Raw genomic sequence first — 115,343 nt, forward strand, 5'->3', positions numbered from 1 at the left:
AACGCCCGGTTACATTCCGAACCCGGAAGCTAAGCCTTACAGCGCCGATGGTACTGCAGGGGGGACCCTGTGGGAGAGTAGGACGCCGCCGAACTATTTGTGAGAGAACCCCCGTACCGGGGATACCGGTACGGGGGTTTTCTGCGTTTCAGGGGCGAAGGGTCGGGGCGGTTTCCGCAAGGAAGACCGCCCCCTTTTTTTATGCGTTCCGAAGCGTCGGGTTCTACAGTCGGCCGGCCGCCTTCAGGCCGAGGTAGGCGTCCGCCAGAGCAGGGGCCAGATCGTCCGGGGTGGCGTCCACGACCGTCACGCCACGGCGCCGCAGCTGCTCGGCGGTGCGTTGGCGCTCCGCCAGGGCCCGTGCCGCTGCCGCCGCCGCGTAGACCGCCTCGGCGCCTCCGCGGCCCTCCGCCATGCCGGCGACGTACGGGTCGGCGACCGAGGCCACCAGGACCGTGTGGCGCTGGGTGAGGCCGGAGAGGACGGGGATGAGGCCCTCCTCCACCGGTGCCGCGTCGAGGCTCGTCAGGAGCACGATCAGCGAACGGCGCGGGGCGGTGCGCAGGACCGTGGCGGTCAGGCCGCGGGCGTCGAGTTCGACGAGGGCGGGTTCCAGGCCGGCCATCGCGTCCACCACGGACGGGAGGACATCGCCGGCGGCGCGGCCCTGTACGAGGGCGCGGACCCGGCGGTCGTAGGCGAGGAGGTCCACCCGGTCGCCGGCCCGGGAGGCCAGGGCGGCGAGGAGGAGCGCGGCGTCCATCGAGGCGTCCAGCCGCGGGGCGTCCCCGACCCGGCCCGCCGAGGTGCGGCCGGTGTCGAGGACCAGGAGGACATGGCGGTCCCGCTCCGGGCGCCAGGTCCGTACCGCAACCGTCGTCCGGCGGGCCGTCGCACGCCAGTCGATGGAACGGGTGTCGTCTCCCGGAACGTACTCGCGCAGGCTGTCGAACTCCGTGCCCTCCCCGCGGGTCAGCACGCTGGTACGGCCGTCCAGTTCGCGGAGCCGGGCCATCTTGGAGGGCAGGTGCTTGCGGCTGGTGAACGGCGGCAGGACCCGCACGGACCAGGGGACCCGGTGGCTGCCCTGGCGGGCGAAGAGACCGAGGGGACCGTACGAGCGGATCGTGACGCGGTCCGCGTGCCGGTCGCCGCGCCGCGTGGGGCGCAGACGGGTCGTCACCCGGCGGAGCTCGCCCGGAGGCACGGTCAGGTGGTGGCGCGAGGCGGCCACCTCGGTGCCCGCCTCCCAGCTGCTCGGCGGCCACGCGTCGCGCAGCCGTGCCCGCAGCGGCCGACCCGAGGGGTTGGTGACGGTGAGGGTGACGTCCGCCGGCTCGCCGAGGCGTACCGAGGAGTCACCGGAGCGGGTCAGGCCGAGGCGTCGCACAGGGGCCGCGAGCGCCGCGTCGCAGGCACAGGCCAGGGCGAGCGGGACGTCCACCGCGAGGATGCCCGCCCAGCTGGGCCCCCAGATGCCGACGGGGACCGCGCCGAGGGCCGCCAGCAGGGCCGCGCGTCCGGTGAAGGCCATCAGCGCGGCACGGGGACGTGGGCGAGGACCGCGGAGATGACGGAGTCGGCCGTCACGCCCTCCATCTCGGCCTCGGGGCGGAGCTGGACGCGGTGACGGAGCGTCGGGAGGGCCAGCGCCTTCACGTCGTCGGGGATGACGTAGTCCCGGCCCGTCAGCCAGGCCCAGGCGCGGGCGGTGGAGAGGAGCGCGGTCGCGCCGCGCGGGGAGACGCCGAGGGAGAGGGAGGGGGACTCGCGGGTGGCGCGGCAGATGTCCACCACGTAGCCGGCGATCTCCGGGGAGACGGCCGTCTTGGCGACCGCGGCGCGGGCCGCTTCGAGGTCGGCCGCGCCGGCGACGGGGCGCAGTCCGGCGGCGCGCAGGTCGCGGGGGCTGAAGCCGTCGGCGTGCCGGGTGAGGACGGCGATCTCGTCCTGACGTGTGGGCAGCGGGATCGTCAGCTTCAGCAGGAACCGGTCCAACTGGGCCTCGGGGAGCGGGTAGGTGCCCTCGTACTCGACGGGGTTCTGCGTCGCGGCGACCAGGAAGGGCTCGGGCAGCGGCCGTGCGGTGCCGTCGACGGTGACCTGACGCTCCTCCATGGCTTCCAGCAGGGATGACTGGGTCTTCGGGGGCGTCCGGTTGATCTCGTCGGCCAGCAGCAGGTTGGTGAACACCGGGCCGGGCTGGAAGGAGAACTCGGCGGTGCGGGCGTCGTAGACGAGGGAGCCGGTGATGTCGCCCGGCATCAGGTCGGGGGTGAACTGCACGCGCTTGGTGTCGAGTTCCAGTGCCGAGGCCAGGGCGCGCACGAGCAGCGTCTTGGCGACGCCGGGGACCCCTTCGAGCAGGACGTGGCCGCGGCACAGCAGCGCCACGACGAGTCCGGTCACGGCGGGGTCCTGGCCGACCACGGCTTTGGCGATCTCGGTGCGCAGGGCCTCCAGGGAGGCGCGGGCACCGCTCGCGGCACCGGAATGTCCGGTGTATCCGGCATTGTCAGTGGTCGGGTCCATCATGAATGGCGTACCTCTCGTGCGAGGGCGTCGAGTTGGTCGGCGAGACGGATGAGGGCCGCGTCGTCGTGGGGCGGTGGCCCGAAGAGGAGGGTGTGCAGGGCCTGGCCGTCACCGTCGAGGTGGGCGGACAGGGCGGGGAGCAGGGCCTCGGGCAGGTGTGCCCGGGCCGGGGGGACGCCGACGAGGGGGGCGAGGCGGGTACGGGTGGCGGAACGCAGGGCGTCGGCCGCGCGGTCGCGGGCGGCGGCCTTGCGGTAGAGGCGGGCGCGGCCTTCGACGGCCTCCGAGGCCCGGATGGCCACCGGGAGCCGTTCTGGCACCAGGGGGCCGAGCCTGCGGGCCCGCCACAGGGCGGCGAGGGCCGCCGCGACGAAGAGTTGCAGCGCGCCCCAGAGCCAGCCGGAGGGGAGCAGGTCGAAGAAGGACCGGTCGCCCGCGTCGGTGGCCGAGTCGTCGGAGAGGGAGGGGAGGTACCAGACCAGGTGGCTGCGGGAGCCGAGGAGTTGGAGGGCGAGCGAGGCGTTGCCCTGCTCGTCGAGACGGTCGTTGTAGAGGATGTCGGGGGCGCCCAGGACGACGGTGTCGCCGCCCGCCGAGGGGGCGGGCAGGCGCAGCAGGGTGGCCCGGCCGTCGCTGGGGTAGCAGGCGTCGGCGTCCGCGGCGGCGGTGGTGTAGCGGACGCCGCCCGTGTCGGCGGCGCCCGCTCGCCGGGCGGCGGGCAGTGCGCAGTGGGGGGAGAGCGTGGAGTCGAAGCTGACCGCCGGATCGGCGGACACGCCGGGCGCGAGGGTGCCCACGGAGGGCCGGCCGGGCGCGATCAGCACGGTGCGGCCCCCGGAGGCGGCCGTCGCCGTGTGCAGGAGGTGCTGCTGACGCCCGGTCAGCAGGTCGGGCACGGCGATCAGCAGCGTGGTGTCCGGGCCGGCGGCGGCGCGGGCCCGGCCGAGCGTGCCGACGACGCGGGTGTCGACGCCCTGGTCGGCGAGGAGTTCGGCGACGGCCCGGCTGCCGAGGGGGTCGGCGGAGCGCGGGTCGAGCCGGCCGTGCCGGGCGTCGGAGCGGACCAGGGCGATCACGACGGCGGCCGCCACCAGGACGACGACGGCGAGGAGGACGCCCCGCCCGCGGGTCCACACCTGGCGGGCGGTGGGCGAGGCCGAGGTGGAGGTGAGGACGGCCTCGGTCATGAGGCGGCTCCGGGGTGGTCGCCGGTGGATGTGCTCGGGGCGCCGTGGGACGCGGTGAGGACCGGCCGGGTGCGTTCCAGGTCCCGGTCGAGGTCGGCGAGGTGGTGGTACGTGGCGCGGTCGCCGGTCCGGCCGCCGTACGTGACGTCGTCGAAGTGCCGGGCCGCGGTCCGCAGCCGGCCGGTGTGGTCCGGCAGGGTGCGGCTCGCCTCGGCCGCCGCCTCGTCGGCGGTGCGTCCGGGGCGCGGGTCGAGCAGGGCGCGCTCCTCCAGGGAGCGGACGATCGCCCGCATCCGTTCCTGCACGGCCCGGCTCCAGTGGCCCTCGGCCGCATGGGCCTCGGCTGCGGCGCGGTGCTCCGCGGCGCTCCTGGGGCGGTCCTGGAACAGCGGCGCCGACGAGGCGGGGGTCCGGCGGGGCGTGCCGAGGCGCCACCACAGGGCGGCGGCCACCGCGACGACGGCGAGAACGATGACGGCGAGGCCGAGCGTCCCGCCGGGTGTGGCGGAGGAGGCGGCGCCGAAGAGTTCGCCGACCCAGTTCCAGAACGCGTTCAGGGCGCGATGGACGAGGCCCGGGTCGTTCTCGTGGTACATCCGGCGGGACAGTTCGCGCCTGGCGGCCTCCCGGGCGGGATCGCGTGGCGTCGTCACCGGTGGCGCGTCGCCGGCGGCCCGCGCGAGCACGGTCGCGGCACGCGTGTGCGGTCCCGCGAGCACGGCTGTGAAGGCTCCCCCCGCCCCGATCACCCCGTCAGCTCCCCGGTGTGGTGCCGGAGGGCTCCGAGCCGTAGCCCCGCACACCGGCGGCGCGGGCCAGGTCGAGGTCGAGGGCCTCGCGGCGGATGCGCTGGTCGATGTACAGCAGGACGGTGACGCCGGCGCTGATCGGCAGGGTGAGCATGGAGCCGATCACCGAGCCGATGCCGCTGATGACGAGGAACGTCCAGCCGATGTGGCCGCCACCGCTGTCGAGGAGGCCGGAGAGGCCGTCGCCGCTCAGGGCCGCGGCGAGGAGGGCGAACGGGATCACCACGATCGACGCCACGATGTTGGCGATGACCGTGGCCAGCAGCTGGATGCCGAACACGCGCCACCAGGAGCCGCCGACGAGCTTCGTCGAGCGCCGCATCGACCGCACGATGCCCTGCTTCTCCAGCATCAGCGCGGGCGAGGCGAGCGAGAGGCGGACCATCAGCCAGACGGCGACCACGGCCCCGGCCAGGCCGCCGAGGGCGGCGAGCGCCGCTCCGGCGTCGGCGGGGCCGGCCACCGCGACGAGGATGCCGGGCAGGGTGCCGGCGCCGACGATCAGGACCGCGATGAGGGGCAGCAGGAGGGTCAGCCCGAACAGCCCCGGGAGCTGGGGGCGGGCGTCGCGCCAGGCCTCGCCGGTGGTGACCGGCTTGCCGAGCACGGCGCGGCTGGTGACCGAGGTGAGCAGTGCCGTCGCGACGATGGTGCCGAGCAGCGTGATGAGCAGGACGACGCCGGAGCTGAGCATGGTCTCGCCCAGGGCCCGGGTGACCTCGCCGACGGTGGCGCTCGGGTCGCCGAAGGTGTCGGAGCTCCGCGTGTCGTCCAGGAGGAAGCCCTGGAGCAGGATGACCGCGATCTGCGTGATCACGGCGACGGTCAGGGAGATGCCGAGGACGGTCCGCCAGTAGGCGCGCATCGTCGAGACGGCGCCGTCGAGGATCTCGCCGACGCCGAGGGGGCGCAGCGGGATCACTCCGGGCTTGGCGGCGGGCGGCGGGCCGCCCCAGTTGCCGCCCCAGCCGGCCGGGCCGCCGGGACCGCCGTATCCCGGCCCCGGGGCTCCCCAGCCGCCGGGAGCGCCGGGACCCTGCCCGCCGGGCGGTGGGCCTCCCCAGCCCGCCCCGGGCGCGCGCGGTGGCGGGGTCCGGCCGGGCGCCTGCCCGCCCGGAGCGGACCAGCTGCCCGGCGGGGGCTGCTCCTTCGACCAGTTCGGAGGCTGGTGCGGCTGGTGCGCCCCTGCCTGGTCCGCGGGCTGCTCCGTGGGGTGGGGGGTTCCGGTCGACTCCGGCTCCCGGGGGTCGGAGGGGGCGGATCCGGGCGACGCCCAGCCCGGAGTGTCGTTCATCGTCGCTCCTTCACGGTGCCCGTTCCGCGGTCGCGGCGGCAGGTTGGCAGCCATCGTGCCACGGCCCGCCCGGCAGGTGACCGGCCCCTGTATGGGCTGGACACCTTCAATTGTCCGCCGGGTACGGGGCAGACTGGGCGGATGGCTGATCAGTACGCGCAATCCCGTGAGGACAGCGGGCCCACGGACATACCCACGATCCGCTGGAACGAGCCGCCCGAGGGGCCGGTCGTGGTCCTGCTCGACCAGACCCGGCTGCCGGCCGAGGAGGTCGAACTGGTCTGCACCGACGCCCCCGCGCTGGTGGAGGCGATCCGGACCCTCGCCGTACGCGGGGCGCCCGTGCTGGGCATCGCCGGCGCCTACGGCGTCGCGCTCGCCGCCGCCCGCGGCTTCGACGTGGAGGACGCCGCGCGGGACCTGGCCGGGGCCCGGCCCACCGCGGTGAACCTGTCCGCCGGTGTCCGCAGGGCGCAGACGGCGTACCAGGCCGCGCTGGCGGCGGGGGGCGACCAGAAGACGGCGGCCGCCGCGGCGCTCACCGCGGCGCGCGCGCTGCACCGGGAGGACGCCGAGGCCAGCGCCCGTATGGCGGCGCACGGCGTGGCGCTGCTCGACGAACTGCTGCCGGGCGGCGGGCACCGGGTGCTCACGCACTGCAACACGGGGGCACTGGTCTCCGGCGGCGAGGGCACCGCCTTCGCGGTGGCCCTCGCGACGCACCGGGCCGGCCGGCTGCGGCGGCTGTGGGTGGACGAGACGCGGCCGCTGCTCCAGGGCGCCCGGCTGACGGCGTACGAGGCGGCGCGCAACGGCATGGCGTACACGCTGCTGACGGACAGCGCGGCCGGTTCGCTGTTCGCGGCCGGGGAGGTGGACGCGGTGCTGGTCGGGGCCGACCGGATCGCGGCCGACGGTTCGGTGGCCAACAAGGTGGGGAGCTATCCGCTCGCGGTGCTGGCCAAATACCACCACGTACCGTTCGTGGTGGTGGCGCCGGTGACCTCGGTCGACCCGGCGACGCCGGACGGGGCGTCGATCGAGGTCGAGCAGCGTCCCGGTCACGAGGTGACGGAGGTCACCGCCCCGCAGGTGCCGGTGGCGGGAGCGGAGTCGGGAGGCGGTATACCTGTGGCACCCCTGGGGACCCAGGCGTACAACCCGGCGTTCGACGTGACGCCGCCGGAGTTGATCACGGCGATCGTCACCGAACAGGGCGTTGTCTCGCCCGTGACGGCTGAGGCGCTCGCCGAGCTGTGTGACTTGTCACGCCAGGTAACGATTTAGTTAATGGGATGATGTCGTTTATGAAGGGACGAGTCCTTGTCGTCGATGACGACACCGCACTGGCCGAGATGCTCGGCATCGTGTTGCGTGGCGAAGGTTTTGAGCCGTCTTTCGTAGCCGACGGCGACAAGGCGCTGGCCGCTTTCCGCGAGACCAAACCCGACCTGGTGCTCCTGGACCTGATGCTGCCCGGACGGGACGGCATCGAGGTGTGCCGCCTGATCAGGGCGGAGTCCGGGGTGCCGATCGTGATGCTCACGGCCAAGAGCGACACCGTCGACGTCGTGGTCGGCCTCGAATCGGGCGCCGACGACTACATCGTGAAGCCGTTCAAGCCGAAGGAGCTGGTCGCGCGGATCAGGGCGCGGCTGCGCCGTTCGGAGGAGCCGGCGCCCGAGCAGCTCTCCATCGGCGACCTCGTCATCGACGTGGCCGGTCACTCCGTGAAGCGGGAGGGCCAGTCGATCGCGCTGACGCCGCTGGAGTTCGACCTGCTGGTCGCGCTGGCCCGCAAGCCGTGGCAGGTGTTCACCCGCGAGGTGCTGCTGGAGCAGGTGTGGGGGTACCGGCACGCGGCGGACACCCGGCTGGTCAACGTGCACGTCCAGCGCCTGCGCTCGAAGGTCGAGAAGGACCCGGAGCGGCCCGAGATCGTGGTGACCGTCCGCGGCGTCGGCTACAAGGCGGGACCGAGCTGACATGACCCGTGACAGTGCCGCTTCGGCGCCCGCTGAGCAGGGGGAACGTACGGGGCGGCCTGTCGGCCGGACGATGACGGGCTCCCGCTGGGCCCGCTTCTGGGAGGGCGGGCTGCTCCAGGGCGGAGTCCAGGGCAGCCCGGTGCTGCGGCTGCTCGTGCGCTGGGTGCGCCGTCCGCTGCTGCCCGTGATGCGGCTGTGGCGGCGCAACATCCAGCTCAAGATCGTCGTGACGACGCTGCTGATGTCGCTCGGCGTCGTGCTGCTGCTCGGCTTCGTGGTGATCGGGCAGGTCCGCAACGGCCTGCTCGACGCCAAGGTCAAGGCGTCACAGAGCCAGGCGACCGGCGGGTTCGCGGTGGCCAAGCAGAAGGCCGACGGGGCGGTGACGGCCACCTCGAACGGCGACGACGCCACCGGCACGGACCGCCAGTCGAGGAACGTCAGCGGCTGGATGACCGAGGTCGTGGTGTCCCTGTCCAGCGGCGGTCAGGGCGCCTTCGACATCGTCACCCGCAACTCCACCGCCTCGGGCGGCAGCAGCGCGGGCCGGGCGCCGCGCGGCTCGGGACGGGTCGACCCCAGCGCGAGCGTGCCCGAGAACCTGCGCGCCCGGGTCGACGGCAGCACCGCCGCCCAGCAGAGCTACACGCGGGTCGTCTACGAGGACGGCCGGGAGTCGCAGCCCGCGCTGGTGATCGGCAAGCAGCTCAACGACCCCAACGGCGACGCCTACCAGCTGTACTACCTCTTCCCGCTGACGCAGGAGGAGAAGTCGCTGAGCCTGGTCAAGGGGACCCTCGCGACGGCCGGACTCTTCGTCGTCGTCCTTCTCGGGGCCATCGCCTGGCTCGTCGTGCGCCAGGTCGTCACCCCGGTGCGGATGGCGGCCGGGATCGCCGAGCGGCTGTCCGCCGGACGCCTCCAGGAACGGATGAAGGTCACCGGCGAGGACGACATCGCCCGGCTCGGCGAGGCCTTCAACAAGATGGCGCAGAACCTCCAGCTGAAGATCCAGCAGCTGGAGGACCTCTCGCGGATGCAGCGGCGGTTCGTCTCGGACGTCTCGCACGAGCTGCGGACACCGCTGACCACCGTCCGGATGGCGGCCGACGTCATCCACGACGCGCGCGCCGACTTCGACCCGATGACCGCCCGGTCGGCCGAACTCCTCGCCGACCAGCTGGACCGGTTCGAGACGCTCCTCGCCGACCTGCTGGAGATCAGCCGGTTCGACGCGGGCGCGGCGGCGCTGGAGGCCGACGCGATCGACCTCCGGGACGTCGTGCGGCGGGTGGTCGGCGGAGCCGAGCCGCTCGCCGAGCGCAAGGGCACCCGCATACGGGTCGTCGGCGACCAGCAGCCGCTGGTCGCCGAGGCGGACGCACGGCGGGTCGAGCGGGTGCTGCGCAACCTCGTCGTCAACGCCGTGGAGCACGGCGACGGCAAGGACGTCGTGGTCAAGCTCGCCGCGGCGGGCGGGGCGGTCGCCATCGCCGTCCGCGACTACGGCGTCGGACTCAAGCCCGGCGAGGCGACCCGGGTGTTCAGCCGCTTCTGGCGGGCCGACCCGGCCCGCGCGCGGACCACGGGCGGCACCGGCCTCGGGCTGTCGATCGCCCTGGAGGACGCCCGGCTGCACGGCGGCTGGCTCCAGGCGTGGGGCGAGCCGGGCGGCGGTTCCCAGTTCCGGCTGACCCTGCCGCGGACCGCCGACGAGCCGCTGCGCGGCTCCCCCATACCGCTGGAGCCCAAGGACTCGCGGCGCAACCGCGGGCTCGACGACGCCGGTCTGCCGCACGGCGGCGGAGCCAAGCTCGCCACGGTGCCCGTGCAGCAGCCGGCCGCCGGGGACGCGCCGCGGCGGGGGTCCATAACGCCCCGCCCGTCCGAAGCGCCCGCGGCCGACCCGACGGCGCTGCCCGGCAACGGCGCGCGGGTGGTGCCCCGGCCCACCGGGCCGGTGCGCCGTCCCGAGGAGGCGTCCGCCGAAGGACGCCTCCGGGACGACGGGGACGAGGGCGCACGGCGGGGCGGACAGCACGGCGAGAGGGCGGAGGAGCTCGGGCATGGGGAGGTACACCGTGGGCGCTGAGCGCACGGGGAGCGGCGTGCGCGGGCGTGCGGTGCGCGTCCTGGCGTACGCGGGCTGCGGGGCGCTGCTGCTCGCGGGGTGCGCCTCGATGCCGGACAGCGGCGACCTGCGGCAGGTGGAGTCCACGCCGCGGCAGGACTCGCAGGTCCGGGTCTACGCCATCCCGCCGCGCCCCGGCGCCTCGGCGACGGAGATCGTGCAGGGCTTCCTGGAAGCGCTGACGAGCGACGACGCGAACTACGAGACCGCCGCCAAGTACCTCACGGACGGCGCCCGCAAGGCGTGGCAGCCGCTGAGTTCCACGACCGTCCTCGACGGTGCGCCCGACCCGGTCGGGCTGCCCACGGACCCCAAGGACGGCACGCGGGACATGCAGTTCCGGCTCACCGGCAGCAAGGTGGCCCGGGTGGACGAGCGGCACGCCTACGAGCCGCAGTCCGGCGCCTACGACGGATCGGTGCACCTGACCCGGCTGAAGAACAAGCAGTGGCGCATCGACGGACTGCCGCAGGGCGTGGTGATGGGCGCCTCCGACTTCCAGCGCAACTTCGTCTCGGTCAACAAGTACTACTACGCGTCCAACAGCGCCTCCGGGACCGGCCGTCCGGTGGCGACCGTCGCCGACCCCGTCTACGTGCGCGCGCAGGTGGACCCGATGACCCAGATCGTGCGGGCGCTGCTGCACGGGCCGACGAAGTGGCTGGACCCCGAGGTCACGTCGAGCTTCCCCACCGGCACGGACCTGAAGAACGCCGACGTCTCGCTGTCCCCCGACGACCGCAACAGGGTGACGGTGCCGCTGAACACCAAGGCCGACCGGGTCGGGTCCGCGCAGTGCGAACGCATGGCCGCCCAGCTCCTGCTCACCCTGCAGAACTTCACGCCGACCGGCGTGGGCGAGGTGGCGCTGCAGCGGGCGGACGGGGCGCAGCTGTGCGTGCAGACCACCGACCAGGTCCAGGGAGTCGCCTCGCACGGAACCGGCCGGCAGCAGGAGGACCAGTACTTCATCGACCACGACCAGCGGCTCGTGCGGTTGTCCGGCGGCGACCGGGACAAGAAGCCCGAGCCGGTGCCGGGGGCGCTGGGCGCGGGCGAGCGCAAACTGCGGGCCGCCGCGGTGTCCCGGGACGAGACCAGCGCCGCCGGTGTGTCGGCCGACGGCCGGAACCTCTACGTCGGTGCGCTGGCCTCGGGCGCCTCGCTCGGCGAGCCGGTGCTGAGCAGCCGGGGTGCCACCCCCGAGGACCGGCTGACGGCGCCCAGCTGGGACGCGCGGGGCGATCTGTGGGTGGCCGACCGTGATCCGCGCAAGCCTCGCCTGCTGGTGCTGCGCAAGGGCGCGGGCGAGCCCCTGGTCGTCGACGCGCCGTCGGTCGAGGGGCGCATCGAGGCGGTGCGGGTCGCCGCCGACGGGGTGCGGATCGCACTGATCGTCGAGAAGGACGGCAGGAGCTCGTTGCAGATCGGGCGGATCGACCGGTCCACGGGGGACGAGCCGGCCGGTGCCGACGTCGTCCTGACGCGTTCCGTGGCGCCTCAGCTGGAGGAGGTCACGGCCATGTCCTGGGCCGGGGACAGCCGTCTCGTGGTCGTCGGCAGCGAGAAGGGCGGCGTGCAGCAGATGCGCTACGTCCAGGTCGACGGCTCCACCCCGCCGGCCACCACGCCGTCCGCGCTCGCCAACGTCAAGGAGATCGCGGCGTCCGAGGACGAGCAGATGCCGCTGCTGGCGCATTCGGAGACGGACGGGATCGTGCGGCTCTCGGCGGGCGATCAGTGGCAGAAGATCGTGCAGGACGGCACCGCGCCGGTCTATCCCGGCTGAGACGCCGCCGGGAGGTCCGCGCGCCGCGCGGGGACGGCAGCGGTCGTGCCGCCGGGCCCGCGGGGGAGCGGCGTCGGCTCAGGCGGGTCTGCGGGGAACGGCGCCCGCCCGGGCGGGCCCGCGGTGCGGGGGCCGACGCGGGCCCGCCCGGCACGGCGGCGGGTCGCCATCCGTCCGGGGGGCGTCCTCGCCGGGGCCGTCCGCGACCGGGCCCGACCATTGCGTGCCGATCCCGTCCACCATGTCGCCCGCACGCACGGTGTGCGGGCGACATGGCGCAGTCGTCCGCGGGCCGGTGTCCACAGGCCGGTATCGGACGGGCCGGTGTCGTACGGGACGTTGTCCACAGGGGTGGCCGACCGGTCGGGGCCTTGGCACAGTGGTCGCCATGCGGGGGTGGTGGCGGGACCTCACGGATCTGGTGATGCCGGCCGAGTGCGGAGGCTGCGGGCGGCCTCGCGCGGTGCTCTGCGACGGGTGCCGTGCCGCCTTGGTCGGGGCCGCGCCGTGCCGGGTGCGGCCGGAGCCGGAGCCGGCGGGGCTCCCGGCCGTGCACGCCGCCGCTCCCTACACGGACGAGGTGCGGGCCGTGCTGCTCGCCCACAAGGAGCGCGGCGCCCTGCCCTTGGCGGCTCCGCTGGGCGAGGCGCTGGCCGGGGCCGTGCGGGCCGCTCTGGAGGCGGCCTTGCCGCCCTGCCCGGCCGAGCGGTACGCGGCGCCGCAGGGGCGGTCAGGGCGCGGGAGGGGGGTGGGGGCGGGGGAGCGGGAGGGGTGGAAAGCCGGTGGCCCGTCCGGCCGCCGTGCGGGGCCGGCGGACGGGCCCGTCCTGCTGGTGCCGGTGCCGTCCGCGCGGCGGGTGGTGCGGGCGCGCGGCCACGATCCCGCGCGCCGGATCGCCCTGGCGGCCGCCGGTGAGCTGCGGCGGTCCGGGACGCCGGCGCGGGTGCTCGGGGTGCTGCGCCAGCGGCGTGCGGTCGCCGACCAGGCGGGGCTGAACTCCCGGCAGCGGCTGGCGAATCTGTCGGGTGCCTTGGAGGTCTCCGCGGGCGGCGCGCGCCTGCTGGCGCGCGGCGGCCCGGTGGTGCTGGTCGACGACCTGATGACGACCGGCGCTTCGCTGACGGAGGCGGCGCGTGCGGTGCGCGTCGGGAGGGCAGCGGCTCAGCGGGCGGGGGTCGCCCGCGCCGGGAGTGAGGGGCGCGGCCCGAGGGGACGGCGAGGGCGGTGGCACGGGCCGGAAGTGCCGGAGGTGGACCGGCGAATCGCGGGTAGAGGGCAGGCCAGAGGGACGGAGGGGGACGTGGTCGGCTCGGCCGTCGTCGCCGCACCGTCCGATGCTTTCGAAATAAACCGGAACTGACTGAGAACTTGCATCGTTGCAGGTAATAACCAGGTCAATTCACCTGAACGGAGGTACGCGTCAGTAGAGGGTGACGTCATCCGTCCGGGCGAGATATGTTCGGTTGTGAGGCAATGGCGCAGGCCGGGTCTCGCGTATCCGAAGGCCGTGCAGCGGTTTTCCGCAATCACCCGTATCGGTGGGGTGGAGATCTTGTCCTCGGGGGAGGAGGAGGTGAACGTCACCGAGTCCGAGGTTCCGGTGCTCGCCGGAGCCTGGTGCAAAAGGGAGACGCTCCACCAGTGGAGTGGAGCTATCCGGGAACGGAGTTCTGCGTGGACATCGTCGTCAAGGGCCGCAAGACCGAGGTGCCCGAGCGGTTCCGCAAGCACGTGGCCGAGAAGCTGAAGCTGGAGAAGATCCAGAAGCTCGATGGCAAGGTGATCAGCCTCGACGTCGAGGTGTCCAAGGAGCCCAACCCCCGGCAGGCCGACCGCTGTGACCGGGTGGAGATCACGCTCCACTCCCGCGGACCGGTGATCCGGGCGGAGGCGGCGGCGAGCGACGCGTATGCAGCACTCGACCTGGCCGCGGACAAGCTGGAGGCCCGGCTGCGCAAGCAGCACGACAAGCGCTACACCCGACGTGGCAGCGGCAGGATCCCGGCGGCCGAGGTCGCCGACCACGTCCCGGGTGCCGCGACCCTGAACGGCAACGGCAGCGTCGTCCACGAGGGGGACCAGGACGCCGTGCCGACCAAGAAGATCGGGTCCCTGGAGATCATGGGCGAGGGCCCCTGCGTCGTCCGCGAGAAGACCCATGTGGCCGCCCCGATGTCCCTCGACCAGGCGCTCTACGAGATGGAGCTGGTCGGGCACGACTTCTACCTCTTCGTCGACTCCGAGACGAAGGAGCCCAGCGTCGTCTACCGGCGGCACGCCTACGACTACGGCGTCATCCACCTCAGCACGGACCCGATGGTCACCGGAGGCGGAGCGGACGCGCCGAGCGCCGCGCTCGGCGGCTGACCCTCCCGACGACGGCACGACGGCACGACGGCACGACGGCACGACGGCACGACGGCACGACGGCACGACGGCACGACGGCCGATCGGCCGGCCCGGTGCCCCCGGAAGCGCGTGTGCGCCCCCGGGGGCACCGGTGTGCGACCCCCTGGACGCCCCGCTCTGACACCGCGCTGCCGTCCCGGCATGGAATCATGGCCGACACCGGCCCAACCGGTGGGCTGTTGCCGTGGGTTGGCGACGGCACGGAAACACAGGCCACGGCCTTCAGGGGGAGGAACGATGGCGGACAGCTTCGGACCGATGCGTGACCGGGACGCCGACCACGGCGTGGCCGCGCCGGCCCCGGACGGGGGTTCTCCACGCAAGGAGCCCATCCGGGTCCTCGTCGTGGACGACCACGCCCTGTTCCGCCGGGGCCTGGAGATCGTGCTCGCGGCCGAGGAGGACATCCAGGTCGTCGGCGAGGCCGGCGACGGGGCGGAGGCGGTCGACAAGGCCGCCGACCTGCTGCCGGACATCGTGCTGATGGACGTGCGGATGCCCAGGCGCGGCGGGATCGAGGCGTGCACCTCCATCAAGGAGGTGGCCCCCAGCGCGAAGATCATCATGCTGACGATCAGCGACGAGGAGGCCGACCTCTACGACGCGATCAAGGCGGGCGCGACCGGATACCTCCTCAAGGAGATCTCCACGGACGAGGTGGCCACGGCCATTCGCGCCGTGGCCGACGGCCAGTCGCAGATCAGCCCCTCGATGGCGTCGAAGCTGCTCACCGAGTTCAAGTCGATGATCCAGCGCACCGACGAGCGCCGGCTGGTGCCCGCGCCCCGGCTCACCGACCGGGAACTGGAAGTCCTCAAGCTCGTGGCCACCGGGATGAACAACCGGGACATCGCCAAGCAGTTGTTCATCTCCGAGAACACCGTGAAGAACCACGTCCGCAACATCCTGGAGAAGCTCCAACTCCACTCCAGGATGGAGGCCGTGGTCTACGCGATGCGCGAGAAGATCCTCGAGATCCGCTGAGGGCGGCCCCGCCCCCGGCGGCGGACCGGCCCCGGGCGGCGGACCGGCCCCGGGCGGCTGCCGGGACCGCCCGCCGTACACCGGGCCCCGCGCGCCCGGGTCAGCCCAGGACGCGGGAGACCTCCGAGACGAGCGCGTCCCGCAGCGCCGGGGCGTCGACCCGCTCCACCCGTACGTCCTCGCAGCCCACCCAGCTCGCCGCCTCGGCCAGCGCCCGGGCCACCGCGGGCACCTCCCGGACCCCGTCGACCGTGACCTGCCGGGCGACCAGGGTGCCGCCCTCGCGCGCCGGGTCCACCCGCCCGACCAGCCGGCCGCCGGCGAGGACGGGCATCGCGAAGTAGCCGTGGACCCGCTTCGGTTTGGGCGTGTACGCCTCCAGCCGGTGCGTGAAGCCGAAGATCCGCTCGGTGCGCGCCCGCTCCCAGATCAGGGAGTCGAAGGGCGACAGCAGCGTCGTGCGGTGCCGGCCGCGCGGCACCGTCGCCAGCGCCGCCGGGTCCGCCCAGGCGTCCGCCGCGGGACGCGGCCCGGCCCCCCTGCCGCCGCGACCCGCCGCGGGCCGGCCCCAGCCCTGCACCGTCACCGGGACGAGCCCCGAGTCCGCGATCACCGCGTCCACCTGATCGCCGCGGAGCCGGTGGTAGTCGGCGATGTCCGCGCGCGTGCCGACACCGAGGGCCTGGCCCGCCAGCCGGACCAGCCGCCGCAGGCACTCCGTGTCGTCCAGTTCGTCGTGCAGCAGGGACGCCGGGACGGCGCGCTCGGCGAGGTCGTACACCCGCTTCCAGCCGCGCCGCTCCACGCACACCACCTCGCCGTACATCAGCGCCCGCTCCACGGCGACCTTCGTGCCCGACCAGTCCCACCACTCGCTGGTGCGCTTCGCACCCCCCAAGTCCGTGGCCGTGAGGGGGCCTTCGGCGCGCAGCTGCTTGACCACCTGGTCGTAGGTGCCGTCCGGCAGGTCGTGGTTCCAGTGCGGGCGGGCGCGGTAGGCGCGGCGCCGGAAGGCGAAGTGCGGCCATTCCTCGACCGGGAGGATGCAGGCCGCGTGCGACCAGTACTCGAAGGCGTGCGGCGCGGGGGCCGCGTCGGCGGTGGGCGAGGACGACCAGTACGCCTGCTCGACCGTCCGGCGGCCGACGGCGCCGAGCCGGGCGTAGGGCACGAGTTCGTGCGAGCGGGCGAGGACGGAGATGGTGTCGAGCTGCACCGCGCCGAGGTGCCGCAGGACGCCGCGGACGCCCGCCCGGCGGTCCGGGGCGCCCAGGAAGCCCTGGGCCCGCAGCACGATGCGGCGGGCTTCGTCCGCGGACAGTTCGGTGAGGGGACGCGGGAGACTCGTCATGACCACACGGTAGGCCGTGCCACCGACAATCGGCCGCCGCCGGCGGTCGGTCCACCGCGGTCCGGGGCCGTGTGCGGGGAGGGGGCGGCCCTGAGCGGGTCAGCGGGCCGGCAGGTACGGGGCCGTCGACGGCAGGCCGAGGTCGGAGGGCAGCAGCGAGCCCACCCAGCAGTCCCTGCGGACCCCCTTGTTGTTGATCCCGGACCGCAGGGTGCCCTCGATGGTGAAGCCGGACTTCTCCGCCACCGCGCGGGAGCCGGTGTTGCCGACCTCGGCGCGCCACTCGACGCGGTCCACGGACAGGTCGGTGAAGGCCCAGCGGGACACCGCGACGGCGGCCTCGGCGACGTAGCCGTTGCCCCGGTGCGGCCTGGCCGACCAGAAGCCGATCTCGCCGACGCCGAGGGACCGCATGGTGACGGCGACCATGGCCGCCAGCCGGCCGTCGGGCAGGAAGACCCCGAAGGTGAAGGCGGAGCCGTCGGCCCAGCCGTCGGGCACCATCTGGCCGGTGAATCCCGTCGCGTGCTCCCGCAGGTAGGGGGAGGGGATGGTGGTCCACCGCTGGATGTCGGGGTCCTGGACGGCGTCGAAGACGGCGTCGGTGTCCTGCGGTCCCACGGCGCGCAGGACGAGACGGTCGGTGGTCAGGGTGACGGGGTCCATCGGCCGATTCTGCTCGGGGAGCCGTGGGGGCGCCATTCCTTTGCGGTGGGTGACCGGTTCGCTACTTTTCGCTGCGTGGATGCGGCACCTTACCGATCGCCCGTCCGTTGTCCTGGTGGCTGTCGCAGGCAGACCTCCCGACGCGGTGCGGTCCTCGCTTACGATGGCCGTTGCTCAAGCTGTGATTCGAATCCGTCATTGAAACCGACCGTCCCAGGCCCGACCGGCAAGGAGACAAACCCCCGTGTCCGTCCTCTCGAAGATCATGCGTGCAGGCGAAGGCAAGATCCTGCGCAAGCTGCACCGCATCGCGGACCAGGTCAACTCCATCGAAGAGGACTTCGTCGCCCTCTCCGACGCCGAGCTGAGGGCCCTCACCGATGAGTACAAGCAGCGGTACGCCGACGGCGAGAGCCTCGACGACCTGCTGCCCGAGGCGTTCGCCACCGTCCGCGAGGCGGCCAAGCGCGTGCTGGGCCAGCGCCACTACGACGTGCAGATGATGGGCGGCGCCGCGCTGCACCTCGGCTACGTCGCGGAGATGAAGACCGGCGAGGGCAAGACGCTCGTCGGCACCCTGCCCGCGTACCTGAACGCGCTGTCCGGCAAGGGCGTCCACCTCATCACGGTCAACGACTACCTGGCCGAGCGCGACTCCGAGATGATGGGCCGCGTCCACAAGTTCCTCGGGCTGGAGGTCGGCTGCATCCTCGCCAACATGACCCCGGCCCAGCGCCGTGAGCAGTACGCGTGCGACATCACCTACGGCACGAACAACGAGTTCGGCTTCGACTACCTGCGCGACAACATGGCGTGGGCGCAGGACGAACTGGTCCAGCGCGGCCACAACTTCGCGATCGTCGACGAGGTCGACTCCATCCTCGTCGACGAGGCCCGTACGCCGCTGATCATCTCCGGCCCGGCCGACCAGGCGACCAAGTGGTACGGCGACTTCGCCAAGCTGGTCACCCGTCTGAAGAAGGGCGAGCCCGGCAACCCCCTCAAGGGCATCGAGGAGACCGGCGACTACGAGGTCGACGAGAAGAAGCGCACCGTCGCCATCCACGAGCCCGGCGTCTCCAAGGTCGAGGACTGGCTGGGCATCGACAACCTGTACGAGTCGGTGAACACCCCCCTCGTCGGTTACCTGAACAACGCCATCAAGGCCAAGGAACTGTTCAAGAAGGACAAGGACTACGTCGTCATGGACGGCGAAGTCATGATCGTCGACGAGCACACCGGCCGTATCCTCGCCGGCCGCCGCTACAACGAGGGCATGCACCAGGCGATCGAGGCGAAGGAAGGGGTGGACATCAAGGACGAGAACCAGACGCTCGCCACGATCACCCTGCAGAACTTCTTCCGCCTCTACAAGCGCCACGACCACCAGGGCAAGGAGATGCCGGGCCTGTCCGGCATGACCGGTACGGCGATGACCGAGGCCGCCGAGTTCCACCAGATCTACAAGCTCGGCGTCGTCCCGATCCCGACCAACCGCCCGATGGTCCGCATGGACCAGTCCGACCTGATCTACCGCACCGAGATCGCGAAGTTCGAGGCGGTCGTCGACGACATCGTCGAGAAGCACGAGAAGGGCCAGCCGATCCTCGTCGGCACGACGTCGGTCGAGAAGTCCGAGTACCTCTCGCAGCAGCTCTCCAAGCGCGGTGTCCAGCACGAGGTGCTGAACGCCAAGCAGCACGACCGGGAGGCGACGATCGTCGCCCAGGCCGGCCGCAAGGGCGCCGTCACCGTCGCCACCAACATGGCCGGCCGCGGTACGGACATCAAGCTCGGCGGCAACCCGGACGACCTCGCCGAGGCCGAGCTGCGGCAGCGCGGCCTCGACCCCGAGGAGCACCTCGACGAGTGGACCGCGGCGCTGCCCGCCGCTCTGGAGAAGGCCGAGCGGGCGGTCAAGGCCGAGTTCGAAGAGGTCAAGGACCTCGGCGGCCTCTACGTGCTCGGCACCGAGCGCCACGAGTCGCGCCGCATCGACAACCAGCTGCGCGGTCGTTCCGGCCGTCAGGGCGACCCGGGCGAGTCCCGGTTCTACCTCTCCCTGGGCGACGACCTGATGCGTCTGTTCAAGGCGCAGATGGTCGAGCGCGTCATGTCGATGGCGAACGTCCCCGACGACGTGCCGATCGAGAACAAGATGGTCACGCGTGCCATCGCGTCGGCCCAGTCGCAGGTCGAGCAGCAGAACTTCGAGACGCGCAAGAACGTCCTGAAGTACGACGAGGTGCTCAACCGGCAGCGCGAGGTCATCTACGGCGAGCGCCGCCGCGTCCTGGAGGGCGAGGACCTCCAGGAGCAGATCCAGCACTTCATGGACGACACCATCGACGCCTACATCGCGGCCGAGACGGCCGAGGGCTTCTCCGAGGAGTGGGACCTGGACCGGCTGTGGGGCGCCTTCCGGCAGCTCTACCCGGTCAAGGTCACCGTCGAGGAGCTGGAGGACACCGCCGGTGACCGCTCGGGCCTGACCGCCGAGTTCATCTCGGAGTCCATCAAGGACGACATCCACGACCAGTACGCGGCCCGTGAGGAGCAGCTCGGCTCCGAGATCATGCGGGAGCTGGAGCGCCGGGTCGTGCTGTCGGTCCTGGACCGCAAGTGGCGCGAGCACCTCTACGAGATGGACTACCTCCAGGAGGGCATCGGCCTGCGCGCGATGGCGCAGAAGGACCCGCTGGTCGAGTACCAGCGCGAGGGCTTCGACATGTTCAGCGCCATGATGGACGGCATCAAGGAGGAGTCCGTCGGCTACCTGTTCAACCTGGAGGTCCAGGTCGAGCAGCAGGTCGAGGAGGTCGAGGTCGCGGACTCCGCGCCGTCGCCGGCCAAGCAGGACGCCGTTCCCGCGGGTGCCGCGCGGCCGGAGATCCGCGCCAAGGGGCTGGACGCCCCGCAGCGGCCGGACCGCCTGCACTTCTCGGCGCCGACCGTCGACGGCGAGGGCGGTGTCATCGAGGGCGACTTCGCCCACGACGACGAGCCGGTGCGGTCCGCTGCGGACGGTCTGACCCGCGCGGAGCGCCGCAAGCAGCAGAAGAGCGGGGCGCGTCGCCGCAAGAAGTGACCTCCCGCCCGCGCGTCCGGTGACCGTCGGAGCGCGCGGCCGCCGGGCCCGTCGTCGCGACGGGAGCCACCCGGCCCACCGGAAGGGCCGGGCATCCCAGCAGGGTGCCCGGCCCTTCCGGCGTCCCCGGGTGCGTCAGCCGCCGTCGGCGCGGGGCTGGTGCGGTGACCGGAAGGGTGCGCCGGACGGCTCGTGGTGTCCGCTGCGGTGCGGCGCAGGGCGGGGCGTCGCCCGCGTACGGGGACGTACTCGGGTGAGGGCAACGAGGCGAGGTGCCGTGCCGGGCGTCGCGAGCCGGTGAACCTGTCCGGTCAGGGCGCTAGCGGGGACCGCCCATCTCGACGGCCGTGCAGCGCCAGCGCAGGTCGGGGCCCTGCTCCAGCCGGAAGGCGAGGGCGCGGAGCTGGTCGCCGGCGCCGATGCGGGCGAACGCCTCGACGGCACCGGGCCGGGCGACGTAGTAGCCGATGTCCCGGACGACGGGCCGGGTGCCGCGAGCCCGCAGCGGGCCTCGCTCGGCGAGCCGCACGAGGTCGTCGTAGGCGCGGCCCGCGGTGTGCCGCAGCATGCAGTGGACGGGGCGCGCGCCGCTCAGTACGGCCAGCAGCCGCTCGGCGAACACGTCGGTCGGCCGGGGCCGCGCCGCGGGCCGCTCGCCGCTGCGCGCCGCCTCCTCGGTCGCCGGGCCGGGACCGGCGGCCGGGGCGCCGCGCCCGGCCCGCACCGCCGCGAGGTCCCGCGCGGGCGGCGCCGCCACCGGGCCGGCCGGGCGGGTCGGCGGGCTGCCGGCCGGCGGCCTCGCGGGTGTTCCCGCGCCCGGCGTGCGGGGCGGGGCGCCGCCGGGGCGACGCGAGTCCTGCCGGCCCGGCGGGCGTCCGCCCGGACGCCTCGTCGACCTGGTCATCACCTTGTTCATGTGCCGTCCCCGTTCGTCCGGACCGGTACATACCGGTCGGTAACCTGCTGTTGGGGATCTTGTACGAGGCGGGGGAGGGCCGTCGCAAGGACTCCGGCCGCGCGCCGCGGGGTCCGGGGAGTTCACCTATCAGAGTGGCCGGACGGCCGGGGCCCGGGCGGGCCACGGGGCGCACCGGGTGAATCGCGGGACCGGGGTGGACGTCCCGGCCCCGGTGGCCGGGGACTCGAAAGGGGACGCCCGCACGTATCCTGAAGCCCCTCCCCGGGAGGCGCGGGACGGCCTTCGCGGCGCTCGCGGACCCCGGTGCCCCCGATCACGAAAGCGGCCACCATGCGCGTCTACGTCCCCCTGACCCTTCCCGGTCTCGCCGAGGCGTACACGACGGGAGAGCTGGCGGCGGGACCGTTCGTCGCGTACGCCGTCACCCCCGCGCTGCGCGAGTGGTGCCGCTCCGACGACACGGAGGAGCTGGAGTACGCGGCGCTGAACCGGGCCGCGGTCGCCTCCCTGCGCCTGCTCGCGGCGGACCCCGGGGCGTCGCGCCGCCGGGTCGTCGTCGCCGTGGACGTTCCCGACCGGGCCGTCGGCGCCGACCCGGACCCCGGCGCCGGCCCGGGGGCGCTCGGTGAGGTGCGGGTCGCGCAGGGCGTGCCGCTGGCGAAGGCCGCCGCCGTCCACGTCGACGCCCCGGAGGCGGAGAAGGACGTCACCCGGGCCGCGCAGGCGCTGGAGGCCGCGGACGGCGGTGACGACGACGCGGCGTCCGTCGTCGACGGGGCCGAGGACCACGATCTGCTGTGGTTCGCCACCCAGGAGATCCCCGGCCTGGTGGGCCGGGGGGAGTAGCCCGCGCGGGGGACCCGGCGGGCGCCGTCGCGCGGGAATGCGCGCGGGCCACCGGGGACCGGGCCCGCCGCCGTGGGCGTGCGCCCCCGCGGTGCCCCGGGAGCCGGGCCTCGGGGTGGGGCTCCGCCGGTGCGGGCGGGTACGTTCTAGTGCATGGGGAAGCAAGGAGACGCGCACATCGTCTGGGACTGGAACGGCACGCTGTTCCACGACAACGAGGCGATCATCGGGGCGACGAACGCGGCGTTCGCCGAGCTGGGCCTGGAGCCGATCACGCTGGAGCGGTACCGGGCGATGTACTGCGTGCCCGTGCCGCGGTTCTACGAGCGGCTGATGGGACGGTTGCCCACGGACGCCGAGTGGCAGATCATGGACGACACCTTCCACCGCTACTACGCGGAGCACCGCACGGCCTGCGGACTGACCGACGGGGTGCCGGCGCTGCTCGCCGGCTGGGGGGACGCGGTCCGCAGCCAGTCGCTGCTGAGCATGTACGTGCACGAGGAGCTGGTTCCGCTCGTGCGCGGCTTCGGGATCGAGCCGCACTTCGTCCGGGTGGACGGGCGCACGGGGCCCTCCGGGGGCAGCAAGGCCGAGCACATGGCGCGGCACCTGACGGCCCTGACGGGGGTCGACCCGTCCCGCGTGGTGGTGATCGGGGACGCCGCCGACGACGCGGTGGCCGCCCGGCACGTGGGAGCCGGAGCCGTTCTCTATACCGGCGGGTCGCACAGCCGCGCCAGCCTGGAGCCGGCGGGTGTGCCGGTGGTGGACAGCCTGGAGGAGGCCGTCGAGGAGGCGCGGCGGCTCGCGGCCTGAGGCCCCGGCCCCGGCACGCCGGCCCGTCCCGGCCCGGGCGCGCCGACGGCCCGCCCCGGCCCGGGCACGGCGGAGGAAAGCCCCGGCCCCGGGGCGGCGGCCGCGCGCGCGGGCGGGCGTCCGGCACGGCGTCGCCCCGGGCAGCCGGGCCCGGCGCCGTGGGCGCGGCCGGAGGCCCGGCTCAGGTCACCGGTGCCTTGGCGCGCAGCACGGTCAGGAACTCGCGCATCCAGGCCGGGTGGTCCGGCCAGGCGCGGGAGGAGACGAGCGTGCCGTCCACGACGGCCTCCGCGTCCCGGAACACGGCCCCGGCCGCCTGCATGTCGGGTTCCAGCGCGGGATAGGCCGTGACACGGCGACCGCGCAGGCCGTCGACGGCCGCCGTCAGCAGCGGCCCGTGGCAGATCTGGGCCACCGGCTTGTCCGCGTCGAAGAACGACCGCAGGATCTTCCGCAGCTCGGGGTCGTTGCGCAGGTACTCCGGGGCCCGCCCGCCGGGGATGACGAGGGCGACGTAGGCTCCCGGGTCGACGTCGGCGAACGCCAGGTCGGCGGGCCAGGTGTAGCCGGGCTTCTCCGTGTAGGTGTCGAAGCCGGGCTCGAAGTCGTGGACCACGAAGCGGAGCGTCTTCCGCTCGGGGGCGGCGATGTGGACCTCGTAGCCCTCCTCGCGCAGCCGCTGGTAGGGGTAGAGGACCTCCAGCGACTCCGCCGCGTCGCCGGTGACCATGAGGATCTTCGCTGCCATGGTGCTGCACTCCCGTCGGCCGTGCTCGCGCGTTCGGTCCGGTCGTCCCGCCAGCCTGCCGCCGCGAGCGGGCCGTGCCAAGGGGGCGCGCCCGTCGGCGCACGGCCCGGACCCGCCGGCTGGGGCGGAACACCGTCCGTGGGACGACGGTAGCCCGCCGTCGGCCCGTACTGCACGTCCTCGCCCCCTTCGTCCCTGTGCAGACTGTCAAAGTTCCACCCCCGGTTTTGTACACATACGGCTCATGACGGCCCCGGGGTGGAGGGGGATAGCCTGGTGGCGTGATCAGCGCGATATCTCGCGGGGGCATCGTCGCCCCTGCCCCGCGCCCGGAGCGCACGGACGACATCCGTGACCGGGCGTCAGTCGCCGATCTTCGTGAGCGGAACGGGATGGCGGCCAGGGCCGTGTGCGCGAGCGGGGCAGCCGCGAGCGCCGAGGGCACCGCACCCCGTACGGCGAGGGCACCCAGGGGACGGACGTCGCCGAGAGCGGCGTCACACTCCCCGAAGGCGCCGGGAATGGCCGATAACCCCCCGCTCATCTCACCCCGCGGCATAGCGTCGACGCAGACCGGACACCCCGCGTCGCGACGTTGCGCCGCAAGCGACGGGACCGTACTTCCTTCAACGTCACGCAACGGCGCGCGACAGGAGCCAGAGGACAATGCAGACCAAGCTGGACGAAGCCAAGGCCGAGCTGCTCGAACGGGCCGCCCGGGTAGCTGAGAACAGCCCGGTCGGGGGGCACCTACCGACCGGGACGACGGACGAGAGCACCCCCGACCGGGACACCGTGCTCGCGTTCCTCCAGCGCTACTACCTGCACACGGCCCCGGAGGACCTCACCGACCGCGACCCGGTCGACGTCTTCGGAGCGGCCTTCTCCCACTACAGACTGGCCGAGAACCGCCCTCAGGGCACGGCCAACGTGCGCGTGCACACCCCCACCGTCGAGGAGAACGGCTGGACCTGCAGCCACTCCGTCGTCGAGGTCGTGACGGACGACATGCCGTTCCTCGTCGACTCGGTGACCAACGAGCTGTCCCGGCAGGGGCGCGGCATCCACGTCGTGATCCACCCGCAGTTCGTCGTACGGCGCGACCTGACCGGCAAGCTCATCGACGTGCTGCCCAAGCGGCCCTCCGCCGAGGACCTGCCGCACGACGCGCACGTCGAGTCCTGGATCCACGTCGAGATCGACCGTGAGACCGACCGGGCCGACCTGAAGCAGATCACCGCCGACCTGCTCCGTGTCCTGTCCGACGTCCGCGAGGCCGTCGAGGACTGGGAGAAGATGCGGGACGCGGCGCTGCGGATCGCCGACGAGCTGCCCTCCGAGCCCGCCGCCGACGACCTGCGCGACCAGGAGGTCGAGGAGGCCCGCGAGCTGCTGCGCTGGCTCTCCGGCGACCACTTCACCTTCCTCGGGTACCGCGAGTACCAGCTGCGCGACGACGACTCGCTGACCGCCGTCCCCGGCACCGGGCTCGGCATCCTGCGCTCCGACCCGCAGCACGGCGACGACGACCGCCACCCGGTCAGCCCGTCCTTCGAGCGGCTGCCCGCCGACGCCCGCGCCAAGGCCCGCGAGCACAAGCTGCTCGTCCTGACCAAGGCCAACAGCCGCGCCACCGTGCACCGGCCCTCCTACCTGGACTACGTCGGGGTCAAGAAGTTCGACGAGAACGGCGAGGTCGTCGGCGAGCGCCGCTTCCTCGGCCTCTTCTCGTCGGCGGCGTACACCGAGTCGGTGCGCCGGGTGCCCGTCGTCCGCCGCAAGGTCGAGGAGGTCCTGCGCGGGGCCGGGTTCTCGCCCAACAGCCACGACGGACGCGACCTGCTCCAGATCCTGGAGACCTACCCGCGCGACGAGCTGTTCCAGACGCCGCCCGACGAGCTGCGGGCGATCGTCACCTCCGTCCTGTACCTCCAGGAGCGCCGCCGGCTGCGGCTGTACCTGCGCCAGGACGAGTACGGGCGCTACTACTCGGCGCTCGTGTACCTGCCCCGCGACCGCTACACCACCGGTGTGCGGCTGCGGATCATCGACATCCTCAAGGAGGAACTGGGCGGCACCAGCGTCGACTTCACGGCCTGGAACACCGAGTCGATCCTGTCCCGGCTGCACTTCGTGGTGCGCGTCGAGCCGGGCACCGAGCTGGCGCAGCTCTCCGACAGCGACAAGGACCGGATCGAGGCGCGCCTGGTCGAGGCCGCCCGCTCCTGGGCCGACGGGTTCGGCGAGGCGCTGACCGCCGAGTGCGGTGAGGAGCGCGCCGCCGAACTGCTGCGCCGCTACGGCAACGCGTTCCCCGAGGGCTACAAGGCCGACCACTCGCCGCGTTCCGCGGTCGCCGACCTGGTGCACCTCCAGGCTCTCGACGCGGACGAGGGCAAGGACTTCGCGCTCAGCCTGTACGAGCCGGTCGGCGCCGCCCCCGGCGAGCGCCGGTTCAAGATCTACCGGACCGGCGAGCAGGTCTCGCTCTCCGCGGTGCTGCCGGCCCTGAACCGGATGGGCGTCGAGGTCACCGACGAGCGCCCCTACGAACTGCGCTGCTCGGACCGGACGACGGCGTGGATCTACGACTTCGGGCTCCGGCTGCCCCAGTCCGCGAACGGCACCGGCGACCACCTCGGCGACGACGGCCGCGAGCGGTTCCAGGAGGCGTTCGCCGCCACCTGGACCGGCCGGGCCGAGAACGACGGCTTCAACGCCCTGGTGCTGAGCGCCGGCCTGGACTGGCGCCAGTCGATGGTGCTGCGCGCGTACGCGAAGTACCTGCGCCAGGCCGGTTCCACGTTCAGCCAGGACTACATGGAGGACACCCTCCGCAACAACGTCCACACCACCCGGCTGCTCGTCTCGCTCTTCGAGGCGCGGATGTCGCCGGAGCGCCAGCGCGCCGGCGTCGAGCTGACGGACGCGCTGCTGGAGGAGCTGGACGCCGCGCTCGACCAGGTCGCCTCGCTGGACGAGGACCGGATTCTGCGGTCCTTCCTGCACCTGATCAAGGCGACGCTGCGCACCAACTTCTTCCAGAGCACCGCGGACGGCACGCCCCACGGGTACGTGTCCATGAAGTTCGACCCGACGGCCATCCCGGACCTCCCCGCGCCGCGCCCGGCGTTCGAGATCTGGGTGTACTCGCCGCGGGTCGAGGGCGTGCACCTGCGCTTCGGCAAGGTCGCGCGTGGCGGCCTGCGCTGGTCCGACCGGCGCGAGGACTTCCGTACGGAGATCCTCGGCCTGGTCAAGGCGCAGATGGTGAAGAACACCGTCATCGTGCCGGTCGGGGCCAAGGGCGGCTTCGTCGCCAAGCAGCTGCCCGATCCGTCCGCGGACCGCGACGCGTGGCTGGCCGAGGGCATCCGCAGCTACCGGACCTTCATCTCGGCGCTGCTCGACATCACCGACAACATGGTCGCCGGCGAGATCGTGCCGCCCGCCGACGTGGTCCGGCACGACGAGGACGACACCTACCTCGTGGTCGCCGCCGACAAGGGCACGGCGACGTTCTCCGACATCGCCAACGAGGTCGCCGAGAGCTACGACTTCTGGCTCGGCGACGCCTTCGCCTCCGGCGGCTCGGCCGGCTACGACCACAAGAAGATGGGCATCACCGCACGCGGTGCCTGGGAGTCGGTGAAGCGGCACTTCCGGGAGCTGGGCGTCGACACCCAGTCGCAGGACTTCACGGTGGTCGGCGTCGGCGACATGTCCGGTGACGTGTTCGGCAACGGCATGCTGCTCTCCGAGCACATCCGCCTGGTCGCCGCGTTCGACCACCGGCACATCTTCATCGACCCGAACCCCGACGCGGCGGCCTCGTACGCCGAGCGGCGCCGGCTGTTCGAGCTGCCGCGCTCGTCGTGGGCGGACTACGACACCGAGCTGATCTCCGCGGGCGGCGGCGTGTTCCCGCGCAGCGCCAAGGCGATCCAGGTCAACGCCCACATCCGCGAGGCCCTCGGCATCGAGTCGAAGGTCGCCAAGATGACGCCGGCCGACCTGATGCGGGCGATCCTCCAGGCCCCCGTCGACCTGCTGTGGAACGGCGGCATCGGCACGTACGTGAAGTCCTCCGCCGAGTCCGACGCGGAGGTCGGCGACAAGGCGAACGACGCCATCCGCGTCGACGGCTCCGACCTGCGCGTCAAGGTCGTCGGCGAGGGCGGCAACCTGGGCCTGACCCAGCTCGGCCGGATCGAGTTCGCCCAGCACGGCGGCAAGATCAACACCGATGCCATCGACAACAGCGCGGGCGTGGACACCTCCGACCACGAGGTGAACATCAAGATCCTGCTCAACGCGGTGGTGGCCAACGGCGACCTGACCGTCAAGCAGCGCAACAAGCTGCTCGCCGAGATGACCGACGAGGTCGGCGCCCTGGTGCTGCGCAACAACTACGCGCAGAACACGGCGATCGCCAACGCGCTGGCGCAGTCCCCGAGCATGATCCACGCCCAGCAGCGGTTCATGCGCCACCTGGTCCGCGAGGGGCACCTCGACCGGGCCCTGGAGTTCCTGCCCAGCGAGCGGCAGATCCGCGAGCGGCTCACCGCCGGGCAGGGGCTGACCGGTCCGGAGACGGCCGTGCTCCTCGCGTACACGAAGATCACCGTGTCCACGGACCTGCTGGCGACCTCGCTGCCCGACGACCCGTACCTGCAGAGCCTGCTGCACGCGTACTTCCCGACGGCCCTGCGCGACAGGTTCCGCGAGCAGATCGAGGGCCACGCGCTGCGCCGCGAGATCGTGACGACCGTCCTGGTCAACGACACGGTCAACACCGGTGGCACGAGCTTCCTGCACCGGCTGCGCGAGGAGACGGGGGCCTCGCTGGAGGAGATCGTCCGGGCGCAGACCGCGGCCCGCGCGATCTTCAACTCCAGCGCGGTGTGGGACGCGGTGGAGGCGCTGGACAATGTCGTCGCCGCCGACGTCCAGACCCGTATCCGGCTGCACTCGCGGCGGCTCGTGGAGCGCGGCACCCGCTGGCTGCTCAACAACCGGCCGCAGCCGCTCCAGCTCGCCGAGACGATCTCGTTCTTCAGCGCGGGTGTCGAGCAGGTGTGGTCGGAGCTGCCCAAGCTGCTGCGCGGCGCGGACCTGGAGTGGTACCAGCAGATCTACGACGAGCTGACGAACGCGGGTGTGCCGGACGAACTGGCCACGCGGGTCGCCGGGTTCTCCTCCGCCTTCCCGGCGCTCGACATCGTCTCGGTGTCCGACCGCACGGGCAAGGACCCGATGGCCGTCGCCGAGGTCTACTACGACCTGGGCGACCGGCTCGGCATCACGCAGCTCATGGACCGCATCATCGAGCTGCCGCGCACCGACCGCTGGCAGTCCATGGCCCGCGCCTCGATCCGCGAGGACCTGTACGCGGCGCACGCGGCGCTCACCTCGGACGTGCTCGCGGTGGGCAACGGCACCTCCACGCCCGAGCAGCGCTTCGCCTCCTGGCAGGAGAAGAACGCGCCGATCCTCGGACGCGCCCGCGCGACGCTGGAGGAGATCCGGAGCTCGGACTCGTTCGACCTCGCCAACCTGTCGGTGGCGATGCGGACCATGCGGACGCTGCTGCGCACGCACGCGTAGGGGCGCGCCCCACCGGGGGCGCGCACGTCCGCCCGGCAGTACGACGGGGGCGTCCCGGACCGCACACGGTCCGGGACGCCCCCGTCCGCCGTCGCGGCGCGGCCCGCCCGCCCGGCGATCAGGTGATCCTCCGGTCGGGTAAGCGGCGGCTCGACCCGTAGCCATACCTGATAAATCGGACATGTGACTTAAGGTGGGCTGGATCGACCGCAGCAGCGACGCATGGAGGACCCCGACCCGTGACCGTGCACCTCACCGAGGGGCGGGCCCCCGTTGCCGCCGCGCCCGTGATCCGCCCCCGGGGCCCCCGGATCGCCGACCGTGCCCCGCGGGTCCGCCGGCTCGCGATGGAGCTGGCCCGCTTCTCGGCCGTCGGCGGCAGCGGGGTCGCCGTCAACGTCCTGTTCTTCAACCTGGCGCTGCGCGGGCTCGGCTGGGCCCCCATGGCCGCCACCGTGGCGGCCAGCTGCGTCGCCATGGCCTCGAACTACCTGGGCTTCCGCTTCTTCGCCTACCGCGACCGCGCCTCGCGCACCCGCGGTCAGATCGTGCTCTTCTTCGCCTTCAGCGGGCTCGGTGTCCTGATGGAGAGCGCGCTGTTCTACGGCGGTTACCACGGTCTGGGCCTGAGCGGCTCGCTCGGCTCGAACGTCGCGAAGGTGCTGTCGATCCTGCTGGCCTCCGCCTTCCGCTTCGTCGCCTACCGCACCTGGGTCTTCCAACACGCGAAGAACGGTCGATAGCGGTTCATATCGGGCGAAGCTCTCTACCATAAATAGGATGAACGTGGATCAGCAGCGTGCGTCCGCCGCGTCCCGCGCCGAGCCCGCCGGGCACGGGACCCCGTCCACCGCCTCCCGGCCCGCGCCCGGCCGGGAGGCGGCCCCGGTCCGGCCGGCCGTCTCCGTGGTGGTCATCGTCTACAACGACGCGGACCGGCTGCCCACAGCCGTCCGCTCCGCCCTGGAGCAGACGCTCCACTCCGTCGAGGTCGTGATCGTCGACGACCGCAGCACCGACGACTCCTACGCGGTCGCCCGCGCCCTGGCCGCCGCGCATCCGGGCCGGGTGCGCGCCTGCCGGCTGCCCGAGAACAGCGGCGGCTGCGGCGCCCCCCGCAACCGCGGCATCGCCGAGGCCCGCGGCGACTTCGTGGTCTTCCTCGACAGCGACGACGTGCTGGAGCGCAACGCCTGCCGCAACCTGCTGGAGGCCGCTGAGGCCACCGGCGCCGACCTCGTCTCGGGCCTGTGCGTACGGGTGCACGTCGACTCGCGCACGGGCAAGGAGGTCAAGTGGTACCCCTGGCTGTACGAACGCACCCGCACCCTGGAGTCGATCTCCGAACTGCCCGACCTGATGGTCTTCGACACGCTGTCGACCAACAAGTGCTACCGCAGGCGGTTCCTGCTCGACGGGGGGCTGCGCTTCCCCGTCGGCATCCACTACGAGGACCTGCTGTTCTCCGCGCAGGCCTACGCCTCGGCCCGCCGCATCACCCTCATCCCGAACCGGGTCTACGACTGGCGGGTCACGGACGGGGCGGCGGTCAGGTCCATCAGCAACCGGCGTGACGAGATCGCCAACTTCGCGCACCGCATGGAGATCCACCGGCGGGTCGACCGCATGCTCGCCGACAAGGGCCTGCCGGACCTGAAGTTCGCCAAGGACGTCAAGTTCCTCAAGCACGACCTCGTGCTGCACCTGCGCGAACTGCCCTTCCGCGACGCGGCCTACCGCGAGGAGTTCGCCGCGATCGCCCGCGAGTACCTGGAGTCCGTCGACCGCGCCGCCTTCGACGAGGCCGAACGCATCCACGCCGTCTGCGCCTACCTCCTCCAGGCCGGCGACTGGGACAACCTGCTGCCCGCCGTCGACACCCTCACCAACCGCGACAAGATCTCCTCGCCGCTCGTCGAGCGCGACGGCCGGGTGTACTGGTGCGCCGAGCACCTCGACGACCCCTTCGGCCGGCACGTCCTCGACGTCACCGGCCTCGGCTACCACACCCGGCCCGTCGAGAAGATGTTCCTGCGCGACGAACTGACCTCCTACGCGTCCGGCCCCGGCGGGACCGTCCGGCTCGCCGGACGCGTCACCAACCCGCTCGGGGTGATCCCGCCGGACGCCCGGCTCGGCGCCGAGCTGGAGTTCTACGCCCGGCGGCGCGGGGTGCGCCTCCAGACCTTCCGCTTCCCGGTGGCCCGGGTGCGGCACGCCGGGGCCACCGTCGACTGGGAGGGTTCGGCGGACCTGGCGGCCGTCCGCCCGCTGGGCGTCGTGGACGCCGTGTGGGACGTCCGGCTGCACCTCGACGTGGACGGGGTCCGCACCACCACCCGGCTCACCGCGGCCGAACCCGGCCTGATCGCCGGGCGGTCGCCGGTGCGGCCCCGGCTCACCCGGCTCGTCGCCGACCGGTTCGAGCCCGTCGTGTCCACCCGGGGACACCTGTCCTACCGGCTGGTCCCGGACCGGAGGGCCGACGCCCTCATCCGGCGCGGTCTGCGGGGACGGCCCGTCGCCCTCGCCAAGTCCGGTGTCCGCTCGGCGCGTTCCCTGCGCAAGGGCCTCACCTCGGGACCGGCCAAGATCCGCCTCTACCACGAGGTGTTCAGCCGGCTCCCGGTCCGCCGCCGGCTCGTCGTCTTCGAGAGCCACCTGGGCCGCCAGTACAGCGACAGCCCCCGCGCCCTCTACGAGGAGATGCGCCGGCAGGGCCTGGACTTCGAGGCGGTCTGGTCCTACGCGGGCCGGCCCGAGGGGTTCCCGGACGACGCCACCCTGGTGCGCCGCTGGTCGCTGCCCTATCTGCGGGCGCTCGCGCAGGCCGCCTTCTGGGTCGACAACCAGAGCTACCCGCTCAAGCTGACCAAGCGGCCCGGCACCACGTATCTGCAGACCTGGCACGGCTCCGCCCTCAAGCGCATGGGCTTCGACGAGCCGGAGTGGAAGCTCAGGTCCCGGCCGGCGCAGGAGGAGCAGCAGCGCACCCTGGACCGCTTCGACCGGTTCCTGATCCGCTCCGAGCACGACGTGCGCACCCTCGCACGGGCCTTCCGGCTCCAGGAGCGGACCCTGTTGCGGGTCGGCTACCCGCGCAACGACGAGCTGGTCCGGGCGCGAGCGCGCGAGCGGGCCGGGGAACCCCGCGTACGCGGTCCGCTGGCCAAGGAGCTGGGCATCCCCGCCGACCGGCAGATCCTGCTGTACGCGCCGACCTTCCGGCACCGCGGCAGCGGCCGGAAGCGGTTCGAGCTGCCCTTCGACGCGGAACGCTTCGCCGACGCCTTCGGCGACCGCTACGTCCTGCTGGTGCGCTCCCACTACCTCAACCACGTGGTGCTGCCGCCGTCCGTGCGCGGCCGGGTCGTCGACGTCTCCGCGCACCACGACATGACCCCGCTGCTCGCGCTGGCCGACGGGCTGATCACCGACTACTCGTCCGTGATGTTCGACTACGCCCTCCTGGACCGCCCCATGTTCTTCCTCGTCCACGACTACGACGAGTACGTCCACGAGGGCCGTGGCACCTACTTCGACCTGCTGGAGCGGGCCCCCGGACCCGTCGTGCGCACCGAGGGCGAACTGCACGCCGCCCTCGGCTCTCTGGAGGAGCAGGCCGTCAAGTACGCCCCGAAAAGGGAGCAGTTCACCGCCGAGTTCGGCGAGTACGACCAGGGGAACGCGTCCGGCGCTCTCGTGGAGCAGTTCTTCGCGCAGTGGAGGCGTGGATGACCGACTTCCCGCAGCGGGACATCTTCTTCGTCTCCAACAGCGTCGACGAACTCGGCGGGGTGACCAGCTGGTCGCACCAGATGGCCCGGCTGTTCACCGAGCGCGGCCACCGGGTGCACGTCGTCGGGATCACCGACGCCGACACGGCCCAGGAGCTGGGCGACCTCCCGTACCCCACCACGACCCTGTACGACGTCCGGCCGCCGCGGGTGCGTCCGGCGCGCGGGCTGCGCGGGCGGATCGACGTCGTCGAGCACCGGCGGCGCGCCGAGCGGGCGGCCGGGATGCGGGAACGGGCCGCCCGGCTGAGCGCGCTGCTGCGCGCGGCGCGGCCCGGCGCCGTCGTGATCGTGACGCAGGTGTGGGCCATGGAGTGGGTGGAACTCGCCGACACCGAGGGGCTGACCGTCATCGGGATGAGCCACGAGTCCTTCGCCTACTGCCGCACGACCTCCCGCTTCCGGCGGGTCCTGAAGCACTACGCGGACGTCGACCGGATGCTCGCGCTCACCCGCGAGGACGCCGACCTGTGGATCAGGCAGGGCATGAACAACGCGTCCTTCATGCCGAACCCGATCCCGTTCGTGCCCGAGGTGCCGTCGCCGCGCACCGAGAACGTCGTCGTCAGCATCGGCCGGCTGCACGACCAGAAGGGCATCGACATGCTGCTCGACGCCTGGGCGGAGACGGCGCCGGCGCACCCCGACTGGCGGCTGCGGATCTACGGCTCGGGGGAGGACGAGGAGATCCTCAGGAAGCAGTGCACGGCTCTGGGGCTCGACGGCTCCGTCGAGTGGATGGGCCGGACGAGCGACGTGCCCGGCGCCCTGCGCGGCGGCTCGGTGTTCGTGCTCTCCTCGCGCGGCGAGGGCTTCCCGCTCGCCGTCATGGAGGCGATGGCCGCCGGTGTGCCGTGCGCCGCGTTCGACTGCGCGCCGGGTGTCCACGAGATCATCCGGGACGGCGAGGACGGTCTGCTGGCCACGCTCGGCAACACCGGCGAACTGGCCCGCCGGCTCGACACGCTGATGTCCGACAAGGCGCTGCGCGACACCATGGGCGAGGCCGCGCGGGTGAACGTCCAGCGCTTCACGACCGAGGAGGTCGTGCGCCGGTGGGAGGAGCTGTTCGCGTTCCTGGAGCGGTGACGTGCGGCGGGCCGCGGCGGTCCCCGTCCGGTCCGTCCCGTCCGTCCTGGCCACTCCGCCCTCCCGGCGCCCGCGGCTACCGGCCCGTGAACTTCTCGTACTCCTTCAGGACCTCCCCGGTGGGGCCGTCCATGCGCAGTTCGCCGCGCTCCAGCCACAGCACCCGGTCGCAGGTGTCGCGGATCGACTTGTTGTTGTGGCTGACCAGGAACACCGTGCCCGCGCTCTTGCGCAGCTCCCGGATGCGGGCCTCGGAGCGCTTCTGGAAGGAGCGGTCGCCGGTGGCCAGCGCCTCGTCGATCATCAGCACGTCGTGGTCCTTGGCCGCCGCGATCGAGAAGCGCAGCCGGGCGGCCATGCCGGAGGAGTAGGTCCGCATCGGCAGCGTGATGAAGTCGCCCTTCTCGTTGATCCCCGAGAAGTCGACGATCTCCTGGTAGCGCGCCTTGACCTGCTCGCGGGACATGCCCATGGCGAGGCCGCCGAGGTGGACGTTGCGCTCGCCGGTCAGGTCGTTCATCAGGGCCGCGTTCACGCCGAGCAGCGAGGGCTGCCCGTCGGTGTAGATCCGGCCGTTCTCGACGGGCAGCAGGCCCGCGACCGCCTTGAGCAGGGTGGACTTGCCGGAGCCGTTGGTGCCGATCAGCCCGATGGCCTCACCCCGGTAGGCGGTGAACGACACCGACCTGACGGCGTGCACCCGGCGCACCCCGGCGGCCTGCTCGGTCCGCCGGCGGCGCAGGATGCGGTTCAGGGCGGCGGTGGCGCTGCCGCGGCCTGCACCGGTGCCGTTGACGCGGTAGACGATGTCGACGCCTTCGGCGATGACGGTGGGGACGCGCCCGGCCCCGGCGGCTGCTCCGGCCATCCCGGGCCCCGCGTCCCGCTCCGACCGCGCGCCCGGTGCGCCCTCCGGGCCGCGCGCGTTCGCCGCGTGGGGTGCTCCCGGCGCCGCGTCCTTCTCCTGCGTGATGCTGTCAGCCACGGCCGTAGGTCTCCTCAGCCTTCCAGAAGTAGATGAAGCCGCCGGTGCCGGCGGCCAGCGCCCAGCCCACCGCGAGGGCCCACACGTGGTGGGGCAGCTGGTGCGCGTGGAAGCTGTCGATCAGCGCGAAGCGCATCAGGTCGATGTACACGGCCGCCGGGTTGCTCTCCAGCAGGACCATCGCCCAGTGCGGCAGCTTGTTGTGGCTGAGCACCTTGTCGATGCTCCACATGACGCCGGAGACGTACATCCAGGTGCGCAGCAGGAACGGCATCAGCTGGGCGATGTCGGGGGTGCGGGCGCCCATCCGGGCCATGACCAGGGCGACGCCCGCGTTGAAGGTGAACTGCAGCGCGAGGACCGGCACCGCGAGCAGCCAGGAGGCGGCGACGGGCACCCCGAAGAACAGGAGGATCACCACGAGCGCGGCCATCGAGAACAGCAGTTGCTGGAGCTGCTGGAGGGCGTACGACACCGGGAGCGCGGCGCGCGGGAAGTGCAGGGCGCGGACCAGTCCGAGGCTGCCGGAGATCGCCCGGGTGCCCGCCATGATCGAACTCTGCGTGAAGGTCCACACGAAGACGCCCGTGACCAGGAACGGGACGTAGTCCGGGATGCCGTGCTTGGTGCCGAGCAGGATGCCGAAGATGAAGTAGTAGACCGCCGCGTTCAGCAGCGGGGTCATCACCTGCCACACCTGGCCCAGCTTGGCCTGGCTGTACTGCGCGGTGAGCTTGGCGGTGGCGAACGCGGTGATGAAGTGGCGCCGCGCCCACAGCTGCCGGACGTACGCGGGCAGGCTCGGCCGGGCGCCGCTGACGGTGAGGCCGTGCCGGGCGGCGAGGGCCGCGGCGTCGTCGGCGGGGGAGGCCGGCGCCGTGATCGCGGTCGGGGGGTGGAGGACCTGGCTCACATCCGTTGCCTTCGCTCGGGGGGTGGAGTGCGGGGGCGGCCCGACGGTCTCCGAGGACCGTTCCGCCGGTCTGATACGTCGGGACGCAACCGTATCGTCGCAACGCGAGCGTAGGGCCGTCGACGTCGGAACGCAACCGTTTCGTCGTCGCGGCCTATGCTGGTCGGCATGACCACGAACGCCGACAGCGCCGCGAGTGCCGCCACGCCCGCGCCTGCCGACGGGAAGGCCCCGCGTCGCCGGGCCCCCGCCGGTGCGGCCGTCCTGCGGGAGGAGGTGACCGAAGCCATCCGCGCCGCCGTCTTCGAGGAACTCGCGGCGGTCGGGTACGCCCGGATGTCCATCGAGGGAATCGCCCGCCGGGCCGGGGTCGGCAAGACGGCCGTGTACCGCCGCTGGCGCTCCAAGCGCCATCTGGTGCTCGACCTGGTCTCGGCGGTCGCCGTCCAGGGCCTGCCCGCTCCGGACACCGGCTCCCTGGAGGGCGACCTGCGGCTGCTCTACGAGGTCACCTCGCGCGCCCTGCGCCACCCGGTCGCCGGCCAGATCATCCCCGACCTCCAGGCCGAGGCGGCCCGCAACCCCGAGATCGCCGAGGCCCTGCAGAAGGCGCTCCAGGACGGTCAGCAGAGCGTCGCGAGCGGCATCGTCGCGGCGGCCACCGCCCGCGGCGAGGTCCGTGCCGGCGCCGATCCGGAACTGGCCCTGGACCTGGTGTCCGGGCCGTTGTACTGGCGGGCCGTCGTGGTCCGCGGACCGAGACTCCCGAAGGACTACCTGGCCGCCTTGGCCCGCACCACGACGGCGGCGCTCAAGGCGCTGTGACCGGGCCGGGCGGCCGGGTCCCGTGGCGCGGCGCCCGAGCGGGCCACCGCCCGCCGGGCCCCGCCGGGCCGAGCCGGGGCACGGGCCGGCGGCCGGGGGCCGCCCGTCTTGCGCCCGCCGGCCCGGCGCACGGCGGGAACAGCCGCGCGCGGGGCCGGCGGGCTGGGCGGGCGGAGCGGCCGGCCGGGTGGCGGGCCGCCGGCCGCGGTGTCAGCCGCGGCGCGCGTCCGGGTGCCGGCGGGTCCAGCCGGCCCAGGCCGAGGTGATCATGTCCGTCACGTCGTGCCGGGCCTTCCAGCCCAGCTCCGCGGCGGCGCGGTCCGCGGAGGCGACCACGCGGGCCGGATCGCCGGGGCGGCGCGCGGTGGTGACCGGGGGGCGGTCGTACCCGGTGATCGCGGTGATGCGGTCGATCATCTCCCGCACCGACACGCCCTCGCCGCGGCCGATGTTGAGGGTCAGGTCGGTGCCGGGGGACGCCTGGAGGGCGCGGGCCGCGGCGACATGGGCCTCGGCCAGGTCGACCACGTGGATGTAGTCGCGGACGCAGGTGCCGTCCGGGGTCGGGTAGTCGTCGCCGAAGACGCGCGGCGCCGCGTCCTCCGTCAGCTTCTCGAAGACCATGGGGACGAGGTTGAACACTCCCGTGTCCGCGAGTTCGGGGCTCGCCGCCCCGGCCACGTTGAAGTAGCGCAGGGACGCCGTGGACAGGCCCGTCGCGCGGCCCGCCGCCCGGACCAGCCACTCGCCCGCGAGCTTCGTCTCGCCGTACGGACTCATCGGCGCGCACGGCGTCTCCTCGGTGACGAGGTCCACGTCCGGCATGCCGTACACCGCGGCCGAGGAGGAGAGCACGAAGGCCGTGACCGGCGCGGCCGTCACCGCCTCCAGCAGGACGCGCAGCCCCTCGACGTTCTCCCGGTAGTAGTGCAGGGGCCGTTCCACGGACTCCCCGACCTGCTTCTTGGCCGCGAGGTGGACGACCCCGGTGACCGTGTGGTCCGCGAGGGTCCGGGCCAGGAGTTCGCCGTCCAGCGTGGAGCCGACCACCAGCGGGACGTCCGAGGGCACCCGGTCGGCGATGCCCGTGGACAGGTCGTCGTAGACCACGGCGCGTTCGCCCGCCGCGCGCAGCGCGCGCACGACGTGCGCCCCGATGTATCCGGCGCCGCCGGTGATCAGCCAGGTCATGTGGGCCGTCCCCTCGTCGGTGAGCACGCGGTGCTCCGTCCGCGTATCAGTGAAGCAGGCGGCCGACCCTGCGGCGCACCACGCCGGCCACTCCCCGCCAGCCGGACGCCGTGCGCAGCGCGAACGCGCCCGCGTGCGTCCGGTACGGCTGGAGGAGGACGACGCGGCGGACGCCGTGCCGCCCGTCCGCCACGGCGCGCCGGCGCAGCCGGCCCCCGCCGGCCGTCGCGTGCGCGGACACCTCCCGGCTCGCGCCGTCGCGGAAGCGCAGCGTCAGCCGCAGGTCCCAGGTGCCCGGCGGCAGGGCGGCCGGCTCCACCGCCGTCTCGGCCGTCCACAGGTCGCCGTACCGGTCGGCCAGCAGCCGGACCTCGCGGCGCAGGCCCTCCAGCCCGTCCTCGCGGCGGACCAGCACCACGTCCGCCGCGACCGGGCCGGAGCGCGCCATCCGGCCGTACAGCTCGTGCAGGCGCAGCAGCAGCCGGGTGCCGCGCACGCCGGTCCGCAGCTCCGCGTCGACGGCGATCGGGAGCAGCGGGACCGGACGGTCCAGCAGCGGCTCCAGGGTCACCTGCGGCAGCTCGGAGGACCAGACCGGGGTGCCGTCGCGGGCGCGGGCGTACGGGGGGAGCAGCCGCGCGGGGCGGGCCGCCAGATCGCGCAGGCGGGGCAGGTCGCGCGGTGCGGGCGAGGCGAGCAGCACGCGGGCCAGGATGCGGCCCGGGGAGCCCGGGTTGAGCGTGAGGTCGGCCGCGTCGAACGTCTCCAGGTACCCGCGCGTGTGCTCCCACCAGGCCCGGCGGTAGGCGGCGGAGCGCAGTTCCAGCTCCCGTGCGTACATCCGCAGGTCGTGGTCGAGGAACTTGGCGCGCACGGCCCGCGCCAGCCGCTTCTCCCCGGCGCCGAGCAGGATCTCGTACGCCGCGCGGTTCGCCTCGGTGCGCGCCCGCCAGTTGGAGACGTCCGCACGGTCCAGGGAGATGGACAGCCGCTCCGCGTCGCGCCGCACGTGCCAGACGTACACCGTGTCGGGGATCAGCGCGATGCGTGGCGCCGCGGCCAGGACGCGCGCGGTGAAGACGTGGTCCTCGTAGAGATGGCGGCCCTCGGGGAAGCGGATGCCGTGCGCGCGCAGGAAGTCGGTGCGGTACAGCTTGTTGACGCAGAGTGTGTCGTGGGCGAGGCGCGGGCGCCGGGAGGGGTTGGGGAGCACGGCGGGCCCCGCGTAGAGCGCCTTCTCCCAGGCCACCTCGCGGCCCGAGGGCAGCTCGCGGCGCACGCACAGCCCCGCCGCCACCTCGACGCCGTGGGCCTCGGCGGCGCCGAGCAGCGCGTCCACCGCGCCGGGCGGCAGGACGTCGTCGCTGTCGAGGAACATCACGTACGGAGCGGTGGCCGCGTCGATGCCGTCGTTGCGGGGAGTCCCGCAGCCGCCGCTGTTGACGGTCCGGCGGATCACCCTCAGCCGCGGCTCACCGGCGGCGAGCGCGTCCAGGAGGTCCGCGCTGCCGTCCGCCGAGCAGTCGTCGACGGCCACGACCTCGCGCACGGCGTCGCCCTGGGCGAGGGCCGAACGCACCGCGTCCGTCACGTGGGCGGCGTCGTCGTAGCCGATGACGACGACGGCGACCTTCGCGTGATGAGGGGTCATGGCTGCGGTCCCCGGGTCGGGATGCGGGCGGGATGCGGCAATTGTCCGGCACGCGGCGCCCGGTGTCCTGCCCGGATCGCGGTGCGGCGTGCTCACCGTCCCGCCCGGACTCCGGCGGGGGAGGCGTGCGCGCCCCGCGTGCGGCGCCCGGGGATGTGCCCCGCTCCGGCCGGCGGCCGGCCGGAGCGCCACAGCCGGACGAGTGACAGGCCGGCCGCCGCGGCCAGCAGGCCGTTGCGCCCCACCATCAGCAGACAGCCCGTCCAGGTGCTGTGGATCACCTCGCCGTACAGCATCGGGTACACCACCGTGCTGACCGCCGTCGCCGCCACGATCAGCGCGGCGACCGGGCGTTGGGTGGTGTGCCGGGAGGTCAGGCAGACCGCGGCGAGTCCGAGCAGCCAGACCATGTACTGCGGGCTGATCACCCGGCTCGTCACCGTGAACAACAGGACGGCGGTGAGCGCCGCGTCGTGGGGCGTCGCCGCCGTCCAGCGCCGGGCCCGCACCCGCCACAGCAGCAGGGCGCCGAACGCGGCGACGGTCAGGGCGAGCGAGAGGGCGGCGACGGAGCCGACGTACGGGCCGACGAACTCCATGGCGCCGTACTGGTAGCGGGCCCTGCCCGGCCACCCGGCGTGGCGCGCCAGCCCGAGCACCGTGCCGCCGAGCGACTCGATCTGCACGCCCCGGCCGCCCTGCTGGCGCAGGAAGTCGAAGGGGTCGCGGAAGACGGTCGCGAGCAGGGCGAGCAGCGCGGCGCCGGCGACCGCCGCCGAGGTCCAGGCGTCCCGGGTGGTGCGCCCGCGCGGCGTGCCGACGAGCGCCAGCGCGGGCCACACCTTCACCAGGGCGCCCAGGGCGGCCAGTGCCCCGCCGGTACGCGGCAGGCGCGCCTGCGCCAGCAGGCACAGCACGGCGAACGCGGTGACCTGGACGTCGTACCGGGCGAGCGGGACGTGCAGCAGCAGCGGCAGGCCCAGCACCCACAGCAGCGCGCCGCGCAGGCTGCGTCCGGACCGCAGCCCTGCCCGGACGAGCGCGCCGGCGATGACCAGGTCCGCGACGAGGGTGAGCGCCACGAACGCGGTGGAGTAGGTCAGCCACGGCAGCAGCGCGGGCGCCAGCAGGACGGGGCCCGCGCCCGGCGGGTACTGCCACAGCCGGTCGCCCGCCGGGAACGCGCCGTGCGACAGGACGCCGTACCAGTGGAAGTACAGCCGGCCGACCTCGCGGGAGACCCCGCCGCGGCCGAGGAGGCGGTGCTGGTCGTGGGCGAGGAGCCACAGCATCCCGGCGCGGGTGGCGAGCCAGGCTGCGGCGAGGGCAAGCGGGCGGTGGTTCGTGAGGACGCTCATCAAGGCGGGATCGTAAGCCGCATGGATGGGGTATTCCGTGCGATACGCCGTCAATACGGGACAAAGGTTGTTTAATAACAAAAAATTGGGCGCATGGTGCACGCGTGGGTCAGGCGGTCGGCGGCGGGGCGTCCGGAGGCGGTGGCCGTCCTGCTGCCCGTGCTCGTCATGCTCGTGATCGGGCTCTGGGGGCTCGACCGCGGCGGCATGTGGCGCGACGAGGCGGTGACCTTCCAGGTCGCCCGGCGCTCGGTGCCGCAGATCTGGCACCTGCTGCACACCGTGGACGCCGTGCACGGCCTCTACTACCTGCTCATGCACGCCGTCCTCGCCCCCCACCCGGGCGAGGTGGCCCTGCGGCTGCCCTCCGTCTGCGGCGCCGCCGCGACCGCCGGCCTGGTCGCCGCCCTCGGCGTCCGGCTGTGCCGGCCGCGGGTCGGACTCTGGGCGGGACTCCTCTACGCCGTCACCCCGATGGCCGGCCACTTCGCCCAGGAGGGCCGGTCCTACGCGCTCGTCGCCGCCGGCGCCGCCGGCGCGACCCTGCTTCTGGTGCGGGCCGCGCCGGCCGCCCGGCCCGGCCCCTGGTGGGCCTACGGCGCGACCTTCGCCGCCACCTGCCTGCTGCACGAGATGGCCCTGCTCCTGCTGCTCGCCCACGGCGCCACGCTGGGCCTCGCGCGGGCGCCGGTCCGGGTGTGGCGGCGCTGGCTCACCGCCGCCGCGGGGGTGACCCTCGTCGCGCTGCCGCTGGTGCTCGTCTCCCAGGCGCAGTCCGCGCAGGTCGCGTGGCTCTCGCGGACCGGGCTCCACAGCGCCGAGCGCCTGCTCGCCGTCTTCACCGGCCCGGCCCGGCCGGTCGTCCTGCCCTACCTCCTGCTGGCCGCCCTCGCGTTCGCGCCCGGCCTGCCCCGCCGCTGCACGCTCACCCTCCCGGCCGTCGCCCTGCCGCTCGTCGCGCTGCCGCCGCTGCTGCTGCTGACGGTGTCGCGCTGGTGGCCCCTGTACGACGAGCGGTACGTCCTCTACGCGCTCGCCGGCGCCCCGCTCCTCGCGGCCGCCGGAGCCGAACGGCTCACCGCCCTGCTGCCCCGGCTGCTGCCGCACCCGGTGCTCAGCGGCGTCCTCGGCATCACCCTGGCCCTCTCGGTCCAGCTGCCGGTCCTGCGTCAGGACCGCAGCCCCGACCGGCGCCCCGACAACCTCGCCGCCGTCTCCGCGCTCGCCCACCGCGAACTGCGCCCGGGGGACCCGGTGCTGTTCCTGCCCTCGCTCGCGCGGCGCGCCTCCCTCGCCTATCCGCGCAGCTTCCGGGGCATCCGCGACGTCGCGCTGAGCGTCCCGGCCCCGGCCTCCGGCACCCTGTACGGCCGGGAGGCGGGCGCCGGCGAGCTGCGCCGCCGGCTGGAGCGGCTCGACCGGGTGTGGGTGGTCGCCGAGCCGTTCGCGACGGCGTCCGCCTGGCGTCCGGACAGTCCCACCGAACGGGCCAAACTCGCCGTGGTCGACGAGGAGTTCGTCCCCCGGGAGCAGGTCGTGCGGCGCGGGGTGACGATGCGTCTCTACGTGCGCCGGGCCGGGGCGTGCTGCGCGCCTCCCCTCGCCGGCCCTCCGGGTGACCGAAGGGGCGCTCGCACCACGCCCTCGGGCATGTCGCGATAGTCGCTTCGTTGGCCCGGAGGGCGGGCCGCGCGGCGTCGGGTGCGTGCTCTCAGCGTGCCGGGCGGAAGCCCTCGTCGTGGACGTACTCGGGCTTTCGCCCGGTGCGGCGAGCGGGCGAGGGGGGGGCGTCGCACGGCAGTAGGGCGTTCGCGACACGCCCTACGGGGAGCCCGCCGTCTCCTGCCGGGCCGCCCGGTCGAGGGCGTCCGTCAGCCGGTCCAGCCGGTCCCGCAGCTCCCGGATCTCCTCCAGGTCCGCGCCGGTGGCCGCCGCGATGCGGCGCGGGACGGACAGTGCGCGCTCGCGCAGGGCGACGCCCTCGCCGGTGAGCCGGACCTGCACCGACCGCTCGTCGTGCGCGCTGCGCTCGCGCAGCACCAGGCCGGCCGCCTCCAGCCGCTTGAGCAGCGGCGAGAGGGTCCCCGAGTCCAGCCGCAGATGCTCGCCGAGCCGCTTCACGGGCAGTTCGCCGTGCTCCCACAGCACGAGCATCACCAGGTACTGCGGGTAGGTGAGCCCGAGGTCCTTGAGGAGCACCCGGTAGACCCCGCCGAAGGCGCGCGAGGCGGCGTTCAGCGAGAAGCAGATCTGCTGGTCGAGGCGGAGGAAGTCGCCGTCGGGCGCGGTGGGCGGGTTCGGCGCGGGTGTTGCGGTCATGCCTCCAGGGTAGCTCGGGCGAGCCATTAGGTTGTGCGCAATTGAATTGTGTGCTCTAATTCTGGTCGTGGGGCTGCCGGACGGCGGCCCGCACTCGACCCGACCTGAGAGGGATGGTCCGCATGGACACGCTCTACACCGCAGTCGCCACCGCCACCCACGGCCGCGAGGGCCGTGCCGTGACCTCGGACGGCAAGCTCGACCTCCAGCTGGCGATCCCGGTGGAGATGGGCGGCAGCGGGCAGGGCACCAACCCCGAGCAGCTGTTCGCCGCCGGCTACGCCGCCTGTTTCGCGAGCGCCCTCGGCCTCGTCGGCCGTTCCGCGAAGATCGACCTGTCCGAGGCCGCCGTCACCGGCGAGGTGGGCATCGGCAAGCAGGGCGAGGGCTTCGGCCTGGCCGTCACGCTCCGCGTCGAGCTGCCCGACACCCTGGACGAGGCCACCGGCCGCAAGCTGGTCGACCAGGCCCACCAGGTCTGCCCCTACTCCAACGCCACCCGCGGCAACATCCCGGTCGAGCTCGTCGTCGAGTAGGGCTCAGCCCCCGCCGGAGCGCCCGCCCGCACCCCGCGGCCGGCGCTCCGGCGCCGGGCCCGGACCGATCCGGGCCAGCACCTCCCCGGTCTCCCGGCTCCACGCCACCACCGTCGCCTCCTCGGGAACCCGCCGCCAGCGCGTCAGCAGCAGCCAGCGGACGTGGTACCGGCGGGCGACGGCGGCGCGTTCGGCCCGCGTCGAGGCCGGGTCGAGATAGGCGCGGACCGCCGCGACCCGCCGTCGCCGCTCGCCCTCGTCGAGGGCCGGGTCGGGCCAGGCGGGCGCGGCGAGGTCCGGGCCGTAGCCCGCGATCAGGTGGACCGCGTAGTAGCCGTCGGTGATCACCGCCTCGCCGGGCTCGATGTGCCGGGCCGCCCAGTCGTACGTCGGCCAGTGCGGAGGCTGGTCGAAGCCGACCGGGTCGAGGGCGCGCGGCACCACCGCCCCGGCCTGCACGGTCAGGAAGCCGGTCAGCGCGGCGCAGGCCGCCACCACCGCCAGCAGCCGCCGCCCGCGTCGCCAGGGCCGGGGGGCCGCCAGCTCCACGCCGAGCGCGAACTGCAGCGGGACGAGCGTCAGCCCGAGGATGCGGCCGTAGGTGAAGTGCCCGCTCACCCAGCCGCCGGCCACCACCGCGCAGTCCAGCGCGAACAGCAGCACCAGCGGGTCGCGCCACCCCCGCCCGCCGGCCCGGCGGGCCCCGCGGGCGCGCAGCCACAGCGCCGGCAGGCCGGTCGGTGCCAGCCAGAAGTGGCCGGGCATCCCCGCGTACAGCCGTTCGTGCAGGGCGTCCACGCTGCGGTCGCCGGTCAGGGCGAAGACGTCGAAGTACGGCCACGCGGACGCGACGAGCAGGGCCGCCGCGCACGTCAGCAGCCACCGCCCCGCGACCGCGGGGCGCCACCCGCGCTGGACGCCGGCGACGAACGCCACCGCGCCGAGCGCCGCCGCCACCGCGGTGATCGGGTGCACGAGCAGGATCAGCCCGTACAGCACGCCCAGCCCCGCGTACCCCCAGCCGCTGCCGAGCCCGCTCGGACCCAGGAAGCGCACCGGGCCGCGGGTGCCGCCCGCCGCGAGCGTGCCCGTCCGGGCCCACGCCCAGAACGTCAGCCCGATGGCGAAGGCCGACGGATAGCCGAGGTTCCCGGTCATCGACATCAGCCCGAGGTAGCCGCTCCACCAGGCCCGCTCGGTGCCCCAGAGCAGCACCATCGCCAACAGGCACAGGACCGGCGCCCACGGCCGCGCGCTCAGCGTCCGGGTGAACCGGCCGATGCCGGTCAGCAGGACCAGCAGGTTCAGCGGGCCGGACAGCCGGACGACCGCCCAGCCGCCGAGCCCGGTCAGCCGGGCGAACGCGCCCTGCGCCACCGCGTACGGCGAGTAGTACGGACTGCCCGCACCCGGCAGGTCCGCCATCGGGTGCAGCGGATGGAGCAGATGGGCGCGCAGCCGCTCGACGACCGCCGCGTGCTGGCCCGCGTCGCAGCACAGCGGGACGCGCCAGTGTGCGAGCGTCATCACCAGCCAGAACAGGCCGCCGAACACGATGTACGGCGTGGGGCGCCAGGTGCCGCCGCCGCGCAGCGCGGTCGCGCCCCGCAGGGCCCCGCGCCGGGCGAGGACATCGGCGCTCATCGGACGACGGGACGGCGGGACGCGGCGTAAGAGGGCATTTGCCCTGTATGCCCGAACCGGTGGGACCGCTAGCCGGGATCACCTCATCGGGTGACCCCGGTGTCCCGCCGCGCCGGACCCGGCACCGTCCCCGTGACCGTCCGCCCCTCCGCCCGGACGGCCGGGTCCAGGAGCAGCGGCAGCCCCACCACCGGGAGCAGCCACAGCACCACGATCAACCGCTCGCCCCAGATGTTGATGTCCGGGTGCCCGGCCTGGTTGAGCACCCCGGTGAACGCCGCCGCCAGCAGGAACGGCGCGAACTCCCGGCGCCGGCGCAGCACGCCCCGGGCCGCCGCCAGGACGGCGGCCAAGAGCAGCGGCTCGCTCACCTGCCGGCGCAGCCACTCGATCCAGAAGGCCGTCTCCAGATGGAGGAACTCCGGCCACGGCCGGGCCCGGTCGGGGAGGGCGAAGTGGCCGGTGAGCAGATCCTGGAGACTCTCCGCCTCCGAGGGGTAGTGCAGCAGCCGCGCCAGCAGGACGGTGCCCAGCGCCGCGCAGCCCGCGACCGCCCCGAGCGTCACGAGCGGCCCGTCCCACCGCCGGGCGCGCACCAGGAGCAGCGCGCAGGCGGCGGCCAGGCACCCGCCGAGGAACAGCGCCTGCGCGTGCTTGACCGTGAACAGCACCGCGAGGCAGCCGCCGGTCAACGCGATCCCGGCCCGCGCCCGGCCCTCCACGAGCAGCGCGCAGCCCCACAGAGCGGCCAGGGTCACCGCCAGCAGCAGCCCCTCGGTCATCGGGCGCATCGCCGTCGTCCCGCACGGCAGGACCAGGAAGAGGACCTGGCCTGTCAGCGCCGCGCCGGGGGAGGCGCGCAGCGTCCGCAGCAGCAGGAAGACGAGGACGCTCCCGGCCACGGTCACGGCGACCGAGCACGCCCACAGGCCCCAGGTCACCCCGAGCACCGCCACGAACGGCATCAGCAGGGCCGGATATCCGGGCCGCACCTCGAAGATCCGCATGAAGCGGGGCGGCATGAACGGCACCGTGTGCCCCGCGGTCCGGCCGGCCGCGAGCCGCGCGGACACCGCCCGCCAGTGATCACGCCGGCACTCCTCGACGACCCGCCGGGTGGGACTGGCCCGGTGGAAGCGCACCACGTCGACGGCCTGGCCGCGGCGGGCGAGGGACGCCTTGCTCGCGCACGTGTAGTCGATCGTCCGGGTGGCGGCCTCCCGCTGGCCGGCCCCGCCCAGGGCGAGCGCGTACGACAGGTAGTTCTTGGTGTCCGGGGTGTCGCGGCCGGTGACGCCGGCGAGCTGGAGCACGGCGAACACGACGGCGATCGCCACCACCCAGCCGCGCGCCGACCGGGGCCGCAGCGCCGACCGTGCCCGGGACCACGGGGAGCGCGCGGTGGCCGGCGCGCTCACGAGGACGCGAGGAGGTCGTGTCCCGCCTGGGCGGGGAGCGCCACCGCCACCGCCGGAGCCTTTGCCGCCGGCCGTTCGCCGAGCATCAGCGTCCGCACCACCCGCTCCGCCGCCCTGCCGTCGTCGAACTCGCAGAAGCGCGACCGGAATCCGGCCCGCAGCCGCGCCGACTCGGCGTCCTCCCAGGCCCCCGATGTGAACAGGTGCTCCAACTCCGCGCGGCTGCGCGCCACATGGCCCGGGGCGTCCGCCGTGACGTCGAAGTAGGTGCCCCGGCTCGCCGCGTAGGCGCCCCAGTCGTCGGCGAGCAGCACGATCGGCCGGTCCAGGTTGGCGTAGTCGAACATCAGAGCCGAGTAGTCGGTGACGAGGGCGTCGGAGGCGAGCATCAGCTCCTCGACGTGCGGTTCGCCGGTCGCGTCGACCACCACCCCGCGGCGGTGCAGCTCGGACAGGCCCATCCCGCGGGCCGGCCCGTCCGCGAGCGAGGGGTGCAGCCGGACCACGAGGGTGTGACCCGCGCCGAGTCCGGCGGCGAACCGGGCCGGGTCGAGACGGTCGACGTACCCGCCGCGCACGTACTCCCGGCGCGTCGGCGCGTACAGCACCACCCGGTCCCCCTCCGGGATGCCGAGCCGGGCGCGGACCGCGGCCCCGGCCGCCGCGCCGGCCGTCCCGGTCCGGGCGCGCACGAGGACGTCGTTGCGCGGGCTGCCGGTGCGCAGCGAGGTGAAGTGGCACGGATAGGCGCGGTCCCAGACCAGTTCCGAGTGGCGGTTGGCGACCAGGCTGTAGTCCCAGCGGTCGGCCCGGCGCAGCATCTGCGGCACGTCGAGACCGTGCCGGGCCCCCGGCTTGCCCAGCAGGTCCGCCGCCATGAGCTTCAGCGGCGTGCCCTGGTGGGTGTGGATGTGGACGCTGCCGGGGCGCTTCACCAGCGCGCCGGGCCAGTTGACGTTGTTGACGAGGTACGTGGCGCGCGCGGTGACCCGGCGGTACTCCGGAGAGTCGAGCAGCACGTACGCGGTGTCCGGCGGCAGCAGCGCCGCCTGCTCCGCGTCGCGGACCACCCACACCCCGCGCAGCCACGGGGCGAGTTCCCGCGCCGCCGCGTACACCGCGGCGGGGTCGCCGAGCACCCCGCGGTGCGAGAACGCCGAGTACACCGCCAGCTCCGGGTCCAGGGGACGGCGCGCGTGCAGCGCCGACCGTCCGCGCCGCGCCCGCGCGGTGGCGGCCCGGCGCACCTGCCGGCCGCGCCGGCCCAGCTCGCGGCCCGCCCGGCTCGCCTGCCGCCGCAGCCGGTACACCGCGAACCCCTGCTCCAGGACACGCAGTTCGCCGGGCACGGGCCCGCTCTTGTGGGCGCGCAGCAGCGCGGCGGTCCGCCGGAAGAACTCGGCCTTGTCCTGCTCCGGCAGCCGGTCCGGCTTGGACAGGATGTCGAGACAGTGCTCGCCCATCTTGTGGTGCAGGTAGGGGCGCCAGCCGGACAGCTCGGGCCGCGCGTCGACGAACGCGAAGACCCGCTCGTACTGGTCGTGGATGTCGAAGTGCTTGCGGCTGGTGGTGGACAGGATGTTGCCCTGGCGGCGCTGCCGGTAGGCGAGGCAGATCCGGTCCAGCGCCGCGATCCGCCGGGCGCTGAGCATCACCGGGAAGGTCCACGGCGTGTCCTCGTAGTAGCCGGGCGGGAAGGCGAAGCCCTCCCGCTCGACGAACTCCCGCCGGTAGACCTTGTTCCACACCACCATCAGCAGGTCCAGGATCTCGGGGTGCTCGGACGCCGTGAAGGTGCCGGCGCCGGCCTCCGCGAGCACCCGGGCCAGCACGTTGCGGCGGGTGCCGCCCCACCAGTAGGTGCGGGCGTAGTCGAAGACCAGCACGTCCGGATCGCCGGTCTCCTCCAGCCGGTCGGCGACGGCGCGCAGCGCGCCGGGCGTGAGCGTGTCGTCGCTGTCCAGGAAGAGCAGGTAGTCGCCGGTGGCCGACGGCATGCCCGCGTTGCGGGCGCGGCCCAGCCCCACGTTCTCCGGCAGGTGCAGCACCCGCACCCGCGGGTCGCGGGCCGCGAACTCGTCGAGGATCGCCCCGCAGCCGTCCGGGGAGCAGTCGTCGACGGCGATCACCTCCAAGTCCGGGTACGACTGCTCCAGGACCGAGTCGAGGCACTCGCGCAGAAAGCCCTGCACCTTGAAGACGGGGACGATGACGCTGAAACGGGGCACGTCAGCTCCTTACGAGTGTGGACGCGGCGGGAGCCGGACGGCGGTCGGCGAGCGGCAGGACGGGCGGGATCGCCTCGGGCGGTTCGCCGAGCAGCACCCGGCGGACGACCCGCTCGGCCGCCCTGCCGTCGTCGAACGGGCAGAACCGCTCGCGGAACCGGGCCCGCAGGGCCGTCGCCTCCGCGTCCGCGTAGGAGCCGTCGGCGAAGAGCGCGGCCAGCTCCCGCGGGGTGCGCGCGACCCGGCCGGGCGGCTCCCGCATCACGTCGAAGTAGACGCCCCGCGTCTCCCGGTACACCTCCCAGTCGTCCGCGTACACGACGACCGGGCGGTCCAGGTTGGCGTAGTCGAACATGATCGACGAGTAGTCCGTGATCAGCGCGTCGGCGGCCAGGCAGACGTCCTCGGAGGAGCGGTGCCCGGTCACGTCGATGATCCGTCTCGAGCCGCGCCCGCCGCCCTGGTCGTAGAAGTAGTGGGCGCGCAGCAGCACCACGAACCGCTCGCCGACCGCCTCGCAGAACTCCTCCAGGTCCAGGCGGGACGCGAAGCCCGTGCTGTGGTCGCGGTGGGTGGGCGCGTACAGCAGGGCCGTGCGGCCCTCGGGCACCCCGAGCCGCTCACGGACCCGGGCCACGTCCTCGGCACCCGCCGTGCAGTACACGTCGTTGCGCGGATAGCCGTACTCCAGCGCCTCGTAGCCGCCGGGGAAGGCCCGCTCCCACATCTGCGTGGAGTGGTGGTTGGAGGAGAGGTTGTAGTCCCAGCGGTCCACCCGCGCCAGCAGCCTGGTGAAGCTGCCGGTGGCGGCGGCCACCACCGGATACGTCGACTGGTCGACGCCCATCTTCTTCAGCGGGGTGCCGTGCTGCGTCTGGAGGTGCACGCTCCCCGGCCGCTTCACCACCGCGTCCGCGAAGTTGGCGTTGTTGATCAGGTACTTGGCGCGGGCCAGCACCTCCCAGGAGCGCCGGCTGCCGATCACCGCGTGCTCCACGTCCCGCGGCACCGAGTCCACCGCGTCCGGCTCGACCAGGAACACCGACCGGATGTGCGGGGCGAGTTCGCGGGCCTTGGCGTGGATCGCGGCCGGGTTGCAGGCGTATCCGCGGCCCCAGTACGCGCAGTACACGGCGAGGTTCTCGTCGAGCGGGCGGCGCAGCTGGAGCGCGTAGTGCAGGCGGGTGCGCGACAGGCGCGGGCGCGGCACCCGGCGGGCCAGCCCGGCCGCGGCCCGGTTGGCCAGCCGCAGCGCCCGGAAGGCAGTGTAGGCGCCCGCCGCGAGCAGCCGGTGCTGCATGCCCAGGCTGCCGCCGGGCAGCCGGAAGCCGGCCGGGCGGTGGCGCCGGTGGAGCCGGCCCGCGCGGCGGAAGAAGGCCCGCCGGCTGCGCGCCGGAACGCGGGTCGGATGCGCCGCCGTCTTCAGCACCAGGGCGAAGAGGCGGCCGAACAGCGCCCGGGACCGCTCGGCGGGCACCGGCTGCGCGGCGATGCGGTCCAGCACCCGCTCCACCTGGTCGAGGAGGGCGAGATGGTGCTCGCCGGGCGCGTTGAGCCGGCTGCCCTGACGGCGCTGCCGGTGCCGGACGCACACCGTGGGCACCACCGCCCCGCGCCCCGCGGCCAGCGTCACCAGACCGCCCCAGCCCACGTCCGTGAACGGGCCCTCGGGAAAGGCCAGTCCGTGCTCGACGAGGAACGCGCGACGGTAGGCCGCGCTCCAGGCCGGCACCTGCGTGCCGAGCGCCTCGGGGGCCGTGTCCAGCGGTGGCGTGCCCGCCTCCCCCTCCCACCAGTGCAGCCGCTGGTGCCCGAAGCGCACGACGTCCGCTCCGGCGGGCAGCCCGGCGTCCAGCGCGCCGAGTGCGCCCGGGGCCAGCTCGTCGTCCCCGTCGAGGAAGAGCACGTACTCGCCGGTCGCCGCCGCGAGCCCGGCGTTGCGGGCGCCGCTCAGGCCGTCCTCGGGAGGCGAGGAGACCGGCACCACCCGGGAGTCGCGGGCCGCGTGGCCGGCGACGACCGCGGCGGCCGGGGAGTCCGGCCCGTCGACGACCGGGATCAGCTCGACGTCGGCGAAGGGCTGGCCGAGGACCGAGTCCAGCGCGTCGGAGAGGCGGCCGGCGACGTTGAAGGCGGGCACGATGACGCTGAAGCGGGGCATGCTGTTCTTTCTCTCGGGGGCGCCGGACGGGGGTCTCACCGCCCGGGTCGCCCGCTCGGCCGCCACGTGGTGGGCCGGGTGGGCGTGGGCCGCGACGGGCCGGAGGGCACGGGGACTCCGGCTCAGAGCTGCTCGGTCAGCGGGCCGGCACCCCCCGGCGCCGGGACGGCGGCCTGCGGCCCCACCGGAGCCGGCCGCGCCAGCGGGCCCCTGCCGCGCTGTGCCGCCGCCGCGGCCGAGGGCACCGGGCGGCGCTCGGCGAGCGGCAGGAACGACGGCAGCCCGGCCGTCTCCCCGAGCACCACCCGCCGCACCACCCGTTCGGCGGCCCGCCCGTCGTCGTACGGGCAGAACCGCTCGCGGAACGCGGCCCGCAGCTGGGCCGAGCGCGAGCCCCGCCAGTGTCCGGTCGCGAAGATGTCGATCAGCTCGTCCTCGCTGCGCGCGACCGCGCCCGGCGGGAAGGCGCGCAGGTCGAAGTAGGTGCCGCGGGCCGCCTCGTAGGCGTCCCAGTCGTCGGCGTGCACGACGATCGGCCGGTCCAGGCCGGCGTAGTCGAACATCAGGGACGAGTAGTCGGTGACCAGCGCGTCGGAGGCCAGGCAGAGCGACTCCACGCTCGGATGGTCCGACACGTCGAGGACCCGGCCGCCGGGGGCGCCGGCCGGCGGCGGCGCCCCGTACCGGTGGTGGGCGCGGTCGAGGATCACGAACGGCGGCCCCAGCCGGCGCAGCACCCGCTCCAGGTCCAGGGAGCGGTGCGGCCCGCTCCGGTAGTCGCGGTAGGTCGGCGCGTACAGCACGGCGACCGCGTCCTCGGGGATGCCCAGCGAGGCGCGCAGCCGGCCGACGTCGGCCGGCGTCGCCTGCTGGAACACGTCGGTGCGGGGCATCCCGTACTCCAGCGTCTCGTACGCGGAGGGGAAGGCCCGCTCCCAGACCAGCGTGGAGTGGCGGTTGGCGGACAGGCAGTAGTCCCACGTGTCGACGCCGCGCAGGAGTTCGGCGAAGTCCGTGCCGCCCGCGGCGGCCGGGCGGTCCCGCACGTCGAGCCCCATCCGCTTGAGCGGGGTCCCGGCCTGGGTCTGGATCAGCACCTGGCCCCGCCGCTTCACCAGAGCGCCGTCGAAGCCGGTGTTGCTCACCAGGTACTTGGAGCGGGCCAGGGCCGTCCAGTACCCGGCGGTCCCCGGCCGCAGCCGGCCGGTGGCCGCCGGGATCGTGTGCTGGTGCTCGCGGTGGGCGATCCACGCGGTCCGCACGTGCGGTGCGAACGCGCGGAACGCCGACTCCAGCGCCCCCGGATTGCAGCCGTGGCCCCGGCCCCGGTGGCTGGAGAACACCGCGCGGTCGGCGCGCAGCGGCAGCCGCAGCTGCGTCCGGTAGTGCAGGCGGAGCGCGGCGGCCCGCGCCGCGCGCAGCACGGCCCCGGCCGGCCGCGCCGCCCGCCTGCGGGCCCGCGCCAGCACCGCCAGCAGCCGGTACGTGCGGTACGGGCCGAACCTGACCAGGGCGTGCCGCAGCCGGGGCCGCAGCCCGGAGACGGAGACCGGGACGCGGTGGCGCCGGTAGTGGGCGCGCGCCGTGCGCAGGAACTCGGCGCGCGCCGCGCGCGGCAGCCGGTCGCGCCGGGCGAACACCGTCGCGAGGTGGTCGACCATCCGGCCGAACAGCAGCGGGCGCCAGCGCTCCAGCTCCGGGTGGGCGGCCAGATACGCGAACACCCGGTCGTACTGCTCGAAGACGTCGAAGTGCTTGCGGCTGCTGGTGCCCAGGATGCTGCCGTGCCGCCGCTGGCGGTAGTGCACGCACACCCGGTCGAGGGTCGCGATCGTCCCCGCCGACATCATCGCCGGATACGTCCAGGGCGTGTCCTCGTAGTACCCGGGCGGGAAGGCGAGTTGCTCCCGCTCGACGAACTCCCGGCGGTACGCCTTGTTCCACACGACCATCAGCAGCCGCAGGAGCCCGGGCCGCTCGTCGAGGCGGAACGGGGCCGGGCCGTCCTCGGCCAGCTCCGCCGCGAGCTGGTTGCGCCGCACCTCGCCGGACCAGTAGGTGCGCGCGTAGTCGTAGACCAGCACGTCCGGTCCGTCGGTCTCCTTCAGCCGCTCCGCGATCGCGTGCAGGGCGTCGGGGGCCAGGGTGTCGTCGCCGTCCAGGAAGATCAGGTAGTCGCCCGCCGCGTGCTCGATCCCGGCGTTGCGGGCGCGGCCGAGCCCCACGTTCCGCGACAGGTGCACCGCGCGCACACGGGCGTCGCGGGCCGCGAACTCCTCGATCAGCGCGCCGCAGGCGTCCGGCGAGCAGTCGTCCACGGCGATGAGTTCGAGGTCCGGGAAGGACTGTCCGAGCACCGACTCCAGGCACTCGGGCAGGTACGCCTGAACCTTGTACGCGGGGACGATGACACTGAACCGGGGCACGGGACATCCATGGGTCGGCGCGGGCATACCTGCCCGGGAACGGCCGAAGGGGTGACTTGGTTACGCCGGATGCGGCATCCGGGGGACGCCCGGTGAACGACGAGGGGCGGGCCGGTGTCCGGCCCGCCCCCCACCTGCGCCGATGGCCCGTCTACTTGACCGCGCCGGCCATCACCCCGGAGACGAACTGCCGCTGGAACGCGAAGAACACGGCGAGCGGGATGACCATGGAGATGAAGGCGCCCGGCGCCAGCACGTCGATGTTGTTGCCGAACTGGCGTACCTGCGTCTGGAGGGCGACGGTGATGGGCTGGCTCCCCGAGTCGGAGAACACCAGCGCGACGAGCATGTCGTTCCACACCCACAGGAACTGGAAGATGCCGAGCGAGGCGATGGCGGGGCCGCCCAGCGGCATCACGACCCGCGCGAACAGCCGCAGTTCGCCCGCGCCGTCCAGCCGGGCCGCCTCCAGCAGCTCGCGCGGGATCTCCGCGAAGAAGTTCCGCAGCAGGAACACCGCGAACGGCAGGCCGTAGCCGACGTGGAAGAGGACCACGCCCACGACCGACCCGAAGATGCCGATCTTCCCGAAGAGTTCGGCGATCGGGAGGAGCGCCACCTGCACCGGCACCACCAGCAGCCCCACCACGCCGAGGAACCACCAGTCGCGGCCGGGGAACTCCATCCAGGCGAAGGCGTATCCCGCCAGCGCGCCGATGACCACGACGAGCAGGGTCGCGGGCACCGTGATCAGCACCGTGTTGAGCAGCGAGTCGGTGATGTCGCTGTTCTCCAGGAGCTTCTGGTAGCTGTCGAGGGTGAGCTGGGAGGGAGCCTGGAAGACCTTCCACCAGCCGCTCGCGTTCATGTCCTGCGGCGTGCGCAGCGAGGACAGCAGCAGTCCGAGCGTGGGCACCAGCCAGAACAGGCCGACCAGCAGCAGGAAGACCCGGACCGCACCGCCGCCGACCGCGCCCACGATCCGGGAGCCGAGCGAGGGCCGAGCGGCGTCCGCCGCCGCGGCGGACGCCGTGTTCGCGAGACCTTCGGCCTGCGCCGTCATCGCCGCACCTCCCGTCGCAGCCTGCGGACGTTGAACAGCATCACCGGGATCACGAGCAGCAGCAGGAACACCGCGATCGCGCTCGCGATGCCCGGCTGGTCCTCCGCGAACCCCTTCCGGTACAGCTCCAGGGCCAGCACGTTCGCGTCGTCCTGGGAGGAGCCGGGAGCGATGATGAAGACCAGGTCGAACACCTTCAGCACGTTGATCATCAACGTCACGGCGACCACCGCGAGGACCGGCGCGAGCAGCGGCACGGTGACCCGGCGGAACACCTGCCACTCGTTGGCCCCGTCGACCCGCGCCGCCTCCAGCAGTTCGCGCGGCACACCGGCCAGGCCCGCCGCGATCAGCACCATCGCGAAGCCCGCCCACATCCAGACGTACGAGCCGATGATGGCGGGGGTGACCAGCGACGGGCCCAGCCAGTCGAGCCCGTTGTACGGCTCCTTGAAGTTGTCCGCCGGGAGCCGCAGCCGGGCCCCGTCGGCGTCACCGGAGAGGGTGAACGTGCCGTCGTCCGCGACCGTCGCCGAGTCGACGACCTTGCCGTCCTTGACCGCCTCGACCCGCATCCCGGAGTAGCCCAGCTCGCCCGGGTCCACCCGGCCGAGCCGGCCGACGCCCTTGCCGCGCGTGAAGTCCTGCCAGGCCGTGCCGGTGACCTTGCCCGGGTCGGTGGCCGCCCGGACCGCCTTCCTCGCGCCGTCCGGCATCCGGTCCGGGGCGACGCCCACCAGGGGAAGGGCGACCGACTGCCCGGCCCGCACGGTGTCCCGGGTGACGAACCCGCCCTTCTCCGGCGTGAGCGGCGACTCGCGTCCGGGGTGGGCTCGGGGGAACGCCGAGGCCGGGGCGAACGTGTCGTGCACCCCCACCCACACCGCGTTCGCCACGCCCTTGTCCGGGTCCTGGTCGTAGACCAGCCGGAAGATGATCCCCGAGGCCAGCATCGAGATCGCCATCGGCATGAAGACGACCAGCTTGAACGCCGTTCCCCAGCTGACCCGTTCGGTCAGCACCGCGAAGATCAGCCCGAGCGCGGTCGCGACCGTGGGGGCGAACACCACCCAGATCACGTTGTTCTTCAGCGCCGTGCGGATGCCGTCGTCGCTGAACAGCGCCTTGTAGTTGTCGATCCCGGCGAACCCGTCGCCGGACTGGTCGTAGAAGCTGCGCACGACCGAGTACCCGATCGGGTAGACCACGAGCGCGCCGAGCAGCACCAGTGCGGGCAGCAGGAACAGGGCCGCCACCGTGGCGCGGGTGCCCGTCACGCTCTTGCGTTGACGGGCCGGGGGCGCCGGTGCGGCGCCCCCGGCCGTTGCCGATGCCATCGCCCGATCAGTCCTTGTAGGCCGCTGCGGCGTCGGCCTCGAGCTTCTTCTGCGCGCCCGCCACGTCCTTGGGGTTCTTCAGGAAGTCCTGGAGGACCTTCCACTCGCCCTTGCCGGGCGTGCCGCCGAAGGACTGCGGGGCCTGGTCGGACATGTCGAACCGGAAGTCGTCGCCGGCCGCGATCAGCGACTTGGCCATCTTCCGCTGGACCGCGTTGGGATAGGCGGACAGGTCCACGCTCTTGTTCGGGGACAGATAGCCGCCGAGCTTCGCCTGGATGGTCGCCGCGTCCGGCGAGGCCAGGAAGGTGGCGAGCGCCTGGGCCCCCTTGGAGTCCTTCAGGATGACGGCGGCGTCACCGCCGCTGACCACCGGCGGCTTGTCGCCGACCGCCGGGAAGGGGAACACCTTCGCGTCCGTGCCGATCTTCGCCTTGGTCTCGGCGATGTTGACGGCCACGAAGTCGCCCTCGTAGACCATGCCCGCCTTCGGCTGCTCGCCGCCGGTGAACGTCTGCGTGACCGACGCCGGGAACTCCGTCTGGAGCGCGCCGTCCGGGCCGCCCGCGATGAGGTTCTTGTTCCCCCACAGCTGGGCGAGGGTGGTCAGCGCGTCCTTCACGGACGGATCGGTCCACTTGATCTCGTGCTGGGCGAGCTGGTCGTACTTCTCCGGGCCCGCCTGGGAGAGGTAGACGTTCTCGAACCAGTCGGTGAGCGTCCAGCCGTCCGCGCCGCCGACCGAGACGGGCGTGACGCCCGAGTCGTAGACGGTCTGCGCGGTGCGCAGGAAGTCCTGCCAGGTGCCCGGCTCCTCGGCCCCAGCGTTCTCGAAGACCTTCGCGTTGTACCAGACCAGCGACTTGTTGGCGGCCTTGTAGTAGACGCCGTACTGCTTGCCGTCGACCGCCCCGAGGTCCTGCCAGCCCTGGGCGTAGTTCTTCGCCAACTGGTCCTGGGCGTCCGGTCCGAGCGGCTTGGCCCACTTCTTGTCCACGGCCTGCTTGATGGCGCCGACCTGGGGGAGCATCGCCACGTCCGGCGGCGCGCCACCGGCGATCTTCGAGCCGAGGAAGTTGATGATCGGGTCCTGCGCCGGGACGAAGGTGACCTTCGCGCCGGTGCGCTTCTGGAACTCCGCCAGCACCTTCTTGAAGTTGGCCTGTTCCGCACCGGTCCACACGGCGGCCACCTCCAGCGTGGTGCCGTCGAGCTTCGGCAGGCTCACGGTGGAGGTCCCGCCGCTCGCGGTGCCCTTGCCGCCGTCGCCGTCCTTGTCCTTGCCATCGTCGCCGCCGCCGCACGCGGTGAGCGTGAGCGCCCCCGCGACGAGGGCGGCCGCCGCGGCCTGTGCGGTCCTGCGGGTGCGGCGCGTGGTGTGACCGGCCGCGGTGCGTGTACGAAGAGTGCTGTGCATCAGTGCCCCGTTCTCCGCTCTGCGTTCCTCGTTGAACGTCCGAACAGCTGTCCCGTGCGCTCCGGTCTACGCCTGGTCGCTCGAGGGCGGCAAGAGCGCCGGTACTGTCAACTGGGCGATCGTGATTGGGTCGTGACGTCGAGTCGGCCGGCTCACCGGTCAAAAGGGCTGTGCCGGACGGCAGTCGGGGCCCGCCGTCGGCACGGCGAGCCGCGGCGGAGCAGCCCGCCCGCGCGGCGCGAGGGCCCCGGCTCCGCGCCGCGAACCCACCACCCCTGAGAGTGTGGTGCCGCCACCCCCTAGAGCAGGGACGGCACTTCGGTGGCGGAGACCGAACGGGCCGCTCGCTCCAGCGCGCTCGCGAGCAGGGCGAGGTCCGTCGGGCCGTTGCCCAGCTCGCGGACCGGGCGGCGGGTCGGCGGGTCGCCCATGCGCTGCCACTCCAGGGGGACCACCGTGGGCCGCAGGGTCGCCGTGCGGGGGATGCGCCCCGTGACCCGGCCCCCCTGGAAGGGGGTCTCCCGGCCGTCCGGGCGCCGCAGCCGCCCGCGTCCGGGGGCGGGTTCCTCCGGTCCCGGTGCCGGCACGTCCAGGGTGACGCGCAGCGCCGCGGACCGGGCGGGCTCCCACCCGGCCGTACGGCCGTCCGCCGCGGACGCGGCGACGAGGTGCACGCCGAGCCGGTCGCCCTCGCGGGCCACCGCCTCCAGGGCCCGCACGACGGAACCGGCCGCCGGCCGGCCCGGCGATCCCAGCGGGGGCGACAGCAGGGCGTCCAGATCGTCGACGACCACGACCAGGCGGGCCGGCGGCGGACTCTGCTCGGCCTGCCGGCGGGCCGCGGCCGGACGCAGCCGCAGCGTCGAGCTGGACGACGAGTCGAGGTCGGCCGCGCCGGAGGAGGCGGCTCCCCCCGGAGCCGGGGCGGGCGACCGCTGGGCGACCAGCCGCCCGGACACCGCCCGCCCGGTGTGCCACTCGCCGAAGCCCAGCCGGCCCAGCAACTCGGACCGGCGCTTCAGCTCGGCGCTCAGCGACTGCGCGAACTCCCGCATGCGCACGGGGTCGTTGGCCGTCAGGTGGGTGGTCACGTGGGGCAGGTCGGTGCAGGCCCGCAGGCCCTCGCCGGAACCGCCCGCGCCGGGACCCCCCGTACCGTCACGGCCCTCCATCAGGACGATGCCGAGCCGGTCGGGCCGCTCGGCGGCGGCGAGGGACGCGGTGACCGAGCGCAGCAGCTCCGTACGACCGCTGCCCGCGGGGCCCTCGACGAGCAGGTGGGGGCCCTCGACGTGGAGGTCGACCACCACGGGTCCGCGCGGGCCCGCGCCGAGCACGGCCCGGGCCCGCCCGCCGAGCGCCTCGGTGTCGTCCCCGGCGTCCGCCCAGCGGGCCATCAGCGAGGCCGGGGTGGCGCGCGCGAGCCCCAGCTCGTCCAGCAGGCGGGCCGTCCGGGGCAGCGGCGCGGACACCCGGGCGGGCCGCTCGCCCTCGCCGTGCCCGGCGTCCGTGCGCAGCGGGGCGAGCGCGCGCGCGAACCGCTCGGCCCAGGCGAGCGAGACCGCGTCCACGACGGCGACGGTGCCGTGGCCGACGGGACCGCGCGGCGGCTGCCCTCCCGGCCCGGCGGTGCCGCCCGCGGGCGGCACCGCGGCACCGGAGGAGCGGGCGCCCCGGCCCGCCGCCGGGTGCGGGATGCCCAGGTGGGTCGCACCGTCGTCCCGGCCGCCCGCCGCCGACGCGGTACGGGTGCGCGCGGGCGCGCCCTGCGGCGCGGCAGCCGGCGGCGTCCCGCCCGGAGCGGACCCGCCGGCGCCGCCGGGCGCGACCCGCAGTAGCCGCAGCGCCGTGGCCACGTCCCCGCTGAGCAGGGCCACCGCCCCGCACGCGCGGAACGCGGGCGCGACGGCGCACGCCGCCTCGTAGGTCTCCGCCACGGGCGACGCGGGGGACGCGGCCGGCGTCTCGGCGAGGCACACCACGTGGACCCCGGCGCGCGCGCCCTCGCGGGCGAGGCGCGTCACGGCCATCCGGACGTCCGCGCCGCCGGGGTCGCCGTCCACGACGAGCACCGTGTACGGGCCGTCGAGGGGCGCGTCGGGGTGATGCCCGGGAGCGGCGCCCGGCCGGCCGGCGGCGGAGTCGCTCCCCGCGTCGGCCCAGGAGGGCCGGTGGGCCGCGCCCCGCGGATTGGTGCCGTCGGCGCGGCCCGTGTCCGCGTGCTCCCCGTTCCGGGCGGCCGGGACGGCGCCGCCCTCGTGGCCGGCGCGGGGCGCCCGGACGCCCGGGCCGTCCTCCGGCTCGGCGAGCCGGTCCTCCAGTCGGCGCAGCAGTTCGTCGGCGCGCGCGGCGGCCTGCTCCCGGTCGTAGGCGAGCAGCAGCCGGCAGTCCTGGCCGTGGGCCGGACGCAGATGGGGCAGCCAGCCGAGCCAGGACCACTCGGTGCAGCGCTCCTGCACCGGACGGGCGCGGTCGGCGCTGATGAGCACGATCTCCAGCGCGTCGGGGGAGTGCAGCGCGGCGAGCTGGGCCACGACCGCGCGGGCGAGCCCCGCCAGCCGGGCCCGCGGCCCGGCCAGGCCCAGCGAGCCGACCTCGCGGAGGCCCGCGGTCACCGGCACGGCGGGCAGCGGGCCCGAACCGTCCGGGGCGGTCCGGTCGGCCGTGCCGAGCCGCACGGCCAGCGCCTCCGGGTGCCCGGGGCCGCGTTCCCAGAGCCGGGGGCCGGGGCCGAGGGCGGTGAGCAGCAGCGTCGCCGGATCGGGCCAGGTCTCCGGTGAGCGGTGCACGGCCGGCGGCAGCGGGTCGCCGGCCGGGAGCGCCCCGTCGTCGTCCGTCTCGTACGGGTCCGCCTCCGGGCCGCCGCGGCTTCCGGCCAGCCGCCGCGCCCAGGCGCCGAGACCGCCCCGCCTGCGCGGCGCCGGGGGAAGGCCGGAGCCTCCCGTCGGTACGCCCGGGTCGCCGCCCGGGTCGCCGTCCGGGGCGGCGGGAGGCCGGGGCGCCGCGGTGCCGGCGTGCCCTTCGGGGCCCTCCGGGCGGGCGGTCCGGTGCGCGGAGCCGCCGCCCGAGGCGGGGTGCGGGCCGGTCTCGGCGGGGGGCGGTCCGCCCTGCTCCGGGACCACCGGAGCCGTCCGCCCGTGTCCCGCGGCGCCGGGGACGGCACCCGCGGAGGCTCCCCATCCGCCGGTGCCGTACGCGTGGTGCGTCTCGTCGGCGGGGGCGGGCGGGCCGGCCCGGAACAGGGCGGCGCTCTCCCCGCGGGCGTGCGGGACCGCCCCGCGCGGCTGCCGCGGGTCCGGGATGCCGCCGGGCGGCAGGAGGGACGGCGCGCCCGCCTCGTCGCGGGGGCCGTGCGCCGTCTCGGGCGCCGCCACCGGCACCCGGACGTGCCCCTCGCCGTCCGGGGCGGTGGGCATCGGCGCCGGCCCGACCGGCGGCGCCAGGCGCAGCGCGGACTCGCCGACGCGCAGCAGCGCGCCCTCGGCGAGGCGGACGGGACGGCTGCCCACGCGGCTGCCGTCCACCGTCGTGCCGTTCGTGGAACCGGTGTCCGCGACCGAGACCCGGCCGTCCGGCGCGACCGTGACCGCGCAGTGCAGGCGGGAGACGTCCGGGTCGTCCAGCGGGACGTCCGCCTCGGCGGAGCGGCCCACGTGGACGCGGCCCTCGTGCAGCAGGTGCACACCGCCCGCGTCGGGCCCCGCGACCACGTGCAGCCGGGCCGCGACGTCGTCCGGGTCCGGTCCCGGCTCCACGGGCGAGCCCAGACCGAGGACCGCGCCGTCGGTCAGCGGCGGCTCGCCCAGGGTGCAGCGCTGGGCGTCGAGCCGCTCCGGCCCCGCGTAGAGCACGATCTGGGCGCCGCCGGGCTCGCGGCCCCGCTCGCCCTGCCCGCCGCTCCCGCCCGCCCCGACCGCCGAGGCCAGCCCCGAGGCGACCGCGGCCAGTGCCGTCCCGGCGGGCGCCGTGACCAGCACGTCGCAGGCCGTGGCCCGCCCCCGCGGCTCCGAGGCCGGGCCCGAGGGGTCTACGACGGTCAGCCGGATCTGCATCGCCGTCCGGGGTCCCTTCCGCGCAGGTGTCCGCGACGGGGACGAGGCTGTGCTGCGGTCCCCCCACCGCAGAAATCCCCCACCGCACGCGGGCACGTCGGCCACTACTGGAGGCATCCTCGCACCTGCCGCCGACAACACGCCCGCCCCCCACCCGCAAGTGATCTTGATTGGTCGGCTCTGCCCGCAAAAGTGCCTGACGGGTGCCCGGCGGGTGTCCGCTTGAGATCGGTCACGTCCGCACCGCGGCAACCGATCGACCGGACAACGCGTCTTTCCATCGAACATGAGCGGGTGACCGCACGTATGCGCCCAGGGGGACGCGCTTATGCGGACCACAGGCGGGCGGGGCACCTATGGGCAAGCACACGACGAGGACACCCCGGTGCCCGGGAAGGCGGCACTACAGTGGGTCGGAAACCTGTACCACGGTGACCACGGTGGACGGGCCGGGAAAGCAAGCAACAGGGAGCATGACGTGCGGCCGGTAGGGAGCAAGTACCTCCTTGAGGAGCCGCTGGGACGCGGCGCCACGGGCACGGTCTGGCGCGCCAGCCAGCGGGAGACCGCGGGAGCCGAGGCGGCCGTCGCCGGCCAGCCCGGCGAGACCGTGGCGATCAAGGTCCTGAAGGAGGAGCTCGCCGGCGACGCCGACATCGTGATGCGCTTCCTGCGCGAGCGGTCGGTGCTGCTGCGCCTGACCCACCCGAACATCGTGCGCGTGCGTGACCTGGTCGTCGAGGGCGACCTGCTCGCGCTCGTCATGGACCTGGTCGAAGGGCCCGACCTGCACCGCTACCTGCGGGAGAACGGGCCGTTCTCCCCGGTCGCCGCCGCCCTGCTGACCGCCCAGGTCGCCGACGCGCTGGCCGCCAGTCACGCCGACGGCGTGGTCCACCGGGACCTCAAGCCGGCGAACGTGCTGCTCAAGCAGGACGCGGGCGGGATGCACCCGATGCTCACCGACTTCGGCATCGCCCGGCTCGCCGACTCGCCGGGCCTCACCCGCACCCACGAGTTCGTCGGCACGCCCGCGTACGTGGCGCCGGAGTCCGCCGAGGGCCGCCCGCAGACGTCCGCCGTCGACATCTACGGCGCGGGCATCCTGCTCTACGAGCTGGTCACCGGCCGCCCGCCGTTCTCCGGCGGCTCCGCGCTCGAAGTGCTGCACCAGCACCTCAGCGCCGAGCCGCGCCGCCCCTCGACCGTCCCGGACCCGCTGTGGACGGTCATCGAGCGCTGCCTGCGCAAGAACCCCGACGAGCGCCCCGCCGCGGAGAACCTCGCGCGCGGCCTGCGCGCCGTCGCCGCGGGCGTCGGCGTGCACGCGACCCCCGCGCAGATCGCCGCAGCGGACGGCGTGGGGGCGCTGCTCGCCCCCGACCCGTCCCCGGCGACCGTCCCGGAGATGCCCGGCGCGGCCGACCCCACCCAGGTCCTCCCGCACAACGCCGGCTCCTACGACCCCTACGGCGCCACCAGCGTGCTGCCGCACACCTCCGGCGACGCCGACCCCACGTCCGTGCTGCCGAACCGCGGCGGGGCCGACCCGACCGCCATGCTGCCGCCGGTGCCGCAGCACCAGCCGGGCGGCCAGGGCGACGACCCGCACCCCTGGCAGAACCAGATGCGAGCGGCCCGCGACCGCAACGAGCAGACGCAGGTCCAGTACCTCGACCCGAACGAGGACCCGCTGCGCCGCCGCCCCCAGCGGCAGGTCGCCCGGCCCCAGCAGCAGCCCCGCCGGCAGAACGAAGGGCAGCCGCAGCAAGGCTACGGCCACCCCCGGCAGCAGGAGCCGCAGCAGTACGCGCCCCGCCACCAGGAGCCCCGGCGCTACGCCCCGGCACCCCAGCAGCAGCCCCGGCCGCAGCGCTACGCCGAACCGCAGCAGCCCGCGCCGCGCCCCCCGCGCGAGCCCCGCCGGCGCAGCGCCAACCCCATGAAGATCCCGGGGCTCGGCTGCCTCAAGGGCTGCCTGTTCACCCTCGTCATCCTGTTCGTGGCCGGCTGGCTGGTGTGGGAGTTCAGCCCGCTCCAGGGCTGGATCGGCAGCACGAAGGGCTACTGGGCCCAGCTCACCGACTGGTTCGACACGGTCAGCGGCTGGGTCGGCGACCTGGGCGGAAGCGGCTCCACGGGCACCTGACGAGCGGCCGACCCTGTGGATTTGTCGACATCCGACGGGTGATTTCCGCCTCGGGAGTGAAGGTTGGCTCCCCGGACGCGTACTTTTAGCGACAACACGCGTCTGTAGGAGCAGTCTTGGCACGCAAGATCGGCAGCCGGTACACCGCGAACCAGATCCTGGGGCGGGGGAGCGCCGGCACGGTGTGGCTGGGCGAGGGGCCCGAGGGCCCCGTCGCCATCAAGCTGCTGCGCGAGGACCTCGCCTCCGACCAGGAGCTCGTGGGGCGCTTCGTGCAGGAGCGCACCGCCCTGCTCGGCCTCGACGACCCGCACGTGGTCGCGGTCCGCGACCTGGTCGTCGACGGCAACGACCTCGCCCTCGTCATGGACCTGGTCCGCGGCACCGACCTGCGCACCCGGCTCGACCGGGAGCGCCGGCTCGCCCCCGAGGCCGCCGTCGCGATCGTCGCCGACGTCGCCGACGGACTCGCCGCCGCGCACGCCGCGGGCGTCGTCCACCGCGACGTCAAGCCCGAGAACGTCCTGCTCGACATGCAGGGCCCGCTCGGACCGGGCGGAGCCCACCCGGCCCTGCTCACCGACTTCGGCGTGGCCAAGCTGATCGACTCCCCGCGCCGCACCCGGGCCACGAAGATCATCGGCACGCCGGACTACCTCGCACCCGAGATCATCGAGGGACTCCCCCCGCGCGCCGCCGTCGACATCTACGCCCTGGCCACCGTGCTGTACGAGCTGCTCGCCGGGTTCACGCCGTTCGGCGGCGGCCACCCCGGCGCCGTGCTGCGCCGGCACGTCACGGAGACCGTCGCCCCGCTGCCCGGCATCCCGGACGAGCTGTGGCAGCTCATGGTGCAGTGCCTGGCCAAGGCGCCCGCGTCCCGGCTGCGCGCCTCCGAACTCGGGGCCCGCCTCCGCGAGCAGCTGCCGCTGCTGGCCGGGATGCCGCCGCTGGACGTGGACTCGCCGGACGCGGAGGACGCGGAGACGGACGAGGAGCGCCGGGACGGCGACCAGGGCGGGGAGCCGCCCGAGCCGGCCGCCGAGCGGGTCCGGCGCCGGGCCGTGCCCCTGGTGACCGGGTCCTCCGCCCCCGACTCGAACCGGGACACGCACACCTCCATGCGGGTGCCCGCGCCCGACGAGCTGGCCGGCGGCGCCCGCGGCACCGCGCGGGTCCCGCGCGCCGCGGGCGCCCCCCGCCCCGGCTCCGCCCGGCACCGCGCGTCCGCCCGCCGCCGGCGGATCACCCTCGGCACGGCGGCGGTCGCCCTCGTCGCCGCGGTCGGGGTCGGCACCTGGCTCGCCGCCTCGGGCGACGACCAGGGCACGAACCCCCAGGACACGAAGAACTCGGCCCCGGCGTCCCCCTGAGCCGCCGGCCCCGCGGCCCCCGTCCCGCCGTCGTTCCCGGCCGGACGCGGCGGTGCCGCCGGCCGACCCCGCTGCGTCCGGCCGGCGCAGGCCCGTCCGCGCCCCGCCGCGAGCGGGCGGCCCCGGCACGGCGGGACGCGGTCCCCGGCCCGCCGTGCCGCGCGGGCGTCCGGCCCGGCGGCCCGGGGGGGCGCGCGGGGCCGCGTGCGGCGGGCGGCACCCCCGCCGGCGCCCCGGCGGCCGGGCCGTCCCGGGGACGAGGGCGGGCCCGGTTGTCGTAGCCGTTACGCTGGAGGCGTGGCAGTCGTCGATGTATCCGAAGAGCTCAAGTCCCTCTCCTCGACCATGGAGTCGATCGAGGCCGTCCTGGACCTCGACAAGCTGAGGGCAGATGTCGCCGTGCTCGAGGAGCAGGCGGCCGCGCCGTCCCTCTGGGACGACCCGGACGAGGCGCAGAAGATCACCAGCAAGCTGAGCCACCTCCAGGCGGAGGTCAGGAAGGCCGAGGCGCTCCGCGGGCGCATCGACGATCTGAGCGTGCTCTTCGAGATGGCCGAGGAGGAGGACGACCCGGACACCCGCGCCGAGGCCGAGAGCGAACTCGCGGCCGTCAGGAAGGCGCTGGACGAGATGGAGGTGCGCACCCTCCTGTCCGGCGAGTACGACTCCCGCGAGGCGGTCGTCACCATCCGCGCCGAGGCCGGCGGCGTCGACGCCTCCGACTTCGCGGAGAAGCTCCAGCGCATGTACCTGCGCTGGGCCGAGCGGCACGGCTACAAGACGGAGCTGTACGAGACCTCGTACGCCGAGGAGGCGGGCATCAAGTCCACCACCTTCGCCGTCCACTCGCCCTACGCCTACGGCACGCTCTCGGTCGAGCAGGGCACGCACCGTCTCGTGCGCATCTCCCCCTTCGACAACCAGGGGCGCCGCCAGACCTCGTTCGCCGGTGTCGAGATCCTCCCCGTGGTGGAGCAGACCGACCACATCGAGATCGACGAGTCCGAGCTGCGCATCGACGTCTACCGCTCGTCCGGCCCGGGCGGCCAGGGCGTCAACACCACGGACTCCGCGGTGCGCCTGACCCACCTGCCCACCGGCATCGTCGTCTCCTGCCAGAACGAGCGCTCGCAGATCCAGAACAAGGCCTCGGCGATGAACGTCCTCCAGGCCAAGCTGCTGGAGCGCCGCCGCCAGGAGGAACAGGCCAAGATGGACGCCCTCAAGGGCGACGGCGGCAACTCCTGGGGCAACCAGATGCGTTCGTACGTGCTGCACCCGTACCAGATGGTCAAGGATCTGCGCACGGAGTTCGAGGTGGGCAACCCCGAGGCCGTGTTCAGTGGCGAGATCGACGGCTTCCTGGAGGCCGGAATTCGCTGGCGCAAGCAGCAGGAGAAGTAACAGCACACGAAGGGTCGGGGTCCGGGGGAGGGTTCTCCACCCGCCCGAGGCCGCTTTATCGACAAGGCAACTGCCGCCCATGAGGCGGCAGTTGCCTTTGTCTGTGGGGATCGTCTGGGTATTGCGTCACAGTCAGATGTCCGCACGGCAGGCAAATGACACCGATACGGACATCGCGTACGCAACGACCTTGACGTTGCTGTGAAAACTGGGAAGGGTGACGCGTGGCATGCGTATGTGCGGGGCGCATGTGAACCGGGGGTCGGACCAGACGCCTGTGACGCCGTGGCCCCGAGCGCTGCTCCATTGACGATCAGCTACTGGGGGTAGCAGCAGATGACCAAGAAGACGCGGATCCGCGTGGCGCGGATAGCCGCCGGCGCGGTGATGGCCGCCGGTGCTTCGCTCACCGCCGCGGGTGCCGCTTCGGCGCTCGACCTCAATGTCGGCCTCAGCGCGACCACCGCCGACGACCCGGAGCCCACGCCGACGGGCACGGGCATCCCGGACAGCCCCGAGCCGACGGACCCCGAGACGACGGACCCGGCGCCGACGGACCCCGAGACGACGGACCCGGCGCCGACGGACCCCGAGACGACAGACCCGGCGCCGACGGACCCCGAGACGACGGACCCGGCGCCCACCGCGTCCGACCCGACCGAGGAGCCCACCGAGGACCCGACCGAGACCAGCGGTACGGGCACCGGCGGTACGGGCACCGGCGGCAACGATGCCGACCCCAACGGCGGCTCCTCCGCCCAGGACGAGGGCACCTCCGCCCTCACCGACACCGGCTCGGACACCGTCCCGCAGGGCAAGAACGACGGCGAGCTGGCCGAGACCGGCGCCGGCCAGACGACGTTCCTGCTCATCGGCGCCGCCACCATGATCGCCGGCGGCATCGGCTTCCGGCTGCTCCCGCGCCTCGCGGCCGGCCGCGGCACCACCGCCGCCTGACGCACACGCGCACCACGAAGGGCCCGGAGCGCAACGCTCCGGGCCCTTCGTCCTGTCCGGGCGGGGGGGGCGGGGTCCGGCGCCCCCGAGGGGGTCACACGGTCTGGTGCGCCACCAGCGCCAGCGCGGCGACCAGCACCGCGAGCAGCGCGATCAGGGCCATCGGGTTCATGCCCGCGAACGGGCTCTCCTGCTGGAGCCGCTCGCGGTTCGCGCGGCAGACGGGGCAGCGGCCCTCGCTGACGGGCGCCGCGCAGTTAGCGCACACCAATCGGTCGTACGTCATGCGCCGGCCCTCCTTGCGCTGGCTGTGCGCCCGCAGCTCCCACGTGCGCGTCGCTCTCTTAACGCTGCGGGGAACGTGACCGTTCCCCTTCCACTGTGCCAGGTTCCGCGGATTTCGGCGCGGTCCGCCTTATCCTGCCCCGCCGACCGCCTCTTCGCGGGAAAGAACCCCGGGGATTCGGACCTCAGATCCGTGACAAAACGCGCAAGCCGCGCGCAACCCCGTACGCCGACTGCGCTCGCTCTCCCGGTTCGCGTAGTGTCACGCTCACCTACCCCCGGCGACCCGTGGTGCATCCGTGATCCGATTCGACAACGTCTCCAAGGTCTACCCCAAGCAGACCCGCCCCGCCCTCAGGGATGTCTCCCTGGAGGTCGAGCGCGGAGAATTCGTGTTCCTCGTGGGCTCCTCCGGCTCCGGAAAGTCCACCTTCCTGCGGCTGATCCTCCGCGAGGAGCGGTGCAGCCACGGTCAGGTGCACGTCCTGGGCAAGGACCTCGCGCGCATCTCCAACTGGAAGGTGCCGCAGATGCGCCGCCAGCTGGGGACCGTCTTCCAGGACTTCCGCCTGCTGCCCAACAAGACGGTCGCCGAGAACGTGGCCTTCGCCCAGGAGGTCATCGGCAAGTCCCGCGGCGAGATCCGCAAGTCCGTGCCCCAGGTGCTCGACCTCGTCGGCCTCGGCGGCAAGGAGGACCGGATGCCGGGCGAGCTGTCCGGCGGCGAGCAGCAGCGCGTCGCCATCGCGCGGGCCTTCGTGAACCGGCCCAAGCTCCTCATCGCCGACGAGCCGACCGGAAACCTCGACCCGCAGACCTCCGTCGGCATCATGAAGCTGCTCGACCGGATCAACCGGACGGGCACCACCGTGGTGATGGCGACCCACGACCAGAACATCGTGGACCAGATGCGCAAGCGCGTCATCGAGCTGGAGCAGGGCAGCCTCGTCCGCGACCAGGCGCGCGGCGTCTACGGCTACCAGCACTGATCACCGACCACGGAAAGGTCTGAGGAAGACGCCATGCGCGCGCAGTTCGTTCTGTCGGAGATCGGTGTCGGTCTCCGCCGCAACCTGACCATGACCTTCGCGGTCGTCGTCTCGGTCGCCCTCTCGCTCGCCCTGTTCGGCGGGTCGCTCCTGATGAGCGACCAGGTGAACACCATGAAGGGCTACTGGTACGACAAGGTCAACGTCTCGATCTTCCTCTGCAACAAGAGCGACGCCGAGTCCGACCCCAACTGCGCCAAGGGCGCGGTGACCGCCGACCAGAAGAAGCAGATCCAGGCCGACCTGAGCAAGATGACGGTCGTCCAGAAGGTCTCGTACGAGTCCTCGGACCAGGCGTACAAGCACTACAAGGAGCAGTTCGGCGACTCGCCGCTGGCCAGCAGCCTCACGCCGGACCAGATGCAGGAGTCCTACCGGATCAAGCTGAGGGACCCGGAGAAGTACCAGGTCATCGCGACCGCCTTCGACGGCCGCGACGGCGTGCAGTCCGTGCAGGACCAGAAGGGCATCCTGGACAACCTGTTCGGCCTGCTCAACGGCATGAACTGGGCCGCGCGCGCGGTGATGGCGATGATGCTCGTCGTCGCACTGATGCTGATCGTCAACACCGTCCGCGTGTCGGCGTTCAGCCGGCGCCGCGAGACGGGCATCATGCGGCTCGTCGGCGCCTCCGGCTTCTACATCCAGGCGCCGTTCATCATGGAGGCCGCGGTCGCCGGACTCATCGGCGGCGGTGTCGCCTGCGGCTTCCTGCTGGTCGCGCGGTACTTCATCATCGACCACGGGCTCGCGCTGTCCGAGAAGCTGAACCTGATCAACTTCATCGGCTGGGACGCGGTGTTGACCAAGCTGCCGCTCATCCTCGCGACGAGTCTGCTGATGCCGGCGTTGGCCGCCTTCTTCGCGTTGCGCAAGTACCTGAAGGTGTGACACATGCCAAGGGGGGCCGTACCGTCAAGCGACGGTACGGCCCTTCCCCTTGTCCTAGACTCACCGGCATGTCAGGCCGTGACCCGTTCTGCGAACCCCGCCGCTTGTGCCGCGGGGCCGCCCTGACGTTGCTGTTCGCGAGCGTCCTGGTGGCCGGGGCGGCGACCGGGTCGTTCTCCGACGACACGGCACCCGGCACCGCGGCCCGCACCCCGCGCCCCGCGGGTCACGAGGAGAGCGTCGCCCGGGCCGCCGCGGACGCCATGGCCGACGGCAAGTCCCCCACGGAGGCCGCCGAACGCGCGGTCAGCCGCAGCGGCGACCGCTGGGGCGCGGTCTACTCCCCGGGCGAGTTCGAGGAGTTCGAGCAGGCACTCGACGGCCGGTACACCGGTGTCGGCCTGTGGGCGCGCCGGGAGCGCGACGGGCGGATCGAGGTCACCCGGGTCGCGTCCGGCTCGCCCGCCGCCGCGGCCGGCATCCACGAGGGCGACCGGCTGCGCTCCGTCGACGGCGCTCGCGTCGACGGCCGTCCCGTCACCGAGGTCCTGGCGTTACTGCGCGGCCGGTCCGAGGACGCCGACGCCGGCAGCAAGGTCGACCTCGGCCTGGAGCGCGGTACGCGCAGCTGGAGCCGCACCCTGCGCCGGGCCAGCCTCTCCACCGACTCCGTGACCGTCGGTAGACTCCCCGGCGACGCCACCGTGATCACGGTCGGGGCCTTCACCAAGGGCGTGGGCCACGCCGTGCGCACCGCCGTCGACCGGGCTCCCCGGGGCGGCGGCATCGTCCTCGACCTGCGCGGCAACTCCGGCGGGCTGGTCGCCGAGGCGGTCACCGCCGCCTCCGCCTTCCTCGACGGTGGGCTCGTCGCGACCTACGACGTGAACGGCGAACAGCGCGCCCTGCACGCCGCGTCCGGGGGCGACACCGCCCGACCCCTGGTCGCCCTGGTCGACGGCGGCACGATGAGCGCCGCCGAACTGCTCACCGGCGCCCTCCAGGACCGCGGCCGAGCCGTCGTCGTCGGCTCCCGGACCTTCGGCAAGGGCTCGGTCCAGATGCCGAGCCGGCTGCCCGACGGCTCCGTCGCCGAGCTGACCGTCGGCCACTACCGGACCCCGGCGGGCCGCTCCGTCGACGGCCGGGGCATCACCCCCGACCTGGAGGCGGACAAGCAGCCGCTGGAGCGCGCCGAGACCGTGCTGAGCGGTCTGGGCGACGCGTCCTGACCCGCCGCGGGGCCGCTGCGTAATCGGCTTTCCCCCGGGGCCCCCGGTAGTGCGAAAATGGCCAGCACTATGAGCAAGGGAATGTACGTACCGAAGGAGTCCCAGCCCAAGCAGGGCGGCCAGGCCTCCGGCAAGGCCAAGGACGGCAAGCGCAAGATCGTCGCGCAGAACAAGAAGGCGCGGCACGACTACGCGATCATCGACACCTACGAGGCCGGGCTCGTCCTGACCGGCACCGAGGTGAAGTCGCTGCGCCAGGGGCGTGCCTCGCTGGCGGACGGCTTCGTCCAGATCGACGGGAACGAGGCGTGGCTGCACAACGCCCACATCCCCGAGTACAGCCAGGGCACCTGGACGAACCACACCGTCCGCCGCAAGCGCAAGCTCCTGCTGCACCGCGAGGAGATCGACAAGCTGGAGGCGAAGACCCAGGAGACGGGCCACACCATCGTGCCCCTCGCCCTGTACTTCAAGGACGGCCGGGCCAAGGCGGAGATCGCGCTCGCCCGGGGAAAGAAGGAGTACGACAAGCGGCAGACGCTGCGGGAGAAGCAGGACCGGCGCGAGTCCGACCGGGCGATCGCGGCGGCCAAGCGGAGGCAGCGCGGCGTGTGACCGCGGGCCCGCGGGAATGGGCTGGCACCGTCGTGCGTTGGTCACGTACGATGGCATGGCACCTCACAGCGGGTGCGGGTTCCTCCCCGGAGGGGCCGCGCGTCACCGGGTGGTCGATTGAGGCGACATCCGGAGGCGCACTTGAAAAATCAACATGGGGATGATCGGTTTCGACAGCGGCTGTTGAAGCAGGGGAAGCGTGTCGAGGAAGCGGCAATGATCTCGTAAACCATATGTCGCAACAAATAATCGCCAATTCCAAGAGCGATTCCCAGTCCTTCGCCCTCGCTGCCTGATAAGCAGTGAGTGAAGGACCCTTAATGGGTGTCAGCCCGGGGGTGTTCCCGACCCGGACCCTGGCATAATCTAGGGAACTAAACCATCGAGCCCGGTCACGGGGTTCGCTGGGAAATCAAACAGTGACTGAGCCCGTCGGCGACTTGTTCGCGTGATCGCCGGGGCTGAGAAAATCACAGCGAACTGCACACGGAGAAGCCCTGATTTTGCACCGTTGGACGCGGGTTCGATTCCCGCCATCTCCACTCATCCCATGTGGGCACGGGCCCCGTCGCTTCCGAGCGGCGGGGCCCGCGTCATGCCGCCCTGCCGTCGGGCACCCGCCTCCCGTCCGCGCGGCCCCGGGGCCCGCCGCCGGCACAGGGCGGGACACGCCCGCGTCCGCCGCGCGGTTCGCGGCGAGGCGGCGTCCCCCTCCCACTGCGTCCGGCGGCCCGCGCCCACGGCGGGTCCGCCGTCCCCGTGTGCTTCCCCGCCGGCGCGGCGGGCCGCACAGATCACCGGCGGGCGCCCCGCGCGGCGCGGCCCGGCGCCGGTACCCGCTGCGGTTCCGGCGCCCGCCCCGGACGGACCGCGCACCGCGGCGGGCCGGCCGGCCCGCCGGTCCCACCCGGCTCGGCGGTTCGCGCGGCCACGGCGGCGACCACGAACGCCAGCGTCGCCGCCAGCACCGGCACCGCGTAGCCCGCCTCGGGCGACACGTGCTCCACCGCCCACCCGCCGACCGCCGACCCCGCCGCGATCCCGCCCAGCAGACCGGTCACCGCCAGGGTCATCCCCTCGTTCAACCGGCCCTCGGGGGTGCGCCGCTGGACCAGGGCCATCCCCGTCACCATCGCCGGCGCCGTCGCCATGCCCGCCACCAGCAGGGCGACCGCGAGCGGGGGCAGCGCACCGCCGAGCGAGGCGGCGAGCAGCGGCAGCGTCAGCAGGACGGCCAGCGCGGCGAGGCAGTGCGCGAACCGCCGCCCGGCACGCGGCCCGGCCCCGGCCCGCCCCACCGCGCCGTACAGCAGTCCCGCCGCGCACGAGCCGGCCGCCTGGAGCGCGAGCACCGCCCCCGCGGCGGAGCGGTGTCCCCGCGCGTCCGCGAACGCGATCGTCACCACCTCCATCGCACCGAACACCGCGCCCGTCGCGCAGAAGGCGAGCAGCAGCGCGGGCATCCCCGGCGCGAGCGAGGGCGAGGCGCCGGCGGTCCGCGGCCGGGCCGGCGGCTGGGTCGCCCGCTGCGCGGTGAACAGCAGCGTGCCCGTCATCAGCAGGAACGCCCCCACGAGCAGGCCGGCCTCCGGGAACAGCGTGCCGGACAGGAAGGCGGCGAGCACCGGCCCCAGCATGAAGCACAGCTCGTCCGCCGCCTGTTCGAGGGAGTTCGCCGTGTGCAGCGCCGCCGCGTCGCCGCCGAGCAGGTGGGCCCAGCGAGCCCGGGACATGCCGCCGGCTTGGGCGTCGTGGCGGTCGCGGCGTAGGCGGCGAAGAGGGTCCAGTCCGGTGACCCGCACCGCACGCACAGCGCGAGCCCGGCCGAGCCGAGCAGCGCGACCGCCGTCGCGGGCACCGCGACCCGCGCCTGCCCGTAGCGGTCGACGAGCCGCGCCGTCCACGGAGCGACCACCGCCGTCCCCGCCAGCCCGGTCGCGGTGACGGCGCCGGCCAGGGCGTACGAGCCCCGCGTGCCCGCGATCGCGACCACCGCGCTCACGCTGAACATGCCCATGGGCAGCCGGGCGACCAGACCGCCGAGCAGGAAGCCGAGCGCGCCCGGGCGCGCGAACAGCGCCCGGTAGGGGGAGAGGGGTGACATGGGCCCACCGTCGCCCGGTGCACCGCACGCGGTCCAACACCTGTTCGGCCGTGATCGACGCACCCGCGTTGTAAGTTCGCGTGATGCCCGGTCATCCCCCGCCCTCCGCTCCCGGCCCCCTCCCCGGACACCTGGAACCGCGCCTGCTGCGCGCCTTCGTCGCCGTCGCCGAGGACCTGCACTTCACCCGCGCCGCCGCCCGGCTGTACGTCGCCCAGCAGGCCCTGAGCCGCGACATCCGCCGGCTGGAGCGGGAGTTGGGCGCCGACCTGTTCGTCCGGACCACCCGGCGGGTCGAGCCGACCGCCGACGGCGAGCGGCTGCTGCCGTACGCGCGACGGTTCCTCCAGGCGCACGACGCGCTCCTCGACGCCTTCGCCCGGCCGGGCGGCACCGAGCGGCCGCTGCTCGTCGACGTCAACAGCCCGGGGCTCGTCGGGGACCGCGTCCTCGAACGGGCCCGCCGGCTCGCCCCGGACAGCGAACTGATGGCCCGCTACGAGAGCGGGCTCACCGGCGCCGCCGCGGAACTGCTCGCCGGGCGGCTGGACGCCTCCTTCGGCCGGTTCGCCGGACTCGACCCGGCCGTGCGGGCCCGGCTGGAGCAGCGCCTCGTGCGGTACGAGCCGATGGCCGTCGTCCTGCCCGAGGGCCACCCGCTCGCGGAACGGGAGGAGCTGCCGCTGGCGGCGCTCGCCGGCGAGACCGTGTACGCGGGGGCGGGCAACCCCCGCACCCTGGAGTGGACCGACCTGGCGCGCCACCTGTTCGAGGACCGGGGCATCCGCCTCGCGCCGCCCGCACCGGTGGCGGTCGGACCCGAGGAGTTCCGGCGGGTGATGGCGAAGACGCGCGTACCGGTGCTCGCCGTCACGGGTTTCCCGGCCCCGGCCGGAACCGTGCTCAGAGCGCTGGTCGACCCCGTGCCGCTGTCACCGGTGTCCCTGGTGTGGCGCAGGGGACTGACCCACCCCGGGATCGAGGCCCTCACGTGTGCCGCAGCCGAACTTGCGGGCGAGGAAGGATGGCTCACCCATCACCGGGAAGGGTGGGTTCCGCCCGGCGAATCACTCGTTCTGATGACCCATGCATGAGACATCGCCCCACGCGCCCCGGACGGCGCTACCTTCTTGGCTCCGGGCGCAGTGTGATATTTGGGGCGCTTTTGATCGGGTGGGGGCCCGGTCCGGACGACGATGCGATGGAAGGCCCGGAGTCGTCGCGTCCCTGTGATCAGTCCCGTGGGGGGAAGCACGTGCGCGTGGATAACTGGCGAGAAGACGCTCGACCGAATCGGCGATCCGTCGATCAACGGGACGGGCGGACCACCGAGCCGTCCGCGGGCGCGGCGGCCGCCGACCCGGTCCTGTGGCCGGACGCCGGCGGCAGAACCGCATCGTGGCCGAGCAGGGGAGTGGGCATCAGTCCTGAGCATGGGGAACGCGCCGACAGCGCCGTCAGTGGTCTCGGCGGCCGTTCCGAACGAACCGTGGAGCCGGACACCGCCCTGATCCCGGGCGGGGCGTCCGCCACCGGGCTGCCGTCCGGCGACGAGCCCGACGGCCAGGCCGACCCCGCCCGTGCCGGCACCGCGTCGGTGACGACGGCCGGTCGGGCCCGGGGCGGTCGTTCCGCCCGCTCGCGCTTCGGCCTGGGGAGCTCGGGACGGGACAGGGCCGCGTCCGGCAGCCGGCGGGCCAAGGGCCGGCCCGCCGTCCCCGAGCAGCCGTCCGGCGAGGCGCGCGCCGAGGGGCCGGCCCACGACACGGAGCCGCCGACCGAGCTGCTCACTCCTGCCGTCCCGGCGTCCGACCCGGCTCCGGAGCCGGACCCGGCGGGCTCCCTCCCGGTGCCGTCCTCCTGGGAGCAGCCCGGCGTCCCCGGGCGCAACCACGATCCGCACGAGGTCACCGTCCAACTCGACGGCGCCGGACGGAGGCTGGACGACCGCCTGCTCAAGCAGACCGACGGCGGTGCCGGCCAGGAGGCGGACCGGCCCGTCTTCGTCGACGAGTCGGGCCGCCGCAGCCGCCGCTACCGCCGGCTCGGCATCGCCGTCGCGGCGGCCTGCGCGGTCTACGCCGTGGTGATCGTGGCCACCCTCCTGTCCGGGAACTCCAACGCGCCCTGGCTGCCGGTGCCCGGCCAGGAGAAGGACCGGCCCGCGGGCAAGGTCGACACCCCCGCGTTGCCCACCGGGAAGGCCGACGCCTCCGCACCCCCGGAGCAGGCCGTGGCCCCCGGCACGGTGGCGACGGCCCGTGACGGCTCGACGCCCGCGCCGGGCGGGACCGCGAAGCCCAAGGCGTCCGGCAAGGCCGCGAAACCGGACGCGTCGGGCGCACCGAAGCCCAGCGCCCCGGCGGCGACCAAGCCGAAGCCGGGCGTCACCACGAAGGGCCCAGGACCCACGCCGAAGCCGTCCGACCCGGTCGTCGACCCGCCCGCCGAATCGGCCCCGCAGACCACGCCGGCCACGACGCCTCCGGCCTCGGAGCCCCCGGCCACCGGCGGCGGCGACGGGGGCGGCGGGGCCGCCGCCCAGCCGGCGGGGTTCACCCCCGCGGCACCGGCACCGAGTGCCGCGAGTCCATCGGCGTCCGCGGCGCCGAGCGGCGTATAGCCACCGGGGCCCGCGGTGCGGAACGGGGAGTGGCGCGTGTCCCACCGGCCCCCTCGCTCCGCCCGCGGCTCACCGGGCCGCGCCGGCCCGGCCGCACGCGCCGGGCCGCTCCCCGCGGGACCGTTCCCGCGGGACCGCAGCGTCGGCCCGGCCGGCCGGACACCGTGCCGCGACCCGGCGGCGACCAGCCGTGCCGGAGGTTCCCCGGTGACCCCTCGGCGGCACCCCGCACCACCCGGGCCCCGGAGACCAGGTCCCGGGTCCGCCGGCGGTCTCCCGCTCGGACCGCGCGGCCACGCTCCCGGCTGACGCCGTAGCCCCCGGGGGACCGGCCCCGGCCGATCCCCCGGAGACCCCGGCGGCGCCCCGGAGGCTTCGGCACCTCGGAACGGCCGCCGCGGCGGCCGGAGGACCTCGGACGACGCGGCGGCCGTGGACGGAGCGGTGCCGGGCGCCGCGAAGCCCGCCCGCCGGCCGCGTCCCCGCCGCCCCGCCCGCCAAGCCGTCCGTCGCCCACCCGACGTCGCGCCCGCACCGCCCCGGCCGGGCGCCGCGTGCCACCCGTCCGTCGCACCCGCCCGTCGAACCGCACACCCGAACCCGTTCCGGAAAGAACCCTCCCTGATGGCTTCCCGTACCAGCCGCCACGGCCCGGCCGGCCAAGCGCCGGCCCGTGGCTCACGCACCACCTCCAGACGGCACCGCGACGCCCGCCGCCGAAGGCTGCCGATGCGCCTGCTGCTGCCGACGCTCGTCCTCGTCGCGATGATGGCGATGCTGATGCTCCGCGGCTACGTGCACAGCGAGATCCTCGCCGACCACCGCATCCGCCCCGAGGCCGCCACCGGCAAGGTGCCCGAGAAGATCCTCGACGGCGGACCCGTCATCGACACCCGCGGCGGACGCACCACCAGCCTCCGCATCCCCGACCACCGGCTCGTCCTCACCTTCGACGACGGCCCCGACCCGACCTGGACCCCCAGGGTCCTCGACGTCCTCAAGGCGCACCACGCCCACGCCGTCTTCTTCGTCACCGGCACCATGACCTCGCGCTACCCCGACCTCGTCGCCCGCATGGTGCGCGAAGGCCACGAGGTCGGCCTGCACACCTTCAACCACCCCGACCTGTCGTACCAGTCCAAGAGCCGCATCGACTGGGAGCTCTCGCAGAGCCAGCTCGCCCTGTCGGGAGCCGCGGGCATCCGCACCTCGCTGTTCCGGCCGCCGTACTCCTCCTTCGCGGACGCCATGGACGACCGGTCCTGGCCCGTGACGCGGTACATCGGCTCCCGCGGCTACATCACCGTCGTCAACAACACCGACAGCGAGGACTGGCAGAAGCCGGGCGTCGCCGAGATCGTCCGCCGCGCCACGCCCAAGGGCGGCAAGGGCGCCATCGTCCTGATGCACGACTCCGGCGGCGACCGCCACCAGACCGTGCAGGCCCTGGACACCTTCATCCCCGAACTCCAGCAAAAGGGCTACGACTTCGAGAATCTCACCGAGGCCCTCGACGCGCCCAGCGCGCACACCCCGGTGACCGGGGTCGACCTGCTGAAGGGCCGGGCCTGGACCTTCCTCGTGCAGGCCGCGGAGAAGACCACCGACGTCCTCGTCGTCGGCATCGCCGTCATCGGCGTCCTCGTCTTCACCCGCTTCGGTCTCATGCTGCTGCTCTCGGCCACGCACGCGCGCAAGGTCCGCCGGACCGGCTTCCGCTGGGGCCGCACCCCCGTCACCGAACCCGTGTCGGTGCTGGTCCCCGCGTACAACGAGGCCAAGTGCATCGAGAACACGGTCCGTTCCCTGATGGAGAGCGAACACCCCATCGAGATCCTCGTCATCGACGACGGATCGAGCGACGGCACCGCCCGCATCGTCGAGGACCTGAACCTGCCCGACGTACGCGTCGTCCGCCAGCTCAACGCGGGCAAGCCCGCCGCCCTCAACAGGGGCCTGGCGAACGCCAGTCACGACATCATCGTGATGATGGACGGCGACACGGTCTTCGAACCGGCCACCGTCCGCGAACTCGTCCAGCCCTTCGCCGACCCGCGTGTCGGCGCCGTCGCGGGCAACGCCAAGGTCGGCAACCGCGACTCCCTCATCGGCGCCTGGCAGCACATCGAGTACGTGATGGGCTTCAACCTCGACCGCCGCATGTACGACCTGCTGCGCTGCATGCCGACCATCCCCGGCGCCGTCGGGGCCTTCCGCCGCACGGCACTGGAACGCGTCGGCGGCATGAGCGACGACACCCTCGCCGAGGACACCGACATCACGATGGCCCTGCACCGCGACGGCTGGCGGGTCGTCTACGCGGAGAACGCACGGGCCTGGACCGAGGCCCCGGAGTCCGTCCAGCAGTTGTGGTCCCAGCGCTACCGCTGGTGCTACGGCACCATGCAGGCCATCTGGAAGCACCGCCGCGCCCTCGTCGAACGCGGCCCGTCGGGCCGCTTCGGCCGGGTCGGCCTGCCCCTGGTGTCCCTCTTCATGGTGCTGGCCCCGCTGCTCGCCCCGCTGATCGACATCTTCCTGCTGTACGGCGTCGTCTTCGGGCCGACCCAGGAGACGGTCCTGGCCTGGCTCGGCGTCCTCGCCATCCAGGCGGTGTGCGCGGCGTACGCCTTCCGCCTGGACAAGGAACGCATGACCCACCTGATCTCGCTCCCCCTCCAGCAGGTGCTGTACCGGCAGTTGATGTACGTCGTGCTGCTCCAGTCCTGGATCACCGCCCTCACCGGCGGCCGGCTGCGCTGGCAGAAACTGCGCCGCACGGGCGTGGTGGAGGCGCCGGGATCGGCCCCGCGCCCGCGGGAGCCGCAGGACGGGAACGAACGGAGGCCGGTCGGATGACCACGCACGACCATCCCGCGGGGTCCACACCGCCCCTGGGCTTTCCCAGGGCCGGGGTCCCGCGGCAGCCGCAGGGCGCGCAGGCGTACCCGGACCCCGGTCGGGGCACCGGCGGAGGGGAAGCCGATCCGGCGGTGCTCGACGGGGCGCCGGACACGGTCCGGGGCGCGGCCCACCGCCGCACGAAACCCCTGGTGAAGCCCCGGGACGAGGACGGAGCCGACGGCGGGCCGGGCACCCGGCAGGAGCCGGCGGCGGCACGGCCCGCCCCGGCCGCCGCCCGCCCGGGCCGCGACCGCTACCTGGACCTGCTCCGCTCCATCGCCCTGGTCCGCGTGGTCGTCTACCACCTCTTCGGCTGGGCCTGGCTGTCGGTGCTGTTCCCCTCCATGGGCGTGATGTTCGCCCTGGCCGGCTCGCTGATGGCGCGCTCCCTGAGCCGCCCGGCGTGGAACGTGATCCGGGGACGCGTCCGGCGCCTGCTGCCTCCCTTGTGGGCCTTCAGCGCGGTGGTGCTCACCCTGCTGTTCGCGGGCGGCTGGAACCCGGCGCACGACCCGGACACCGGCGGCGGCCTGTGGGGCGTCGTCGACGTGTTCAACTACCTCGTCCCGGTGGGCGCCCCGCCGTACCCCCTGCACATCGGCTCCGAGTCGGGCCTGCTGGAGGCCACGTGGGCGGAACAGGGCGCGGGCCCCCTGTGGTACCTGCGGGCCTACCTGTGGTTCGTGGTGGCCTCGCCGCTCCTGCTGTGGGCGTTCCGGCGCGTCCCGTGGGCGACGGTGCTGGCCCCGCTGGCGCTCACGGCGGTCGTCGGTACGGGGCTCGTCACGATCCCCGGCGAGACGGGCAACGCCGTCACCGACTTCGCCGTCTACGGCTCCTGCTGGGTGCTCGGCATCGCGCACCACGAGGGCAGGCTCGCCGAGATCCCGCGCTACGTCGCCATCTCGGTCTCGGTGGTGGTGATGGGCTTCGCCCTGTGGTGGGCGTCGGGCCATCTGGGCGCCGGCGGCTGGGACATGAACGACATCCCGCTGGCCGACGCGCTGTGGTCCTTCGGTTTCGTGGTGATCCTGCTCCAGTACAGCCCCTCCTGGAAGGAACTCCCGGGCCGCCTGGCCAAGTGGGACAAGCTGGTGACCCTGTCCAACAACCGCGCGGTGACCATCTACCTGTGGCACAACATGCTCATCATGGCCACGGTCCCCGTTCTCGACCAGTTGTACCGCCTCCCCTTCATGGACGGGGCCGGCGCCGGCGCCGCGCTCGACGCGACGTACTCCCTCTGGATGTTCGTCCTGGTCTGGCCCCTCATCGGCCTGGCCATCGTCGCCTTCGGCTGGATCGAGGACATCGCCGCGAAACGCCCGCCCCGCCTCTGGCCGAACGGCACCGGCGGCAAACGAGGACGCCAGAGCCGCGGGCCCCGGGGGGAGTGACGCGGGGGCAGGGCAGGGCAGGGCGGCGCTGCGGTTCGGCGATACCGGGGGACGAGGGCGGGCGCGGGAGACAGGGGGACGGGGGGAGAGGCCGTGACGCGCGTCGTGGGCGGGCGGCCTCACACCACGTTCGATACGCCGAGCTGCCCGCCACGGAGGCTTCGTACCGGCCGACTCGGCAAGGCCGCACCCGCCGCCCCATCACTCCTTAGGACGATCTTCCCGCTCCCTTGATCACGATTTGCGGGAGTTTACCCCGTAGTCGTCCGATCGACTGCGCCGAGACTGGGGTGCGGAGTCGACGGGCCACCCATGGGACGCGGAGCAGCGGCACAACAAGTCGACGGGAGTTCGTGGAAGGGCCTCGACGAGAACGGCGTTCCGGGCCCGCGGAGACCGCCCGACGGTGTCATCGGCACCGATCGCGGCGCCGTCGTCCGGGAGATCCCTCCGTGAACGACCGAGTTCGCTGCTCCGGGCTCGCCGAGAGATCAGGGAAGGGGCAGAGGGCGTGGCGGAGCGACTGGCCGTTGACGGCGACGAACTGTCGCACTTCATGAAGATGCTCGGTAAGTCGACCGAGTCGCTCCAGGGCATGCGCAGGGCACTGGAGGACGCTACGGTCACCGGTCTGGGCACGGACGACCTGGACCGGGCGTGCGAGGACTTCCAGGACCACTGGAAGTTCGGGGCGGACCAGATCGGCGAGCAGACCGAGGCGCTGGCCGAGATCGTCGGAAAGAGCAGGGACAGCTACCGCGAGGTGGACAAGGCGCTGGAAGCGGCCCTGTCCCACGGTGCGGGAGGCCGCGGCGCGCACGGTGGTCCGCGGTGACCTATCCCGCCGAGGACACGGGAGCCGCGCTCGACCCGAGGTCCCGCGCCGACCGGTCACTGCCCCAGGGGCTCAAATCGGCACCGCACATTCCCCCTTCCGATTTCCCCCACCTCGGATTCCATCCGGTGCCCGGCAGTACGGACACCGTGCACGGCCTGGGCAAGAAGCTCACCGGGTGCGCGAAAGTCCTGGAGGAGACGCACGACCTCGTCACCAGACTGATGGACGGCAGCTACTGGGAAGGGGACGCGGCGGTCGCGTTCCGCGAGCAACTGGACGGCGGTCCGCTGCCGCTGAACCTGAAGAACGCCGCACACTCCATCCGCAAGGCCGCCGGCCAACTCGGCCGCTGGGAGAGCGAACTCGACGACTTCCAGCGGCGGGCACGGAAACTGGAGGAGGACGCGAAGGAGGCCCAGGCCGCGCTGGACCGGGCCCGCGGACGGGCCACCGAGGCCGGCGACAGCCCCCACCTGCACGGCAAGGGCGCTGATCACACCGAGGCGCGGAAGGCTCTGACCAAGGCGAACCAGGCGGTCGACGACGCGGAGGACGCCCTGGAGGCGATCCGGGCCAAGGCCCGCCATCTCGCCGCCGAACACGAGGACCAGGCCCGGCGCCGCGCGGCCAAGATCCGCGACGCGACGCGGAAACTGGCCCCGCACGAACCGGGCTGGTTCGACTCGGCCCTCGACTGGCTGGTGGACAACCTGCCGGACATCCTGAGCACGGTGGGGGCGGTCATCGGTCTTGTGGCGTTGTTCGTTCTCTCGGGCGGGACCTTGGCGGCCGTGCTGCTGCTGGCTTCGGCGGCTCTGAGTGGAACGTCTTTGGCCCTGCGGGTTTTCGGTGACCCGTCGCTGCGTGCCTCTTTGTGGGACGGCTTCACAAAGGGCGAATTCGATTCTGACTTCTGGATCAACTCTGTCACGGTCGCGGGTGACGCCCTGGGGGTTCTGCCTGGACTGGGTGCGGTAAGCCGTGGAGCGGCAGCGGCTGCGCGAGCGACCGGAGAGACGGGCGAAGCGATCAACCTCATGGCTCGGGCTGCCCGAGTTGGTGGCGAGACCATCGATCACGCAAAGATCATTGCGGGTCTGGACAACGCGCTACTGGGTGCGACGATCCGTGGGGCGCGCGCAGCGCAGATCACGCGGGCGGTCGAAGTGACATCCGCTTCGGTCGGTGTTGGAACGGCCGGTTTCGGCCTGGTTATGACCGGCGTGGACACGAAGCAGAACGGCATCAAAGACGGTTCTGTCGCGGGAATTGACGGGGCGCGACTCGGCCTCGATGCAGGTGGTCTCGTCAATCTCGCTCGCCACGTCTTCTAGAGCCAACGGAGAGAAACCTCATGGGTCCGACCGACTGCAAGGCTGCTTGGGATCACCCTCCATCAAGACAGGCATGGCTGCGGCACATGACCCTGACTTTCGCGCGATTGATCGGCTGGACCTCTGTCTGGATTATGAGTCTTCTCCTCATCGTTGCTACACCCCCGTGGATTGGATGGTTGTTCCTGGCGCTCCTGCTCTACGCGACCTTGAGAGCAGTCCTCCAACTCGCCTACATCCGCCCCTCTCTCTACATCCGCCGCACGCTCCAGCAGTACCCCTGGCAGTTGCTCACCGGAGTTCCCCGCGGGCGCAACAAGCATCCGGGGGTCCAAGAGGACGAGATGTGGCTGGAGTTGCCGAACCCGGAGCGGCCGGAGGAGCGGATTCCGCTGCTCTTCCTCTCCGGCATGCGCACCTTCTGGTGGATGCGGCGCTTCGGCACGACGCGGACGAAGCCCGCGTTGAAGGCGGAGATCGAACCGCTCTGGTTCGCCGGCGACCCCCGCTTCATCGCGGTCATCGCCGCCACCGGACGCGACGGTGAGACGCCGAAGAGGCTGCACCTGCTCTACCAGCTCACGGCCACGGGCCGACGGGGCATCCCGCCGATCGACTGGGACGCGAGCCCGGCCGCGCTGGACCGTGCCCGACGGTCGGGGGCGCACGTTCCTGATGCCGAGGACTCTCACCCGCACGCCCGCCCGCACTGATCCCGCACAGCATTTGGCAGGTTCCGATGTCCATGACCACAGACCCCCGCGTCACCATCGCGGACTCGGCTCACGACCCGGACGCCGACATCTGGTTCGCCGAGCCGCCCGGGTTCGTCGCCGTGCCGATTGACGCGCTGCTGCCACCGCTGGACTCCCCGGCGGAACAGGACGTGCAGTCGGCGCTCGGGCCGCTGCTCTCCGCGGCGCCGGACGAGATGCTCCGACAGCAGCTCATCGGCCGGATCGCGCAGAGCCGATACCTGCTGGGCGGTCTGTGGGAAGCCGGAGTCGTCCACTGCTCGATCGGTCTCCACCGGGACGACGTCGCAGAGGGCACGGGAAGTCCGCCGTTGCTGTCCTTCCTCACCTTGTCCTGGAGGACGACGGCGGTGTCCCCGCGTGCCGTGACGGCCGCTCGCGCGGTGAGCGCCGGCGGCTCTCGCGAACGTGTCGAGTACGCCGAACTTCCCTGCGGTCCGGTGACGTTCAGCGAGACGCTGCGCACCCCGAGGGCGGGCGGCGGACTGCCGGAACTGCCGCTGATGCAGTTCTCCGCCCATCTTCCCCACCCGGACTGCCGACGTCTGGCGGTGTTCACCCTGAGCACCGCGGCGCTCGCGCGCCATGAGGAGTACCGGGCGATCCTCCGGCAGGTGGCCGGCACGGCCGCCTTCGAGAGCCCGCTGGCGGCGCCGACGGGCTGAAGGCCCGTCGGAGGCAATCCAGGGCCGAGCCGGTGACGCTTCCCACTCATTCTGGTGTCGTCCCGTCGGCCCCCGATAGCGTGTTGTTGCCCTTGCGCAACCCCCGTCCCTCAGGAGTCTGTCGTGAACCGCCGTCCTCGCCTGCTTGCCACAGCCGCCGTCGGCGCGACGGCCGCGCTGCTTCTGACCGCGTGCGGGGGCGGTGACGACGCGTCGAAAGGCAACGACAAGATCGCGGGGGCGGACACGGGGGAGTCGGCCTCGCCGTCTCCGAGCGCGAGCGGGTCCGCGGCTCCGGGCCGACCGAAGATCGAGCTGCCGTCGGATCTGACATACACCTTCGAGTGGCCCAAGACGGGCGACAAGGAGAAGGACGCGGTGCTCGCCGACAGCGAGCAGTTCATCAAGGCCGTGGACATGGCCATCGCGGAACAGGAGCCGCTGAACAAGGCGTATCGCTTCTACTCCGAAGGTACGGCCGCCGCGGGAAGTGAGAAGTTCATCCGCGAGTTCGTGGACTACAAAGATCGCATCACGGGCGCGAAGCGGTACTTCAAGTCAGAGGTGAAGATCAATGGCGATGGCACCGCGGGCCTCGTCTACTGCGAGGATCAGAACAAGGCGTACAACAAGAGCCTGAAGACTGGCAAGACCGACGTGACGCCGAGGTCGAAGAACAACTTCGTTCTCTACAACAGCCTGCTCCGGGTCAACAAGCAAGGTGTCTGGGTCACGGAGAAGCTCACATCGCAGCGGGGGAGTGCCGCGTGCCAGTCCTGAACCGCCGAAACTCCGCGCTGGCCGCGATTCTCGCATCCGCGACCCTGCTCGTCTGCTCGCCCGCGGCGTTCGCCGGGTACGGGCACGGGGGCAGCACGAACGGCTCGGAGACGAACGCCTCGGGAGGTTCCGACAGCAACGGCAACCTCTCCGCCAGTGCCGGCGTCGTCGTGTTCGACCGGTCCAAGAACGGTTCCGGTGACGGGGCCGGATCGGTCACGTCCTCGTCGGGGAACTGGACGCCCCCTGCCTGCTATTACGCCCCGAAGTACACCCCGGACCAGTTGCAGAAGTATCTGGAGCCGATCTGGAACGCGGAGTCGACCGGCCCCCAGTGGGACGCGCAGCAGCGGGACAGGTACGTGAACGGCGGTGAGGCCGAGGACTTCAACAAGGCCAAGGCCGGCAAGGGGTATTGGTGGGACTCGTACGTCACCGAGGGGCGTGAGGGCGACCCCGGTGCGCTCGACTGTGACAAGCCCATTTTCTGGGTGGACACCGGGGACGCGCCGCCGGCGGATGTGCCGGAGGCGGTGACGCCCGAGGTGCTGGCGCAGTTGGCGTACGCGGAGATCCGGGTGCCGTCGACGCGGGTGGACCTCGCGCCCGCGGGGACGACGAAGGTGAACCTGCCGACGTGGGCGTGGTTGGACACGGCGAAGTTCCGGCCGGTGTCGGTGACCGCGTCGGTGCCCCTGCTGAACGTGTCGGCGACGACGACCGCCGAACCGGTGTCGCTGAAGATCGAGGCGGGGACGGCGGACGCGGTGACCTACCCGGCCTCGGGGGTCTGCCGGATGTCCGGGGACGCCATCGGCGAGGCGTACGAGAAGGGCAGGGCCGGGGAGACGCCGCCCTGCGGCGTGAAGTACCTGCGGTCGTCGGGGGACGGCTCGTTCAAGCTCCGGGCCACGATCACGTGGAGGATCCACTGGACGGGCACCGGCGTCGCGACCGCGCAGGACCTGCCGGACGGCAGCTTCGGCGCCGATCAGGACGTCGTCGTCCAGGAGATCCAGTCCGTCAACCGCTGACGCCGGCGTGCCGTGCGGCCCTGTCGGCGTGCCGTGCGGCGCCCCGGCCCGGCGCGGTCACGTAGCGGTGGACCGCCCGCGCCCCGGTCCCTCCCGCGCGGCTCCCGCGGCGCCGCGAACGTGTCCGGTACGCGGCGGTACGGAGTCTTCCGGCGGGGCGTGCGGGCGGGCACTGTAGGAGTGACGACGGCGGTGACCCCAAGGCGGTGACAGGCGCATGGCAGCGGGTACGGCCACGGCCTCGTACGACCTGCGGTTCGACTCCGGGCGGATCTGCCTGGATCTGACGGCGACCACGCACCCCGGTGAACGGCTCGACTGCGCGGGCCGGTTGCGGGCCTGGGTCGTCGCCTCGGGGCTGGTGCCGGCGGGCACCCCGCTGACGCAGGTGGACGGTCTGTGGCTGCTCGGCTTCCGTGAACTGCGCGGCCACATCTCCCGGTTGGTGCGCGGCGAGCTGGACGGCCGGCCGGCCGACGGCGCGCTCGCCCGGGTCAACGCCGCCGCCCTGGCCGCGCCGCCCGCCCCGTGGGCGGTGCGCGGCGACGACGGGGCGCTGCGCCGCCGGCTGCACACCGAGCCCGGCTGCGCCGAACTGCTCGCGGTGGTGGCCCGGGACGCCCTCGACCTGCTCACCGACCCGCCCGCGCGGGCGGGTCTGCGCCAGTGCGAGGGAGACAACTGCCCGATCGTCTATCTGGACACCTCGCGCGGCCGGCGGCGACGCTGGTGTTCGAGCGAGGTGTGCGGCAATCGGGAGCGCGTGGCCCGGCACCGTCGGCGGGCGGCGCTGTCCCGCGCCTGATCACACCCGTCCGTGATCCTCCCGTGACCGGAGGTGATCGATGCGGTTCCTTTTCACTGTCTTCACAGATTAAACAGAAAAAACCCTGTGCACTTTGAACACCCGCCGACCAGCGCACGTACCCGGTGATGAGCGACCGACTGGGGGAACCCCCGGACACCGGAGGTAGGCGTGCGCAAGGATTCCGCCGTGGCTGACGAACGCAGGCCAAGGGCCCGACATCGCATGTCTCAGCAGTCCTCGTCGACGGAACCCGACGAGGAGCTGATGCGTGCCCTGTACCGGGAACACGCGGGGCCCCTGCTCGCCTACGTGCTGCGGTTGGTCGCAGGCGACCGGCAGCGTGCCGAGGACGTCGTACAGGAAACACTCATCCGTGCCTGGAAGAACGCCGGCACGCTCAATCGAGCGACCGGTTCGGTACGCCCCTGGCTGGTGACGGTCGCCCGGCGCATCGTCATCGACGGCCACCGCAGCCGGCAGGCCCGGCCGCAGGAGGTCGACCCGTCGCCGCTGGAGGTCATCCCCGCGGAGGACGAGATCGACAAGGCGTTGTGGCTGATGACACTGTCGGACGCGCTGGACGACCTGACCCCTGCTCACAGGGAGGTACTGGTCGAAACTTACTTCAAAGGGCGTACGGTCAACGAGGCGGCCGAGACCCTCGGCATCCCCAGCGGCACCGTGCGCTCCCGGGTGTTCTACGCCCTGCGGTCGATGAAGCTGGCGCTGGAGGAGCGGGGGGTGACGGCATGAACACGTACGGGGGTTACGGAACAGGTGGTCCGGGAGCCATGCAGGGCCCGCAGGGACAACAGGGTCCCGGAGACATCCACGAGACCGTCGGCGCCTACGCGCTGGGGATTCTCGACGACGCCGAGGCGAGCGCCTTCGAAGCGCATCTCGCGACCTGCGAGTGGTGCGCCCGGCAGCTCGACGAGCTGGCCGGCATGGAACCGATGCTCGCCGCGCTCGCGGACCTGCCCGCCTCGCAGGGCAGCCCGGCCATCGCCGAGTCCCTCTCGGCCCGGCCGAGCCCGCGGCTCGCGGAGCGGCTGGTCGACGAGGTCGCGGCACGCCGCGCCCACAAGCGCCGGCGCGGCATGTACCTGGTGGCCGCCGCGGCGGCGCTCATCGTCGGCGGCCCGCTGACCGTCATGGCCGTCGACGGCGGCGGGGAGGGCGGGACGAACGTGCCGCAGGCCCACGCCACCAGCCCGGCCAAGGCCGCCTTCGAGGTGATGACCGACAAGACGCAGGCCACCGACCCGGCCACCAAGGTGAACGCCGTCGTGGCCGTCGAGCCGAAGGACTGGGGCACCCACGCCGTCCTCCAGCTCAAGAACGTCAAGGGCCCGCTGAAGTGCTCCCTGATCGCGGTCGGGAAGAACGGCGAGCGCGAGACGGTCACCTCCTGGGCGGTCCCGAAGTGGGGGTACGGCATCCCGAACGCCAAGGCCGAGGAGGCCAAGCAGCCGCTCTACGTGCACGGCGGCGCGGCCTTCACGCCGAACCAGATCGACCACTTCGAGGTCATGACCTTCGACGGGAAGCGGCTCGTGGAGGTGGACGCGTGAGCGGACACCGGGCGCGCACGTAGCCCGGCGGGCCCCCCTTCGCGTACGGTTGACGGCTGCCCAGCACGTCAGAAGGGGGCCCGGTGGCCGCTCAGGCTCAGCAGGAATCCGCGGTCGGTTCGGTCCGTCCGTCCGCACCGGAGACGTCCGCCCAGGACGACTCCGTGCGGGACCGGGAGATCGGCGTCGAACAGGCGCATCTGGACCGGGTCTACCAGCGTCTTGAGGAGAAGATCCACGAGGCCGAGTTCCTGATGCACGACGCCGCCCAGCGCGGCCACGTCGGCACACCCGGGGCGCTCGCCGAGCGGGACGCCCAGGTGTTCCGGGCCGGCATCCACCTCAACCGGCTCAACAACGAGTTCGAGGACTTCCTCTTCGGGCGGATCGACCTGCTGGCCGGCAAGGACGGCAAGAAGGGCCCGGACGGCGCCTACACGGCGGTCGAACCCGCCGAGGGCGCGGTGCGCGAGGACGACACCGCCACCATCGCGGAGACCCTCCACATCGGCCGCATCGGTGTGCTGGACGCCGACTACGCGCCGCTGGTCATCGACTGGCGGGCACCCGCCGCCGCCCCCTTCTACCGCTCCACCCCGGTCGACCCCGGCCGGGTCGTGCGGCGCCGGGTCATCCGCTCCAAGGGGCGCCGGGTCCTCGGTGTCGAGGACGACCTCATGCGCCCCGAGCTGACGGCGTCCCTCGACGGCCGCGAACTGGCGGTGGTCGGCGACGGCGCCCTGATGGCCGCGCTGGGCCAGGCCCGCAGCCACTCCATGCGCGACATCGTGGCGTCGATCCAGGCCGAACAGGACCAGGTGATCCGCGCGCCCGCCGCCTCCGTGACCCTCGTCGAGGGCGGGCCCGGCACCGGCAAGACCGCGGTCGCCCTGCACCGGGCCGCGTACCTGCTCTACCAGGACCGCCGCCGGTACGCGGGCGGCATCCTCATCGTCTCCCCGACGCCGCTGCTCGTCGCCTACACCGAGGGCGTGCTGCCCTCCCTGGGCGAGGAGGGGCAGGTCGCCATCCGCGCGATCGGCTCACTCGTCGACGGGGAGAGCGCCACGCTCTACGACTCCCCGGCGGTGGCCCGCGTCAAGGGCTCGCACCGGATGCTGAAGGTGCTGCGGAAGGCGGCCCGCGGGGCGCTGGAGGCGCCCGCCGGGGCGAGCGGGGCGACGGGCTCCGGCGGGGCCGCCTCCGGGCAGCTCGCCTTCGACGCGCAGGACACCGCCCCCGCCGGGCCTCCCACCCGGTTGCGCGTCGTGGCCTTCGGGCGCCGCATCGAGCTGGAGTCCGCCGAACTGGACCGCATCAAGCACAACGCCCTCGGGGGGACGGCCCCGGTCAACCTGCTGCGCCCGCGTGCCCGCAGACTGCTGCTCGACGCGCTGTGGGCGCGGTCGGGCGCCGGGGCCCGGCACACCGATCCGGAGCTGGCGGCCGAGCTGCGCTCCTCGTTCGACGAGGACGTCACCGCCGAGGACGACTTCCAGACCTTCCTGGACGCCTGGTGGCCGGAGCTGACCCCGCGGGGCGTGCTGGCCGCGATGGCCGACGAGCGGCGGCTGGGGCGCTGGGCGCGCCGTGTCCTCAACCCGGGCGAGGTCCGCCGGGTGGCGCGGTCGCTGAAGCGGGACGGGCTGTCCGTGCACGACGTGGCGATGCTCGACGAGCTCCAGGCCGTCGTCGGGATGCCGGCGCGGCCCCGCAAGCGGCGCGAGGCGGACCCGCTGGACCAGCTCACCGGCCTGGAGGAGCTGATGCCGGTGCGCGAGGAGTCGCAGCGCGAGCGCGCCGAGCGGCTGGCCCAGGAGCGCACCGAGTACGCGCACGTCATCGTGGACGAGGCGCAGGACCTCACGCCCATGCAGTGGCGGATGGTCGGCCGGCGCGGCCGGCACGCCACCTGGACGGTCGTCGGCGACCCGGCGCAGTCGTCCTGGTCGGACCCGGACGAGGCGGCCGAGGCGCGCGAGGAGGCCCTCGGCACCCGCCCCCGGCGCCGGTTCACGCTGACGGTCAACTACCGCAACCCGGCCGAGATCGCCGAGCTGGCCGCCAAGGTCCTGGCGCTGGCGATGCCGGGCTCGGACGCCCCGTCCGCCGTGCGCTCCACGGGCGTCGAGCCGCGTTTCGCCGTCGTCGGCGAGTCGCTCGCCGCGACCGTCCGGGCCGAGGCGGCGCGGCTGCTCGACCGGGTCGACGGCACGGTCGGGGTCGTCGTCGCCATGAACCGGCGCGAGGAGGCGGCCCGCTGGCTCGCCGGGCTCGGCGACCGGGTGGTGGCCCTCGGCAGCCTGGAGGCCAAGGGCCTGGAGTACGACGCGAACGTGGTCGTGTCGCCCGCGGAGATCGCGGACGAGTCGCCCGCCGGGCTGCGGGTGCTGTACGTGGCCCTGACCCGGGCGACGCAGCAGCTGACCGTCGTCTCCGGCGACCGCGACGAGCCCGACGCCGCCGCGGTGCCGGACCTGCTCAGGGACTGAGCCGGCCCGCACCGGAGCGGGTCGTTCCGCTCCGGTGCGGGCCGGTCGCACCGTCCGGTCCGGGTCCCCGGACCACCGCCGTCCCGTCCCGCCGAAAAGAACTCGCGGGACGGGAATTGCCTTACGGGGATCCTTTGTTACCTTTGACGTGACACCGGCCCGATCCAAGCCCCCGGGCCCAACCTTCGTCGCCACGAGCGACCACTTGCCGCGAGGCGAGCATGGCGGGTCGGTGTCGTGAACCAGGTCCTCCGCGGAGGACGCGAAGAGGCCCACGTCAGTGACGTGGGCCTCTTTCGTTGGTCCGGAAACTCTCGTATGGTGGAATCCGTTTTCCGAAAGTGCGGCCTCCGGCGAACAAAACGTTCGCAATCCAGGGCGACTACCCCGTACTCAGGGGTAGGTGCGACGATCGGACGGCACAAACGCAGTGACACGGTGAAAGCAGAGGAAGTCGGCCATGGCAACGGCGCCCAGCGTCTCCTACTCGATGACGGTCCGGCTGGAGGTGCCCGCGAGCGGAACGGCGGTCTCCCAGCTCACCACGGCCGTGGAGTCCAGCGGAGGCTCGGTGACCGGCCTCGACGTGACGGCGTCCGGCCACGAGAAGCTCCGGATCGACGTGACGATCGCGGCGAGCTCCACCGCGCACGCCGACGAGATCGTCGAGCAGCTGCGCCACATCGAGGGCGTCGTCCTCGGCAAGGTGTCCGACCGCACGTTCCTCATGCACCTCGGCGGCAAGATCGAGATGCAGTCCAAGCACCCGATCCGCAACCGTGACGACCTCTCCATGGTGTACACCCCGGGTGTGGCCCGGGTCTGCATGGCGATCGCCGAGAACCCCGAGGACGCCCGCCGTCTGACCATCAAGCGCAACTCCGTTGCTGTCGTGACGGACGGTTCCGCCGTGCTGGGCCTGGGCAACATCGGCCCCAAGGCCGCACTGCCGGTCATGGAGGGCAAGGCCGCCCTGTTCAAGCGCTTCGCCGGCATCGACGCCTGGCCGCTGTGCCTGGACACCCAGGACACCGATGCGATCGTCGAGATCGTCAAGGCGATCGCCCCCGGCTTCGCGGGCATCAACCTGGAGGACATCTCCGCCCCCCGCTGCTTCGAGATCGAGGCCCGGCTGCGCGAGGCGCTCGACATCCCTGTCTTCCACGACGACCAGCACGGCACCGCCATCGTCGTGCTCGCCGCCCTGACGAACGCCCTGCGGGTGGCGGGCAAGGCCATCGGCGACATCCGCGTCGTCATGTCCGGCGCCGGCGCGGCCGGCACGGCCATCCTGAAGCTGCTGATCGCCGCCGGGGTGAAGAACGCCGTCGTCGCCGACATCCACGGCGTGGTGCACGCCGACCGCGCCGACCTGGTCGCCACCGCGCCCGACTCGCCGCTGCGCTGGATCGCCGACAACACCAACCCCGAGGGCCTGACCGGCACGCTGAAGGAGGCGGTGCACGGCGCGGACGTCTTCATCGGCGTGTCGGCGCCGAACGTGCTCGACGGCGACGACGTGGCCGGGATGGCCGACGACGCCATCGTGTTCGCGCTCGCGAACCCCGACCCCGAGGTCGACCCGGCCGTCGCCCGCCGGACCGCGGCCGTCGTGGCCACCGGCCGCTCCGACTTCCCCAACCAGATCAACAACGTCCTGGTCTTCCCGGGCGTCTTCCGCGGCCTGCTGGACGCCCAGTCGCGCACCGTCAACACGGAGATGATGCTCGCCGCCGCGACGGCGCTCGCCGACGTGGTGACCGAGGACGAGCTCAACCCGAACTACATCATCCCCAGCGTCTTCAACGACAAGGTCGCGGGCGCGGTCGCCGGAGCGGTGCGCGACGCCGCGAAGGCGGCGGGGGTGACGGACACGGCCGCCACGACCGTCTAGTGCCGTGACCGGGACGGTCCGCCGGAAGGCCCGCGGCGTCCGTGCGGCGCGTCGCACGGCGGCGCGCCGCCCGCGTACGGGAGGTACCCGGTGATGCGGCGAGGCGCGGTGCCGGGCGTCGCGAGCCGGTGAACCCGTCCGGTCGGGGTACCCGACGAGCGGCCCGGGACGCGCCCGCGGAGCGGCCTCGGGCGGCCCGCGGCCCCGCTGTGACGGGTGCCACGACCGCCCGGAGCCCGGCGCGTCGCGGAACGCGGCGCCCGCGGCCGCCTCTATCGTGGCGGCCAGGCTCAGGCCTCGCAGGCCGCTCCGAGTGCCCCCCAAGGGTGTTCGTTCGCCCTCCCAGGGGTGCCGGATTGGCTTTCCCGCCGCAGGTGGGGGCAGGATGCGTCTTCGGGCGCGACGGTCTGGCTACGGACCCGGGTCCGGGGGCCGACCGAGGACCCTGGCAGCATCGGCTTCACTGTGCCCGATATGCGGCTCCGCCGCGTGGCACGCCTCAACAGCAAGAAGAACACGGGAGTAACGACATGAACCGCAGTGAGCTGGTGGCCGCGCTGGCCGACCGTGCCGAGGTGACCCGCAAGGACGCCGACGCCGTTCTGGCCGCTTTCGCCGAGACCGTCGGCGAGATCGTCGCCAAGGGCGACGAGAAGGTCACCATCCCCGGCTTCCTGACCTTCGAGCGCACCCACCGTGCCGCTCGCACCGCGCGCAACCCGCAGACCGGCGACCCGATCCAGATCCCCGCCGGCTACAGCGTCAAGGTCTCCGCGGGCAGCAAGCTCAAGGAAGCCGCCAAGGGCAAGTAGTCCTGGCCGGTACGGTCCCGGACACCCGGGACGCGTACCCGGCGCGGAACGCCGATGGGGCGGCCCCTTCACGGGGGGCCGCCCCATCGTCGTACCGTCCCCCGGCCGCCGCCCGGTCGTGCCGGGCGGCGGCCGGGAGCCGGGTCAGCCGAGGGCCTTGCCGGGCAGCTCCACCTTCGCGCCCAGCTCGACCAGCTTCTCCATGAAGTTCTCGTAGCCCCGGTTGATCAGGTCGATGCCGTGCACCCGTGACGTGCCCTGGGCCGCCAGCGCCGCGATGAGGTACGAGAAGCCGCCCCGCAGGTCGGGGATGACCAGATCGGCGCCCTGGAGCTTCGTCGGGCCCGAGACGACGGCGGAGTGCAGGAAGTTGCGCTGCCCGAACCGGCAGTCCGAACCGCCCAGGCACTCCCGGTAGAGCTGGATGTGCGCGCCCATCTGGTTGAGCGCGGAGGTGAAGCCCAGCCGGGACTCGTACACCGTCTCGTGGATGATCGACAGGCCGGTGGCCTGCGTCAGGGCGACGACCAGCGGCTGCTGCCAGTCCGTCTGGAAGCCCGGGTGGACGTCCGTCTCCAGGGCGATCGACTTCAGCTGCGAGCCCGGGTGCCAGAAGCGGATGCCCTCGTCGTCGATCTCGAAGGCGCCGCCCACCTTGCGGTAGGTGTTCAGGAACGTCATCATCGACCGCTGCTGGGCGCCGCGGACGTAGATGTTGCCCTCGGTCGCCAGCGCCGCGGACGCCCAGGAGGCGGCCTCCAGCCGGTCCGGCAGCGCCGCGTGGGTGTAGCCGCCGAGCGAGTCCACACCGGTGATGCGGATCGTCCGGTCGGTGTCCATCGCGATGATGGCGCCCATCTTCTGCAGGACGCAGATCAGGTCCTCGATCTCCGGCTCCACGGCCGCGTTCGAGAGTTCCGTGACGCCCTCCGCCAGGACGGCGGTCAGCAGCACCTGCTCGGTCGCGCCCACGGACGGGTACGGGAGCTGGATCTTGGTGCCGCGCAGCCGCTGCGGGGCCTCCAGGTACTGGCCGTCCTCCCGCTTCTCGATCTTCGCGCCGAACTGCCGCAGCACCTCGAAGTGGAAGTCGATGGGCCGGCCGCCGATGTCGCAGCCGCCCAGGCCCGGGATGAAGGCGTGGCCGAGGCGGTGCAGCAGCGGCCCGCAGAAGAGGATCGGGATGCGCGACGAGCCCGCGTGGGCATCGATGTCAGCGACGTTCGCGCTTTCGACGTGCGAGGGATCGAGGACCAGCTCGCCGGGTTCCTCGCCCGGGCGGACGGTCACACCGTGCAGCTGCAGCAGACCCCGGACCACCCGCACGTCGCGGATGTCGGGCACGTTGCGCAGTCGGCTCGGACCACTGCCCAGGAGGGCGGCGACCATGGCCTTGGGTACGAGGTTCTTCGCACCGCGGACACGGATCTCGCCCTCAAGCGGGGTTCCGCCGTGGACAAGCAGGACATCGTCGTTGACGGTCATGTATCTCGCGTTCCGATGAGTTGGGCAGGTGTGTGTCGTCGGCAGGCCGGTCGTACGGGAGCCGAACAGCAAGGGTAATGGCCGCCCACCCCCCCTCTGTAAGCCCACGGACCCCTCGGATACGTCATGGCTTGGCCACAACACGAACCGTTCCGAAACGGGCACGCGGGGTCACGGTCCCGCGCGTGCGCGGGCGGTGCCCCTTCACGCCCTGAGCTGCGTTCCCCCGCGTACCGGCATTGGCTCCCCACGGGAGGGGATTGTGCGGGATCATGTCTGGCATGACCGAGGTGTCCTCGCTCACAGGGCGGCTGCTCGTGGCCACGCCCGCCCTGGCGGACCCGAACTTCGACCGCGCGGTGGTGCTGCTCCTCGACCACGACGAGGAGGGCTCCCTCGGCGTCGTCCTCAACCGGCCGACCCCGGTGGGCGTCGAGGACATCCTGGAGGACTGGGCCGGGCTCGCGGGCGAGCCGGGCGTGGTCTTCCAGGGCGGACCGGTCTCGCTGGACTCGGCGCTCGGGGTCGCGGTCATCCCGGGCGGCACGTCGGGGGAGCGGGCCCCCCTCGGATGGCGGCGGGTGCACGGGGCGATCGGCCTGGTCGACCTGGAGGCGCCACCCGAGCTGCTCGCCTCCGCCCTCGGCTCGCTGCGGATCTTCGCCGGATACGCCGGCTGGGGTCCCGGCCAGCTGGAGAAGGAGCTGTCCGACGGCGCCTGGTACGTCGTCGAGTCCGAGCCGGGGGACGTCTCCTCGCCCGTTCCGGAGCGGCTCTGGCGCGAGGTGCTGCGCCGGCAGCGCAGCGAGCTGGCGATGGTGGCGACGTACCCGGACGACCCCTCCCTGAACTGACCCCGCACGGCCCTGCGGGCTCCGCGCCCGGGCGCGTGACCCTTCCCTCAACCGACGGCGTCGGGCCCCAGTACCCTTGGCTCCATGAGCACTCTTGAGCCTGAGACCCAGCCCCAGCGAGGCACGGGGACGGGGACCCTCGTGGAGCCGACGCCGCAGGTGTCGCACGGCGACGGGGACCACGAGCGCTTCGCCCATTACGTCCAGAAGGACAAGATCATGGCGAGCGCGCTGGACGGCACGCCCGTCGTGGCGCTGTGCGGCAAGGTGTGGGTGCCGGGCCGCGACCCGAAGAAGTACCCCGTGTGCCCCATGTGCAAGGAGATCTTCGAGTCCATGGGCGCCGGCGGCGACCAGGGCAAGGACGGCGGCGACAAGAAGTAGTCGTCCCGGCGCGCCCGGCGCGCCGAGTCGTGCGGACCGCGCGAGGCCGCGGTGCCCCGGGTGAGGGGTGCCGCGGCCTCGCCGTGCGCGGGGCGGCAGGTCGGACGGGAGCCCGCCGGGGTGCGGGGCCGCAGTGCGCCGAGGGGTCACGGAGTGGTGGAGACCTCTTGTGGTCGGGTTCCCGTACTCCCTAGCCTCCAGGGTGTTGTGCGGAGCGGCATCGCCCTTGCCCGTGGTGCAACGCGCGCCCACCGGAGGATGCCCGATGAAGCTCTCTGCCCGCGGAGTCCGCGCGGCCCGCACGCGGCGCGCGTCCGGGCCCCCCGGCGGCGCCCCGGTCCGCGCTCGCCGGGCCCGCGCCGGCCGTCCGGCGGTCGCGGGTCCGAGGGCGAGGGCGCGTCACGCGGTGGCGCCGCCGCCCGCGGCGGAGGCCGGCCCGGCGGCTCCCGACTCTCCCGGCGGCGACGGCCTCGGTGTCCGCGGGAGCCGGCGCGCCGCTCTCGCCTTCGCCCCTGCACGCCGGTCGGCGGTCCCGGGGGCCGGCGGCGCACCGCTCGACGCGGCGGGCTCCCTCCCCGCCCGCATCGGCGTCCGTGAACGGGCCGCCGGACGCGCCCTGTTCGCCGCGCCGCGGGTGAACTCCCTCCCGTTCGCGGCGGTTACCGTCCGTTCGTGCGGGCGTCCCGGACGGTCCGCGGCGCGGAATGCGCTCCGGGGTGCCGTCGGGCAGCGCGTATTCGGCCGGTGCGTGCCCGGCCGTCGCGGGGCCGCGGATTGCGGGGTGATCGCCTCCGCGCCCGTCGCCATTCCCGCGCCGGTTGCCCGCGCCCGATTCCGTTTCCGCCTCCGGACCACTCCGCCGGTCAAGTCCCCGGTGGCCGGGACGGTGTTCGTCGAGGCGCCGCCGATCGCCCTCTTCTTCCCGGTGCGGGACGCCTCCGCGCCGAACACCCCGAACACGGCGAACACGACGACCGCGCCGCACACCGCTTTCCCGCCGGCCTCCGTGACCTGGGCGCCGCGGGGTTTCGCCCGGGGCGTTCCGACGGCGCCGCGGGAGACCGCGGACTTCGGCCGCGCGCCCCGCGCCGGATTCCCGCGGAGTGGCCCTTTCCCGCCCGTCCTTCCCTGCCGGATGGCCGCGAGCGGCTTTTCCCCCATCTCGGCGCGGACGATTTCCTGTTCGCCGGTTCCTTCGCCGTCGGCGGCACCTCGCGGTCCGCCCCGCCGGCGGCCCTTCCGGTCTCCCGCGAGCCGGTCGGGCCCGACCGGGGCGGTGGAACGGCCGCCGCCGCGGTGCCGGACATTTCCGGTGCCGGTCCCCTTCGTACCCGTACAACGACGACGCGTCTCCGGCCTCGGCGGAGCGGTGGAGGACTGATGGACATGACGGACAGTGGCCTGATTCCGGCTCCCCTCCGGGACGGGAGCACCGCAGGCGGGGCGTTCACCCTCGGCCCGGACACCACGCTGTCCGCCGCGCCGGGCACCGAGAGCACCGAGCGCTGGCTGCGGTCGACCCTCGGCGCGGCCCTCGGGCTGCCGCTGCGGCCGGCGCCGCCCGGGACGCCCGGCGGCGTGCGCCTGCTGGTCGACGACACCCTCGCGGCCGAGGCGTACCGGCTCGACGTCGGCGACGGCGGAGCCGAGATCCGGGGCGGCGACCCGGCCGGCGTCTTCTGGGGCGCGCAGACGCTCCGTCAGCTCGCCGGACCCGACGCCTTCCGCCGGGCCCCCCTGGGGCCGGTGACACCCCGTGACCTCCCGGCCCGGTCCGTCGAGGACGCGCCCCGGTTCCGCTGGCGCGGTCTCATGCTCGACGTGGCACGGCACTTCCTGCCCAAGGAAGGCGTCCTGCGCTACCTGGACCTGCTCGCCGCCCACAAACTCAACGTCTTCCACTTCCACCTCAGCGACGACCAAGGATGGCGTGTCCAGATCAAGCGCTATCCGAAACTCACCGAGGTCGGTTCCTGGCGCGCCCGCACGAAATTCGGCCACCGGGCCTCACCGCTGTGGGACGACAGGCCGCACGGCGGCTTCTACACCCAGGACGACATCCGCGAGATCGTCTCCTATGCGGCCGACCGGCATATCGCGGTCGTCCCGGAGATCGACATCCCGGGACACTCGCAGGCCGCCATCGCCGCGTATCCCCATCTCGGCAACACCGACGTCGTCGACACGGACGCGCTGAACGTCTGGGACGACTGGGGCGTCTCCCGGAACGTCCTCGCGCCCACCGACGCCACCCTGCGTTTCTACGAAGGCGTCTTCGAGGAACTCCTCGACCTCTTCCCCGCGGATCCCGCCCGCTTCCCGGAGTTCTCGGGTTTCTTCCACATCGGCGGCGACGAGTGCCCCAAGGACCAGTGGAGGGAATCCGCCACCGCGCAGGCCCGCATGAAGGAACTCGGCCTCGCCGACGAGAACGCCCTCCAGTCGTGGATCATCCGGCACTTCGACGACTGGCTCTCCGCGCGCGGGCGCCGGCTCATCGGCTGGGACGAGATCCTGGAGGGCGGTCTCGCGCCGGGCGCCGCGGTGTCGTCGTGGCGCGGCTACGAGGGAGGGGTGACGGCGGCGCGCGCGGGCCACGACGTCGTCATGTGCCCCGAGCAGCACGTGTACCTCGACTACCGGCAGGGCCCCGGCGAGGACGAGCCGGTGCCCATCGCGTACGTGCGCACCCTGGAGGACGTCTACCGCTTCGAACCGGTTCCCGCGCAGCTCACCGAGGCCGAGGCGCGGCACGTGCTGGGCGCGCAGGCCAACCTCTGGAGCGAGGTGACGGAGGACCACGCACGCCTGGACTACCAGGCGTTCCCCCGGCTCGCCGCCTTCGCCGAGGTCGCCTGGAGCCGTCTTCCGGCCCCGGCGGAACGGGACTTCGCCGGCTTCGAGCGCCGGATGACCGGCCACTACGCGCGCCTCGACGCGCTCGGGGTGGGCTACCGGCCGCCCGCCGGGCCGCTGCCCTGGCAGCGGCGGCCCGGAGTCCTCGGACGCCCGATCGAGGGAACGCCCCCGGCCTGGTGAGGCGGCCGGCGCGCGCCACCGCCCGCCCGGCGGGAGGGGGCCGGGCGGAGCGGCGTCCCGGGAATCCCCCGAAGACGGCGATCCGCGCACACGGTCGTTGTCGTGTCGAATCGGGTCATCTCGTCGGCTACGGGGGCGAATGCCTCCTAGCGGACCCCCGCGCCGAGCGCCGGGGAAGATGTGCCAGAGTTGCCACGTCCGCCCTGTCAGCACGTACCGTACGGCAGCACAGGTGGGACCAGGTGGGGCAGCGGGAAGGGGCAACCGGTTTGACCACGCACGCACCGCAGGCGGCGCAGGCCGTGACGCTGCCCGTCTCGCTGGACGAGGCGGTCGCGGCCCTGTCCGCCATGCCCGCCGCCGTTCCGGTGGCCGGCGGCACCGATCTGATGGCCGCGGTCAACTCCGGGCAGCTCAGGCCCGCCGCGCTCGTCGGCCTCGGCCGGATCAGCGAGATCCGCGGCTGGCAGTACCTGGACGGGCACGCGCTGCTCGGCGCCGGCCTCACGCACGCCCGGATGGGCCGCCCCGACTTCGCCGCCCTCATCCCGGCGCTCGCCGCCGCCGCGCGGGCCGCCGGGCCGCCGCAGATCCGCAACGCGGGCACCCTGGGCGGCAACATCGCCTCGGCCGCCCCCACCGGCGACGCGCTGCCCGTACTGGCCGCCCTGGAAGCCACGTTGATCATCGCGGGGCCCGGCGGAGCCCGCCGCGAGATCCCCGTGTCGCACCTGCTCGCGGGCGTGGACATGCTCCGCGGCGGCGAACTCATCGGCTACGTGCGCGTGCCGCTGCTGCACGCGCCGCAGGTCTTCCTCAAGGCCACCGGGCGCACCGGGCCCGGCCGCGCGATCGCCTCGGTTGCACTCGTCCTCGACCCGGCCCGGCGCGGGGTGCGGTGCGCCGTCGGCGCCATAGCTCCGATGCCGCTGCGGCCCCTGGACGCCGAGGCGTGGGTGGCCCAGCTCATCGACTGGGACGGCAGCCGCTCGATCGTCCCGGAGGCGCTGACCGCGTTCGGCGAGTACGTCGCGGCGGCCTGCATCCCCGACCCCGTCCCCGCCGAGGACGGCTCCGTGCAGCCGCTCCCGCCCGCCGTACTGCACCTGCGGCGCACCGTCGCCGCGCTGGCCCGACGAGCACTCGGGAGGGCGCTGTCGTGACCGACGACCGGCACGAGGACGGCTCCGGCCGCGGCGGTGGGCGCTGGGACCCGCTGCCCCAGGGCGACTACGACGACGGCGCGACCGCCTTCGTCGAGCTCCCCGAGGGCGGCATCGAGGCGCTGCTCGCCTCCCGGGAGCCGCTGGCGGCTCCCGGTCACGGCTACGTCCCCCCGGAGATCGACGCCGTGCCCGCCGCACCCGACGCCGCGGACCCGGCGGCCGACGGGGCGTGGGACACGCGGGGCGGCGGCTCGTGGCCGGACCCGGACGCCGGGCAGCCGGGCGCGGGCGCGCACGACGACCGTTTCGCCTACACGCCGGGCGCCACCGGCCCGTGGGACTACTCCGGCTACGGCGCCGCGCCCGGGGAGCCCGGCTACGGCGCAGCGGCCGGGGACGGGCACGACGACGCGTACCGGGGCGCGCACGGCGCGGGGCAGGACACCGGGCACGACGTCACCGGTCAGTGGTCCATTCCGGTCGCCGGAGGGGATCTTCCGGACGAATCCGGCGAGTTCACCACGTCGGCCCTCGTCGAGCAGTGGGGCGGCGCGCCGCCCGCCACGCTGCCGGGCGGAGCTTCGGCGCCGTGGGCGAGCGAGATCGGGCAGGCGTGGACCGCCGAGCCGCGCGAGGGCTCCTCTGCGGCCCCGGAGCCGTCCGCGCCGCCCGTCCCGCCCCTCCCGCGGTCCGAGGCCCTTCAGCAGCCCGCCGAGGCCGCCCGCGAGGCCGCCGGGTTCGCCCCCGACGACCCCGCGTCCGAGCACCCCGAGGCGTCCGCGGGGCACGAGGAGCCCGAGGAGCCGGGCACCCCCGAGGACCCCGCACCGGAACCGGCGGACACCGCCCCCCGGGAGCCCGAGGACACCGGCGACGCCGGGTCCGGCGCCGAGGAGCCCTCGTCCCCGGAGCCGGAGCCGGAGCCCGTCCCCGGCGCCCTCGACGGCCCCGTCGCCGACGACGCGGAGCCCCTGCCCGAGCCCCTCGTCATCGCCCCGCACGACGACCACCCCCTCGCTTCCTACGTGCTGCGCGTGAACGGCGCCGACCGGCCGGTCACCGACGCCTGGATCGGCGAGTCCCTGCTCTACGTGCTGCGCGAGCGACTCGGTCTCGCCGGCGCCAAGGACGGCTGCTCGCAGGGCGAGTGCGGCGCCTGCAACGTCCAGGTGGACGGCCGGCTCGTCGCGTCCTGCCTGGTGCCCGGGGTGACCGCGGCGGGCAGCGACGTCCGCACCGTCGAGGGCCTGGCCGCCGACGGTCAGCCCTCCGACGTGCAGCGCGCGCTGGCCAAGTGCGGTGCCGTGCAGTGCGGATTCTGCGTACCCGGCATGGCCATGACCCTGCACGACCTCCTGGAGGGCAACCCCGCGCCGACCGAGCTGGAGACCCGCCAGGCGCTCTGCGGCAACCTGTGCCGCTGCTCCGGCTACCGCGGTGTCCTGGACGCCGTCCGCGAGGTCGTCGCCGAACGCGAGCACGCCTCGTCCGCGGCCGACGCCCCCGAGGCGGACGAGGCGCGCATCCCGCACCAGGCGGGCCCCGGCGCCGGCGGCGTCCACCCGTCGGCCTACGAGGACGACGGCGCCTACGGCCAGGCCCCGCACGAACAGCCGTACGGCCAGGACGGAGGCCAGGCGTGACCGACCAAGCCGCGACCGCGACACCGGCGGCGCCCGAGACGGGCCCCGAGCCCCTGCCGCACGGCCTGGGCGTGTCCCTGCCGACCGCGGAGGCCCGCGCCAAGACCGAGGGCACTTTCCCCTACGCGGCCGACCTGTGGGCCGAGGGGCTGCTGTGGGCGGCCGTGCTGCGCTCGCCCCACCCGCACGCGCGCATCGTCTCCATCGACACCCGGCACGCGCGCGAGATGCCCGGCGTGCGCGCCGTCATCACCCACGAGGACGTCCCCGGCACCGCCCTGCACGGACGCGGCAGAGCCGACCGGCCGGTGTTCGCCTCCGAGGTGGTCCGCCACCACGGCGAGCCCATCGCGGCCGTCGCCGCCGACCACCCCGACACCGCGCGGATGGCCGCCGCCGCCGTCATCGTCGAGTACGAGGTCCTCGAACCGGTCACCGACCCGGAACAGGCATTCGAGGCGGAGCCCCTGCACCCCGACGGCAACCTGATCCGGCACATCCCGCTGCGCCACGGCGACCCGGACGCCGCGGGCGACGTCGTCGTCGAGGGCCTGTACCGCATCGGCCGCCAGGACCCCGCCCCCATCGGCGCCGAGGCCGGACTCGCCGTGCCCCGCCCCGACGGCGGCGTCGAGCTGTACATCGCCTCCACCGACCCGCACACCGACCGCGACACCGCCGCCGCCTGCTACGGCCTCGACCCCGCGCGCGTGAAGGTCGTCGTCACGGGCGTCCCCGGAGCCACCGCCGACCGCGAGGACCAGGGCTTCCAGCTCCCGCTCGGCCTGCTCGCCCTCGCCACCGGCTGCCCGGTCAAACTCACCGCCACGCGCGAGGAGTCCTTCCTCGGCCACGCCCACCGCCACCCGACGCTGCTGCGCTACCGCCACCACGCCGACGCCGAGGGCCGGCTGGTCAAGGTCGAGGCGCAGATCCTGCTCGACGCGGGCGCCTACGCCGACACCTCCGGCGAGTCCCTCGCCGCCGCCGTCTCCTTCGCCTGCGGCCCCTACGTCGTCCCGAACGCCTTCATCGAGGGCTGGGCCGTGCGCACCAACAACCCCCCGTCCGGGCACGTGCGCGGCGAGGGCGCCCTCCAGGTCTGCGCCGCCCACGAGGCCCAGATGGACAAGCTCGCCAAGAAACTCGGCGTGGACCCCGCCGAGCTGCGGCTGCGCAACGTCATGGCCACCGGCGACGTCCTGCCCACCGGCCAGACCGTGACCTGCCCGGCGCCGGTCGCCGAACTGCTCCAGGCCGTCCGCGACTTCCCGCTCCCGCCGCTGCCCAAGGACACCCCCGAGGACGAGTGGCTGCTGCCCGGCGGCCCCGAGGGCGCGGGCGAACCCGGCGCCGTCCGCCGGGGGGTCGGCTACGCGCTCGGCATGGTCCACATGCTCGGCGCCGAGGGGGCCGACGAGGTCTCGACGGCCACCGTGAAGGTCCACGACGGCGTCGCCACCGTGCTCTGCGCGGCCGTGGAGACCGGCCAGGGCTTCACCACCCTGGCCCGGCAGATCGTCCAGGAGACGCTGGGCATCGACGAGGTGCACGTGGCGCCCGTCGACACCGACCAGCCGCCGGCCGGCCCCAGCTGCCGTGGCCGGCACACCTGGGTCTCCGGGGGCGCCGTCGAACGCGCCGCCAAGATGGTCCGCACCCAGCTCCTCCAGCCGCTGGCGCACAAGTTCGGCATGTCCACCGAACTCCTCCAGATCACCGACGGGAAGATCACCTCCTACGACGGCGTCCTGTCGACCACGGTCACCGAGGCCATGGAGGGCAAGGAGCTGTGGGCGACCGCGCAGTGCCGGCCGCACCCCACCGAGCCGCTCGACGAGACCGGCCAGGGCGACGCCTTCGTCGGGCTCGCCTTCTGCGCCATCCGCGCCGTCGTCGACGTCGACGTCGAACTCGGCTCCGTACGCGTCGTGGAGCTGGCCCTCGCCCAGGACGTCGGCCGCATCCTCAACCCGGCCCAGCTGACCGCCCGGATCGAGGCGGGCGTCACCCAGGGCGTCGGCGCCGCCCTGACCGAGAACCTGCGCACCGCCCGCGGCCTGGTCCGGCACCCCGATCTCACCGGCTACGCCCTGCCGACCGCCCTGGACACACCCGACATCCGCATCGTCAAGCTGGTCGAGGAGCGCGACGTCGTCGCCCCCTTCGGGGCCAAGGCGGCCAGCGCGGTGCCGGTCGTGACCTCTCCCGCGGCCGTCGCCTCCGCCGTCCGGGCGGCCACCGGCCGCCCCGTGAACCGCCTCCCGATCCGCCCGCAGGCCGCGGTGGTGACCGCTACGTGAGCGCCCCCGGACCCGCCGCCGACGGCCCGGCGCCCGGCGGCGGGCCGGCGTCCGCCGAGGCCGCACCGCGCCCGGCCGGCGCGCCCGTCCCGGGGGAAGACGGCGCGCAGCCGCGGTACGAACCCCCGCCGAGCCTCGGCCGACTCCTCCCCTGGGTGCTGCTGTTCGTCGTCGCGGCCGTGGCCGTCGTGGCGGGCGGCGTCTACTTCGGCTGACCCGCCGGCCGCCCCCCCGCCCCGCGCGCGGCGCCGAACCGTCCGCCCTCCCCGGGCCCGATCGCCGGCGCCTGTCCGCGCCCGGCCGCAGACCCGGCAGCACGCGGGGGCCGGGCGGTCGTCGCGCACCGGCGTGACGCCGACGGCCCGGGAGCACCGGACGCGGGCACCCGGGACGGGCCGCCCGCGGCCCTCCACGGCCGCTCGAAGAACGGTCGAACCGTTCGCGCCCCGTGCCGCGCATCACCCATCCGACCCGATTGTCCCCGCGCCGTACGGGCACCCGTCCGCGCGACGCCACCGCCCTGTCAGTGGGTCCGCGTAGGGTTCCGGCTCAGTGGGGAACCGCCGTGGTGCGACCGGCCGTTCCCGCAGCGGGAAGCACGAGCGTTCACATCCGCGGGGGAGCCATGAGCAGGACGGACACCGATGTCGGCGGGGCGGTCGCACTGACCGGCCACGCGCCGGAGCCGTACGTCACACGCGCACCGGTGTGCCGCCCGCCCAGGGACTCGGGTCCTGCGCACACGGGCCCGGTGCGCTCGGGCCGGACGCACCCGGTTCCGTCGGACACGGGCCCGACCGGTACGGGGCGGCCCGCCGGGAGCGCGGCGCCGGAGCGCGCCGCCGGCCGGCCCGGTCCCCCCGACCTGGCCGACCTGGCCGACCTGGCGGGTGACGCCGACCGGCTGGCCGCCGAGCTGGGCGACCGGCTCGTCGGAGAGGCGCTGCGCGGCCTGGACCGCTACCTGGAGACGCTGCTGTCCGAGGGGGCGCCGGCCGAGGCGGCCGTGCCCCGCCTGCCCAGCGCGTCCGGCCGACCCGCCCTGGCGCACCTGGCTCCCTCGCTGGAGGGCCTGCTGCGCCTCGTGGCGGCCACCGACGGCCGGACGGCACCGCAGCTCGGAGAAGGCGGCCCCGGCCCGGAGGGCGGGCCGCGGCGGCCCGCCGGGCGCGGCCCCGCCCGCCGGGACGAGGAGGGTTCGGACCCGGCCTCGTACCGCCGGCTGGCCGCGCTGGTCCGCCCGCTCGCCCGGATCGCCGGCCCCGGCGACGGACTGGTCCTCGCCCTGCCGAAGCGGCTGCTGGACGAGGAGTTCGGCGTGCGCCGGGTCTTGCGCTTCGAGGACGTCGACTTCCCGCGCGCGCTGACCCACGAACCCACCCGCCGCTTCCTGCGCGAGACCGGCCTGCCGGAGGACGGCTCGTTCTTCCGGCTCGACACGGAGGTGCCGCTGCCGGCCCTCCCCGACTACTACGCGGACGAGCGGCCCGACGCGTTCGCCGCCGACCACCTCCCGGTCGCCGCCGGCCGCCTGATCCGCCTCGGCCGGCTCGCCGAGCACACCAGCCTCGTCGTGGACGGCGCCACCGGCACGGTGCTCGCCTGGAGCGAGTCGGACCTGAGCCTGCACCCCCTGAACACCGACATCTCGACGCTGGCGTTCACCGCGTGGCTGCTGCGGCGCAGGAGACCGTCGGCGGGGGGATGACCACCTCCCCGGGGAGGTGGTCATCCCTGCCCGGAGCCGGACCTCGCGTGCGGGTTGTCGAACCGGCCGGGCGGGCGGTGCGCATCCAGCCGTCGAGACGATGTCGTCATACCCTCGGCGGCCGACCCTGGTTCCCACCCGGCCCGGAGGCGTCCTCGGTGAGACGGTCCGCTTCCGGACCGACCGGTTCGGGCCGGCCCGTCATCCAGCGCAGGAGCCGGAAGGCGCGGTTGCTCGTGGTGTCGGGCCCCCACACCGCGGTGGCGAAGGCGAGGAGCAGGACCGCCAGTTCGGCGGTGTAGAGAATGACGGCGAGGTCGGGGGCCAGCATGCTGACCGCGGCGGGAATCGCCAGGATCGTGGCGGCCAGTCCGAAGGGGGCTCGCGTGCCCGGCAACCTCATTCCCGACCCACCCGCCCCCCGGCACCGAACGCCCGGCCACGAAGTTCGAGGACCCAGCTCCAGGCGATCATCGCCGGTGCGTGAAGCGCGAAGTCGCGTACGAGGGCGGCATGTTTCTCGGCCGGATAGTCGAAGAGGCTCTCGTCGAAACTCTCCAGCCACCGCTGCCGTGCCGCGGACGGCATCAGGAGGGAGAGCACCTGAATCGAGACCGGGCGGAGTACGCCGACGTCGTCGCCCACCGCGGCGGGTTCCCCGGGACGCGCCCGTGTCCGAAGGACGCCCGCCCCTGCCCGGCCGACGGCCAAAATCGCTTGGAGCACCACGACGAGCAGCCCCACCACCAAACCGGCCACCAGACCGCTCGTGGTGCACACCACGCCGAGAAGCAGTGGTTGGGCGTGCTGATCGAGATAGTCGCCGAGCCCGATGAAGGCCGTCGACCAGAACAGGACCGCGGTGGCAAGGCTGGTCACCCCGATCCCGGCGAGGGCGCCGCCGGTGCGACTGCCGGAGTGGATCAGCCGTTTGCGGAAGGCGACGCGGCCCAGAACGGCACAGCCGAGCAGACTTCCGCCGATTCCGCCGATCAGGCCGCCCCAGTTCGGGAGTTTCGCGTGCCAGGAGTAGTCGAGCAGCAGGAGGACTTGCGCGCCGCCCCGGCCGACGAAGAGGCCGGCGACGGTGCACAGGGTGACGAAGCCGAGGATGACGGCGGGGGCCTTGAAGCCCTTGAGTCGTCCAGGCGGGGGGCAGGTGCTCATTCAGCCCGTCGTTCCTTCCTCGGTCAGGCCGCCCAGGACGGCGTCGCTCGGCCGCCGGGACTTTCGGATCGCCTCGCTCGCTGCCATGGCGCCGCCGGCGGTCAGCCGGTAGTACCTGCGCGCCGGCCGCTTCTCCTGGCGCGGGTCGATGTCCTCCTTGCGGGAGACCACCCAGCCTTCGTGTTCGAGGCGCACGAGGATGGGGTGCGTGGTTCCGGGCATCAGCCCGGTGGCGTCAGCCAGTTCCCGCCCATAGAACTCGTGGGTCGGATTCGACATCAGTGCTCTGAGCACCATCACGGTCTGGAGCGTCATCCGCAGCGGCATATTCGTACTCTAACTAGGTCACGTCACTCCCTGTCAATCGAGCATGTGCTCTCAGTGACGAGTGGGATGGTTGGGGGGAATGAGGTCGCCTCGACGGTGCGACGTCGAGGGGGGTGTCCGAATCGCCGAGCCAGGAGTCCGGCCGACAGGTCGGCACCCTCCGCGAGGTCGGCCTGCTGCCGTGGGTGATCGCGGCGGTCGCCGCCCGAAGAGTGCTCCGGGGAGGGCCGGGGCGGGCCGGGGCGGTGAGGGGGCATCACGCCGGGATGCTCTCTCACCGGTCGCCACCAGAGGCCGTGGCGGGATTCGAACCCACGTAACTCGCTTTGCAGGCGAGTCCCTGGACCACTCGGGTACACGGCCGTGTCCGGGTGCCGCGCCGCTCGTGCGCCGGGACCCGACGGATCGACGGTAGGCGGCGGGAGAGGGCCGCTCAAGGGTGTCGGCGCCGCCGCAACGGGACTGCCATGCGCCGTTCACGAACGGCGGTCCGCCGGGGCGGGGGAGTGGTCGTAGGACCAAAGGACGGGGTGATCACCGACCACCGACAGGAGCCACGGCGGGGTGCGCACCTTACGCTGACGTCCATGGCAGCCCTGGACGCCCCCGACGTCGCGACCGTTCCCGCCGAGGGCGAGGGCGGGGTGCTGAGCCGGTCGTTCCGCGCGCTCAGCATCGGGATCGTGTCCGTGGTGCTGGTCATCGCCTTCGAGGCCACCGCCGTCGGCACGGCGATGCCGGTCGCGGCACGGGAACTCCACGGCGTGGCGCTGTACGCGTTCGCCTTCTCCGGATACTTCACGACCAGCCTGTTCGGGATGGTCCTCGCCGGTCAGTGGTCCGACCGCGACGGGCCGGTCGCCCCCCTCACCGTCGGCATCGGCGCGTTCGCGGCCGGGCTGCTGCTGTCCGGGACCGCCGCCGGCATGGGGGTCTTCGTCCTCGGGCGGGCGGTCCAGGGGCTGGGCGGCGGGCTGGTCATCGTCGCGCTGTACGTCGTCGTCGGGCGGGTCTACCCCGAGCGCCTGCGGCCCGCGATCATGGCGTCCTTCGCGGCGGCCTGGGTGGTGCCCTCCGTGGTCGGCCCGCTGGCCGCGGGCGCCGTCACCGAGCACCTCGGCTGGCGCTGGGTGTTCCTCGGCATCCCCGCGCTGGTGGGCGTCCCCCTCGCCCTGGTCCTGCCGCAGACCAGGCGGCTGGCCGGTGGGCCCACCCGGAAGCCCGCCGGGGGGACCGGCGGGCCGGCGCGCCGTACCCCGCTCGACCGGCGCCGCATCCGGCTGGCGTTCGGGATCGCCCTGGGGGCGGGGCTCCTGCAGTACGCCGCCCAGGACCTGCGCCCGTCGGCGCTGCCGCCCGCCCTGGCCGGTGCCGCCCTGCTCGTCCCCGCCGTCCGGGGCCTGCTGCCGCACGGCACCTGGAGAGCCGCGCGCGGGCTCCCGTCCGTGGTGCTGCTGCGCGGTGTCGCGGCCGGCTCGTTCGTCGCCGCCGAGTCCTTCGTGCCGCTGATGCTCGTCACCCAGCGCGGACTCTCCCCGACCCTCGCCGGGCTCTCGCTCGCCGCGGGCGGTGCCACCTGGGCCGCGGGCTCCTGGGTCCAGGCGCGGCCACGGGTGGAGCCGTACCGGGAACGGCTGATGCTGCTGGGCATGGTGCTGGTCGCCGCCGCCGTGGCGACCGCGCCCGCGGTGCTCGTCCCGGCCGTGCCCGTGTGGACCGTCGCCGTCGCCTGGGCGGTCGGCTGCTTCGGGATGGGGCTCGTGATCGCCTCGACCAGCGTGCTGCTGCTCCGGCTCTCGGCGCCGCACGAGGCGGGCACGAACTCGGCCGCCCTCCAGATCTCCGACGCCCTGTGCAACGTCCTGCTGCTCGCCTTCGGAGGAGCCGCCTTCGCCGCCCTGGGCGGCGGCACCCCGGTCCACGCGGCGGCCGGCCCGGGCGCGGGCGCCCACGGCTCCCCGCCGGCCGCGTTCGCCGCCGTGTTCCTGCCGATGGCGGGGGTGGCGCTGGCCGGGGCCTGGGTGACGACCCGGATCCGGGAGCGGAGCCGTGTGCTGGGGTGACTCCGCACCGTCATGTGACCTCGGTCCCATCCGCCGGGGACGCGGCGCCGTCCGCGCGTTGACACGCCGGGGGCGCCGGTAGGGTGGCCCGGTTGTCGTACGTAGCCGAGCCGACCGCCCGTCTGCCACCGCCGCACTCGACGCGCCGCGCGCGGACCCGGACGCTCCCCCTCGCCACCCAGACCGGAGACCGTGACTACCACCGCCGCCAGCGCCTCCTCGCACTCGCACCACCTCTCGCCCGCCTTCCCCGGCCGTGCCCCCTGGGGCACCGCGAACAAGCTGCGCGCCTGGCAGCAGGGGGCGATGGAGAGGTACATCCAGGAGCAGCCGCGCGACTTCCTCGCCGTCGCCACCCCGGGCGCCGGCAAGACGACGTTCGCGCTGACGCTCGCGTCCTGGCTGCTGCACCACCACGTGGTCCAGCAGGTGACCGTGGTGGCGCCGACCGAGCACCTGAAGAAGCAGTGGGCCGAGGCCGCCGCGCGGATAGGGATCAAGCTGGACCCCGAGTACAGCGCCGGGCCGCTGAGCAAGGAGTACCAGGGCGTCGCCGTCACGTACGCCGGTGTCGGGGTGCGGCCGATGCTGCACCGCAACCGCTCCGAGCAGCGCAAGACCCTCGTCATCCTCGACGAGATCCACCACGCCGGTGACAGCAAGTCCTGGGGCGAGGCGTGCCTGGAGGCGTTCGAGCCCGCCACCCGCCGGCTCGCGCTCACGGGAACGCCGTTCCGTTCCGACACCAACCCCATCCCGTTCGTCACCTACGAGGAGGGCAGGGACGGCATCCGCCGGTCCTCCGCCGACTACACCTACGGCTACGGGTCCGCGCTCGGGGACGGCGTCGTGCGCCCGGTCATCTTCCTCTCCTACAGCGGCAACATGCGCTGGCGCACCAAGGCGGGCGACGAGATCGCGGCCCGCCTCGGCGAGCCGATGACCAAGGACGCCGTCAGCCAGGCATGGCGCACCGCGCTCGACCCGCGTGGCGAGTGGATGCCGAGCGTGCTGCGCGCCGCCGACCAGCGGCTCACCGAGGTCCGCAAGGGCATCCCGGACGCCGGCGCCCTCGTCATCGCCTCCGACCAGGACTCCGCCCGGGCCTACGCCAAACTGATCCGGGAGATCACCGGCTCCAAGGCCACCGTCGTGCTCTCCGACGACACCGGCGCCTCGAAGCGGATCGACGACTTCGCCGCGGGCGACGACCGGTGGATGGTCGCCGTGCGCATGGTGTCCGAGGGCGTCGACGTGCCGCGTCTCGCCGTCGGGGTGTACGCGACCACGATCTCGACGCCGCTGTTCTTCGCCCAGGCGGTCGGCCGCTTCGTGCGGTCCCGCCGGCGCGGCGAGACCGCGTCCGTGTTCCTGCCGACCGTTCCCGACCTCCTCACCTTCGCGAACGAGATGGAGGTCGAGCGCGACCACGCCCTCGACAAGCCCCGCAAGGAGACCGAGGAGGACCCCTACGCCGAGTCCGAGAAGGAGATGGACGAGGCGAACAAGGAGCAGGACGAGGACACCGGCGAGCAGGAGCAGTTCTCCTTCGAGGCCCTGGAGTCCGAGGCCGTCTTCGACCGGGTCCTCTACGACGGCGCCGAGTTCGGGATGCAGGCCCATCCGGGCAGCGAGGAGGAGCAGGACTACCTCGGCATCCCCGGGCTCCTCGAACCCGACCAGGTGCAGCTGCTGCTCCAGAAGCGGCAGGCCCGGCAGATCGCGCACAGCCGCAAGAAGCCCGACGAGGAGGCCGACCTCCTCGAACTGCCCGCCGAGCGCCGCCCGGTCGTCTCCCACAAGGAGATGCTGGAACTGCGCAAGCAGCTCAACACCATGGTCGGCGCGTACGTCCACCAGAGCGGCAAGCCGCACGGTGTGATCCACACCGAGCTGCGCCGGGTCTGCGGCGGCCCGCCGAGCGCGGAGGCGACGGCCGGGCAGCTGCGCCAGCGGATCGCCAAGGTGCAGGAGTGGGCCACCCGGATGCGGTGACCGGCCGCGCCGGCGGCCCTCGACCGGACCGGGCGGGGGTGCCGGCTTCCGCGATCCTCCGCAGGGCCGCGCCCCGGGTGGTGGACGGGCCGTGCGACGCGGGCTCCGGACGGCTGCCGACCGGGCCGCCGGTCCTGTGGTCGCGTCCCGCCGCGCGCCCGATCGCGACGCGGGGCAGCGCGGGTCGCCGCCGACGCTGGAGCCGGGCCGGAGTGCCGGACCCGAGGGCCGGCGGTGGACCGTACCGCCGGTCCCGGAGGCACGGGGTGCCGTGCGGGCCGGGCCGAGGGCCGTGCGACATGGAGAAGCGGTTACCTGTCCGCCGCCGCTATCCGGAACGCGGGGCACCGGCCGGCGGCCGTCGCCGAGACGAGCGCGCGCCCGTCCGGCGCGGCGCGCGCCGCCACCTGCGCGCTGTGCGCGCGCCGGGTGTACGCGGGGTGCCGCGCGCCCCGCGTTCCGGGACAAACGGAATCAGTCCGTACGAGCCGATGCCCGGATTCTGGACGGAGACTTCCGCTGAGCGGACCGGCTCGCTACTGTCCCGCTACGCACACGCCCCGTGGCAGCGCCGCCGCGGAGCGCAGCCGTGAAGCGACTCCGCCCGGGAAGAGCCCGGGTCGCCAGCCGACCGGCGGCCTCTGAAGCGCGTCGCCGACGGGACTCGGTGACGCATCCGCCGAGCGAGCGCCGTCGACCTCACCACTAAGGAGTGGGCGTCGTGACCGCGGAGACCTCTCAGACGCTCGACCGGGGACTGCGGGTCCTCAAGCTGCTCGCCGACACCGACCACGGACTCACCGTCACCGAACTGTCGAACAAACTCGGCGTCAACCGGACCGTGGTCTACCGGTTGCTCGCCACGCTGGAGCAGCACGCGCTGGTACGCCGTGACCTCGGCGGCCGGGCCCGGGTGGGACTGGGCGTGCTGCGGCTCGGCCGCCAGGTGCACCCACTGGTCCGCGAGGCCGCGCTGCCCGCGCTGCGCGCACTGGCCGAGGACATAGGGGCGACGGCCCACCTGACGCTGGTGGACGGGACCGAGGCGCTGGCCGTCGCGGTCGTCGAACCGACGTGGACGGACTACCACGTGGCCTACCGGGCCGGTTTCCGGCACCCGCTCGACCGGGGAGCGGCGGGCCGCGCGATCCTCGCCGCCCGGCGGGCGCCGCTGGAGGACCCCGGCTACACGCTCACGCACGGGGAGCTGGAGGCCGGCGCCAGCGGTGCCGCGGCGCCGCTCATCGGGGTGACGGGCTTGGAGGGGAGCGTCGGGGTGGTCATGCTCGCGGACGCGGTCCCGGAGCGGGTGGGTCCGCGGGTGATGGACGCGGCCCGCGAGGTCGCCGACGCGCTGCGCTGACGGCGGCCGACTCCGGCCGTGCCGGATCGCCGGACCTGTCCGGAGGGGCGGCCGGCCCGGGACGTTAGATTGAACCCGTGCTCTCTCGCCTCACGCGCCCCAAGGCCGTCGCCGTCTGCGCCCTCCCCGTCGTGGCCCTGCTCGCCACGGCGGTGTTCGCGCCGCTGCCCTTCTCGCTGGCGCAGCCCGGTCTGACGGCGAACGTGCTCGGCGAGAACAAGGGCGACCAGGTGATCACCATCACCGGGGCGCCCACCCGGAAGACCCGCGGCCAGCTGCGGATGACGACGATCGAGGCCACCGGGCCGGACGCCACGGTCTCGCTGGGGGACGTGCTCGGCGCCTGGTTCGCCACCGACCGGGCCGTGATGCCCCGCGACGCGGTCTACCCGAGCGGCGGCAGCCTCGAGGAGATCGAGCGGCACAACACCGACGAGATGAGGAAGTCGCAGGACACCGCCACCGAGGCGGCCCTCGGCTATCTGCACGAGAAGGGCGACGTCGAGGTCACCCTCAAGCTGGCGAACGTCGGGGGACCGAGTGCGGGACTGCTGTTCTCCCTCGGCATCGTCGACAAACTCGACGGCGACGGCAGCGGCGGCGACCTCACGGGCGGGCGCGTCGTCGCCGGTACGGGGACGATCGACGCCGACGGCACGGTCGGACCGGTCGGCGGCGTCGCCCTCAAGACGCAGGCGGCCCGGCGTGACGGGGCGACCGTGTTCCTCGTGCCGAAGGCCGAGTGCTCGGACGCGAAGGCGGAGCTGCCGAAGGGGCTGCGCCTGGTTCCGGTGACGAGCCTCCGGGGTGCGGTCGACTCCCTGGTGGCCCTGGAGAAGGGGAAGGGCTCGGTCCCGAGCTGCTGACCCGTCCGGCCCCGGCTCCCACGGTCGGGTCCGGACCGTGACCGACCGACCGGCCGGCCGGCCGCCGTCACCGGTGCCCGGCCGGTCCGGTCCGGTCCGGATCAGTTCTGCTTCACGAACCCTTCCGAGGTCATCCATTCCAGGGCCACCTCGTGCGGGTCCTGGCCCTGGACGTCCACCTTGGCGTTCAGGTCCTGGGCCACCGAGTTGTTCAGGGCCTTCGTCACCGGGTCGATGACCTGGGCGATCTGCGGGTACTTCTTGTAGGTCTTCGCGTTGATCACCGGAGCGGCGTTGTAGTTGGGGAAGAACTTCTTGTTGTCCTCCATCACCGCCAGGTTCATCGACTTGATGCGCCCGTCGGTGGTGAACACCTCGCCGTAGGTGCAACTGCCCTTCTTCACCTGGGTGTAGATGATCCCGGTGTCCATCTGGGTGATGTTCTTCGCCGGGATCGACATGCCGTACGCCTTCTCCATGCCCGGCAGCCCGTCGGCGCGGTTGGCGAACTCGCTCTCCACGCACAGCGTGACCGCGTTCGGGTCCGACTTCGACAGGGCGGCCACGTCGGACAGCGTCTTCGTGCCGTACTTCTTGAAGTTGGCCTGGTTCATGGCGAGCGCGTAGGTGTTGTTGAGGTCCGACGGCGGCAGCCAGATCACGCCGTTCTTCGGGTCGGCGTCGTGCACGGCCTGCCACTGCTTCTGCGGGTCCGGGATCGGCTTGCTGTTGCCCAGGTAGGTGATCCACGCGGTGCCGGTGTACTCGTACGTGGCGTCCGCGTCGCCGTTCTTGATCGCCTCGCGGGTGCCGATCGAGCCCTGGATGCCGGTCCGGTCGATGACCTTCGCGCCGGCCGCCTGGAAGGCGATGCCCATGATGGCGCCGAGGACGAGCTGCTCGGTGAACTCCTTCGAGGCCACCGTGAGCGTCGCGCCCTTCAGCGGCTCGCCCTTGCCCACCGTGCCCGGCGAGACGTCGTCCGTCATCGGGGAACCGCTGGTCAGCCCGCATCCGGACGCCAGTACCAGGAGCCCCGCGAACGCCGCGAGGGTACGGGTCCTTCTCGTCGGCCCGCTCATGTCCCCACCTCCAGTCCGCGCGGCCTCAGCAGGAGTTCCGCCAGGGACGCCAGCCAGTCGACCAGCAGAGCGAGCGCCACCGTGAGGATCGCGCCGAGGACCAGGACCGGCATGCGCTGCGTGGTGATGCCGGTGGTGATGAGGACGCCCAGTCCGCCGCCGCCGCCGAAGGTGGCGAGGGTCGCGGTGCCCACGTTCAGCACGAGTGCCGTGCGCACTCCCGCGAGGATCAGCGGGACCGCCAGCGGCAGTTCGACCCGGGTGAGCACGCCCAGCGGCGACATCCCGATGCCGCGCGACGCCTCCAGCAGGGTCGGGTCGTTGGCCTTCAGGCCGGCGATCGTGTTGG

At 73.7% G+C, this 115,343-nt stretch carries 84 protein-coding genes, 1 tRNA gene, 1 rRNA gene, 1 other RNA gene and 1 pseudogene (1 of these 88 running past the window's edge); 55 read left to right on the top strand and 33 right to left on the bottom strand.

The features are described 5' to 3' along the window. Positions 1-94 (top strand): 5S ribosomal RNA (gene rrf / locus ACGFS9_RS23965); the annotation flags it as partial. A 129-nt stretch (positions 95-223) separates the two neighbouring features. Here rrf and ACGFS9_RS23970 read toward each other — a convergent pair. Genes ACGFS9_RS23970 through ACGFS9_RS23990 form a run of 5 tightly spaced genes read right to left on the bottom strand, consistent with a single transcriptional unit; the run spans position 224 to position 5,825 of the window. After that, positions 224-1,534, bottom strand: coding sequence for a DUF58 domain-containing protein (locus ACGFS9_RS23970; RefSeq protein WP_393256011.1), 1,311 nt, complete (start codon positions 1,532-1,534; stop codon positions 224-226). Next, positions 1,534-2,532 carry an AAA family ATPase gene (locus ACGFS9_RS23975; RefSeq protein ID WP_393256170.1) on the bottom strand — a complete coding sequence of 333 codons (999 nt, stop codon included), beginning with the start codon at positions 2,530-2,532 and terminating at the stop codon, positions 1,534-1,536. The genes ACGFS9_RS23970 and ACGFS9_RS23975 overlap by 1 nt, the downstream gene beginning before the upstream one ends. After that, positions 2,532-3,722 (bottom strand): DUF4350 domain-containing protein, encoded by a 1,191-nt coding sequence (locus tag ACGFS9_RS23980; RefSeq protein ID WP_393256013.1) that lies wholly within the window; start codon positions 3,720-3,722, stop codon positions 2,532-2,534. Before ACGFS9_RS23980 ends, ACGFS9_RS23975 begins: the two co-directional genes overlap by 1 nt. Then, a complete protein-coding gene (locus ACGFS9_RS23985; protein ID WP_393256015.1) occupies positions 3,719-4,441 on the bottom strand; it encodes a DUF4129 domain-containing protein in 723 nt (240 codons plus the stop codon). Before ACGFS9_RS23985 ends, ACGFS9_RS23980 begins: the two co-directional genes overlap by 4 nt. 34 nt (positions 4,442-4,475) lie before the next feature. Further along, positions 4,476-5,825 carry a hypothetical protein gene (locus tag ACGFS9_RS23990; protein WP_393256017.1) on the bottom strand — a complete coding sequence of 450 codons (1,350 nt, stop codon included), beginning with the start codon at positions 5,823-5,825 and terminating at the stop codon, positions 4,476-4,478. A 141-nt stretch (positions 5,826-5,966) separates the two neighbouring features. Here ACGFS9_RS23990 and mtnA point away from each other — a divergent pair, with 141 nt between their 5' ends. The 7 genes from mtnA to ACGFS9_RS24025 all read left to right on the top strand — a co-directional run bounded on the left by mtnA (position 5,967) and on the right by ACGFS9_RS24025 (position 15,126). Further along, entirely contained in the window at positions 5,967-7,112 is a 1,146-nt protein-coding gene (gene mtnA / locus ACGFS9_RS23995) for an S-methyl-5-thioribose-1-phosphate isomerase (protein WP_393256018.1), read from the top strand. Positions 7,113-7,120: 8 nt separating this feature from the next. After that, positions 7,121-7,810, top strand: coding sequence for a two-component system response regulator MtrA (gene mtrA / locus ACGFS9_RS24000; protein WP_361352053.1), 690 nt, complete (start codon positions 7,121-7,123; stop codon positions 7,808-7,810). A 1-nt stretch (position 7,811) separates the two neighbouring features. After that, on the top strand, positions 7,812-9,905 hold the full coding sequence (gene mtrB, locus ACGFS9_RS24005) for an MtrAB system histidine kinase MtrB (RefSeq protein ID WP_393256020.1): 2,094 nt from the start codon (positions 7,812-7,814) through the stop codon (positions 9,903-9,905). Beyond that, entirely contained in the window at positions 9,880-11,733 is a 1,854-nt protein-coding gene (locus tag ACGFS9_RS24010) for an LpqB family beta-propeller domain-containing protein (protein WP_393256022.1), read from the top strand. Before mtrB ends, ACGFS9_RS24010 begins: the two co-directional genes overlap by 26 nt. A 388-nt stretch (positions 11,734-12,121) precedes the next feature. After that, positions 12,122-13,093, top strand: coding sequence for a ComF family protein (locus ACGFS9_RS24015; RefSeq protein WP_393256024.1), 972 nt, complete (start codon positions 12,122-12,124; stop codon positions 13,091-13,093). 314 nt (positions 13,094-13,407) lie between these two features. After that, positions 13,408-14,100: a ribosome hibernation-promoting factor, HPF/YfiA family gene (hpf, locus tag ACGFS9_RS24020; protein WP_393256172.1), complete on the top strand. Its 693-nt coding sequence runs from the start codon at positions 13,408-13,410 to the stop codon at positions 14,098-14,100. A gap of 279 nt (positions 14,101-14,379) precedes the next feature. Continuing rightward, the gene (locus tag ACGFS9_RS24025) at positions 14,380-15,126 is read left to right on the top strand and encodes a response regulator (RefSeq protein WP_393256026.1); all 747 of its coding nucleotides are present in this window, start codon (positions 14,380-14,382) and stop codon (positions 15,124-15,126) included. Between the two features lie 100 nt (positions 15,127-15,226). Here the strand turns inward: ACGFS9_RS24025 and ACGFS9_RS24030 are convergent, their stop codons facing one another. After that, the gene (locus ACGFS9_RS24030; RefSeq protein WP_393256028.1) at positions 15,227-16,477 is read right to left on the bottom strand and encodes a winged helix-turn-helix domain-containing protein; all 1,251 of its coding nucleotides are present in this window, start codon (positions 16,475-16,477) and stop codon (positions 15,227-15,229) included. Between the two features lie 99 nt (positions 16,478-16,576). Then, a complete protein-coding gene (locus tag ACGFS9_RS24035; RefSeq protein ID WP_393256030.1) occupies positions 16,577-17,143 on the bottom strand; it encodes a GNAT family N-acetyltransferase in 567 nt (188 codons plus the stop codon). A gap of 244 nt (positions 17,144-17,387) precedes the next feature. Here ACGFS9_RS24035 and secA point away from each other — a divergent pair, with 244 nt between their 5' ends. After that, a complete protein-coding gene (secA, locus tag ACGFS9_RS24040; RefSeq protein WP_393256032.1) occupies positions 17,388-20,231 on the top strand; it encodes a preprotein translocase subunit SecA in 2,844 nt (947 codons plus the stop codon). Positions 20,232-20,550: 319 nt separating this feature from the next. On the opposite strand, the gene ACGFS9_RS24045 is transcribed toward secA, so the two are convergent. Beyond that, positions 20,551-21,147 (bottom strand): Rv3235 family protein, encoded by a 597-nt coding sequence (locus tag ACGFS9_RS24045; protein WP_393256033.1) that lies wholly within the window; start codon positions 21,145-21,147, stop codon positions 20,551-20,553. Between the two features lie 333 nt (positions 21,148-21,480). Between ACGFS9_RS24045 and ACGFS9_RS24050 the strand changes: the two genes are divergently transcribed. Together ACGFS9_RS24050 and ACGFS9_RS24055 are read left to right on the top strand one after the other, a co-directional pair. Next, entirely contained in the window at positions 21,481-21,996 is a 516-nt protein-coding gene (locus ACGFS9_RS24050; RefSeq protein ID WP_393256034.1) for a DUF6912 family protein, read from the top strand. 153 nt (positions 21,997-22,149) lie between these two features. Then, a complete protein-coding gene (locus tag ACGFS9_RS24055) occupies positions 22,150-22,815 on the top strand; it encodes an HAD family hydrolase (protein ID WP_393256035.1) in 666 nt (221 codons plus the stop codon). 181 nt (positions 22,816-22,996) lie between these two features. Here ACGFS9_RS24055 and ACGFS9_RS24060 read toward each other — a convergent pair whose 3' ends face one another. Continuing rightward, complete coding sequence (locus tag ACGFS9_RS24060; RefSeq protein ID WP_393256036.1) at positions 22,997-23,563, bottom strand: DJ-1/PfpI family protein; 567 nt, start codon at positions 23,561-23,563, stop codon at positions 22,997-22,999. Positions 23,564-24,229: 666 nt separating this feature from the next. Between ACGFS9_RS24060 and ACGFS9_RS24065 the strand changes: the two genes are divergently transcribed. The 4 genes from ACGFS9_RS24065 (at position 24,230) to ACGFS9_RS24080 (ending at position 34,056) form a co-directional block, all read left to right on the top strand. After that, positions 24,230-29,170 (top strand): NAD-glutamate dehydrogenase, encoded by a 4,941-nt coding sequence (locus tag ACGFS9_RS24065; RefSeq protein WP_393256038.1) that lies wholly within the window; start codon positions 24,230-24,232, stop codon positions 29,168-29,170. 239 nt (positions 29,171-29,409) lie between these two features. After that, positions 29,410-29,913: a GtrA family protein gene (locus ACGFS9_RS24070; RefSeq protein ID WP_393256039.1), complete on the top strand. Its 504-nt coding sequence runs from the start codon at positions 29,410-29,412 to the stop codon at positions 29,911-29,913. Positions 29,914-29,950: 37 nt separating this feature from the next. Continuing rightward, positions 29,951-32,908, top strand: coding sequence for a CDP-glycerol glycerophosphotransferase family protein (locus ACGFS9_RS24075; protein WP_393256041.1), 2,958 nt, complete (start codon positions 29,951-29,953; stop codon positions 32,906-32,908). Beyond that, a complete protein-coding gene (locus ACGFS9_RS24080; protein WP_393256043.1) occupies positions 32,905-34,056 on the top strand; it encodes a glycosyltransferase in 1,152 nt (383 codons plus the stop codon). The genes ACGFS9_RS24075 and ACGFS9_RS24080 overlap by 4 nt, the downstream gene beginning before the upstream one ends. A 76-nt stretch (positions 34,057-34,132) precedes the next feature. Here the strand turns inward: ACGFS9_RS24080 and ACGFS9_RS24085 are convergent, their stop codons facing one another. Together ACGFS9_RS24085 and ACGFS9_RS24090 are read right to left on the bottom strand one after the other, a co-directional pair. Then, positions 34,133-34,924 (bottom strand): ABC transporter ATP-binding protein, encoded by a 792-nt coding sequence (locus ACGFS9_RS24085; RefSeq protein ID WP_393256173.1) that lies wholly within the window; start codon positions 34,922-34,924, stop codon positions 34,133-34,135. Between the two features lie 109 nt (positions 34,925-35,033). Next, positions 35,034-35,954, bottom strand: coding sequence for an ABC transporter permease (locus tag ACGFS9_RS24090; RefSeq protein WP_393256045.1), 921 nt, complete (start codon positions 35,952-35,954; stop codon positions 35,034-35,036). Positions 35,955-36,110: 156 nt separating this feature from the next. On the opposite strand from ACGFS9_RS24090, the gene ACGFS9_RS24095 reads away from it, so the two are divergent. After that, positions 36,111-36,779, top strand: coding sequence for a TetR/AcrR family transcriptional regulator (locus ACGFS9_RS24095; protein WP_393256047.1), 669 nt, complete (start codon positions 36,111-36,113; stop codon positions 36,777-36,779). A 210-nt stretch (positions 36,780-36,989) separates the two neighbouring features. On the opposite strand, the gene galE is transcribed toward ACGFS9_RS24095, so the two are convergent. From galE to ACGFS9_RS24110, 3 genes are all read right to left on the bottom strand, one after another. Beyond that, positions 36,990-37,970, bottom strand: a complete 981-nt coding sequence (gene galE / locus ACGFS9_RS24100; RefSeq protein WP_393256174.1) for a UDP-glucose 4-epimerase GalE — start codon at positions 37,968-37,970, stop codon at positions 36,990-36,992. Positions 37,971-38,016: 46 nt separating this feature from the next. Then, on the bottom strand, positions 38,017-39,621 hold the full coding sequence (locus tag ACGFS9_RS24105) for a glycosyltransferase family 2 protein (protein ID WP_393256048.1): 1,605 nt from the start codon (positions 39,619-39,621) through the stop codon (positions 38,017-38,019). Between the two features lie 92 nt (positions 39,622-39,713). Next, positions 39,714-40,979 carry a glycosyltransferase 87 family protein gene (locus ACGFS9_RS24110; RefSeq protein ID WP_393256049.1) on the bottom strand — a complete coding sequence of 422 codons (1,266 nt, stop codon included), beginning with the start codon at positions 40,977-40,979 and terminating at the stop codon, positions 39,714-39,716. A gap of 93 nt (positions 40,980-41,072) precedes the next feature. Here ACGFS9_RS24110 and ACGFS9_RS24115 point away from each other — a divergent pair, with 93 nt between their 5' ends. After that, complete coding sequence (locus tag ACGFS9_RS24115) at positions 41,073-42,641, top strand: hypothetical protein (RefSeq protein ID WP_393256050.1); 1,569 nt, start codon at positions 41,073-41,075, stop codon at positions 42,639-42,641. 159 nt (positions 42,642-42,800) lie between these two features. Here ACGFS9_RS24115 and ACGFS9_RS24120 read toward each other — a convergent pair whose 3' ends face one another. Beyond that, positions 42,801-43,298, bottom strand: a complete 498-nt coding sequence (locus ACGFS9_RS24120) for a MarR family winged helix-turn-helix transcriptional regulator (RefSeq protein WP_393256052.1) — start codon at positions 43,296-43,298, stop codon at positions 42,801-42,803. A 122-nt stretch (positions 43,299-43,420) separates the two neighbouring features. Here ACGFS9_RS24120 and ACGFS9_RS24125 point away from each other — a divergent pair, with 122 nt between their 5' ends. Next, positions 43,421-43,834, top strand: coding sequence for an organic hydroperoxide resistance protein (locus ACGFS9_RS24125; RefSeq protein ID WP_393256054.1), 414 nt, complete (start codon positions 43,421-43,423; stop codon positions 43,832-43,834). Between the two features lie 3 nt (positions 43,835-43,837). Here the strand turns inward: ACGFS9_RS24125 and ACGFS9_RS24130 are convergent, their stop codons facing one another. The 9 genes from ACGFS9_RS24130 to ACGFS9_RS24170 form a co-directional block, all read right to left on the bottom strand. Next, the gene (locus tag ACGFS9_RS24130; protein WP_393256056.1) at positions 43,838-45,478 is read right to left on the bottom strand and encodes a hypothetical protein; all 1,641 of its coding nucleotides are present in this window, start codon (positions 45,476-45,478) and stop codon (positions 43,838-43,840) included. A gap of 83 nt (positions 45,479-45,561) precedes the next feature. After that, on the bottom strand, positions 45,562-46,845 hold the full coding sequence (locus ACGFS9_RS24135; RefSeq protein ID WP_393256176.1) for a hypothetical protein: 1,284 nt from the start codon (positions 46,843-46,845) through the stop codon (positions 45,562-45,564). Positions 46,846-46,892: 47 nt separating this feature from the next. Next, on the bottom strand, positions 46,893-49,124 hold the full coding sequence (locus ACGFS9_RS24140; RefSeq protein WP_393256058.1) for a CDP-glycerol glycerophosphotransferase family protein: 2,232 nt from the start codon (positions 49,122-49,124) through the stop codon (positions 46,893-46,895). A 1-nt stretch (position 49,125) separates the two neighbouring features. Next, a complete protein-coding gene (locus tag ACGFS9_RS24145; protein ID WP_393256060.1) occupies positions 49,126-51,285 on the bottom strand; it encodes a CDP-glycerol glycerophosphotransferase family protein in 2,160 nt (719 codons plus the stop codon). A gap of 122 nt (positions 51,286-51,407) precedes the next feature. Next, positions 51,408-53,711, bottom strand: a complete 2,304-nt coding sequence (locus ACGFS9_RS24150) for a CDP-glycerol glycerophosphotransferase family protein (protein WP_393256062.1) — start codon at positions 53,709-53,711, stop codon at positions 51,408-51,410. A 151-nt stretch (positions 53,712-53,862) separates the two neighbouring features. Beyond that, the gene (locus ACGFS9_RS24155; RefSeq protein ID WP_393256064.1) at positions 53,863-54,774 is read right to left on the bottom strand and encodes a carbohydrate ABC transporter permease; all 912 of its coding nucleotides are present in this window, start codon (positions 54,772-54,774) and stop codon (positions 53,863-53,865) included. Next, positions 54,771-56,111: a carbohydrate ABC transporter permease gene (locus ACGFS9_RS24160; RefSeq protein WP_393256065.1), complete on the bottom strand. Its 1,341-nt coding sequence runs from the start codon at positions 56,109-56,111 to the stop codon at positions 54,771-54,773. Before ACGFS9_RS24160 ends, ACGFS9_RS24155 begins: the two co-directional genes overlap by 4 nt. A gap of 7 nt (positions 56,112-56,118) precedes the next feature. Continuing rightward, positions 56,119-57,528 (bottom strand): ABC transporter substrate-binding protein, encoded by a 1,410-nt coding sequence (locus tag ACGFS9_RS24165; RefSeq protein ID WP_393256067.1) that lies wholly within the window; start codon positions 57,526-57,528, stop codon positions 56,119-56,121. Between the two features lie 299 nt (positions 57,529-57,827). Continuing rightward, positions 57,828-61,580, bottom strand: a complete 3,753-nt coding sequence (locus ACGFS9_RS24170) for an FHA domain-containing protein (RefSeq protein WP_393256069.1) — start codon at positions 61,578-61,580, stop codon at positions 57,828-57,830. 478 nt (positions 61,581-62,058) lie between these two features. On the opposite strand from ACGFS9_RS24170, the gene ACGFS9_RS24175 reads away from it, so the two are divergent. The 4 genes from ACGFS9_RS24175 (at position 62,059) to ACGFS9_RS24190 (ending at position 67,463) form a co-directional block, all read left to right on the top strand. Continuing rightward, entirely contained in the window at positions 62,059-63,729 is a 1,671-nt protein-coding gene (locus tag ACGFS9_RS24175) for a protein kinase (protein ID WP_393256070.1), read from the top strand. A gap of 116 nt (positions 63,730-63,845) precedes the next feature. Beyond that, positions 63,846-65,102: a serine/threonine-protein kinase gene (locus ACGFS9_RS24180; protein WP_393256072.1), complete on the top strand. Its 1,257-nt coding sequence runs from the start codon at positions 63,846-63,848 to the stop codon at positions 65,100-65,102. Between the two features lie 297 nt (positions 65,103-65,399). Continuing rightward, a complete protein-coding gene (prfB, locus tag ACGFS9_RS24185) occupies positions 65,400-66,506 on the top strand; it encodes a peptide chain release factor 2 (RefSeq protein ID WP_393256073.1) in 1,107 nt (368 codons plus the stop codon). Positions 66,507-66,842: 336 nt separating this feature from the next. Further along, positions 66,843-67,463, top strand: a complete 621-nt coding sequence (locus ACGFS9_RS24190; protein ID WP_393256075.1) for a hypothetical protein — start codon at positions 66,843-66,845, stop codon at positions 67,461-67,463. Positions 67,464-67,557: 94 nt separating this feature from the next. Here ACGFS9_RS24190 and ACGFS9_RS24195 read toward each other — a convergent pair whose 3' ends face one another. After that, positions 67,558-67,749: a hypothetical protein gene (locus tag ACGFS9_RS24195; RefSeq protein ID WP_393256076.1), complete on the bottom strand. Its 192-nt coding sequence runs from the start codon at positions 67,747-67,749 to the stop codon at positions 67,558-67,560. Positions 67,750-68,047: 298 nt separating this feature from the next. Between ACGFS9_RS24195 and ftsE the strand changes: the two genes are divergently transcribed. The 5 genes from ftsE to ssrA all read left to right on the top strand — a co-directional run bounded on the left by ftsE (position 68,048) and on the right by ssrA (position 72,080). Continuing rightward, on the top strand, positions 68,048-68,737 hold the full coding sequence (gene ftsE / locus ACGFS9_RS24200) for a cell division ATP-binding protein FtsE (protein ID WP_393256078.1): 690 nt from the start codon (positions 68,048-68,050) through the stop codon (positions 68,735-68,737). A 33-nt stretch (positions 68,738-68,770) separates the two neighbouring features. Further along, positions 68,771-69,688 (top strand): permease-like cell division protein FtsX, encoded by a 918-nt coding sequence (gene ftsX, locus ACGFS9_RS24205; RefSeq protein ID WP_393256080.1) that lies wholly within the window; start codon positions 68,771-68,773, stop codon positions 69,686-69,688. Positions 69,689-69,756: 68 nt separating this feature from the next. Next, positions 69,757-70,920 carry a S41 family peptidase gene (locus ACGFS9_RS24210; protein WP_393256082.1) on the top strand — a complete coding sequence of 388 codons (1,164 nt, stop codon included), beginning with the start codon at positions 69,757-69,759 and terminating at the stop codon, positions 70,918-70,920. A gap of 81 nt (positions 70,921-71,001) precedes the next feature. After that, positions 71,002-71,535, top strand: coding sequence for an SsrA-binding protein SmpB (smpB, locus tag ACGFS9_RS24215; RefSeq protein ID WP_393256083.1), 534 nt, complete (start codon positions 71,002-71,004; stop codon positions 71,533-71,535). Positions 71,536-71,691: 156 nt separating this feature from the next. After that, positions 71,692-72,080, top strand: a transfer-messenger RNA (tmRNA) gene (ssrA, locus tag ACGFS9_RS24220). Between the two features lie 249 nt (positions 72,081-72,329). On the opposite strand, the pseudogene ACGFS9_RS24225 reads toward ssrA, so the two are convergent. Next, positions 72,330-73,639: pseudogene (locus tag ACGFS9_RS24225) on the bottom strand (MFS transporter). Between the two features lie 83 nt (positions 73,640-73,722). Between ACGFS9_RS24225 and ACGFS9_RS24230 the strand changes: the two are divergent. The 16 genes from ACGFS9_RS24230 (at position 73,723) to ACGFS9_RS24305 (ending at position 93,549) form a co-directional block, all read left to right on the top strand. Continuing rightward, complete coding sequence (locus tag ACGFS9_RS24230; RefSeq protein ID WP_393256085.1) at positions 73,723-74,733, top strand: LysR family transcriptional regulator; 1,011 nt, start codon at positions 73,723-73,725, stop codon at positions 74,731-74,733. Between the two features lie 395 nt (positions 74,734-75,128). After that, entirely contained in the window at positions 75,129-76,262 is a 1,134-nt protein-coding gene (locus ACGFS9_RS24235) for a hypothetical protein (protein ID WP_393256087.1), read from the top strand. Between the two features lie 624 nt (positions 76,263-76,886). Continuing rightward, complete coding sequence (locus tag ACGFS9_RS24240; protein ID WP_393256089.1) at positions 76,887-79,121, top strand: glycosyltransferase; 2,235 nt, start codon at positions 76,887-76,889, stop codon at positions 79,119-79,121. Continuing rightward, on the top strand, positions 79,118-80,563 hold the full coding sequence (locus ACGFS9_RS24245; protein WP_393256091.1) for an acyltransferase: 1,446 nt from the start codon (positions 79,118-79,120) through the stop codon (positions 80,561-80,563). The genes ACGFS9_RS24240 and ACGFS9_RS24245 overlap by 4 nt, the downstream gene beginning before the upstream one ends. 511 nt (positions 80,564-81,074) lie before the next feature. Then, positions 81,075-81,398, top strand: coding sequence for a hypothetical protein (locus tag ACGFS9_RS24250; protein ID WP_393256092.1), 324 nt, complete (start codon positions 81,075-81,077; stop codon positions 81,396-81,398). After that, complete coding sequence (locus ACGFS9_RS24255) at positions 81,395-82,735, top strand: hypothetical protein (RefSeq protein ID WP_393256094.1); 1,341 nt, start codon at positions 81,395-81,397, stop codon at positions 82,733-82,735. The genes ACGFS9_RS24250 and ACGFS9_RS24255 overlap by 4 nt, the downstream gene beginning before the upstream one ends. Positions 82,736-82,914: 179 nt before the next feature. Next, the gene (locus ACGFS9_RS24260; protein WP_393256096.1) at positions 82,915-83,448 is read left to right on the top strand and encodes a hypothetical protein; all 534 of its coding nucleotides are present in this window, start codon (positions 82,915-82,917) and stop codon (positions 83,446-83,448) included. Positions 83,449-83,480: 32 nt separating this feature from the next. Then, positions 83,481-84,155 (top strand): hypothetical protein, encoded by a 675-nt coding sequence (locus tag ACGFS9_RS24265; RefSeq protein WP_393256097.1) that lies wholly within the window; start codon positions 83,481-83,483, stop codon positions 84,153-84,155. A 123-nt stretch (positions 84,156-84,278) separates the two neighbouring features. Further along, positions 84,279-84,935: a hypothetical protein gene (locus tag ACGFS9_RS24270; RefSeq protein ID WP_393256098.1), complete on the top strand. Its 657-nt coding sequence runs from the start codon at positions 84,279-84,281 to the stop codon at positions 84,933-84,935. Positions 84,936-84,961: 26 nt separating this feature from the next. After that, positions 84,962-85,969, top strand: coding sequence for a hypothetical protein (locus ACGFS9_RS24275; RefSeq protein WP_393256178.1), 1,008 nt, complete (start codon positions 84,962-84,964; stop codon positions 85,967-85,969). Positions 85,970-86,186: 217 nt separating this feature from the next. Next, on the top strand, positions 86,187-86,774 hold the full coding sequence (locus tag ACGFS9_RS24280) for a CGNR zinc finger domain-containing protein (RefSeq protein WP_393256100.1): 588 nt from the start codon (positions 86,187-86,189) through the stop codon (positions 86,772-86,774). Between the two features lie 225 nt (positions 86,775-86,999). Next, positions 87,000-87,530: a sigma-70 family RNA polymerase sigma factor gene (locus ACGFS9_RS24285; protein WP_393256102.1), complete on the top strand. Its 531-nt coding sequence runs from the start codon at positions 87,000-87,002 to the stop codon at positions 87,528-87,530. Further along, positions 87,527-88,351, top strand: a complete 825-nt coding sequence (locus ACGFS9_RS24290) for an anti-sigma factor family protein (protein WP_393256104.1) — start codon at positions 87,527-87,529, stop codon at positions 88,349-88,351. Before ACGFS9_RS24285 ends, ACGFS9_RS24290 begins: the two co-directional genes overlap by 4 nt. A gap of 83 nt (positions 88,352-88,434) precedes the next feature. Further along, complete coding sequence (locus tag ACGFS9_RS24295; protein WP_393256106.1) at positions 88,435-90,843, top strand: HelD family protein; 2,409 nt, start codon at positions 88,435-88,437, stop codon at positions 90,841-90,843. A 460-nt stretch (positions 90,844-91,303) separates the two neighbouring features. After that, on the top strand, positions 91,304-92,737 hold the full coding sequence (locus tag ACGFS9_RS24300) for an NAD-dependent malic enzyme (protein ID WP_393256107.1): 1,434 nt from the start codon (positions 91,304-91,306) through the stop codon (positions 92,735-92,737). A gap of 530 nt (positions 92,738-93,267) precedes the next feature. After that, positions 93,268-93,549 carry an HU family DNA-binding protein gene (locus ACGFS9_RS24305; RefSeq protein WP_007382399.1) on the top strand — a complete coding sequence of 94 codons (282 nt, stop codon included), beginning with the start codon at positions 93,268-93,270 and terminating at the stop codon, positions 93,547-93,549. Positions 93,550-93,693: 144 nt separating this feature from the next. On the opposite strand, the gene murA is transcribed toward ACGFS9_RS24305, so the two are convergent. Beyond that, positions 93,694-95,034 (bottom strand): UDP-N-acetylglucosamine 1-carboxyvinyltransferase, encoded by a 1,341-nt coding sequence (murA, locus tag ACGFS9_RS24310; protein WP_393256108.1) that lies wholly within the window; start codon positions 95,032-95,034, stop codon positions 93,694-93,696. Between the two features lie 281 nt (positions 95,035-95,315). On the opposite strand from murA, the gene ACGFS9_RS24315 reads away from it, so the two are divergent. The 8 genes from ACGFS9_RS24315 (at position 95,316) to ACGFS9_RS24350 (ending at position 106,131) form a co-directional block, all read left to right on the top strand. Continuing rightward, on the top strand, positions 95,316-95,888 hold the full coding sequence (locus tag ACGFS9_RS24315) for a YqgE/AlgH family protein (protein WP_393256110.1): 573 nt from the start codon (positions 95,316-95,318) through the stop codon (positions 95,886-95,888). An 84-nt stretch (positions 95,889-95,972) separates the two neighbouring features. Then, the gene (locus tag ACGFS9_RS24320; protein WP_393256112.1) at positions 95,973-96,272 is read left to right on the top strand and encodes a DUF3039 domain-containing protein; all 300 of its coding nucleotides are present in this window, start codon (positions 95,973-95,975) and stop codon (positions 96,270-96,272) included. Positions 96,273-97,652: 1,380 nt separating this feature from the next. After that, positions 97,653-99,311 (top strand): beta-N-acetylhexosaminidase, encoded by a 1,659-nt coding sequence (locus ACGFS9_RS24325; protein WP_393256114.1) that lies wholly within the window; start codon positions 97,653-97,655, stop codon positions 99,309-99,311. A 269-nt stretch (positions 99,312-99,580) separates the two neighbouring features. After that, positions 99,581-100,474 (top strand): FAD binding domain-containing protein, encoded by an 894-nt coding sequence (locus ACGFS9_RS24330; protein ID WP_393256116.1) that lies wholly within the window; start codon positions 99,581-99,583, stop codon positions 100,472-100,474. Beyond that, the gene (locus ACGFS9_RS24335; RefSeq protein WP_393256117.1) at positions 100,471-102,120 is read left to right on the top strand and encodes a 2Fe-2S iron-sulfur cluster-binding protein; all 1,650 of its coding nucleotides are present in this window, start codon (positions 100,471-100,473) and stop codon (positions 102,118-102,120) included. The genes ACGFS9_RS24330 and ACGFS9_RS24335 overlap by 4 nt, the downstream gene beginning before the upstream one ends. Beyond that, positions 102,117-104,423, top strand: a complete 2,307-nt coding sequence (locus ACGFS9_RS24340; RefSeq protein WP_393256118.1) for a xanthine dehydrogenase family protein molybdopterin-binding subunit — start codon at positions 102,117-102,119, stop codon at positions 104,421-104,423. Before ACGFS9_RS24335 ends, ACGFS9_RS24340 begins: the two co-directional genes overlap by 4 nt. Continuing rightward, positions 104,420-104,638, top strand: coding sequence for a hypothetical protein (locus tag ACGFS9_RS24345; RefSeq protein ID WP_393256120.1), 219 nt, complete (start codon positions 104,420-104,422; stop codon positions 104,636-104,638). Before ACGFS9_RS24340 ends, ACGFS9_RS24345 begins: the two co-directional genes overlap by 4 nt. A gap of 410 nt (positions 104,639-105,048) precedes the next feature. Next, complete coding sequence (locus ACGFS9_RS24350; RefSeq protein WP_393256122.1) at positions 105,049-106,131, top strand: SUKH-4 family immunity protein; 1,083 nt, start codon at positions 105,049-105,051, stop codon at positions 106,129-106,131. A gap of 106 nt (positions 106,132-106,237) precedes the next feature. Here ACGFS9_RS24350 and ACGFS9_RS24355 read toward each other — a convergent pair whose 3' ends face one another. The 4 genes from ACGFS9_RS24355 to ACGFS9_RS24370 all read right to left on the bottom strand — a co-directional run bounded on the left by ACGFS9_RS24355 (position 106,238) and on the right by ACGFS9_RS24370 (position 107,988). Beyond that, positions 106,238-106,528: a hypothetical protein gene (locus ACGFS9_RS24355; protein ID WP_393256124.1), complete on the bottom strand. Its 291-nt coding sequence runs from the start codon at positions 106,526-106,528 to the stop codon at positions 106,238-106,240. Between the two features lie 2 nt (positions 106,529-106,530). After that, positions 106,531-107,298, bottom strand: coding sequence for a hypothetical protein (locus ACGFS9_RS24360; RefSeq protein WP_393256126.1), 768 nt, complete (start codon positions 107,296-107,298; stop codon positions 106,531-106,533). Continuing rightward, the gene (locus ACGFS9_RS24365; protein ID WP_393256128.1) at positions 107,299-107,625 is read right to left on the bottom strand and encodes a PadR family transcriptional regulator; all 327 of its coding nucleotides are present in this window, start codon (positions 107,623-107,625) and stop codon (positions 107,299-107,301) included. Positions 107,626-107,916: 291 nt separating this feature from the next. Next, a tRNA-Cys gene (locus ACGFS9_RS24370) sits at positions 107,917-107,988 on the bottom strand. Between the two features lie 224 nt (positions 107,989-108,212). Here ACGFS9_RS24370 and ACGFS9_RS24375 point away from each other — a divergent pair. The 4 genes from ACGFS9_RS24375 (at position 108,213) to ACGFS9_RS24390 (ending at position 113,912) form a co-directional block, all read left to right on the top strand. Further along, positions 108,213-109,688: an MFS transporter gene (locus ACGFS9_RS24375; RefSeq protein ID WP_393256129.1), complete on the top strand. Its 1,476-nt coding sequence runs from the start codon at positions 108,213-108,215 to the stop codon at positions 109,686-109,688. 192 nt (positions 109,689-109,880) lie between these two features. Then, complete coding sequence (locus tag ACGFS9_RS24380) at positions 109,881-111,683, top strand: DEAD/DEAH box helicase (RefSeq protein ID WP_393256131.1); 1,803 nt, start codon at positions 109,881-109,883, stop codon at positions 111,681-111,683. A 721-nt stretch (positions 111,684-112,404) separates the two neighbouring features. Next, the gene (locus tag ACGFS9_RS24385) at positions 112,405-113,046 is read left to right on the top strand and encodes an IclR family transcriptional regulator (RefSeq protein ID WP_393256133.1); all 642 of its coding nucleotides are present in this window, start codon (positions 112,405-112,407) and stop codon (positions 113,044-113,046) included. Positions 113,047-113,123: 77 nt separating this feature from the next. Beyond that, on the top strand, positions 113,124-113,912 hold the full coding sequence (locus tag ACGFS9_RS24390) for a S16 family serine protease (protein WP_393256135.1): 789 nt from the start codon (positions 113,124-113,126) through the stop codon (positions 113,910-113,912). A gap of 101 nt (positions 113,913-114,013) precedes the next feature. Here the strand turns inward: ACGFS9_RS24390 and ACGFS9_RS24395 are convergent, their stop codons facing one another. Both ACGFS9_RS24395 and ACGFS9_RS24400 read right to left on the bottom strand, forming a co-directional pair. Beyond that, positions 114,014-114,994, bottom strand: coding sequence for a glycine betaine ABC transporter substrate-binding protein (locus tag ACGFS9_RS24395; RefSeq protein ID WP_393256137.1), 981 nt, complete (start codon positions 114,992-114,994; stop codon positions 114,014-114,016). Beyond that, positions 114,991-115,343, bottom strand: the end of a protein-coding gene (locus ACGFS9_RS24400) for an ABC transporter permease (protein WP_393256138.1). The gene runs 514 nt beyond the window's last position; the window shows 353 of its 867 coding nt (coding positions 515-867); the start codon falls outside the window, past its right edge — the gene reads right to left on this strand; it ends in the stop codon at positions 114,991-114,993. Before ACGFS9_RS24400 ends, ACGFS9_RS24395 begins: the two co-directional genes overlap by 4 nt.

The organism is Streptomyces sp. NPDC048566, from assembly GCF_043199735.1.
Taxonomy (GTDB): Bacteria; Actinomycetota; Actinomycetes; order Streptomycetales; family Streptomycetaceae; genus Streptomyces.

Excerpts from the sequence above, each read along its gene's own strand:
- ACGFS9_RS24290 (WP_393256104.1), top strand. The coding sequence starts at position 87,527 with ATGAACACGTACGGGGGTTACGGAACAGGTGGTCCGGGAGCCATGCAG.
- ACGFS9_RS24030 (WP_393256028.1), bottom strand. The coding sequence starts at position 16,477 with ATGACGAGTCTCCCGCGTCCCCTCACCGAACTGTCCGCGGACGAAGCC.
- mtnA (WP_393256018.1), top strand. The coding sequence starts at position 5,967 with ATGGCTGATCAGTACGCGCAATCCCGTGAGGACAGCGGGCCCACGGAC.
- ACGFS9_RS24155 (WP_393256064.1), bottom strand. The coding sequence starts at position 54,774 with ATGACGGCGCAGGCCGAAGGTCTCGCGAACACGGCGTCCGCCGCGGCG.
- ACGFS9_RS24060 (WP_393256036.1), bottom strand. The coding sequence starts at position 23,563 with ATGGCAGCGAAGATCCTCATGGTCACCGGCGACGCGGCGGAGTCGCTG.
- ACGFS9_RS24300 (WP_393256107.1), top strand. The coding sequence starts at position 91,304 with ATGGCAACGGCGCCCAGCGTCTCCTACTCGATGACGGTCCGGCTGGAG.
- ACGFS9_RS24265 (WP_393256097.1), top strand. The coding sequence starts at position 83,481 with ATGACCACAGACCCCCGCGTCACCATCGCGGACTCGGCTCACGACCCG.
- ftsX (WP_393256080.1), top strand. The coding sequence starts at position 68,771 with ATGCGCGCGCAGTTCGTTCTGTCGGAGATCGGTGTCGGTCTCCGCCGC.
- ACGFS9_RS24315 (WP_393256110.1), top strand. The coding sequence starts at position 95,316 with ATGACCGAGGTGTCCTCGCTCACAGGGCGGCTGCTCGTGGCCACGCCC.
- ACGFS9_RS23970 (WP_393256011.1), bottom strand. The coding sequence starts at position 1,534 with ATGGCCTTCACCGGACGCGCGGCCCTGCTGGCGGCCCTCGGCGCGGTC.
- ACGFS9_RS24105 (WP_393256048.1), bottom strand. The coding sequence starts at position 39,621 with ATGACCCCTCATCACGCGAAGGTCGCCGTCGTCGTCATCGGCTACGAC.
- galE (WP_393256174.1), bottom strand. The coding sequence starts at position 37,970 with ATGACCTGGCTGATCACCGGCGGCGCCGGATACATCGGGGCGCACGTC.
- ACGFS9_RS24240 (WP_393256089.1), top strand. The coding sequence starts at position 76,887 with ATGGCTTCCCGTACCAGCCGCCACGGCCCGGCCGGCCAAGCGCCGGCC.
- ACGFS9_RS24010 (WP_393256022.1), top strand. The coding sequence starts at position 9,880 with ATGGGGAGGTACACCGTGGGCGCTGAGCGCACGGGGAGCGGCGTGCGC.
- ACGFS9_RS24050 (WP_393256034.1), top strand. The coding sequence starts at position 21,481 with ATGCGCGTCTACGTCCCCCTGACCCTTCCCGGTCTCGCCGAGGCGTAC.
- ACGFS9_RS24145 (WP_393256060.1), bottom strand. The coding sequence starts at position 51,285 with ATGCCCCGCTTCAGCGTCATCGTGCCCGCCTTCAACGTCGCCGGCCGC.
- ACGFS9_RS24055 (WP_393256035.1), top strand. The coding sequence starts at position 22,150 with ATGGGGAAGCAAGGAGACGCGCACATCGTCTGGGACTGGAACGGCACG.
- smpB (WP_393256083.1), top strand. The coding sequence starts at position 71,002 with ATGTACGTACCGAAGGAGTCCCAGCCCAAGCAGGGCGGCCAGGCCTCC.
- ACGFS9_RS24375 (WP_393256129.1), top strand. The coding sequence starts at position 108,213 with ATGGCAGCCCTGGACGCCCCCGACGTCGCGACCGTTCCCGCCGAGGGC.
- ACGFS9_RS23980 (WP_393256013.1), bottom strand. The coding sequence starts at position 3,722 with ATGACCGAGGCCGTCCTCACCTCCACCTCGGCCTCGCCCACCGCCCGC.
- ACGFS9_RS24075 (WP_393256041.1), top strand. The coding sequence starts at position 29,951 with ATGAACGTGGATCAGCAGCGTGCGTCCGCCGCGTCCCGCGCCGAGCCC.
- mtrA (WP_361352053.1), top strand. The coding sequence starts at position 7,121 with ATGATGTCGTTTATGAAGGGACGAGTCCTTGTCGTCGATGACGACACC.
- ACGFS9_RS24325 (WP_393256114.1), top strand. The coding sequence starts at position 97,653 with ATGGACATGACGGACAGTGGCCTGATTCCGGCTCCCCTCCGGGACGGG.
- ACGFS9_RS24045 (WP_393256033.1), bottom strand. The coding sequence starts at position 21,147 with ATGAACAAGGTGATGACCAGGTCGACGAGGCGTCCGGGCGGACGCCCG.
- ACGFS9_RS24035 (WP_393256030.1), bottom strand. The coding sequence starts at position 17,143 with ATGGACCCCGTCACCCTGACCACCGACCGTCTCGTCCTGCGCGCCGTG.
- ACGFS9_RS24120 (WP_393256052.1), bottom strand. The coding sequence starts at position 43,298 with ATGACCGCAACACCCGCGCCGAACCCGCCCACCGCGCCCGACGGCGAC.
- ACGFS9_RS24110 (WP_393256049.1), bottom strand. The coding sequence starts at position 40,979 with ATGAGCGTCCTCACGAACCACCGCCCGCTTGCCCTCGCCGCAGCCTGG.
- ACGFS9_RS24095 (WP_393256047.1), top strand. The coding sequence starts at position 36,111 with ATGCTGGTCGGCATGACCACGAACGCCGACAGCGCCGCGAGTGCCGCC.
- ACGFS9_RS24195 (WP_393256076.1), bottom strand. The coding sequence starts at position 67,749 with ATGACGTACGACCGATTGGTGTGCGCTAACTGCGCGGCGCCCGTCAGC.
- ACGFS9_RS24285 (WP_393256102.1), top strand. The coding sequence starts at position 87,000 with ATGTCTCAGCAGTCCTCGTCGACGGAACCCGACGAGGAGCTGATGCGT.
- ACGFS9_RS24085 (WP_393256173.1), bottom strand. The coding sequence starts at position 34,924 with ATGGCCGGAGCAGCCGCCGGGGCCGGGCGCGTCCCCACCGTCATCGCC.
- ACGFS9_RS24015 (WP_393256024.1), top strand. The coding sequence starts at position 12,122 with ATGCGGGGGTGGTGGCGGGACCTCACGGATCTGGTGATGCCGGCCGAG.
- ACGFS9_RS24230 (WP_393256085.1), top strand. The coding sequence starts at position 73,723 with ATGCCCGGTCATCCCCCGCCCTCCGCTCCCGGCCCCCTCCCCGGACAC.
- ACGFS9_RS24165 (WP_393256067.1), bottom strand. The coding sequence starts at position 57,528 with ATGCACAGCACTCTTCGTACACGCACCGCGGCCGGTCACACCACGCGC.
- ACGFS9_RS24280 (WP_393256100.1), top strand. The coding sequence starts at position 86,187 with ATGGCAGCGGGTACGGCCACGGCCTCGTACGACCTGCGGTTCGACTCC.
- ACGFS9_RS24305 (WP_007382399.1), top strand. The coding sequence starts at position 93,268 with ATGAACCGCAGTGAGCTGGTGGCCGCGCTGGCCGACCGTGCCGAGGTG.
- ACGFS9_RS24160 (WP_393256065.1), bottom strand. The coding sequence starts at position 56,111 with ATGGCATCGGCAACGGCCGGGGGCGCCGCACCGGCGCCCCCGGCCCGT.
- ACGFS9_RS24125 (WP_393256054.1), top strand. The coding sequence starts at position 43,421 with ATGGACACGCTCTACACCGCAGTCGCCACCGCCACCCACGGCCGCGAG.
- ACGFS9_RS24115 (WP_393256050.1), top strand. The coding sequence starts at position 41,073 with ATGGTGCACGCGTGGGTCAGGCGGTCGGCGGCGGGGCGTCCGGAGGCG.
- murA (WP_393256108.1), bottom strand. The coding sequence starts at position 95,034 with ATGACCGTCAACGACGATGTCCTGCTTGTCCACGGCGGAACCCCGCTT.
- ACGFS9_RS24170 (WP_393256069.1), bottom strand. The coding sequence starts at position 61,580 with ATGCAGATCCGGCTGACCGTCGTAGACCCCTCGGGCCCGGCCTCGGAG.
- ACGFS9_RS24395 (WP_393256137.1), bottom strand. The coding sequence starts at position 114,994 with ATGAGCGGGCCGACGAGAAGGACCCGTACCCTCGCGGCGTTCGCGGGG.
- ACGFS9_RS24025 (WP_393256026.1), top strand. The coding sequence starts at position 14,380 with ATGGCGGACAGCTTCGGACCGATGCGTGACCGGGACGCCGACCACGGC.
- ACGFS9_RS24320 (WP_393256112.1), top strand. The coding sequence starts at position 95,973 with ATGAGCACTCTTGAGCCTGAGACCCAGCCCCAGCGAGGCACGGGGACG.
- ACGFS9_RS24350 (WP_393256122.1), top strand. The coding sequence starts at position 105,049 with ATGAGCAGGACGGACACCGATGTCGGCGGGGCGGTCGCACTGACCGGC.
- ACGFS9_RS24365 (WP_393256128.1), bottom strand. The coding sequence starts at position 107,625 with ATGCCGCTGCGGATGACGCTCCAGACCGTGATGGTGCTCAGAGCACTG.
- ACGFS9_RS24360 (WP_393256126.1), bottom strand. The coding sequence starts at position 107,298 with ATGAGCACCTGCCCCCCGCCTGGACGACTCAAGGGCTTCAAGGCCCCC.
- mtrB (WP_393256020.1), top strand. The coding sequence starts at position 7,812 with ATGACCCGTGACAGTGCCGCTTCGGCGCCCGCTGAGCAGGGGGAACGT.
- ACGFS9_RS24130 (WP_393256056.1), bottom strand. The coding sequence starts at position 45,478 with ATGAGCGCCGATGTCCTCGCCCGGCGCGGGGCCCTGCGGGGCGCGACC.
- ACGFS9_RS24190 (WP_393256075.1), top strand. The coding sequence starts at position 66,843 with ATGACCAAGAAGACGCGGATCCGCGTGGCGCGGATAGCCGCCGGCGCG.
- ACGFS9_RS24245 (WP_393256091.1), top strand. The coding sequence starts at position 79,118 with ATGACCACGCACGACCATCCCGCGGGGTCCACACCGCCCCTGGGCTTT.
- ACGFS9_RS24065 (WP_393256038.1), top strand. The coding sequence starts at position 24,230 with ATGCAGACCAAGCTGGACGAAGCCAAGGCCGAGCTGCTCGAACGGGCC.
- ACGFS9_RS23975 (WP_393256170.1), bottom strand. The coding sequence starts at position 2,532 with ATGGACCCGACCACTGACAATGCCGGATACACCGGACATTCCGGTGCC.
- ACGFS9_RS24080 (WP_393256043.1), top strand. The coding sequence starts at position 32,905 with ATGACCGACTTCCCGCAGCGGGACATCTTCTTCGTCTCCAACAGCGTC.
- ACGFS9_RS23990 (WP_393256017.1), bottom strand. The coding sequence starts at position 5,825 with ATGAACGACACTCCGGGCTGGGCGTCGCCCGGATCCGCCCCCTCCGAC.
- ACGFS9_RS24210 (WP_393256082.1), top strand. The coding sequence starts at position 69,757 with ATGTCAGGCCGTGACCCGTTCTGCGAACCCCGCCGCTTGTGCCGCGGG.